This window comes from Calyptranema fuscum S582 (assembly GCF_055793305.1).
The window spans coordinates 57,672-173,014 of sequence record NZ_JBSLYH010000004.1; the positions used below are offsets into that span (position 1 = coordinate 57,672).

Below are 115,343 nucleotides of genomic sequence, written 5' to 3' on the forward strand. Positions count from 1 at the left end.
CCCCTGGTACAGGCAACGGCTCGCTACCTGATGCAACACTTCAACGGCGATTTAACCCAAATCCAGCAAAAGCAAGAGTTGGCGTTTGGGCTGAATGGCAACCAGCAATTTCTTCAAGTGCTTCCGTTTAAAGATAGTCGGGGTCTGGATTGGTTGATTGTTGTGGTCATTCCCGAAGCCGATTTTATGGAGCAGATCCATGCCAATACTCGTTCTACCGTTCTGTTGTGTATTGCAGCACTCATCGTTGCCACAGGGATTGGCGTGCTGACAGCACGATGGGTGACACGCCCGATTTTAGATCTGAATGCGGCGGCTAAAGAAATTGCCCAGGGGAATTGGGACACCACCGTTACCGTCAAACACCAGGATGAAATTGGTGAACTTTCGCAATCGTTTAACCAGATGGCGCACCAATTGCAAGCTTCTTTTGTGGCGTTAGAAGATGCCAACAAAGCCTTAGAAGATCGGGTAGAAGAACGCACCATCGAGTTGAAGGTTGCAAACGAAGAAATCAGTTTATTGAATCAGCGGTTACAGCAAGATAATTTGCGCATGAGTGCCGAGTTAGATGTTGCCCGAAAACTGCAACAAATGATTTTGCCAAAAGAACAAGAGCTGAATCAGATTGCCGATTTGGACATTGCTGGGTTTATGGAAGTCGCCAGTGAAGTAGGCGGTGATTATTATGATGTGTTGCAAGGTCGCGATCGCCTTCATATTGGCATTGGCGATGTCACCGGCCATGGTCTAGAAAGTGGTGTGCTGATGATTATGGTACAAACAGCCGTGCGCACTTTACTGGCGGTTGATGAACGAGATCCCTTCAAAGTCTTCAACGCCCTGAATCAAGTCATTTACGAAAATACTCGGCGGATGAATTCATCCAAAAGTGTCACCCTTGCCCTGTTAAATTATCAGTCTGGGCAATTGTCGCTCAGTGGGCAACATGAAGAGGTGATTGTCGTGCGTGCGACGGGCGAAGCAGAACGAATCGACACGCTGGATCTGGGGTTTCCGCTGGGAATGGTTGATAACATTGCCGAGTTTATTGCCCAGGCGCAGATCCAACTCCACCCCGGAGATGTGGTTGTACTGTATACCGATGGCATTACCGAAGCAACCAATTTGCAAAACAAACTCTATGGCTTAGAGCCCCTGATTCAGGTGGTACAGCAACATGCTCAGCGATCTGCCCATGAGATCCGGCAAGCCGTGATTTACGATGTCATGTTGCATATTGGAGACCAAAAAGTCTTTGATGACATTACCTTGGTTGTCCTCAAACAGCTATAGCAATTCTCAATAACATCAAGTACAAGGTGTTGAGCGAGAGCCGCGCTTTGCGCGGCTCTCGCTCAACACACGCAATCTGTCTAGGCACGAAACGCTATATTGGCAACGCAGTGTCCCCATACCAATGCAAACGAATTGTTGGGCACATAGCAGTTCAGGAGGGGCTTGACAGTGCTAAGCCCGTACAGAAATCTGTCGTGCTCTTAATTTCAATGGGTATCAGTTAAATTGGCATAAAAAGTAATGATGTTTTGATGTGCAGGTGAACCCTACGCAACGGAAAATCATGATAGGAAGGCTACTCCCCATCGTCTTTGTCCTGATGCAGTCCTCTAGCAAAGGAATGCATCAATAAAAGGGCATCTCGGTCTGCAAATTCCGCGCGCTCACGTCTCTATCAGAGTCGCTAGACTGGTCAACACCGGCAGATTCAACCAGGCAGAGTGCAAAGGTAAACGTCTGTTCTGCATTCAGCCACCATTCACAAGACAGCAATGACCCAAACTTTTATCGAACAAACCTTTGGCTCTTTCCCTAACGAAATGCCTGCCAGTGAGGAATACCTCACCCTCAATTTTTCTCCTAGCTCTGCCCCGCGCAACCGCCGCTGGAGCAACTATGGGCTATCGGCAGATTTTTTAGGCGACTATTTTGCCGCATTCTTTCCTGGAGATGAAATTCCAGATAGTAAGATTAACCGTAGAGATACGGTGAAAGCAGCTGTCAGTTATGTTGCCAATGAGTTAATCGAAAATGCAGTTAAGTACAGCGATGAATCAGCCAATTTGCCCATAAGTATCACATTATACTTATATGAACGAGGAATTATTTTTCAGATTACAAACTACGCCAACCCAGCAATGGTTGAAAAATATCAACGGTTTATTCAAGAACTACTAGATGCCGATTTCGATGAGTTCTATACCCGTCAACTAGAAAAAGCTGCAATGGGCATGGGACAGTCAAGTATGGGCTTGCTAACCATGATCAACGACTATTCTGCTCAGTTTGGTTGGAAGTTTCAGCCCGTGGGAACTGTGCCCGATGTGGTTCGAGTTAGCGTGATGGCACATCTGGACGTATAGCGATCGCGGAGTTGGTGAGAATGGTAGTGTTGATGCCTGGGGGTATAAGGTCGGTGGAGATCAAAACTGAAGACTATAGCATTTGGCATGATCCGGAATCTTCCACAGTTTTTTTCCGGGGGTTCTTGCGATTGGAAGGTATGGAGCAATATCAACCCGTCATGGATTTGTTGTTGCAAGCACTGGAGCAATCTTCCGATTTTAGGCTCAATCTCCGAGAACTCGAATTTTTGAATAGCTCTGGGATCAGTATGCTGTCTATGTTTGTCGTCAAGGTGCGGCAACGAGGGACGGTGCAAATGACCTTACAAGGATCTGATCAGGTTTTGTGGCAAACCAAATCCCTGAAAAACTTACAACGCCTGATGCCGAGTTTGCAGTTAGAATTTGCCTAAGTTGCGTTTATTGCTTGTTATTCCGGTCATCATTCATCTTGCAAAAATCTCACTTCTTTCCACTACCTGAGCCCATTACGCATGAGACATGGCGGAGACAGAGCCGATCAGTGATCGAGAAATCAAGCTAATCGAAGAGATTCACCATCTCCGTCAGGAGGTCGAACGCCTGCAACAGGCAAATAGTGACCTGGAAATTTCGCTGCTAACTACTATAGAACATGGCGATCTGATTGAAGCTCAGTTACACCAGTCTAACCAACAGCTGCAAGCTGAAATTGCTGAGCGCAGGCTGGCTCAGGCAACGTTACAAGAGATTTTAGAAACGGTTTCCAAAGATAAAGCCGATTTGGAAATTATGCTGGAGGCAACGGCTGAACATGGGGATGTGCTGGAATATCAGCTCTATACCCAGGCTGTTGAAACGATGCGTCAGAGTGAGGAGTTGTTTCGGGCGATCTCAGAGTCTACACCGATTCTGATGATCTTGACGCAACGGTTTGATGGGGCGATCGCCTATGCCAACTCAGTATCCAGTCAACAATTGGGAATCGATGTTCCCCATCTAATTGGGCTGAAATTACAAGATTTCTTTGCCACCCCTGCGGATAGCGACACGATTCAGCAAATCATCGCGGCGCAAGGGTATATTCACAACTATGAGATGCAGATTAAACGGATGGATGGTAGCCTATTTTGGGTGTCTACCTCCGTCCATCCACTACGGCTGGGTGGCGAACATACGCTATTAACCACGTTGTATGACATTAGCGATCGCAAGCAAGCCGAAGCAGCGGTACAACAATCGGAAGAAAAGTTACGGCAGCAAGCCCAGGAATTAGAACTGCGGGTTGAGCAACGAACAGCTGAACTCAAGCAAGCCGAAGAAAAGTATCGCAGTATTTTTGAAAATGCGGCTGAAGGCATCTTCCAAGTGTCGTTAGATGGACGCTATCTCAGTGCTAATCCGGCATTGGCAGAAATTTATGGTTATGAATCACCCGACGAATTAATCGCCAGCATTACGGATATTGGGCGACAGATTTATGTTCAGCCTCGCCGCCGCGAGGAAATGATGGCGTATCTGAGAGGGTTTGGCTCTGTCACTGAATTTGAGTCTCAGGCATATCGTAAAGATGGCAGTCTGATTTGGATTTCAGAAAATGTGCGCGCCATCAGCGATAAAGCAGGCAACGTCGTGCATTACGAAGGTAGTGTCAGCGACATTACCATTCGCAAGTCTACCGAAGACGAGTTACGCCAGCAGCGTCGTGTTTCCGAACAATTATTGCTCAACGTGTTGCCCCAACCGATTGCAGAACGGCTGAAACGGGGGCAGAAAACGATCGCCGATAGTTTTTCTAGCGTCACGGTTTTGTTTGCTGATATCGTCAATTTTTCAGCATTAGCAGCCCAAATTTCGCCCACAGAGTTGATTGAATTACTCAATGGCATTTTCTCGGCGTTTGATAATCTGGCAGATCAGCATGATTTAGAAAAAATTAAAACCATTGGGGATGCCTATATGGTGGTAGGCGGGTTGCCAACGCTGCGGGTAAAGCATACAGAAGCGATCGCTGATATGGCGTTAGATATGCTAGACGTGATTCAAAAAATTCCCAGCCCCACTGCCCAAGCGATTAACTTACGGATTGGCATTCATACGGGTCCCGTAGTTGCGGGAGTGATTGGCACGCGCAAGTTTATTTATGATTTGTGGGGCGATACGGTCAACATAGCCAGTCGGATGGAATCTCAGGGAGAACCTGGACGCATTCAAGTAACAGAAACAGTCCATCAGCGACTGAAAGGGCATTATCAATTTCAGAAACGAGGCACGATTGATATTAAAGGCAAGGGGGAAATGACGACCTACTTGTTACTGCGGAAGATATTCAGCTAAACTCCGATAACACCTTGCTCATACCCGCCATCACTGATTTGAGCCGAAATTTGCTGTGGGTGCCGCGCGAAGCGCGGCACCCACAGCAAATTTCATAGCTGAACTAAGCCATACCCTTCTACCCATTGAACGTAGCTATCCCATAGATAATGTTTGAGCGTCACGCGAAGCGTGACGCTCAAACATTATCTGTCTGAATCAAGAGAGTAAACCATGAGCAATTTCCAGGGAAAAACTGTATTCATCACGGGTGCATCAGGCGGGATTGGTCAGGCAACAGCGATCGCCTTTGCCCAGGCTGGAGCCACCGTTGCCATTCACTTTAACCAGCAACATGCGGCGGCTGAGCGCCTGTGTCAAACATTACCCGGAACCGGACATATCACCGTGCAAGCCGATCTAACAGATGCGATCGCCGTTCAAACTATGATCAACCAGGCGATCGCTTCGTTAGGTGCGATCGATATTCTGGTGAATAACGCTGGAATGTATCAGGAACATCCCCTCGACCAAACCGGGTATGACGATTGGCAAACGATCTGGCAAACGACGATGGCAATTAATTTATTGGGAGCAGTCAACGTTTCCTATTGCGTTGCCCAAACCATGATTCCCCGTCGCCAAGGACGCATCATCAACGTCACCTCTCGCGGAGCCTTTCGCGGCGAACCGATGGCTCCGGCTTACGCCGCCAGCAAAGCAGGATTAAACGCATTCAGTCAATCTCTGGCTTTGCATTTAGCTCCTTACAATATTTCAGTCATGGCGGTTGCACCGGGGTGGGTCGAAACGGAAATGTCACGTCCTACGTTAGACAGTTCACAAGGCAACGCGATTCGCCAGCAAAGCCCCATGAATCGCGTTGCCCGTCCCGAAGAAATTGCTCACACCATCATGTTTCTGGCAGAAGAAGCCTCTGCCTTTCTCACAGGTGGAATTGTCGATGTCAATGGAGCCAGTTATTTACGAACATAAGGATCGTGGATTAAATCAGATCGGGTATTGAATCGTTTGCAGGGGCGAACGGTCGTTCGCCCGTACAACACATCATCGACGTTATTTAATACCCATTCCGGTAGTGATACACTATTCGCGATCGCGTTTGAGCTGAAAGGTGCCCGGTTCATACTCACTCAGCGAGGGGTACTGGATCGGCTGTGTAGTGTCGAGTGTTAGCAACCGCTGGCGATAGTCTGCCAAATACGCCTGACGGCGTTCGTCATCGGCACGCGCTACCGCATAGGCAACAAAGGGAGGCAACACATCAAACCCAACAAACCTGAACACCCCGTGGTTAATTGGAAAAAGTAAGCTATGAATATCGCCATTCAACCCGGTTGGGCTGTAGATAGTAGCAGGTCCCCCTGTGGTCAGCGATAGCATTGCCCGTCGGCCTTGAAGCACGCCATTGTCATAAAAGCGACCCCCACCATACACGGCACCCATTGCAAATACGCGATCGACCCAACCCTTCAAAATTCCAGGCAAGCCAAACCACCACAACGGAAATTGAAAAATTAACACATCGCACCAAAATAGCTTGTCTATTTCTGCTTGAATATCAGCCGCAAATCCATCTGATTCTGTGGCATATTGCTCTTCTACTTGTTGCTTTAAATAGTCTGGATTCTTCACGGTTATGAAGTTCTGGCGATCAGATACCGGATTAAACTGCATCGCATACAGGTCAGAAATTTGGACGGCATGACCTTGCTCTGTCAGGGTTTGCTGAGCGACGTGGGTTAAAGCTGTATTAAAGCTTTGGGGTTCATGGTGAGCATGGACAATGAACACGTTCATCGTGTCGTCTCCAGAAAATAGCATTGAGATGAATTAACCTGTCCTGCTGTTTGAGAGAGCGACGGCTCTGCCGGCGCTCTCTCAAACAAATCAGGCACGATCCTGACGACGGTGTTGCTGATTTTAGGGATGAATTTGAACGTGAACCCAAAGCGGTCACGTTCAAATTCATCCCACTCTTAAGCAATGCCTCTTACGACATCCAAGCGGTTTGGTAGTCTTCGATAAACTGGCTAAATGACAGGGGGGCTTTGCCCGTCACCGTTTCAACATCAGGGGAAACGATCGCACTATAGCCTGCTTTCGCAACCCCATTCAGTTCCGCCAGAGCCTGAACAATAATCGGGGGCATTCCCTGCTGTTGCATGGCTTCGACGGCAGCAGTTTCCGGCACATCGTGATAGGCGATCGGGCGTCCTAATGCTTGGGAAAGCTGAGCGGCAATGTCGGCAGTCGTGAGTGCCGTCGCCCCAGTCAGCACGTAGGTTTTGCCGATGTGTGTTTCTGGCTGTTGTAAACAGGTTGCTGCCACTGCCCCAATATCACGAACGTCAACCCAACTGACGGCAGCATCGCCATAGGGAATATAAATGGCATTTTGTTGCCTGATCATGTCGCCGTAGTAGGCAATGAAGTTTTGCATGAAAAAGTTAGGCTGAATGATGGTGTAGGCTAAACCCGATGCCTTAAGATGCTCATCCAGTTGCCCGTGCCATTGCCCGACTAAAACGGGGGCATCAGCGGCAGCCCCAAACCCCGATATCCTGACTACATACTGCACTTGTGCCCGTTGCGCTGCATCAATCAAGGTCTTACCCAGCGCCACAATATCAGGGGTAAAGGGCACCAGCAAAAATGCTTGACTCACCCCATCGAAGGCAGCATCTAAACTGGCAGGGTTATCCATATCCAGTTGTACGGTTTCGGCAACGCCCATGTCTATCAGCTTGGTTTGGCTGCGAGGGCTATTGTAGGCAGCTCGAACGGGAACATCAGCTGCAACTAGCACTTTGATCAATTCTGTCCCAATAGTGCCTGTTGCTCCGGTCACAAGAACACGTGATTGACTCATGATGATGTTGATTTTTGTAATCGAGAGGATAGTTATAGCTTCGACTCGTTACAATTATTTGTCCAATGGATTATTGATATGACTGCTATTCATCACATCAATTTAGCCGCTGTTGACCTGAATTTGCTCGTGGTCTTTGATGCGCTGATGACCGAACACCATGTAACCCGAGCTGCGGAAAAGGTGGGTTTGAGTCAACCTGCCACTAGCAATGCCCTGGCTCGATTGCGATCGCTATTTGATGATCCACTTTTTATCCGAACGGCGACTGGAATGCAGCCCACACCCAAAGCGATCGCCCTGGCAGACCCGATTCGGCAGGTTTTATACCAAATTCAAACGGCACTCCATCATGCCATAGACTTTGATCCTCAGACCTCCGATCGGATTTTTACCATCGGCACCACAGACTATATCGAATTTTTGTTGCTACCCAAATTAATGGCACGCTTACAGGCGATCGCCCCTCATGTGCGAGTCCAAATCCGGGCAAGCGAACGGCAACGCCTGCCAAAGCTTTTGGACGACGGCACAATAGATCTAGCCATTGGGGTATTTTTTGAATCACCGTCCTGGCTGGTCAGGCAATTTTTGTTTCACGATCGCTTTGTCGGGGTGGTTCGTCCCGATCATCCGTCTTTGCAAGACACCGTCACATTCGCCGATTATTTAGCCGCCTCCCATCTCCTGGTTTCTCCTCACAAAGGCGATATGGTCGGGTGGATTGATCAAGTGCTGGAACAGCAAAATTTACAACGCCATGTGGCGATCGCCGTGCCTCATTTTTTGGTAGCGCCCTTTATATTGGCGCAAACGGATTTAATCGCCACCCTGGCAGAACGGGTTGCCACTACCTATGCCCAAGTGATTAATTTGCGAAGTTTTGCTCTACCGTTTGAGGCAGGAGGGTTTGATGTCAGTTTGCTGTGGCATAGTAAAAATCAGGGAGATCCAGCCCATCAATGGTTTCGCCAAATCATTACAGACATTCTGGTATAGCGATGAAGGGTTCATTTGAGACGGGGTGCAGGGGTGGAACTCCTGTCCGGGGGCACAGCCCCCGCACCCCCATCCTGAACAGCCCGGCGACGGCTATATAATGCCACCCGCGTAGACCTATCGCGCTTCACGCCGACGCCCAGGTGCCCCAATCCAAGGAACATCATCGGTCAAAACATCGTCAATTAACTTGTATACGGAGTTATTGAGCCGTCTTGAATCACCCAATCGATTCAGATAACTGGAGGAAGCATTTTCTGCGTTCCTCATTGAAAATAGAAATTTCTCAGCGAAGCTTCTCTCAAAACACTTCAGGAGACGATCTGGCTGTCAGCCAGGGGAGATCATATGCCTTTACTTGAATCACTTGCTTTGTCTGCTTTAGGGTTAGGTAATCTCCTAGATCTGGGTGATTTCTTGGATCTAGATGACGCATTGGATGATGTATTTGATGACAATCTACTCAGCAATCTATTTGACGATTTAGGCGATGGCATCGACGATTTTTTTGACGATCTCGATGATTTTCAAATTATCAACAAACTGGATGATGTATTTGATGACAACGATATCCAGGATATTTTTGAAGATCTGGATGATGTTGATATTTTAGGGGGCAGAAACCTGGTAGACCGATTGGTCGGCGACATCGGTAGCAATATTGTTGAAGGATTTAATGGTAGAGATACCCTGCTCGGGCTGGGCGGCGATGACGTTCTCAGTGGGGGCAATGGAAATGACGAGATCAACGGTGGATCGGGTGACGATATCATCTTGGGCGGCAAGGGACGAGATAGACTGTTTGGCAATGGCGGCGACGATACCTTGATCGGCAACGAAGGTATAGACACCCTGACCGGGTCAGCCGGAGATGATCTGTTTGTGCTGAAGCTCAACCAAGGCTATGACGTGATCGAAGATTTTCAAGATGGTCGCGATCGCCTGGGTTTAACCGATTCTCTAGGTTTTGGCGATCTAACAATGACGCAAAATGGCGAAGATACATTCATCAACTATGGCAACCAACGGCTTGCTATATTGAGAGATTTTGACGCGGGTCAGCTGTCCAAATCAGACTTTACCGCTGTTTAAACCCACTTGATTTTTTTGAGGATAAATTGGGATGTAAGCCCTTCGGTAAAGTACTCATTGTTGTGAGGGAGCGCGGCTCCCTCACAACACCGAAATTTATCTAAGGATCGTGGATTAAATAAGATCGAATATTGGATCGTTTGGAGGGGCGAACGGCCGTTCGCCCGTACAACAAATCATCGGAGTTATTTAATTCCCATTCCTAAGCGTGAAGCTCCGTCATATCCCCACCCGATATTCTTACAGCGCTTTGCGCTTGAGTAAGCCATAGTTATTTTTGTGAGAGCCTCGCTCCGCGAGGCTCTCACAAAAATAACCTGGTTTTAAGCGATTGAAAACCGCTGTAAGAACTCTCAACACAAAGTTGCGCTCCCTCGGGAGTGCAATTTTGTGTTGATTGACTTCCCTACTTCTTCTCGATTCAATTTTAGGATTTTGACATAGTGATAGCAATTGAATGGGTAATCAGGACGGGGTGCAGGGGTGGAACCCCTGTGCGGGGGCTACGCCCTCGCACCCCTGACCTGACCAGCTCTTCGACTGCTATAAACCTTAGTTCTATCTAAACTAATCAGGAGTCATCCTATGTCAGCATCTCAAGCATCAGCTACCACGACCGTAGGCACAGAGGGCAATGATTTTTTGGAAGGGAATGGTTTATCTACCACTCTTGATGGGTTAGGTGGCGATGATTATATCTACGGCAATGCTAACGCGTTCACACCCGATGTGTTGATTGGGGGGAGTGGCGAAGACAAATTTGTATTTCGCAGTCGCTTCTATGATGGCGTTGACCAAATTTCTGATTTCAATGTCGCGGATGATGCGATCGCTATCTTCGTCGGAACTACATCCTCTTACGTAGACGTTGGATTACCTATTAATACTACTATTAAAGCCAATCAGTTTCATGTAGGTGAAAGCGCAACGACCGCCAATCAACGCTTTATCTACGACAGTGATACTGGCAACCTATTTTTTGACGCCGATGGTACGGGTTCGTTTGAGCAAGTACAAATCGCCAGCTTATCTGCTGGGTTAGCGATGACCTATAAAGATATTGTTACGTTCGATGTTTTCGCTTTACCGGAAGAAGGAACCTCAGGCGACGACAGACTTACAGGGGATAATCAAGTAGATATATTAATTGGTTTGGCTGGCGATGATATCCTCTCAGGGCTAAGAGGAGATGATGTTCTCAAAGGCAATGGTGACGACGATAGTCTATTTGGTGGCATTGGTAAGGATACGTTGTTCGGCGGCGATGGCAATGATGTGCTCAAGGGTGGCAATGGTCGCGATCGCCTATCCGGTGGCAACGGTGATGACATCTTAGACGGTGGACTGGATCGAAACATACTCATCGGTGATGCAGGAGCAGATATCTTTGTCTTGAAAAAAGGACGCGGAACCAATGTGATTCAAGATTTCAGCAATCAAGACAAGCTCGGTTTATCATCTGGCATTGGTTTCGCAGATCTGACCATTACTCAACGAGGTCAAAACACGTCTATTAGCTTTGGCACGGATCAATTAGCTCTATTAAAAGGGGTTCAAGCCGATCAAATTACTGCCAACGACTTTACCAGCACTATTGTGGCAGGTTAACAGACCGTGACGGAGTACAAGGAAACACCTCTGCACTCCGTTTTTTTATAAAACTCAAGAATCAGGGGGCGTGGCACTGCGTGCCACGCCCCCTGATTCTTGGATGCTTTAACGGATCTGATAACGAGTAAGGATCACAGATTAATTAATCTGTAATTCTTGTTGAGAGAGCGGCGGCTCCGCCGCCGCTCTCTCAACAAGAATCGGGTTTTATTAAATCCATGATCCTAAGCAATTGAATGGGTTTAGGACGGGGTACGGGGGTGAAACCCCTGTCCGGGGTCACTGCCCCCGCGCCCCTGTCCTAACCAGCCTTTCGGCTGCTCTAGAATGCGATTGTTAGCGATGAATGGCTCGACGCAAGGCTGCTTTTTGTTGAGGAGACAAGCCCGCTACTACTTCCTTCGCTTTAGAAGTTTCTAGCGCTTTTAACAGCTCTAGCAGTTCTTCCTGAAGCATTTCGCCTGTTTCAGAAACAGGTGGATTCAATACTTCATCGGCTTCTGGATGACGACATACACCTGCATCACAGTTTAAACCCAATTGATGCCAGTAGATGGTGGGCACAATCCAACCCCGTTGCCCAATATGCTCGTGATTCAAAATCTCAGATTGCATGAATGCTTTTGGCGATTCATAGTATTCAATCTTGCGAGGATAAGGAACCGTGAAACAACCAAACACTTTGCGGTATTCTTCAGAATCCAACAATGCCGTAATCAACTTATGCACGCCATGTTTCATCAAAATGTCGCAGTAGGTGCGAATTTCATCTTGATCAATCGGCGCACGTCCCATAAAATGCTTGAAGCACCATTCGAGAAACTTCAAGTTTGAGCTGTTGAAGTAGAAAGAGTTGAGATATACCTCTGAATGTCCCAATTCTTTCAAGAAGCGACGTACGCCAATCTTATCGGCAAGAAAGTCTTTCTCGGCTTTAGCCAAACTCTTCCGTTCGTAGCGATAGGGCTGTCTTTCTAAAACTTGTTGATAGATGTGATGCAGTGCAATTTGACGCTCTTCGACTGACGAACGACGGTTGACCGTGATTGGGTTTAACTGATTCATAGCAATCTTTCCTCCGAATCAAATGAGTAGGCGTTGATAATTTTTGGATCTGTTTTTGTGCATGAGGTCTTCCGTTTCCCATGCCAAAACATCCCGTCGTGCAGCAATGCCAGTGGGTAAGGAGATCTAGAAGACGCCTGATGAAGGTTAGGAAAGTATTTTTTAGGGATGCGGAGCTGGCATCATGCCGGTGGATGCGAGTAGGGGGATGGAATAGCGATCGCCATCAAGCGTGGGATTGCAGAGTCAAGATAACGCTTTCCATATACGGGCGAACAATGCTACTGGTAGAAGCAGGCAAGGAATTGTTGATGGCATCTTGCAGATAGCGATAGGCGGTGGCACAGGGCGCGTGCTTTTTATGTGCCAGCAAAATGGTATCTAACCACGAAATCATCTGCTCTTTGAAGAAAGTTTCATCATCTCTCAAAATCGAAAGAGCCGTATAGCGCAGCACCTCAGCCATGTCGTACTGACACCGGGGTCCATGCTTTTGGATCAGTTCAGGATGCGTTTGACTAAGTTTTTTTAACGCCTGGGTTACTAAATCTTTGCTCTTGTCACGCAGTTGCTGGTAGGCTTCTAGTCGGGATGCATAAGTTTGAAAATAGAGTTCTAGGGGTTTTAAGCCCTGGGTGTCTAAGTAACGACCATCTGCATCTAAGACTTTGCGGTCGAGGACATGATTTAATGCGTGCATGAGTACTCCCAATTCTAGTGAGCTACGGTGTTTGCAGGTAAGTTTGGGTGGCAATCGATAGTTTCGTTGCTCAGGCAACCCTGTGTGGCAAAGTGCTTTTCCCTGCGGAATGGTAGTGCAAATAACTATTCTTTTAGTCGGCAGGACAGGGGCTACGCCCCATGTAGGAGTGATTCTCCTGAACCTCGTCCCAAAGACTTATTTTTTGCCCTCTGACAGTATATTAGCCCTGCGTAGAAGGGGATTTCGTAAGGGCTTCGTATTATTTTGTTAATGTGTAAGGTGTGGTCTGCACCTCATTTACAGACTGCCCTGAGAATTGAACAGGGATTACAGACTGACGCATTTCTTAATACAACTGTTTTGAGTTTTGATGTAGGGGTTATGGTCAGTCAAGTGTCTGAGTATGCGATCAGTCATGCAAATGAGTTAGGAGTGGCATTTGTCGAACATTTACGCCTGGTGTTAGTGCCCCTGGGTTGTGGCTTGCTGATGGGGTTGCCGTTGGGGTTGTGGAGTGCGCGATCGCGTCTGATCTCAACGCTGTTGATCAATAGTTTTAATGCATTGCGAGTGATTCCCAGTCTGGCGATTTTGTTTTTAGCCATTCCCTACTTTGGGTTGAGTTTTCAGTCTGCGGCGATCGCTTTAACGGTTCTTGCCATGCCGCCGATTTTAATTAATACCGATGTGGCTTTCCGTAGCATCGATCCGATGGTTCGAGAAGCTGCCTACGGCATGGGGATGGATCATCGGCAAGTATTACGCCAGGTTGAGATTCCATTAGCGTTGCCGATCGTGATTGCGGGGATCAAAACGGCAACGGTAGAAGTGATCTCGAGTGCGACGTTAGCGGCGTTTATTGGGGCAGGTGGACTAGGTAGCTTCATTGTTCGGGGATTTTCTTTATACGATAATTCGATCCTTTTAGTAGGTGCGGTGCCAGTGGCTTTGCTGGCATTATTGGCTGAAGTGAGCTTGAGCACATTGCAACGCTACGTAGAACCTCCTCGACCCTGATGAAGCAAATCTTATGAAGCAGTTCGCCTTACGCCATTTAGGACTCCGTGATTTAGGACTCCGCGACCTGATATTCCACACTCCTATAGTTGATAATTTTGCCTGCCGCCATCTTTTATTCCGTGACCGTACGGTCACGGAGCCTATGGTTCGCGATCGCATTATTCGGGATCGCACCATTCGCGATCACATTATTCGCGATCGCATTATTCGGGATCGCGTTGTTCGTACTCCATGGCAACAATGGCTGGGACTGTTAACAGGCGTATGTCTGATTCCCTTAATCGTGGGGGATGCCAAACTGGTTTTTGCTGCCGAGAGAATTACGGCACAGTATGGGTTATTTGAGCGATCGCTGTCGATTGAGTCACTCAAAGCCTATGCCGAAGATGGCACCATTGATGCCAATTTGCGCCCCTACATCCGTTCGTTGAATGATGAACAGTTAGCCCAACTGAACGATATCTTGCAGACTCGTCTCGACTTTCCGGCGGTTGCCGTCTCGCAATTTCTCTACACTCAGCCTGGAGAAGTATTACTCAGGCAGTTGGGAACGGTTATTCGCACGGATTCGGGATTATCGGGCTTTTATGCGTTGCGTAGCGCGTTGATCTTAGCAGCGTCTGATCCCGAAGGCTTAACGTTATTGAATGTGCTAGAAAAAATGCCCCTACCGAATATGATTGTTGACCTGAATGAAGGGTTGCAACTAGCCGGTAGTTTAGAAAGGCTGATCAGCCAAAGTCAGGCAGCGATCGCCCTAGTCAATCAACAGTCCCAGCAAGAAAGTCTGGCTCAGCCGTGGAGCAATCCAGCCGGACTGCCAGATTTGCGATCGCCGGGGCCATATACCTCGACTAAAATTCCCCTTTCGATCAATAATCCGCTGCGAACCCAAGCCTTCCCCGCCGATATCTATTTGCCGCAACGTCAGAATGTAACGCTGCAAAATGCCCCTGTCGTTGTGATTTCCCACGGGTTAGGAAGCGATCGCACAACATTTGCCTATCTTGCCGAACATTTAGCCTCTCATGGCTTTGTCGTTGCGGTGCCAGAACATCCCGGCAGCGATTCTCAGCGGATGGAAGCCTTGCTATCGGGTCGGGCAAACGAAATCACAGAACCCAGTGAATTAATCAATCGCCCTCTAGATATCAAATATTTGCTGGATACGCTAGCAACCGAGTCGCAGTCGAATGCACGCTTAACTGGGCACTTAGATTTACGACGGGTCGCTGTGATCGGACAGTCGTATGGGGGCTATACCGCGTTGGCGTTAGCGGGCGCAAAAATAGATTTACAACACTTAAGCACAGTCTGTGCCGACACCAGTACGTTTAACCTGGCATTGTTGCTAGAGTGTCGTGCCCGAGAACTAACATCGACCATTCCAGATTTGCACGACGATCGCGTTAAAGCCATTATTGTGATTAATCCGGTAGGGGCAGCATTATTTGGTGAATCGGGGTTTGGCGATATTACGATTCCTGTGTTGATCATGAGTGGTACAGACGACACGGTGTCGCCAGCATTACCCGAACAAATTCGCCCGTTTACCTGGTTAGCCTCTACGAATAAATACCTGGCACTGCTCAAAGGTGGCACTCACTTTTCTACGTTGAGTGGCAGTAGTTCTGAGTCAGTGGATTTTCCCTCTTCGGTCGTAGGTCCCGATCCTAGAATTGCCTTTACCTATCTCCAGGGATTAGGGACTGCATTTTTGACTACACATCTTACTGACCAATCTGATTACAGTATTTATCTCACAGCATCCTATGCCGCTGCCATTAGTCGGTCTGCAATGCCGGTTGATCTGGTGCGATCGCTTACATCGAATCAATTAAAACAAGCCATCGAATAGAAGACGAGTCAGGTTAAAAATGCGGTGATGATGATGTTTTTGTTGTTGTTGAGTTGAAAGGCATACTCTGCGAACGGTTCAATCCCATGGTCTATAGATTTAGACCCTTACCAATAGCAATCCCAGGTGAACTGTGAGAGGCGCACCCCTGCGGGGTGCGCCTCTCACAGTTCGCTTACTGTACACCTCATTTACAGCCATTTTCAATTGATTAAGCCACAGATTTTTTGTTGTGTGCCGCGCGAAGCGCTGTAAAACTGCTGACGTCTGGATCAGGTTGAATAGGGGGTGTGAACTCTCTTGCCCACCGTCCATGTGAGCGATATGCTACTGCTAATTTATGAAGACAAGCTACAAGTCGTTTCATTTTTAGACGACCTATGGGATCACTTCAAGCCATTACTAAACTGAAAGAAGTGTCGTGCCGAGATCATTCCAAAAATGCTTCCTTAGCGGTCAAAAAAAGAAAATTAATTCACTTCATCGCAGAACAGGATGGAGTGTGTTTGCCAGCGTCTGAATCTTTGGCTTGGGCAGAGGCTTTAGAAGCGATCGCGACACAAATTCGGAAAAATCTCGACCTGATTGCCAAGGAAAGCGAAAAACTTTAGCGTTATCTCCCTTCCAAGCACCCATGCAATCAGTAAGCAATCAAGATTAAATGGCTATCGAGCAGATGATGGTTGGAGCGTGGCGCTCCAACCATCATCTGCACAATTTTAATCATCAATCTTTTCTGGCGTGACGTACAAGCTGTTATCTGAGAGCCTCGCGGGGCGAGGCTCTCAGATAACAACCGTAATCTATCCAGACACAAAGCGTTACATTGATTAATTGTTCAAAAAAGTTATTTTATCCAAAGCTAATTTCTCTACAAAGAAAGAGGGAAATTATTGAAGTCTAAGGTATTGTCTGCTTATCCCTCTGTAAAGAGGAAAGTTCAGGTTGAGTCTGTCACAGTCGCAGCTTTGCTTCTGTGAGTAAGAGGCGATCGCCATCTATCTCAGCGATCGCTTCATGACCTAGCATTTACCGTTGTTCTTTGAGTAAAACAATGATCGCCATTAGTCAAAGCATGGTGCAGTCTATATCTGCCCAATCATCGCTGGCGAGTGTGGATGCAATCTACACAGTGTTCCTACAGGTGAGCAATTCCGCTCCTGAGTCTACAGTCGGTAGCAACAATGTGCTAACCGAAATTGGAGCTAGCCTGGGAACGTCTGTACCAAACCTGATCCGAGCCATCATCATTTTGGTCGTGGGTTGGGTCGTGTCGCTGATTGCAGCTGCGCTTGTTCGGAGCTTGTTGAAGAAGATTAATGTTGACAATCGGCTGGCAACTTGGGTTTCTGGGCATCCATCCACTACAACACCTCCCATAGAAAATTGGATTTCTACCGGGGTGTTCTGGATTATTTTTATCTTTACCATTGTTGCCTTCCTTCAGGCGTTACAACTGACGGCAGCATCGGAGCCGTTAAATAATTTCCTCAACCAGATTGTGGGCTATGTACCCCAGTTGGTAGGGGCAATCATTTTGCTGAGTATTGCCTGGTTAATCGCAACGTTGGTCAAGCTGATCGTCACGCGATCGCTTCAGGCATTTAATATCGATCAACGCTTGGGAGAACAAGTCGCCTCTCCTGCTGATGCAACCCCTGCGTCGGCAACCGTTGGCAACACCGTGCCGCAAGCGACCCCAACCGTACAACAAACCACAACAACTCCGGTACGGGATGAGTTTTTGCTCAGCAAAACCATTGGGAACACGCTCTATTGGTTTATTTTTCTGTTATTTTTACCCTCTGTTCTCAATACATTGGGATTGCAGGGAACGTTAGAACCCGTTCAACAACTGCTCAATGACATTCTGTCCATCATTCCTAACCTTCTGGCAGCCCTGTTAATTGGTGCAGCAGGTTGGCTGGTTGCTCAAGTGATACGACGAATTGTCACAAACTTTTTGTTAGCCGCAGGAGCCGATCGCCTGGGTAGTCGATTTGGCTTAACTCAAACCCGAGGCACTCAATCGCTGTCGTCGATTATCGGCACGATTGTCTTCGTTTTAATTTTGATTCCCACGGCGATCGCGGCTCTCAATACGTTGCGGATCGAAGCGATTTCAGTTCCTGCGATCGCCATGCTCAACGATATACTGGGTGCCTTGCCAGAAATTTTTACCGCTACGATTATTTTGATAGCCGCTTATGCGGTTGGGCAATTTGTTGCGGAGTTGGTGACAAGCATTCTCACCAGCATTGGGTTCAACAATGTCTTCTACTGGCTGGGTTTGCAAGCTCAACCGGGCACCGTTCCTGCACCACCTGCTGCCCAACCTGAGCAAGTAGAAGGTGGACAAGTTGCCACGCCCACACTTCCCCAAAAAACTCCTTCTGAAGTCATTGGCATTGTTGTGTGGATCGGCATCTTGCTGTTTGCGGCGGTGGCTGCCATCAATATTCTCAATATCGAGGCGCTGACGACCTTAATCACGGGCATTATTGTGATTGCTGGTCGTATCCTGGCAGGTCTGGTGGTCTTTGCCATTGGGCTATATCTGGCAAATCTTGCCTATACCCTGATCACCAGTTCGGGGGGTCGGCAAGCTCGTATTTTGGGACAAACTGCCCGAATTTCGATCATTACGCTGATTTCGGCAATGGCGTTGCAACAGATTGGAGTTGCCAGCAATATTGTCAATTTGGCATTTGGTCTGTTGTTGGGAGCGGTGGCAGTGGCGATCGCTCTAGCCTTTGGGTTAGGCGGTCGAGATGTTGCGGCTGAGCAACTACGCGAATGGTTGGCAGCGTTCCGCAGAAACTATTAGATCATCCAGATCATCCCGTAACCAGACTATTTGATTGAGGGAGCGCGGCAAGCCGCGCTCCCTCAATCGTTACTTATCACGATTTTCAATCAGGTGGAGTGCAAGTTATTGTTTGAAAGCCATGCTCCGCATGGCTTTCAAACAATAGTCTGTATTAGCTGAGCGCGAAGCGCCAATCAGGAAGGGGGATGGGCAAACTCCACCTGCATCAGCCACAATGATCAGAATGCTGCCAGCGTGTAGCAATTGTGGCAATTTCCGGCAATGTTTCTACTCAGCACCCTATGCGACTCTTTGGCAAATTGATAGGTTTGGTTTTGATCCTGGCAGGCATCTATTTTCTGGGGCAAAACATTATTTTTACGACTCAAGTTTCAGCCTATTGGTGGCGCGATCTGTCAGCCAGTGGTTCCGTAATCTCCATTCTGGCTGGACTGTTGATGTTGCTCTATGGCGATCGCGGCTTACGAGAAATCGGTTGGATTTTAGTCGGGTTGGGCATTGTCCTGGTGTTTGTCAGCGGCAAAGTAGTTTTACGCCCGACCAGCTTGTGGACTTTCTTTTTGGCGTTTGCCGCCCTGCTCGGTGGCTTCCAGATCATCACCACCGGACGCCTCAGAATTTAAACGGTTTAGAACTGATAGCGCTACGCATGTAGAATAAAAAAGGTGTGGGATAGGCTTTGTGTTACCCGACACCCCCACTCGACCAAAATTGTGAACTGACCCAGTATAGTAGGACTGGTGCAATGCTGAGGTTGCACAGGGCAAAGCCTTGTGCAACCTCAGCTAAAACTGGCAGGAGGCGCATGCAGTATGTCAGTCCTGTTTAGGGTTTTTGCTGGAACGGATCGTATTCTGCTAGGAATTTTTCTAGCTTGGCTTCATCGACTCTGGATAACAACCGCTTGGCTTCATCCATATCACGGGTGGTTTTGGCAAGGCTGATGGTGGAGCCGATGGAAAATAGCATTCCCATGCTGAGGTAGCCTTTCATCCAGGGGTTGACGGGGAGATAGAGAATGCCGATGGATGTAGCAGCGATCGCAATAATAAACGAAGCCCAAGTTTGTGCAATCCAGGCATTGGTATGGGTTTGGGGTAAGTTGACATTGTTTTTCATGGTCTTGCTCCGGGGTAGGGGATAGGGGATAGGGGGGAGTGGGTGGGTGGGGAAGTAGATGGGAGAGGGAGTGGGTGGGTGGGGACAGGCTTTGCGATTTTTCCGTGTCTCCGTATCCCCATGTCTCCGGGTCTCCGCATCTCTGCGTCTGTATCTCAGCGTGTCTTGCGTGCTCGATGAATTCGGCTGGAGAAACATAATCCTCGGTTACGTTTGGGGGCTTTAGCGAGGTAGGGGGGCTGTTGGGCAGGATGCTGGGGGGAAGTTGGTTTGCTGGTCTGATGGGGATGAATCATGGAAATGCCCCAGGTGCCGGGAAGCAGTTCGGTGATGGGTTGGGTGGCATCGGTTGCAGCAGGTTGGCCTTGGATCTGTTCGATCGAATACATGGGGGTTTCTCCTTGCAGATGAAATGGGGCAGTGATCAGCAGTTTGAGCCAATGAGGTGTAGGGGTTACACCCCTTTGCTCGGTTATATTTCAAGCAGCCAGTGAGTTGAATAGGTCAGGGGTGGAACCGAGCAGATGTTTGAGGTAGCTGTAGGTCAGTTCGCGATTCCAGGTGCGTAAGCGAACCATAACGCGGGTAAAACTAAAGGTCAGCTCCATGCCAGAGGTCAGCATTTCATGTTGGACTTTGAGCAGTTGTGGGGCATGGGTGCGTTCGTTTTGTTGATGGTGCAGCAGGGTCATCAGGCTTTGCGTTGACCCTGTAAGATGTTGCCGATAGGAGTTGGCAAATGCCCAGCGACTGAAGCCCCAGAATTTTGCCAGGTGGTTGATTTCGTCTTGTAGGGGTTGGGCGATCGCCTGTTGCAGTTCTCCGGTCGAGTGTGCCATTAGCCAGAGATAGACTGAGACGGCACTCCATTCGGTTGCGATGCGGCTGAGGATGTGGCGGTGTAAATCAGACCAGGGGTCATCACTGGGTTGACAACCATTGACCGTGTTGGGTTTGAGGCTCAGCGTTTGTCCGGTGAGTTGCTGATACAGCTTGCGGAAGACTGGCGCATGTTGCCGTTCTTCTTTTTCCCAAATGCCAACACTGAGGATGCTGCCATCATCAGCCAGTTCGCCACCCATAAAAGCTGCCATTTGGGGATGCAGGCATTGCAAATAATCCCAACTTTCTTTGGCATAGCTACGAATGGGTAGCTCGATTTCGGCAGCACTGGCGATGAGTTGCAAAAACAATTGTGGGTTGATGCCGATGATCTGGCTGGTATCAATGGCTTTCCAGCAGATTGGTTGCCAGGGGCGTTGGTGGGGTTGGGTAAACTGACTGGGTAGATCGGAGAGGCGATCGCTCAAAACATCAATGGATAAATATTGATCAATCAGACGGTTAATGCGGCTGCGGATTTGCAGATAGAGCAGAGTATTGGGGCAGTGACCAGCGAGATCCATCGGTGCACCATTCACTGAATAACTCATTTGACAACCTCATCGCAAAACAGGTGATGAATTCAGAAATCGGAGTGGCGGCATCGGTATCTAATGGATGATTGGCTGCACTCGTTTTTCTGATGTGTCTATTCTGCGAGGGGCAGGACTGAATATTCTATGAATAAGCATTACTGGCGTGCAGTGGGCAGTAGCGACATCCCTTAAGCTGAAGAGAGGTGAAGCAAGGTGAAGCGACTCCTGCCATGACCCCCAGCGAACTAGAAATTTGGTTTCCGCGTGAACAACAACGCGAAGTGATTGTCCGCCTGGAACAACGGCTGGGAGTTACTCGCACGCGATCAGAATGCTTTGTGCGGTTGTGGGCTTATTTGCTGGTGAAGCAGTATCAGCAGCAGAAACCGTTTCTCAAACCCCCCTTAGGTGATCTGGAATTGTTGCTAGAGGCGGTGAGTTGTACGCATCGAGAAGCGGCAGATTTGTTTTATGGGGATAAGGAAAAGGGGAGCGATCGCGCTGCGGGGATGATGCTGGATAAACTGGCAGCACTTGGTTTGATCAAAACCTACTTTGATGGCAATACGACCCGCATCATCATTAACCCCATTCCACAAGTATCGGAAGATATCCTCATCCAGCTTCCTGTCGAACTACAACCGGATGCCTTCAATCCCCGTTGCGACGCGATTCCTGTAGCAAATCTGTTAGCCACAAACTACAACTGGATGAATCGCAATGGCAACGCCACCCCCCACCGCATCGCCCGACTGCTACGGCAATGGGCAAACCAGTATGGCAAAGGAATGCGAGTGTTGCGACGATGCGACAATCAGCATCCGGTGGGGTTTTATTTGCTGTTTCCTACAGCAGCGGCATCAGAAGCCAATTTCTTCGCGCCACCCCGCAAAAGTTTGCATCTCAGTTCACTCTCTGAGGTCGATCCGTTCACAATGGCAAACCCAGGCGATACAACCTGTGTAGCAACGTTCATCCGTAGTTGGATGATTGATGCTCTCTATGACTTGACTTACCGTGCCCTGTTTCTGCAAGATATGCAGCAAACGCTGAAGCAGATGCAGCAAGACTTTCCTAACCTTTGCGATCTGTATACGTTACTGATTCATCCCAGCCATGAAGAACTGGCGCAAAAGCTCGGATTTCAGTTCACAGCAAAGGATGCACAATTGTCGGTTTATTGGGTATATCAAGCCCTCGATCGCTTTTTGGCATTGGATATGCAGGCTGCATTGCCAACTAATACCAGCTCAATTTGAGGATGCACTTATAGCGCTTCGCGCTCTGCTTGAACCAGATTATTTCTTGAAAGCCATGCAAAGCATGGCTTTCAAGAAATAATCTGTACTCCACTCGATTGCAAATCGCTATAGTACAGCATTTGTGATGAACTTCCATCTTGTTACTGAGCGAATCACCTCTTCAGTCATGTCTGCTAATACCTCTTGCCCTCAATGACGCAGGACTTTCAAATTCTTGAAGGTTTCCCATTGTAAAGGTGTTTTGAGGTGTTTCATCTGCATAACGCGCGGCAAACTGGTGAATAAGGGTATGACACGAGCCGTTCCAGAAGAGGTCTTCATCTCTAACAATTGGCTCCGTCCACCGGCTCGGTAATCGTTGAGCCAACGGATCACCGTCGAGTCATCGCGATTGAGCAATTGAGCGATCTGTTGGCGACTGCTCACCAGCCTACGCTTTAGCCAATGCAGCATTTGCAGTCGTTCTTGCTGACGAGCCTCGGTTTCGTGTTGCAACTGTTGTTCGAGTTCTTCGCGACTTTCCGCAATCGTAATGAGCCACGGACGAGCCATGTCTTCTCTACTCCAACGCGCCTATCTTTAGGGTAGAATCTGCTCAGTTTTAGACAGGTAGTATTTAAGTGTAGCGTTACAAAGTATTGCTATAAGTCCTGTTTATAGCAATTTACAATTGGCTTGGTGGCAGATGTTTTTTGAGAGGCGTGCGGAGCGCGCCTCTCAAAAAACATCTGCCTATTTGGTTTTTAAATCGGTATTACAATTCTGCAAGCAGTCATTACACGGATGGAACATGAGCGACACCCAAGACACTTTATTCACCAAAATTATCAAGCGAGAAATTCCGGCAGATATTGTCTACGAAGATGAACTGGCGATCGCCTTCAAAGACATTCATCCTCAAGCCCCGGTACATATTCTGGTAGTGCCCAAGCACCCGATCGCCAAGCTAGCAGATGCAGACTCCCAAGACCATCGGCTGATGGGGCACCTGTTATTAACGGTAAAGCGTGTGGCAGAACAAGCGGGTCTCACCAATGGCTACCGAGTGGTGATCAACACCGGAGAAGATGGCGGACAGACCGTTTACCACTTGCATTTGCACATTTTGGGTGGTCGTCCGATGGCGTGGCCTCCCGGTTAATCGTGTGTCTCATTGCGCACATCCATCAATCAAGCAACCACAATTTTCATCGATCCCATGTTGACTTAAGATTTAAGGCGATCGCTGGGATCGCTTTTTTTTGCCCAGATATAGCAATTGAATGGTTCATTAAGACGGGGTGCAGGGAGGTAAAATCCCTGTTCGGGGGCACAGCCGCCCCCATGCCCCTGTCTTAACCAGCCCTGCCGCTGCTATAGACGACGTTGGGCAACATCGGCTGGGAGACGAGAGCATATCGTTGCCCGAAAACTGTTGCCCAACCCAGGTCAAATCAGGACGATTTTAATAAAAATTTAACAATTTGGGCATGGAGTAATACAATAATGCTTTCTCGATTGTGTTTCTGAAATAACTCTCAACAATCTCGGTAACTGTTCATGAGTCGTCGCCTTCCTAAGACCTACACCATTTTGATTTCTTGCACGGGCAGGACACCGATTACTCTCTCATTTCAACCAATGGTCGTACTTGGGGTGCTGATAACGGCGATCGCCGTGCCGACGGCATGGATCGGCAACATTGTTTATTCTTACCATCATAAAAATTTAGTTCTGACCGAGCGCAACGCCAATCTCAGTCAGCAAGCCAACACAATTCTTGAGCAAGTCGAAACCTTAGAAACGCAGCTCGACACGCTGCAAGAACGAGCAGGTCTTCCTGAAGCAGCCCCAACACCGTTGAATAAGAGGGAAGCATTACCGCAAGGAGGGGTGGCTCAATCTGTGGCTCCTGAAAATTTGCTGGAGGTATCCAGAGACAAACTCTATACCCTGTTTCAAGCGCTCAACGGTGAAGTGCAACCCGCTTTAGAAGAAACATTAGAACGGGAAGAGTCTATACCCCAGGGTGTGCCGCTGAAAACTGCTTTCGACCAATCATCGGACTATGGGTTTCGCCACAATCCCTTTGGCGGCGGATTTGAGTTTCATAACGGCTTAGACTTCACCGCTGCCTATGGTGCGCCCATCTATGCCACGGCACCGGGGGTAGTGATTAAGGCAGAATCGTCTGGGGGTTACGGCAATCATGTTGTAGTCGATCATGGCTACGGCTATCAAACGCTGTACGCCCATCTATCGGAAATTGAAGTGACAGCAGGAACGCCAGTGACTCGCGATAGTGTGGTCGGTTACTTAGGGAATACAGGACGTTCGAGTGGTCCACATTTGCATTACACGGTTTACCACAATGGCGAAGCTGTAGACCCCAAATATTATTTGGAATAGACTCTATGCATAGTAAGTCTGAACGAGAGCTGTTGTGGCTCGCACGTTCTTAGTAGTGCAAACACTAAATGTTGCAATCTGGGGGGTGGGGGCTGCGCCCCTACGCAGAGGTTTCACCCCTGCACCCCGTCCTAACAACCCTAATGCGTACTGCTATAGAGTTGGAAATTAGTCTCATACAATCAAAAGAATTCACCTTGGAGCAAAGGGGCGATGTTTAGGCGCAAGCAACCGATGTCACTGACCCATATCGGCGAGAAAAGCGAAATTCAGGGTGATATACACCATGAAGGCGAGCTACATGTTCATGGTATTGTCCACGGGACGGTTGAAGTCTTGGGTGATTTGGAAGTTTCTCAAACCGGCTTAATCGAGGGCCCCGAATTGCGTGCCAATAATATTATTTTGCATGGGGTGATTAAAGCTAGAGTGATAGCAGAAGGACGCTTGACCCTGACCCGCACATCTCGCTTAGAAGGAGATGTCAGCGCTAACTCGTTAGATATTGAAGCGGGGGCGTTTTACGTCGGCTATATTTCTACAACTGAATCTAAAGCTCTGCCTGGATCCGGAAATTTACCCGAGTTAATGAGTCGTGAACGAGAATCGCTACCCTAGAATTTCTACTTATCAAAAGCTTGATTTTGTCCTTCTGTTAAACAAGAAGTGATGAAGTCTAGTCGGCTAAGGTAGCAAAAACTCGTAGACACGAGTAGGTTTTGGGAAGGACGCGGGACGATTCAATTCAACTTGAGCAGCACATATGGGTAACATCTTTGGTCATCTCTTTCGAATTTCTACCTTCGGAGAATCACATGGTGGTGGCGTTGGGGTCGTCATTGAGGGGTGCCCGCCACGATTAGAAATTACGGCTGAAGAGATTCAGTTTGAACTCGATCGCCGTCGTCCTGGGCAAAGCAAAATTACCACACCCCGGAAAGAAGCGGATGAATGCGAGATTCTCTCGGGGGTCTTTCAAGGGAAGACGTTAGGTACACCCATCTCGATTCTGGTGCGCAACAAAGATGCGCGATCGCAAGATTATGACGAGATGGCGGTGAAATATCGTCCGTCTCATGCAGATGCCACATACGACGCTAAGTATGGCATTCGCAATTGGCAGGGGGGAGGTCGTTCGTCTGCCCGAGAAACAATTGGTCGAGTCGCCGCAGGAGCGATCGCCAAAAAGATTCTCAAGCAAGTGGCTGGGGTCGAAATTATTAGCTATGTCAAGCGCATCAAAGATTTAGAAGGGGTGGTTGATCCCAATACCGTGACCCTAGAACAAGTTGAAAGCAACATTGTTCGTTGTCCCGATGCTGACTGTGCCGATCGCATGATTGAGCTGATCGAGCAAACTGGACGGGCAGGCGATTCCATCGGCGGGGTGGTCGAATGTGTAGCGCGTCATGTCCCCAAGGGGTTGGGGTCACCCGTGTTTGACAAGTTAGAAGCAGACCTGGCAAAAGCAGTCATGTCATTGCCAGCCAGCAAAGGGTTTGAAATTGGTTCAGGATTCGCTGGAACGTTGCTCACTGGATTCGAACACAACGACGAGTTTTACATCGATGAACACGGCGAAATCCGCACCGTGACCAATCGATCGGGCGGTATCCAGGGCGGTATTTCTAATGGAGAAACTATTATCCTGCGGGTCGCCTTTAAACCCACCGCTACGATTCGCAAAGAGCAGCGCACCGTCACCAACGACGGCGAAGAAACCCTGCTGGCTGCCAAAGGTCGGCATGATCCCTGTGTCTTACCGAGAGCAGTACCCATGGTAGACGCGATGGTGGCGCTGGTTCTCTGTGATCATCTGCTGCGCCATCATGGGCAATGTGAAGTCTTACCCTAAAAAATTCGCAACCCAATCAAGTTCCAGTGTAGCTGTGGCGCGGCTCTGCCGCGCCACAGCTACACACCGATCTTATTCCTCTGTCATTTCTGTTGAGAGCGACGGCGTTGCCGTCGCTCTTTGAATATTGTTGGAAGCGCGGCGACGCCGCGCTTCCAACAATAAACTTCAGCTTGATTAAATCCACGATCCTAAGTTTGATCCCGATCAGACCATGAACTCAGATGCCAGAATCATGGAGCCAATCCCGGCGTCGGTGAAAATTTCGAGTAACAGGGCATGGGGAATCCGTCCGTCTAGAATGTGGGCAGCTCGCACACCCTGAGCCAGCGATCGCACACAGCAATTAACTTTGGGAATCATGCCACCCGCAACGACGCCACTGTTGATCAAGCGACGGGCTTCTTGAATATCCATTTTGGCAATCAGACTGCTGGGATCATTGCGGTCTTGCAAAATGCCGGGGGTATCGGTGAGCAAAATCATTTTTTCAGCCCCCAGAGCAGCTGCAATTTCACCCGCTACCGTATCGGCATTAATGTTATAAGATTGCCCGGTTTCATCAGCCGCCACGCTGGATACAACCGGGATATAACCGCTTTTGACCAATGAGTTTAAGATATTGATGTTAATGCTGCTGACCTCGCCAACAAAGCCAATCCCTTCCTGACCTTCGGGGCGAGCTTTAATCAGGTTGCCATCTTTACCGCATAACCCAATGGCAGATCCACCCGCCTGGTTAATCAATGCCACAATTTCTTTATTTACCCTGCCGACTAATACCATTTCCACCACATCCATCGTGGCAGCATCTGTTACGCGCAACCCATTCTTAAATTGCGGTTCGATGCCCAATTTATCGAGCCAGGAATTAATTTCAGGTCCTCCCCCATGCACAACGACCGGACGCAACCCTACGCAAGACAAAAACACAATATCGCGCATCACGGTGGATTTGAGGACGCTATCTTTCATGGCAGCTCCCCCATACTTCACCACAATCGTGCGCCCAGCAAATTGCTGAATGTAAGGCAGGGCTTCGCTAAGAACCCGGACACGAGTGGCTTCGGCTTTCTCGATATATTCGTTAGTTAACATTGGCAGTGAAGAAATCTGGATATAGCAAAGGATAGAGCGAAAACGAGTGAATTGAATGAAGTTTAGCAGCCTCAGACCGAAGATTTGTAGTACTTGATCCGGAAAACCAGCGTTATTGCGAATTACGTATCTGATTCTGGGTCTGGCGATGAAATCAGCCTTGCCAAATCCTCAGCTAGATAGGGATCATGGATTTAATAGAACTGAAGAGTTATGGTGGGAAGCGCGTCGTCGCCGCGTTTCCCACCATAAACGTCCGGGTTTTATTTAATGTGTGATCCTTAAGGATCACAAATTAAATAACCTGTGATTCTTTTTGAGAGAGCGACGGCTTCGCCGTCGCTCTCTCAAAAAGAATTGGGTTCTATTAAATCCACGATCCTAAGGAAAGATAGATCTGATGGTTCAACCCAAGTTACCCCCTTTCGTCCCTCACCATAAACGATTGTGGCGATCGCTGGTTTTTGTAGGGGTAGGTGCGATCGCCATACTATTGGCACAACCCTTGCTGCAAGATGCGACGTTTTGGTTAGGCTGGCAGCAGCCCAGCCGTGACTATGGCGAGTTAGAACGGTTGCTCAAGGCTGAAAATTGGGCAGACGCAGATCTAGAAACGACCTGGGCAATTATTCAACTGACGCACATTAAAAATCCCTTTTCAATTTCTGAAACCTCTATCAGCCGCCTCCCCTGTGCCGATTTGAAGGTGATGGATCAGTTGTGGCGACAGTATAGCCATGAACGGTTTGGTTTTAGCGTGCAGAGAGAAATTTGGCAAGCAGTGCAGGATGAGCTGTTGAACCAGACTTCCAGTTCACAAACATATTGGATGGGCAGGATAGAGTTTATGCAACACTTTACCCAGCGTGTAGGGCGAGGCATCAATGGACCAAAACCAGAGTTCAACCTACAAGCTCCGGCTGGATATTTACCCTCGTGGGGAGTCTTGATGAAAGCACCTCACGGGGATTTTCCTGGCGAATTTGTCCCGTTTTCAACACCTGCGTTCACGGAACGAATGAACTGGTGCCGCATTGGAACGGACGCTGTTCGTTGAAAGCCTATAGCGCCGCGCGCTCGACCAGACCAGATTACTCTCGGGTACGGGGTGGCAAAATGACCTGGCTGATTTCTTCAAATATTCGGTTCGCAAGTGCGTCTGGGGTTTCGCCAGGTTGAACGCTGATGCGCACATCTGCCTGGGCATAGAGGGGCGATCGCTGCTCTAGTAAGGTTTTTACCTTCTGTAAGGGATCAGGGTCTTGCAACAGGGGGCGGGTTGTATCTGCTTTAATCCGGTCAAACAATTGCTCAAGCGGTACATCTAACCAGACAATCAACCCGTAGTGCAGATAACTCCAGTTTTCTTGCTTAACCACAATGCCACCGCCCGTAGCGATCGCCAGTCGCGTATACGACGACAATTCGCTTAACACGGTTGTTTCTAACTCCCGAAAGGCTACTTCACCAGATTCTGCAAAAATCTGGGCGATCGTCTGTCCGGCAGCTTGCTCGATCACCGCATCCGTATCGATAAAGCGATAGCCGAGGCGTTCTGCCAGGAGTCGTCCGACGGTGGTCTTGCCCGCTCCCATCATGCCAATCAGATAAAGATTAACGCCTCGGAGTAAGTTGTTCTGCATAGATCGTTCGTTGCTTAACAGGTCATTGCCTAACAATAGGCTTGGATCGGGGACTGAATAAAGCTGACGTTGGTGTGGGCAAGCGCGGCGTTGCCGTGCTTGCCCACACCAACGTCAGCCAAACACCATTCTATCTGCGAGGGCGAGGGCGATCGCCTTTATCATCCTCATCCTCGAAGTCCCACTCGTCGTCGTCGCTGCTTGGCGATCGCCAGTCTTCGGATTGTGCTAGTTCATCGGCAGTAGGTGCAGAGCTAAATTCGGATGGCGCAGACGGTTCTGAATCCGGTCGGTAGGGGGGTGTAATGACTCGATATTCTGCGTCGTAAACAGCTTCATCGGTCTCATCTTCCCCAGCGTCGTCTGGATCGCGATCGGGTTCGTCTGTGTCTCGGTAAGTATAGGAATATATCGAACCTGAGCGATAGCTTGCTCTGGGTTCTTGCTTAACTTCAAAATCGGTGCGGCGGGGTGGCGCTTCGGTGTAAGGTTCATCCTCTACATCATAGGCTCGCCGATCAACCTCGTCTTCAGGATCGTCGTAGCCATCCCATTCTTCCCATTCTTCCCGATCGGGTTCTGGTTCGTCTTCGGGTTCTTGGATGAAGGTCTGGTATCCCGGACGGCTGGCTTGAGCATAGGGGTTACGCCGTGGCTGGGGTATAGGTTCGGGTTCACGGTCGTCTACTTGCCATTGTTCGTGAGTCCGATCGACGTCTTCCCAGTTGTCGTTAAGACGGGTGCCAAACGTTTCCCATTCATTCAAGGGTTTCTTTTTGGCAGTTGCCGTTGGGGATGGGTCGGCATAGGGTCTAGAGCGATCGCCTGCGACGGTGCGACTGGCAGACGTGCCACTGGTAGATGGACGATCGGTCGGTGCCGACCAACCCCCTGTGCGATCGCGTGGGGCTGTAGGATTGGTAAACCGACTGGTGGTGGATCGTTGGGTCGGACGAGTCCGATATCGCCGCAATGAAATGGCGGATGCACTCGATAACCATGCAATGACAACGCTGGTCAACGCACCTGCGGCGATCGCCCCAATTACCCAAACGGCGCTCGGCAATGCCTGCGTTTGTGCCGCTAAAATCACCAGAGCGATCGGCGTCGTATTTTGCAACGCAAAAATCGTCAACGCACCGACGATGACCAGTAGTATGAAAACTCTCAGCATCGACCTAATTTCAATCCCTACCCTTTTACATCCACCCTACACGTTCATTTTACGATTGGCTATTGGCTGTAAAGATCAAGGCAGTTAAGTTATACCAATTTAAACGGATTTTTAGGCACATCGAAGTTAAGTGGCAATCCCAAATACGTTGTGAGAGGCGCGCCCCAAAGGGGTGCACCTCTCACAAACCGCTGATCTTACACCTAATTTAGGACTGCGAGTGGAGGATATGGGTTTACTCGGCAGCCTCTTCTCCCTCAGCCTGATCGGTGGACTCTGTTTCTTCGCCACTCGAAGGTGGCACCAGGGCAACTGCAACGATCGCATCGTCTTCATCCAACCGTTGCACCCGTACCCCCGTTGCCGCCCGCGATTGCTTGGAGATGGCATTCACGACTTGGCGGATAATGATGCCCCGACTAGTGATGATCATCATTTCATCGTCTTCATTGACAATGCGCAGGGCAGCGAGGCGATCGTCAGGTTTCCGGAATTTAATCGATCGCACCCCCATCCCGGCTCGTTTTTGTAACCGGAACTGGGACACGGGCACCCGCTTACCCAAGCCGCCGGTAGTGACGACTAACGCCCAGGGTCCCTGGTCGCTGGTGGGTTCTAGCTCTAGTTCTAAATCTAGTTCTTCCGCTTCCGATTCGGGTTCGCCAGCCGCACTGGCGACCATATCGACCACCTGACTGGGCAAAATATCCATGCTGATCAACTCGTCGCCCTTGCGCAACGACATAGAACGGACGCCCCGAGTCGGTCTGCCCAACGGTCGCAGTTGTTCATGATCGGTACGAAAATGAATTGACATACCCTGGCGAGTGCCAATAATGACACTATCTTCGGCACGGGCACGACGCACCCAGCGCAGTAAGTCGCCTTCTTCCAGGGAGATCGCGATCAACCCATTGGCACGAATATTGCTAAAGGCAGACAGCCCCGTTTTTTTGATATACCCTTTTTGCGTCAGCATTACCAGATATTCGTCGTCTGTAAACTCAGTTACCGGGACGATCGAGGTGATTTTCTCGGCATGGGGAATGGGCAACAGTTGCACGATCGGGACGCCGCGCGAGGTGCGAGATCCGGTTGGGATCTGGTATGCCCGCAAGCAATAGGTGACCCCGCGATCGCTAAAAAACATAATGCTGTCGTGGTCGTTGCAGGTAAGGAAGTGTTCAACGCCATCGTCTTCCTTCATCCGGGTTCCCGCTTTACCACGAGTTGCCCGACTTTGTGCCTCAAACGTATTCACGGGCATACGTTTGATATATCCCTGTTCGGTCAACAAAATAATCGCTTTTTCGTTGGCGATCAGGTCAGAGTCTTCTAGCTCACCGTCGAGTTGCTCAATTACCGTGCGGCGGGGCGTCCCATGCGCGGCTTTTAGCTCAACCGCTTCGGTTTCAATGATCTGCAAAATTCGCTCTCGCCGCGCCAGAATATCGCGCAGATCCGTAATTTTGAGTTGCAAATCTTCGTGTTCTTGCCGGATCTTTTCAGCTTCCAGGGCAGTCAGTCGGCGCAATTGCATTTGCAAAATTGCATCTGCCTGAGATTCTGACAGGCTATGAGACTCCATCAGCTCTTGCTTGGCAGTCGGCGCATCGGCAGCATGACGAATCAACGCGATGATGGCATCCAGGTTTAATAGGGCGATCATCAACCCTTGCAGCAAATGATCGCGATCTTCTGCTTTGCGCAATTCGTAGCGAGTCCGACGGGTAATCGTCTCGATGCGGAAATCTAAAAAGACCTGAAGGAATTGTCTCAGGCTCAGTAGCTGGGGTTCGCTATTGACCAGCGCCAGCATGTTGACCCCAAAGTTTGCCTGGAGTGGGGTTTGTTTATAGAGATTATTTAGCACGACCCGAGGGTAAGCGTCGCGTCGTAGTTCGATGACGATCCGCATCCCGTCGCGATCGCTTTCATCGCGAATATCGGCAATTCCTTCCAGACGGCGATCGTTCACCATCTCAGCAATCTTTTCGATCAGGGCTGCCTTATTGGTCTGGTAGGGCAACTCGGTGACAATAATGGCATCGCGATCGGGACGCCCACGATGTTCAATCGTCTCGATCTGAGCGACACCGCGCATCGTAATCGAACCCCGTCCGGTGGTATAAGCTTCCCGGATGCCACTGGTACCGAGGATTTGTGCGCCCGTCGGGAAATCGGGTCCCGGAATGTAGCGCATCAACTCCAGGTCAGTAATTTCGGGATTATGGATCAGCGCAACCACACCGTCGATCAGTTCTGACAAGTTATGGGGTGGGATATTCGTTGCCATCCCCACCGCGATCCCCGATGAGCCATTGAGCAAAAGCTGGGGCACCCGCGCTGGCAGAACCAACGGTTCTTGTTGCGATCCATCGTAGTTGGCAATGAAATCGACGGTTTCAGATTCGATGTCTTGCAACATCGCATTAGTCGTGATCGGTCGCAGACGACATTCGGTATATCGCATGGCAGCCGGAGGATCATTATCCACCGAACCAAAGTTGCCATGACCATCGACCAGGGGCGATCGCATGGAAAAATCCTGCGCCATCCGCACCAGGGCATCATAGACCGCTGTATCACCGTGAGGATGGTATTTACCGATCACATCCCCGACAACACGAGCACATTTTCGGAAAGGGCGATCGGGAACTAACCCTAACTCATGCATCGCGTAGAGAATGCGGCGATGGACAGGTTTGAGACCATCCCTTGCATCTGGTAGTGCCCGTCCTACGATAACGCTCATCGCGTATTCGAGGTAAGACCGGGACATCTCGTTTCGCAGATCTGTTGGGACAATCCGCTCCTGAGGGTTGGTCATAGGTGAAAAAGCTCCAAAAACGCGAAATTTGGGCGAATAAATGGCAAATGGGGTGAATAAATGCCAATTAGCGCTGCGATCGCTGCTAAATATCGCAAGTTACTTATGAAATTTTAACACATCACCACCCTTAGCGGGGTGGAATCGTTTGCTGTGATACCGTTTAGGGGACTGTCTTTTCCAGGAATCTTGGCATCCCCATCCCCCTGTAGCGATGTGATCAATTGCGAGTCATCTCAGATTCTTAACAAATCCTTAGGGTCTGTTTTAAAGTTATTTTTTCGTGCACTTCGCGTACGAAAAAATAACCCTCTTAGCGAGTTTTAAAACACGCCCTAAACCCAATTTCGTTTTAAGAGGGCGACGGCAAAGCCGTCGCCCTCTCAACACGTCGATAACGCTCGTTTTGTTAATCTTTAAATCCCAGTACAAAACAGGGCTTTGCTATTAACAAAACCCTGTTTCATCAGGTTCAGTAAATCGGCATAATTAAAGCTTAGATCTAAACCCCAGTGCCGCCTACACAGCAGGCGGCACCAGATTCTAAGATTTTATGTTTAATAATGACCACCTACTTCAATTGTCTAAGTTATCAGTAAACAAAAGAGCTAGATGTTGGCAGTATCAAAACTATCGCATGGGCTAACATTAGCTGAACGACAGCATTACTGCCAGATACTTACTTTTCTGCTTTGGATAAATCAACCCACTCCGAATAGGGTTCGCCATCAAAAGGTTGTACACCGATTTCAGGATATTCATCTTTGCTCGGGCTGAAGATTCTGCTGGCACCTTCGCTTAGATATTGCAGCACATCTCGCAATGATTTGATGACATTCATAAACTGACCTCAAACTTGCTAAGTAATTGTATTTTTGATGGGTGACTGGAGCGAAGCTGATATGCCTTGGCGGTGTTGCGTCACCTTGGAAATCAGAGGGATTGTCTCCCAAGTTTGCTGTAGATCTGAAAACGAGTTCCAGAGCATTCTTGAGAGTGAGGATGTAAATTCAATGCATTTCAGCTTTGCAGAATGAATACTATACTCAGTTTTTTTGATGAGTAAAAACTGATTTGGTACGTTGTAGGGTTGGGTTAGGAATTAGGTTCCTCATTCCCTAATCTCCTAATTCGATCATATTTGGATGATACGGATGTGTCGCTAAATATACGAGGATAAGCCACCATTCTTTACAGGGGTTTGTGATTAGAAATACTTCTTGTGTAGAGACATTAACAAACTCACCGTGAGCCGCCCGATGTCAGGCTCACGGTTGCAGAGTTTTATGAACGGTTCTACCAGCGGAATTGGGATTGTGGATCGAAATTTTGAGAGAGCGACGGCTTTGCCGTCGCTCTCTCTCACGCAACATCCGTAATCTATCTGGTTGGTGCAAAGGCTATATGGCGTTACCCGTTTGGGTTAAGTACGGGGTGTGGGGGTGGAACCCCCACGCAGGGGGCACCGCCCCCTGCACCCCCTGTACTTAATCAACTTGTATATTGCTGTAGAACCAAGAATAATTTTATTCCGGCAATTTATATTGGCTGACAATCCGTTTGGCAAACTCTGGGACATGTGCCGCTAACTTTTGCGGGTGGTTCCGTTTGACATAGAGATAGTTGCGGGTAAAGTGGGAGTCGATCGAGAAACGAGCGTATTCCAATCCTTTCGGACCAATTTTCTCGATCACAACACCCATGAGTTTGGCTGCCCACATGGGTAAGGTGACGCCTTTGTCGTAGGCAGGAATACTTTGTTGCACCGCATTGCGGCGATCGCCTTGAGACATCACAGGCTGAGTTTCAATCTGATCGAGTGCCAGATCCAGCATTTCCTGTCCGCGATCGTTGCGCACTACAATCCATTGCCAGCCAAATGGTGCGCCCATATAGCCAACGACTAAATCGGCTAGAGAATTAACATAATCAAAACAACTCATACAAGAGGGGGCAAACACATCTTTGAGTTGATTGGTCTTTAAGCCAAAGAAGGGAACGGTTTCGGTAGAACCGTCTTCATGCTTGAAGTGAACCCTAAAATCTTGCATGAATTCGTAATGGACAACGGTATCGGGCGACCGGCTGGTGGTTTCTAAAAACTTTTGCAATCCGGCGCGGGTGACATTATCCACACAGGGTGTGCCCAAAACGTAGAGTTTCTCCAGCCCGAGCTGTTTTTCGACCGCTCGGAGTGCCTGGATCTGGCACCCTACCCCAATCACGAGCAGGCGTTTCATGCCCGATTGTTCGATCTGCTCTAATACCGAGAGATTCGGTGAAAGGGTAGGTTTGTTCACCCGTGCTGCCAAAATTTCGGCAGGAGTACGGGCAATGACCGGCATGGGTTGAAACCGATCGTCTGCCGTATTTTGCACACAGACGACCCCTTCTACCCAGCCGCGATTGAGCATTTCAATCGCAATGGTGCTGACGATGCCCGTCCATTGCGCACCCTCGATCGGCTCGGTTTTACGAGCTGCCATCATGGTTTGAGCAACGCCAAAATACCAGTCGTCTGGATTGTCTAAATTGCGCGATCGCCCGTGAGTCTGTTCTTCTAAGTCTGGAATTTGCTGATTAATAAAAGCACAAGCCTCTTTGACGTAGTGAACGTAGTAGGTGTCGCATAACCCACACTCACTACAGAGTTCTTTGGCAGGACGACGGCTACCGGGCTTCAGGGCTTTTGCTTTTTTGTGTTTAGGCAAATCGGGGCAAACAGAAGTCATTGTGACGCAGCGTAAAGGGTGTTCTAAGGTTGAGTGATCAGAGTTGCTGGTGGTGCAATCGACTGTTAATGGTTAGAAAAAGCTCACTTCGCGACCCTTTCCCAACCATTAACAATCGTCGCCTTTGATCACAATATCTCAGAGAGGGCGATCGCAGATCGGCAAAGTTGATTTTTTGGGGCACTAGGGTTGCAAACACTAAATTTTGCAACATGGGGTACCTTCTTACTCCGGCATTGCTTAGCTCTGCAATGATATTGTCCCAATCGGCACCGTCCCCACTGCTCCCATCAGATCACAGGAAATTATCCCAATTTCACGAGTATTGTGGCTAATTTAGTTCCCAAATCGCGCACTGCAATCCGTTGTTGCTCGTCTAGCAAATTATCATGGTCGTCAAACGCTTGATGAGCATTGGAAATTGCTTTTTGGTCGGGAAGCACCAGAACCCCAATGCTACTAAGGATAGAGCGAACATGAAACAAGCCTCGTAACCCACCCAACGCCCCTGGGGAGGCACTCATAATCACCGCCACTTTATCTTTAAAGCAGGCAAGCGACGGTTCTCCGGGGGCAGGACGCGATGCCCAGTCGATCGCATTTTTGAGCAGGGGTGTAATCGAGCTGTTGTATTCCGGGCAGGCAATCAAAAAGCCCTGGTGCGCTTTCATCAGTGCCTTAAACTTCAAGACATTTTCCGGCAAGCCGTCGGCGGCTTCCAGATCCTGATCAAAGAGCGGCATAGGCAACGATCGAAAATTCAGGACGGTGACATCTGCACCAGCAGCTTTAGCCCCCTCGGCAGCAATCTTCACAAGCTTTTGGTTAAAGGATGCTTCACGGGCACTTCCCGCGAAAGCAAGAATTTTAGGGGTGGTCATGGGGTTCTCCACGTCAAGTGCTCTCATCTACGGTACTTCCAGAACCCCTCTACGTGAACCCCCTGAGCGATGAATCATGGATAAAAATACGGCTGCTGAGAGAGCCGCGCAAAGCGCGGCTCTCTCAGCCCGTTTGGGATGGCTATCGATCCAGCAACGCCCTCAGTGAATAGGAGGATTAGGGGTTGCAATAAGCACATTGGGCAGGATCAGCCGTTTTTATACCATCGGGATAAGGCACGTCTTGCTGATGCTGACAATGCTGGCATTGATACAGTACCGATGCAATCAACGAGGTCGGTCGGTTGCACAGGGCACATCGTAAGCCGCGTTTGCGATCGCAAATATCAAAACCGGGATAGCCACAACGAGGGCAAGTTTGGTTAAGTTTTTGAACCAGGTTATGGGTCGCTCGGGCGATCGCCTGCATCCGGGTGGGATTGTAGAGTGCCCGCATATCTGTTTCAATCTGGATTTTGCCCGTGGGCGATCGCGCTAAACTTTGCGCTACGGCGATCTCTAAATCGGCTGGAGTGGTAATCCCTTTAAACATCTCACTCGCCGTTGGGGTTGCCGGATCACTCCTGACGATCAACCCATGATCTGGAAACCCAACTTTTTGGGCAAATGCCTCTGCGTCTGCCAGATTGCGAATAAGTTGCTGACGGTAATTGGTTTCCGTAGATACATCTTCCCCGACCACTTCCAGGTGATGCGTCTGATCGAGGAGCAACACCATCTCCCGATTAGACGCAATGTAGGGAAAGGCAGGATGGGGTCCAAACGACCCTTCACTGGCGATCGCCAGGGTTTCGCCTGTTAGCTTCAAAGCGTGTTCTGCTTTAAGTCTTGCGGTAAATCGCTGATCGCCGGGACGCTGCACCTCACGGGTAAAGGTGCCCCATTGATCGGTATCAAAATTCGTAGGCACAACCGTTTGAATTCCCAATGCCTGTGTCAAGATTGGGGCAATCACGTCTTCTTTGCGATGTTTTGTGGCGATAACCCCTGTGCGATCGCCAAACCAATCCTCTAACAATGGTTAAACTCCTTCTGCATCGTCTGCTCTGGGCGATCGCCACCCTGCCCGATTGGGCACAAACCTGGCCATCGATCAGCCTCGCTATCCTGATCGCCGTTCTGATTTTACCGATTGGTCTGGCACTGCGGTTTCTGCATCTTGATCCCGTCCGCTCTCGGTCTATGATAAGACAGGCGATCGCCGTTTCGTTGGTTATGCCTGCGCTTTTAGAAGAGATCGTGTTTCGCGTGATCCTGCTGCCCCATCCGAATGAAGCGATGAGTTCAGGTCGCCTCTGGTTATGGGCAGGTTTCGGGCTGATTCTCTTTATTCTCTATCATCCCTTAAACGCATGGACGTGTTTTCCTGCGGGAAAATCGACGTTTACTCAGCCTAGCTTTCTGTTACTCGCTGCCATGTTGGGCAGTTCCTGTACCCTCGCCTACCTGAAAACCGGATCGGTGTGGTTGCCCGTTTTCATCCACTGGTTAGCCGTGATTCTCTGGCTATTGGTATTGGGCGGGTACCGCAGGCTCTATGCTAAAGACCACAAACTCATTACCCTGTAAATCTGTTTGGGAGAGCGACGGCTCCGCCGTCGCTCTCCCAAACAGATTTAGGTTTTATTCGATCCCCGATCCTAATCGAGACCCACTATAGAAATAGGGATGGCAAGAACATTCAGTTCTCACCATCCCTATCATTCACTTAACTGACCTGTAGGTAGGAGAGTTGCTCACGGCAACCCGCATCGATCCACTACTTCGTTTCCGAAAACTCAGCGTCGATCACGTCATCTTCGCTCGGAGGGGCACTGCTGCCACCGCCTGCACTGCCATCGCTATCGGATGGTGCGCCGCCATCTCCATTGCCTTGATAGAGATTGCTGCTGATGCTATAGAGCACTTGCTGAAGTTCGGTAGAGAGTGATTTGATCTGATCGAAATTATCCTGGGCGATCGCCTCTCTCAGATCTTTCACCAACCCTTCAACCTTGGTCTTGTCAGCACCCGGCACCTTATCACCAAGGTCGCTGAGTTGCTTCTCCGCCTGGTAAGCCAGCGAGTCTGCCTGGTTCTTCAGGTCGATCCGCTCGCGCCGTTCTTTGTCAGAGTTAGCATTGGCTTCGGCTTCTCTCACCATCCGCTCAACTTCATCCGATGGCAAGGTAGATGCGCCAGCAATACTGATGGACTGCTCCTTACCCGTGCCTTTATCTTTTGCCCGGACGTTCAAAATTCCGTTGGCGTCGATGTCAAAGGTCACTTCGATTTGGGGGACACCACGAGGTGCCGGTGGAATCCCATCGAGACGGAAGGTTCCCAGACTCTTATTGTCGTCTGCCATCTCGCGCTCACCCTGGAGCACCTTGATTTCCACATTCGTCTGTCCATCCGCAGCTGTGGAGAAGACTTCCGATTTTTTGGTCGGAATTGTAGTGTTGCGAGGGATGATTTTTGTCATCACGCCACCCAGGGTTTCTACCCCTAACGACAGCGAGCTGACATCGAGCAGCAAGATGTCTTTGACTTCGCCAGCCAATACACCGGCTTGAATCGCAGCACCGACCGCAACCACTTCATCGGGGTTAACCGTCTGGTTGGGATCTTTGCCCAATACTCGCTTCACCAGTTCTTGTACGGCTGGAGTCCGGGTAGAACCGCCCACCAGAACCACTTCGTCGATATTTTCTTTCGACAGCTTGGCATCGCGCAGTGCGTTTTCTACAGGGATACGGCAGCGATCGATCAGATCGGCACACAGTTCTTCAAACTTGGCACGAGTCAGAGTCATATCCAGGTGCTTCGGTCCATCCTGCGTTGCGGTGATAAAGGGCAGGTTGATTTCAGCTTGGGTGACGCTGGAGAGTTCGATCTTGGCTTTTTCAGCCGCTTCGGTCAGACGTTGCAGTGCCTGCTTGTCTTTGCGCAGGTCAATGCCTTCGGTGCGACGAAACTCTTCTGCCAAAAAGTCCACGATCTTCTTGTCAAAGTCGTCTCCACCCAGGTGGGTGTCTCCTGACGTTGCCAACACTTCAAACACGCCATCGCCGACTTCTAGAATGGAGACGTCAAAGGTACCGCCCCCTAAGTCAAACACAAGAACGGTTTCGTTAGACTTTTTATCCAAGCCATAGGCAAGCGATGCGGCGGTTGGTTCGTTGATAATCCGCAGAACTTCAACCCCAGCAATTTTTCCGGCGTCTTTAGTGGCTTGCCGTTGCGAGTCATTGAAGTAAGCGGGTACCGTGATCACCGCTTGGGTAACGGTTTCACCCAGGTATTTGCTGGCGTCTTCCACGAGTTTGCGCAGCACCTGAGCAGAAATTTCTTCTGGGGCATATTGTTTACCCGCAGACGGGCAATCGATTTTAACGTTGCCGTTAACATTCAGCACCTTGTAAGCAACTTCGGTTGCTTCATGGGTAATTTCGTCAAACCGACGACCGATAAACCGCTTTACAGAGTAAAACGTATTTTCAGGGTTCATCACAGCCTGACGCTTGGCAATTTGACCAACCAGGCGATCGCCATTCTTCGCGTAAGCGACGACTGATGGGGTTGTGCGAAAACCTTCTGCATTGGCAATTACAGTGGGCTTGCCCCCTTCCATCACTGCCACACAAGAGTTAGTCGTACCCAAATCAATTCCAACAACTTTTGCCATATTTATTTTGCTCCGGTTCTACTACAGGTCTGGCACTTAAGTAACTTTTCTCTTAGGGCTTACACTTCCCTCGGTGGAGAAGGGGGAAAACCCCCAGACCCTCCTAACAGTTTTTGCAATGCAGTATCACTCTATATACTGCGTATCTTTCACCCTTCTCATGAAGTGGTATTTACCGAACCAAGGATGGGTCGGTTTCCGCTTAGAATGAGAAGTGAAAGCCAATGGATTCAAAACATCCAGGTGTTTTTAGGGTGACCAATCAATTTCTTTAACAGACGAGATGAACGGACAAGGTGAGACTGGTTCTGCCTGCTGATTATTCCGCGCTGCTGTTTAAAAGCCGCGTCTCAGACATCAGAGCCTTATTGACGGTCAGAAAAATTGGGTGAATCTTTTCTGCTGATGTTCCCAGTTTAGAAACTTCGCAGGTTTTCCGAATTGGGGTGAACCGTAAAGATCTGTTGTGTTAGCCGTCACCTTTTGGATTGGCAGTGGATTTGATAGCGATCGCACGGTTTTGGGCAAACTCGATCTCAGGTTATGCCTCCCTTCAACTCAGGATCGGGGAATGGTACAAAGTCCATGTTTTTTTAAGAGAGCGACGGCTGCGCCGTCGCTCTCTTAAAAAACATCCAGGTTAATGGATCGGTATCCTTGGAAATGTATGGATTTGGCAGTTTAGTAACGCTGAGCCGCTCAAGACACATTTCGGACTGATGCAAAATGGGTATAACGAGCAATGTCTTACGCTAATCTAGAAGCTAATCTATCCCTGCTGATTTGCAACACTGGTTTATCCCGTTGGGCATCTTCCAAATTCCACAGCCGGGTTGATTCAGACCGTTATTATTTAAGTTCTTGCTCCACACCAGAAAAACCCTTTTATAACTAGTTAATTGGGGTCTTTCATGATTAGGATCGTGGCTTTAGTAAACCAAATTCTTGTTGCGAGAGCAGCGGCTCCGCCCTTGCTCTTTTATAGAAGAATTACAGGTTAATGAGTCTGTGATCCTTACCTGAGTTGTTGTATCTCTACAGTTATTGTTTTCCTGAATTAGACTGCCCCAAGCTTCGCCACTTTTAATGCTCTTTCACCCCTAACTGGCTTATGACAGACGCACAACGTCCGCCTTCACCACCCTCCAATCCCCGTGTTCCACCGCCACCGCCACCGGGTAGAGCAGGCGCGACCCCGCCCCCTGGTAGCACTCAACAAATGGGTCAGCCAACCATGGCAATGCCACCCGCTACCATGGTGAACCCCAATACGGCGACCAACACCGCTAAGTCTGCGGCACCGAGTGGTGCGGTGGCAGGAAAACCTGCGTCTGCCCCTGCGGCTCCACCTCCGGGTCATCGCCCCACGTCACCCCCCCCGCTGAAAAGCTCGGCACGTAGCAAGCCCAGTCCGGGGTCGCCAACCATGGCGCAACTGATTAAAGAGGCATACGACAAAGGGTTCTCAGACGTTCACGCTGGCGTCGGCGAGAAGCCACGATTCCGGAATCGAGGTGAAATTGATACGACCGAATATCCTGTCACCGACGAAGCGACCTTTTTTAGCTGGCTACAGGAACTGATGTCAGATGCCGAGATTCAGCGATTTAAGGAAAATCTTGATTTTGACGGAGCTGCCCAGTACGACTTTGCCCGAGTTCGGATCAACATCTTCGACAGCCTGCGGGGTCCTTCGATGGTGTTGCGACTCATTCCGCTGAAAATCTTGACCCTTGAGCAGCTGAATCTGCCACCCGTTTTCAAAGATATCTGTCATTATCACAAAGGTCTCATTTTGGTGACGGGTCCGACGGGGTCTGGTAAATCCACCACTCTGGCTGCCATGGTGGATTACATGAACAAAGAGATGGCAAAGAATCTCATCACCATTGAAGACCCAATTGAATTTGTCCATGTCAGCCGCAAGTGCTTGATCAAACAGCGGGAAGTCGGGATGCACACCCTCAAGTTTGACAATGCCCTGAAGGCATCGTTGCGGGAAGACCCGGATGTGATTCTGGTGGGTGAAATGCGGGATAAAGAAACCGTCAACACAGCACTAAAAGCTGCCCAAACAGGTCACCTGGTCATGGGCACCCTGCACACCAACAGTGCAGTCAAAACGGTCGAACGGATTTTGAACCTGTATCCACCGGATCAGCAAGAACCGATGCGGGTGGCGATCGCCGAGTCATTAGTCGCCGTTATTGCTCAGGGGTTATGCCGTACTACCGATGGTAAACGGGCTGCCTTCCATGACATTCTAATCAATACGGATGCGATTCGAGATTACATCCGTAAGGGCGATCTAGACGAAGTGGAAGCATTAATTCCGCGATGCACCTTTGACGGCATGTGTACCATGAACCAGTCTCTCTACAAGTTGTATGAGGCAGGGCGAATTACTGAAGAAACCGCTTTAGAACATTCACCCAAAACCAACGAAATGGCACAAATTCTCAGAGGTCGGGTTTAGAGCCTATCTGCAATGTTGGTTGGGTATGCCCGATCCGGGCACACCCAACCAACATTATTCTGTCGGGTGTTTGTTATGCGATATAGCGCCAGTCCACGTTCTGAAACACGCAACTCAGAGTCATTTAAGGGCATTGCTCTGTTTACTCCCGCAGGCGACCTGGTTTACTGTATCGATCCAGACAAACAAACTCGGTGGCACTTACAACTGTGTATTGCCTTACAAGAACTATTGGGGTTGCCAGAACCGCCTCATTTTCTGGTGCCCTGTTATACGGCGACCGTTGACCGCTGGGTCGATGCTAAGACGCAACAACTGCAAACCTATGCCGAAGCGGGACCCGCCGTTTTAAGATATCAGTCGTTGTTGAATGCGGTCTTTGAGACAGGCGATGTGGTTTGGCGGATGACACCGGGGCCGGCGGAACTCTATGACCCGATCATGCTATCGAATTATCGGACGCGCTTTCCGCAGCTCTGGGAAGAGCACGAGTTGGTGATGCGATTTAAAGAACTGAAATTAGATGCGCGATCGCATGATACCGGGCGATCGACGTTATCGTGGACGCCTCTGAATGCCAAGCCAGAGTCACAGGGCTATGTCTTACGCTTATTTGTGTCGAGTACCAGCCCTGCCACGGAACATATTTTGCGTAATTTACATCGCTTACTAGAACAAGCTTTGGAGCAACCCTACACGCTGAAAGTGGTGGATATCCGCAAACACCCCGAACTTGCAGAAGCCGATCAAATTACGGCAACCCCCACTCTGGTAAAAATTTGGCCATTGCCCGTGCGGCGAATGGTGGGCGATTTAGATGATAGCAATCGCTTACTCCATCTTCTGGCATCTGTCGATGCGTGGGGCAACCCGCAAGGCGAATAATCAGGCACTTCCCACTTACGTAATTTTAACTACTCATTGCTCGTGATGAATGATACAGTCTTCACAATTGAGCCTGTATTTGTGAGTTTTTTGTGAAGAATGGATTAAGATGCGCTGGAGAGAGCAGCAAAATCAAGGGTTTCGCGGCTAGGATGCAGTAGTTGGCTATTCCGTGGAACTAACTAGAGCTTCCAGTATTCTAGTGAGTAAGTACGAGTCTTTTATTAAGAAATGCAGCACTTTCTTAGGGGACGAGGTCCAAAAAGCAGGGTGCAGGGATAAAACCCCTGACCGGGGGCGAAGCCCCATACCCTTTTGCACCTCATTCATGTGAATGCGCTGTATTCAAAATCTGTCTAAGGGTTATAGGTGTCTTGTTCGTCTTGGGAGCAAGATATTTTTAATTCCTTGACAACTTATTTATTATGAACTGCTGGCTCAATGTTTCTTTGCTTTGCACGCCTTGGCTCTGAACTCCTATGATTGATTTCACTGTCGCTATTCCCACTTACAATGGCGAGAAACGGCTTCCTGATGTTTTAGATCGATTGCGATCGCAAGACGGTATTGCTCAGATTAACTGGGAGATTATCGTCGTTGATAACAATAGCAATGACGGAACCGCTGATCTGGTTAGGCACTATCAAGAGACCTGGCATCATCCTTTTCCCTTGAGATATATCAAAGAACCCAGACAAGGTGCGGCGTATGCCAGACATTTGGCAGCGACAGAAGCACGTGGTCAGTGGATTGGTTTTTTAGATGACGATAATGTGCCGACGTCTAACTGGGTTGCTGCCGCCATTGCCTTTGCCGCAGCTCATCCTCAAGCAGGTGCGATCGGCAGTCAGATTCATGGTGATTTTGAAGTTCCGCCACCCCCTAACTTCAAAAAAATTGCGCCCTTCCTGGCAATTATTGAGCGGGGTGCCAAACCTCACCTCTATGAACCGCGCAAGAAAATATTGCCGCCCGGTGCGGGAGTGGTTGTACAGAAGCAGGTTTGGCTAGAGTGCGTGCCTGAGCATTTAGTGCTGAATAATCAGGGAAAAGATGCAGGTCTTGCCAGTGAAGATTTAGAGGCAATGCTGCATATTCAAAATGCGGGTTGGGAAATTTGGTATAACCCGACGATGGAGGTTTACCACAAAATTCCCAAATGGCGATTTGAACAAGACTATCTGGTGTCGCTCTATCGATGTGTGGGCTTGAGCCGCCATCGGATTCGGATGCTGAGTACCAAACCCTGGAAACGACCGTTTGCGTTTGTTGCGTATCTGTTGGTAGATAGCGTGCGGTTTTTACAGCGTTGGCAAAAAAGCCAGAGTGCTGATCCACAGCCATTGATCACAGCTTGTGAATTAGAACTTTATCGCTGTAGCTTAATTAGCCCATTTTTCTTGCTAAAAAAGCGTATTTTGAACCTGCTCAAGCCCGTCAGCCTCCAGCCCAACGCCAAAGCAAACGCACTCTTTTCTGACGTGAGTTTAGGTCCCTGTCAGGATTAAGCTAACGGGTGAATTACATTCCCGTAACCGTTGAATACTTGTTAAAGCTCAGATTGAGAAGGCTTGGGCTGTGGAGATATCGGTCTCTTGTGGTCTGGGGCTAAGGATCGTGGATTAAATCAGATCGACTATTGAATCGTTTGCAGGGGCGAACGAACCGTTCGCCCGTACAACACATCATCGACGTTATTTAATTTCCCTTCCTGAGCGTCACCTCAGATAGACAAAAACAGCGTTGAATCTAGCCATCACATGCATCTACCCCGGTTTGGGATGAATCTTGGATAGCCAGAATGTAGGACGTCTGATGGTTAAAGTTTGCATTATTATTCCGGTACACAATCGCAAAGCGTTTACGCAAAATATCCTGGCTCAAATTTATGGGCAGTTAGACCAACTCCACTCAGAGGTGCAGGTTGAAGGGGTAAATTCATCTGCCCCATCGCGATCGCCTATGGATGAGTTTGCGGATGAGGTGTTGACCATCGTGGTGGATGATGGCTCAACCGACGGCACGAAAGACTTAATTCAGCACGAATTTCCCAGAGCAGTGGTGCTGCAAGGAGATGGGTCGCTGTGGTGGACGGGTGCCATTGTCGAAGGCATGAAATATGCAATGCATCACTTTCAGGCAGATTATGTGGTCTGGTTGAATGATGATATTTCGCTGTCCGCCAGTTTTATGGCAGATTTGCTGACCCTGTGCCGTTCGTCTGCCTATGAAACATCGGTGGTGGGGGGTATTGTTCGAGATCAAACCTATCCCAACTGGGTGGTGTATAGCGGCATTAGTCAGGGGCAACCGATTCGTGACATGCGCTGTTATGCCTACGCACCTGAGCTAGAAGCCTATACGCTGTCTGGAAATATTGTCGTGATTCCTAAAGCAGTGATTGAGAAAGCTGGATATCCCAATGTACAAAAGTTTCCCCATCATGGGGGTGATTTTGAATATATTCGTTGGGTCAGACGACACAAATTTAAAGTGATTTCTTCCAGTAAACTTCAGGCATTTACCGATTATCAAGCCTCCGATTTAATCCGCTATATGCCCTATTGGATGCAATGGTACATCAAACGCGATCGCCAATCTCGGCAAGCCATTCTCAACGGGCTAAAAAGTATCAAATCCAATCAAAATATTTGGCTATTTGTCAACATTCAAAATCGCGATCGCGATCGCATTCCCAGCTGGAACTATCACCTGTGTTATTGGGATAAGCGGCTCAAATTATTTCTAATTGATTTCATTCCTAAAAAGTATATTGAACCCAAAATCGTGGACTATTTAAAGTGTTGGAAAGTTCCCTTTTCTGTAGGAGGGTTTGATAGAACTTGGGCAGGAACAGCTGAACCGAATCTCAGCACACATTAAGCGATCGCCATTAGGATACCGGCACCAGAGCTTTTGTTTTCCAATCACTGAGTGTCAGACTATGTGATAACAGTCAGAATGAAATCGCCTATTTGTATCCAGTAAAATTGGCTACAACCATCAATTCAGTAGTTAGTTGAATCTTCGTATAACTTCATGCAAAAAATTTTTTATTCATTGTCTCTTTACGAGACAATATTAGAGGATCTGTTAATCTAGCTGTAGATTTAAAAACTCAGTCGTGACCCAACAATAACCCAGTTCAAATGGGTTTGCCTCCAAACTGGATCGCCATATATACGCTGATGAGGTAACTGCATGAAAGCGGTAATTCTTGCTGGAGGATATGGAACTCGCCTCAGTGAAGAAACAACCATTAAGCCCAAACCGATGGTCGAAATTGGTGGTCAGCCAATTCTATGGCACATCATGAAAACCTATTCGGCTTATGGCATTAATGAATTTATTATTTGCTGTGGCTATAAAGGGTACGTCATTAAAGAATATTTCGCTAACTATTTTCTGCGGATGTCAGATGTCACATTTGATATGCGTTACAACCAGATGAGCGTCCACAATGGTTATGCCGAACCCTGGCAAGTAACGTTGGTGGAAACGGGTGAATCAACCATGACCGGCGGACGGCTGAAGCGGGTGAGAGACTATATCGGTAATGAAACCTTTTGCTTTACCTACGGAGACGGCGTCTGCGATGTCAACATTGGCGAGCTAGTCGAGTTTCACAAGCAGCAAGGTGCCTTTGCGACGCTAACGGCAGTGCAGCCACCGGGACGATTTGGGGCGATCGCTCTGGCACATGAGCAAACCAAAATTGCCCACTTCCGCGAGAAACGAGATGGTGACGGAGCCTGGGTGAATGGGGGCTATTTTGTTTTGGAACCTCAGGTGCTTGACTTCATCGCCGGAGATGCCACTGTCTGGGAACAGGAACCCCTGGAAAAGTTAGCGCAAATGGAACACCTGGCAGCCTATCGCCATACGGGATTTTGGCAACCGATGGATACGCTGCGCGACAAGCACTATCTAGAAGATCTGTGGAAAAGTGGCGAAGCGCCCTGGAAGAAATGGTGAAGGCGATAGTTATGGCAAGACAACATCAGCCGGGGCAAGTCGGTTGTTGGAGCGGGAGGTCGAGATGAAATTTACAGAAACTCAACTGAACGGTGCATTCATCATCGATCTGGAACCTCATGCCGACTCTCGCGGCTTGTTTGCCCGCACCTTTTGCACTCAAGAATTTGCAGCCCATGGCTTAAAACCAACCACGGCGCAATGCAACTTTTCGTTGAACCATCAAAAAGGCACCCTGCGGGGCATGCATTATCAGGTGTTACCTGCGGCTGAAGCCAAGCTATTTCGCTGCATTCAGGGAGCAAACTACCACGTCATTATCGATCTGCGTCCCCAGTCTCCCACCTACCTCCAGCATGTAGGTGTGGAACTATCTGCCCAAAATCGTCGGGCACTCTATATTCCTGAATTATTTGCCCATGGCTATCAAGCCTTAAGTGATGGTTCAGAAGCGTTGTATATGGTCAGCGAGTTTTATACCCCAGGGTGCGAGCGTGGCATTCGCTACGATGATCCAGCATTTCACATCGACTGGCCCCTGCCTGTCAGCGAAATTTCGTCTAAAGATTTATCCTGGTCGTTTTTTGAGTCACCCACCGCAGAGGTTCATTCATGATCATTGTTGATACTGCTCTCAAAGCAAGGCAAGACGCCGGAAATCCAGTTCGGGTTGGCTTGATTGGCGCAGGTTTTATGGGTCGCGGCATTGCCAATCAAATTACGAATTACATTCCGGGGATGAAATTGGTTGCCATTGCCAATCGCACGCTGGCATCCGCGAAGCAAGCCTATGTTGAAGCCGGGATTGAAACCATCCAAATCGCGAGTACGGTGGCTCAACTGGAACATGCGATCGCCCAGGGTCATTACGCTATTACCGATGATGCCGAGTTGCTGTGTCAGGCAGAGGGCATCGATGTCTTGATTGAATCGACCGGGCATGTGGAATTTGGCGCACAGGTGACGATGCAGGCGATCGCCCATCGTAAACATATGGTGCTAATGAATGCCGAACTGGATGCGACCGTCGGTCCCATCCTGAAAGTCTATGCCGACCAGGCAGGCGTCATTCTCACTGGCTGCGACGGTGACCAGCCCGGTGTGCAAATGAACCTCTACCGCTTTGTTAAAAGCATCGGTTTAACCCCTCTGGTTTGCGGCAACATCAAAGGCTTACAAGATCGCTACCGCAACCCCACCACCCAGGAAAGCTTTGCGCGCCAGTGGGGTCAGACGCCTCACATGGTGACGAGTTTTGCTGACGGTACCAAAATTTCCTTTGAACAGGCGATCGTTGCCAACGCTACAGGAATGAAAGTTGCTCAACGCGGCATGTTGGGCTACGACTACAAAGGTCATGTAGACGAAATGACCAAAATGTATGACATCGATCAGCTCAAGTCGCTGGGCGGAATTGTGGACTATGTCGTGGGTGCCCAACCCAGTCCCGGTGTCTTTGTGTTCGCCACCCAAGATGATCCCAAACAAGCCCACTACCTCAACTACGGCAAATTAGGCGAAGGCCCTCTCTATAGCTTCTACGTTCCCTATCACCTGACAATTTTTGAAGTTCCATTATCGGCTGCCCGCGCCGTCTTATTCAACGATGTAGTGATTGCACCGCTGGCGGGGCCCGTGGTGGATGTGATCACGACAGCAAAAGTCGATCTGAAAACAGGGGGCACACTCGACGGGTTGGGTGGCTATCTCACCTACGGTCAATGTGAAAATGCTGATGTCGTCACTGCCCAAAACTTGCTGCCTATGGGCTTAGCCGAAGGCTGTCGGCTGAAGCGAGATGTGCCCAAAGATCAGGTGTTGACCTACGACGATGTGGAATTGCCAAAGGATCGATTGGCTCACAAACTTCGGGCAGAGCAAAATGCCTATTTCTCTCCTAAAGTTCCGGCATCGGTCGGTTAAACCCACTTCGAAGCGTGAGTGATCTGCCCATTCCCCACGCTTTGAAGTCATGCTTGTGTGCAGCGCGTCGAGACAGGAGCGATCGCCAATGACTGACCAACCGTTAGTGAGTGTGGGCATTCCCACCTATAACCGCCCGGAAGGGTTACGCCGGACGCTAGAGTGCGTCGTCCGCCAAACCTATCCCCATCTCGAAATCATTGTCTCCGACAACTGTTCTCCAACGGGTGATGTTGAGGCCGTGGTGCGCGAATTTATGGCAACCGATGGGCGAATTCGTTATATCCGGCAAGCGAAAAACGTCGGTCAGTTTTTTAATTTCAAAGCGGTTCTGGATGCAGCTCAGGGAGACTATTTTGCCTGGGCAGCAGACGATGACGATCGCTCTCCCAGCTTTATCGCCAGTTGCGTAGATGCCTTTCAAACATCGGATCAACTGGTGATTGTTAATTCCTATTCCGAATTGGTTGATCCCAAAACGGGCACGGTGATTAAGGTCGATCAGGGTTGCACAACCGTAGGGTTGCCTGCTACCACACGCTATCAAAGGTATCTCTCATCTATTTTTACCGAACAGGCAGCGATCGGGGATTTGATTTACGGGGTGATGAAACGCAGGGCGCTGACTCAAGCCATGTCTGCCATTCTGGTGTTGCCCTGGGATCACATTTTGCTAGCTCGACTAGCATTGGCAGGAGAGTTTTATACGATTCCTGAACCATTGATGCGATCGCGTCCGGGTGGCATGTCCCGCAGCAATAAATCTGCGGCAAGAGCCTTATTGCTAGAAAACACATTGGCAGAACGCAGTCCCTGGTGGGCAAGAGAACTATGGTTGCAGGGCACGATCCAAAACTCAGCCCTATCCCCCCTTGAGAAAGCTCAACTGGCGCTTTGGTCGTATTCCTACTACCTCTCTAGCTTTGGCTTGCGCTATGCCTCCAAAGACTGGCTACCCCTGCCTTACAAAATGTATCGAGCCATCCGCTATGGTGAACCGATTAACAGCTAACAGCTAACAGCTATTAGCTAACAGCTAACAGCTATTAGCTAAAAGCCAACAGCTAAAAGCTAACAGCTAAAAGCCAACAGCTAAGAGGGTGTTTTAAAGTCCTACTGTTGGTAGCAACCTGTTTCAGATCCCCCTAAATCCCCCTTCAAAAGGGGGACTTTAGAACCAGTTCCCCCCTTTTGAAGGGGGGCTAGGGGGGATCAGCCGATGTCGAAAATCACAACCGACCACCTTTCAAACACCCTCTAACAGCTAACAGCTAACAGCTAACAGCTAACAGCTAACAGCTAACAGCCAACAACTAACAGCCAACAACTCCAAATTCCTATGAAAACGGCTCAAGATGTGATCGATATTGATTTGAATTATATTTGCGGCAACCTGACGCAGGAATTTAGCTGCATTGCCGGAAAGAGATTACTGATTACTGGAGGAGCAGGGTTCTTAGGCTATTATCTGGTGCAATCGATTCTGCATTGGAATACCCTCCACACCGAACCAACACAGCAGATTCAACTCACCATTTATGACAACTACATTCGCGGCATTCCCGACTGGTTGACCCGTCTTCAAGATAATCCCGCCCTGACTCTGGTCAAACACGACATTACCCATCCTCTGCCAGCAGACATGGGTGATTTTCAATACATCATTCACGCCGCTTCTATTGCCTCTCCGATTTATTACCGCAAATATCCGATCGAGACAATGGATGCCAATGTCAACGGGTTGCGCTATTTGCTGGAATATTGTCGGCAGCAACAGCAAAAGGGAATGCCGGTGGCAGGCTTTTTGTTTTATTCCACCAGTGAGATTTATGGCGATCCGACGCCCGACCATATTCCGACCCCAGAAACCTATCGCGGTAATGTCTCTTGTACGGGTCCAAGAGCCTGTTATGACGAGTCCAAGCGCTATGGTGAAACGCTCTGCGTCAATTTCGCCCAACAGTATGAGCTGCCGATCAAAATAGCTCGTCCGTTCAATAACTATGGACCGGGGCTGAAAATTAGCGATCGCCGTGTCTTACCCGATTATGCGCGGGATGTGCTGTCCGGACGGGATATCGTCATGCTGTCCGATGGGTCTCCGACTCGTACCTTCTGCTATATCGCCGATGCGATCGTTGGCTACTACAAAATCTTGGTCAACGGACATCCCGGAGAAGCCTACAACATCGGGGTGGAAACGCCAGAAATTTCCATGGCGACGCTAGCAGATAAGGTGGTGGAACTGGCAACAGAACTATTTGGCTATCAGGGCAAAGTGGTTCGTCAGACCAGTGCCGACAAAGACTATCTGGTAGACAACCCCAATCGCCGCTGCCCGATTATTGCCAAAGCAAAAACTGACCTGGGCTATGACCCCAGCATCAGCTTAGACGAAGGACTAAAACGCGCCCTGATCTGGTATCAAGATAATCGCGAAGCGGAGGATGCTTAGATGAAAGTTTCGGTCGTGGGTACGGGCTACGTGGGGCTAGTATCGGGAGTTTGTCTGGCAGAAAAAGGACATCATGTCACCTGTGTGGATATTGACCCGGCAAAGGTAAGCCGCATCAATCAAGGCATACCGCCCATCTTTGAAGAAGGCCTGGAAGACCTGCTGAAAAAGAATATTGGACAGGCTCTAACCGCGACAACCGATTTGCGTCAAGCTGTATTGCAGTCAGACCTATCGTTAATCGCTGTGGGTACGCCCTTTGATGGCAATGAGATCGACCTGCGCTACATCAAAGAAGTCGCCCACCAGATCGGTACCGTGCTGAAGGATAAACCGTCCTATCATCTCGTAGTCGTAAAAAGCACCGTTGTTCCCGGTACCACCGATGACGTGGTGCTGCCGATTTTAGAAGCAGCATCGGGCAAAAAAGCTGGAGTGGATTTTGGCGTGGGCATGAATCCGGAATTCCTTAAAGAAGGCGAAGCCATCAAAGATTTCATGTTTCCCGATCGCATTGTTTGGGGCGGTATTGATGAGCAGAGTCGCAGTCTGTTGCGGCAGATGTATGCGGTGTTTCCCGGCATCGATACGTTGGAAACCAACTGCAAAACGGCTGAGATGATCAAATACACTGCCAATTCTCTCCTGGCAACGATGATCTCTTTTGCCAACGAGATCGGCAATCTCTGTGCCGCTGTCGGTCAGGTCGATGTGGTAGAAGTCATGCGGGGGGTGCATTTAGACAAACGGTTGACACCGATTTTAGCCAATGGCGATCGCATCATTCCCTCATTCACGACCTATATTGAAGCGGGGTGTGGCTTTGGCGGCAGTTGCTTTCCCAAAGATGTCAAAGCGCTGAACTCCTACGGTGCCCAAAAAGGGAATCCTATGCGCTTATTAGAAGCGGTGATTGAGGTCAACAAAGACCAGCCTGCTAAGGTGATGGATCTGTTGCACAAACATTTCCCCAATCTCGATGCAGTCAGGGTAGCGGTATTGGGTCTAGCCTTCAAACCGGGCACCGACGATATGCGCGAATCGCCTGCCATTCCGATTCTTCAGGCATTGTTAAAGCAGGGTGCCAAAATTAAAACCTACGACCCGATCGCCACTCGTGAAGCCAAGAAACTGTTTCCTAATGCAGGGGTTGAGTTTTGTGAGTCGCTGCCAGAGGCGATCGCCGAGGTTCAGGCAATTTTGGTATTAACTCGTTGGGCAGAATTTAAAGCTCTACCCCAGTTATTAGAACCGCTCAATCCGCAACCCCTGGTCGTCGATGGTCGGCGGATGCTCAATAAACAACGGCTCAACTGGTATGAAGGAATTGGTCTTTAAGGGAGATATTACATTCTCCTGGGAGGTTGAAAATACAGCAATTTTCAGTTTGCTTGAGCTACAGTTTTTCTGTAAGGTGCCGCGCTCCACGTGGCATATACAGCAGCCAAAGGGCTGATTAGGACGGAGGCACCGGAGTTCTACCCCTGTACCCCGTTCTAATTAACCATTTAATTACTCAACCAAAAAACTAACCACATTCAAGCGCGAGGCGATGTAAGACGGGTGCAGGTCGATGGGAATTCCAATTGTCATGATTCATAAATATGACAGCTATTACTTACCGTATGGCTTAGTACAAGCACGAATATCTAACCCTCAATCTGATGTTTTTTTGTTAGGTGATGCCAATAACAACCACTACCCTTTTGCCCGACACGTCAATATTTCAGAGTACTCTCAGGACATCAAATTATTTAGCCACTCTTACAAACATCTCAGTACTAATCTGCAAGCTTTTGAACTCTTTTGCTTTCAACGTTGGTTTGTTTTACGTAACTTTATGAAAGCCAATCGGATTGATAGCTGTGTTCACATTGATTCAGATTTAATGCTCTATGCGGATCTGACCCAAGAGCAGAAAAAATTTGATTCCTATGACTTCACTCTCACCCGAGGCTATAGCGGTCATTGCTCATTTTTTAATCGCTTAGAAGCGTTGGAAAAATTCTGTGATTTTATGCTGTCGCTTTATACCGATCCAGACTTATTTCAAAGCATCTATGCAAAATATCATCAGACGATCGCTGACAACGCCAACGGGGGTGTTTCTGATATGTTTGCTTTAGAACAATTTCGCCTGAAACATCCCGATAAAATTGGCGAAATGTCTACTATCATTCAAAACTCAGTCTATGACTGTAATATTAAAACGTCAGATGGGTTTGAGATGAAAGATGGTATGAAAAATATTATTTGGCTGGATCACCAACCTTTCTGTAAACAGATTGAATCAAACCAACTCATTCGATTTAATTCTCTCCATTTTCAAGGATCATCTAAGCCGTATATGGAAAGCTATATCCGAAAAATAGGGTTTGGTTTAAAGATTTTCTTATTGAAATCGATATTTGATGGACAAGTTAAAAAAGCTGGACGCTATCTCAATAAGCTCACTCGGTAAGGTGGATGAATCTGACCAGAATGTTCAATATCTCTGTGCCAAAATCCATTAATCCAGACATTCGTAAATCGCTGCGATCGCTAGCAGATGTAGCGGCTCGTCTAGTTCGTTTTGTACCCAATAGTTTTAGAGTGTTTGGCATTCCCCGTGCTATCAAAACCTGTGAAACGTTGGGATACAAACCGCTTTATCCATCATTATTTCTACAGCGTCAATCTCCCAAAACAATTGATGCCAAGATTCATTGGAAATTTCTACGAGACTTAGAAGAAGATCATCGTAGCTATACCCCTGAAGCCTTTGCGATTTGTCTAAAGGATGGCATTTCTAGCAACATGGGTGCCAACTTAGATAAAACAGGTGTATTGATTTCAGAGGTTGCCAAACAGTTTGATCTGAGAAAAGGTGAAACTCACAAAATCGCTACAGCGTTGAGATTTTTGCCCAAGATTCATCGGATTGAGGGTTCTGTGGCGGCGATCGCCTTTCACGGACAAGATAACTATTATCATTGGCTGTTTGATGCCTTACCGCAATTTCATCTGTTAGAAAAAGCTGGATTAAAACCCGAAAAGCTATATATCGAATGCCATAAGACATTTCAACAAGAAACACTGCGGATTTTGGGCTATAGTCCTGAACATGTGATCGATTCGAGACAGTTCGAATTTATTTCTGCGTCGGAATTAATGGTGCCTTCTTTTCCGGCAAAGTCGGGTTATGCGCCGACCTGGGTCTGTGACTTTCTGCGCGACCGGGTGCTGCCCTTAAAATCGCAAGGCAATCTGGAGTTGCCAGATGATCAATACCGCCGAATTTATCTGTCTCGTAGAGGGGCAAAACGCAGAAGAATTTTGCATGAATCAGCGTTAATTGAATTCTTGAAACCCTACGGGTTTATCGACGTGCAAACTGAAAATCTCAGCGTTGTAGATCAGGCTCGATTATTTAATAATGCTGAAATCGTCATCGCACCCCATGGTGCGGGCTTAACCAATTTAGTATTTTGCGATCGCTCTACCAAAGTCATCGAACTTTTTTCACCTCAGTATGTCAATGGCTGTTACTGGACGGTATCAGAACAGAATGGATTGGACTATTTCTATTTAATTGGGGAAGGAGAAATACCACCCGACTATTATGAATCGGGGCGTGTCACCGATGATATCGACGTCAATTTAGATAAATTACAGCAGACATTTGCATTGGCAGAGATTACACCCATGTAAAACACATCTAAAGACTAATAGGAAGCGCAATATTCATCATTAAACGTCGTTCATTTAGATTTTTCCAATGTTAATTGATGCCCGTACATTGTCAGACGATCAGGTCATTGAGACGGAGGTTTGCATTGTCGGTGCAGGTCCTGCCGGAATTACGATGGCACGCGAATGGATTGGACGCGACGTTCAGGTGTGCTTATTAGAAAGTGGCGGGTTAGAACTCGACCCGGCGACCGAAAAACTGTCTCAGGGCACCATCATCTCGCGCGATCGCTATCCCAAAGATGAGATGGAAGCGGGACGACGACGGCAGTTTGGCGGTGCCTCCAATCGCTGGCACATTGATTTGGGCAGCATCACCGGGGTCAGGCATACCCCCCTGGATGAGATTGATTTTGTCCAACGAGACTGGCTACCGTACAGCGGTTGGGCGTTTGAGTTTGCCGATCTAGAACCGTATTACCATCGCGCTCACCAGGTCTGCCAACTCGGACCGTTTGCCTATGATGCAGAGTCCTGGGCAGATGCAGAGTCCCCTCCCTTACCGTTAAAGGGCGATCGCCTGGTGACAACCGTGTTTCAGTTTGGACCCCGAGATATTTTTGGACACCAATATCGAGACGAAATTTCTCAGACAAACAATATCACGGTCTATACCTACGCCAACGTTGTCCAAATCGAAACCAACGACACCGCCAGTACTGTTACCCGTCTCAAGGTTGCGTGTTTGGATGGCACGACCGTTTGGGTGGTCGCCAAAGTCTTTGTTTTGGCAATGGGCGGCATCGAAAATGCCCGCTTGTTGCTCAATTCCAATCAGGTGCAACCTGCTGGACTGGGCAATGCCCATGACCTGGTTGGGCGATACTATATGGATCATCCTGGTTTTCGCATTGGCGACTTTTTTCCTAGTACCCCGCAACTGTTTAAATCGACTGCTCTGTACGATTTGCGGCGAGTGAAGGAAATCCCGGTTGCCGGAAAACTATCCCTCACCCCAACGGTGATGGAAGACGAGCACATTCTCAACACCAGCATCTGGTTTTTTCCACGCCCCAAAGGGCACAATTCCAAAGCTGTTGAGTCTCTCAAAACCCTGTTAAATCATCTGCGTCGGGGAACACTACCCAAACAGACTGCTACTCATCTGCGTCGTGTCGTGGCAGGGATGGATGAGATTCTCGCTGTTGCCTATCGCGCGATCGCCAGGCAGCATCCCTTGATCGTCGATGCAGGCTGTGGGGGGTGGTCGCTGTATGTGGATAGCCCCAAAAAATATGACTATTTCGAGGTTGCCGTGCAGGTCGAGCAAGCTCCTGATCCAGACAACCGCATTGTTTTGAGTCAAGAGTGCGATCGCCTGGGCATGAGAAAAGCAGAGTTGCACTGGCGTTGGAGTGAGATAGACTTACGCAGTATCCGCCGCACTTGCGAGATTCTTCACGAAGAGTTAGCTGCCGCTGGTCTGGGATACTTTCAGGCAGCACCCGAAGCAGAAATGCTATCTCGGCTGTATAGCGCTCATCATCACATCGGCACCACTCGCATGCATGTTGATCCCCGGCAAGGGGTGGTTAATCAGCACGGTCAGGTGCATGGTATCCCCAATTTGTTGATCGCAGGCAGTTCTGTTTTCCCGACCGGGGGATATGCCAACCCCACCCTAACGATCGTTGCCTTAGCTATTCGCATGGCAGATCACATTTCGAAAACATTGATTTAACCAGATCCCCGGCATTTTAAAAACGTCGAGGATCTGAGGTTTGGCTCAATTAATTCTCTTACTCTATCTCCTATGAAAGTCTCTGTCTTAATTAATAACTATAACTATCAAAACTATGTGCTGGAGGCGATCGCCAGTGCCCTGAAGCAAACAATTCAACCAGATGAAATTATCGTGGTTGATGATGGTTCAAAAGACAATTCAGCTCAGATTCTACGCGACAATTATGGCGATCATGACGTCGTTAAACTCATTCTCAAGGAGAAGAATGAAGGACATCTATCTTGTTTTAATGCTGGATTTTTGGCGTCTACAGGCGATGTGATTTTCTTCTTAGATGCCGATGATCTGTATAAACCAAACTATATTGAGGAAGCTCTAACATTTTACGAACGTCATCCAGAGTGTGATTTTTTATTCTGCGACTTTGAACGAATTGGACAAGGTGAAGGAACCCGGTCGGATTATAAACGCGATCGCGACTTCGGGTATTCTGCGATCGCCACACTTTATCGCAATCGTTGGGTCGGAGCGATTACAACAACGCTTTCAATCCGCCGCAAGATAGTAGAAAAGATTCTTCCTGTGCCGTTTTTAAGTGATTGGATTAATGGCGCAGAAAATTGTTTAGTTTATGGTGCATCAATTGTCGGAGCCCATAAATTTTATTGCGCACAAGCCTTAGTTCAATACCGATTACATGGTAAAAATGATCACTATACTCGTAAGGGAAGAGTGGATAAAGTCAGACGCGATCGCTTATTTTCACTCTTGTCCAAGAGAATTAGTCTTGACGAGGATCTCAAAAATAAAATTGATTCAGAATTTAAGACCATCCCTAAGCCATTCTATAAAGAGTTCAGGTTATATATCAACATCCTTAAACAGGCTGATCTCTTCTATTTAGAGAAGCTTAAAATGGGTTCATCTATTTCTTTACATTTTTTAATGAATGGGGACTTCTTTAGTGATGTTCCTGAATGGCATATTTAGTATTTCTAAATCTAAATAAAGTATTGATCCTTAAGTCTGGCAAGTTCCGGGAGTAATTTTTAGTTTATGCATATTATTGCCTTGTCAAGCATCCCTACGGCATCGCGTGGAGGACAAGAGCTCAGCCTTTTGGAAGTATGCCACAGCTTATTTAAACGAGGACATAAAATCACGTTGCTCCATATCAACAAAGGTGATTTATTACCCAAATATCAGGAATTTTGTACTCATATTATTCAAGTTAGTTCATACAAATTGCTTCGGAAAAAAGACATTTTTCAGTTTTTAGCAGATTTCTTGAAAGTGCCACACGTCCAAGATGGGGTAATTTATAGCAACCAATATCACGATTGTGTAATAGCATATGCATTAGCAAAAACTCGAAATATTCCGCTAATTTGTCATATCCGTACACCTGCCCCAAAGGAACTGAATCCATCTGATTGGCAACTTATCACGAGCCTAAAAGGAGTTAATCAGTTTATTGCCGTTTCAAATCAAACAAAGCTGGGATGGATTAAATTAGGTTTCAAAGAAGAGCAATTCAAAGTCGTCCATAATGGCTGTAATAGTGCTCTCTTCAAGCCCATTGACGACTTTTCAAAGCTTCGGCAAGACTGGAACATTCCTTTCGATAAAAAGGTCATTTCTTACGTTGGCAGATTGGACAGTATCAAAGGTGTAGAAACTCTGATTAAAGCCTTCTCAAGGCTTTTAGAACATGAAACTGATGCCAAATTACTGATTGCCGGTCAACCTGTTTATGGAGATGCTAAAGAGCGTCATGCTTATTTACAATCACTCAAACAACTTGTAGTAAATCTGGGCATTCAAGATCATGTTGAGTTTCTGGGTCTTGTATCAGATACACCATCGCTATATCAGGTCAGTGACATAACTGTTTTGCCTAGTTTATATTCTGAACCCTTTGCCAGATCTGTAATTGAGTCATTGTCATGTGGAGTACCTGTAGTAGGCAGCCAGATAGGTGGAATACCTGAGGTACTGACAGGTGAATTCCAATCCTGGTTGTTTGAAGCTGGAAATGAGGTGGATTTATCTAATAAATTAACACGCCTTTTAAACTGGCGATCTACAGATTCTCAACTGGCGCAACGCTGTCGAAATCATATTGAGCAAAACTTTAGTTTGACTCGTACAGTCGATCAAATTGAGCAGATTATGCTCTCATGTATTCGTTGAAGATTCCTCGCATCCACCAGAAAATTTAGTGAAATTTCATAGCAAACCACGCTAGATTTTGGGCAATGGTATTCATAGTCATCATGTTTTGTAGTGCAGGCGATGCCCGCATCACAAAACATTATTAGAGTTCTAGGACTACTAGAATTTTAATGTTTGCAAGGAGAGTTTTACATGAATATAAACATTTCTCCTGCCTACTTAGATCTTCCTGAAAAATATGTTGCTCTGATTGACTATCGAGTCCCAATACACAAATTTTATTTAACTTGTTATAGTAATCCTATTTAATTCGTGGAGGGGCGTTATGAGTACCGTAGACTCATCTATGACAGTACATTCCCTGGTATGTCATCGGCATGTTGATATGGCACTCATGTGTCTCGGTTCACTGCTTAATTTTTCTCAGGAGCCTCTTAATTTAACCATTCATGATGATGGGTCTTTAACAGCTGAAGACGGTGAAAAACTTCAGAATAGATTAAAAAATACATCGATCATTTGGCGATCGCAAGCAGATGAACAAATGGAAAGTGTATTGAGGAACTATCCCTGTTCCCGCAAACGTCGATATGAGCATCCCTTAAGACTAAAGCTCTTAGACATTCCACTTTTTAGCCAAACTGATATTGCATATTGTGATTCGGATATTCTCTTTATCAAACCTTTTTCTGGTTTATTCCGTTGGACAGATGACAAAACATCTGCTCTGTTTATGACCGATCATCAAGAAGCTTTTTCAGTACAGCCATGGCAGCTAATAGGTAAAGATTCTATTCGATTGTGTAGCCGTGTCAATAGTGGTCTTATGCTAATTCGCAAAGAGTTCTATGATCTGGACTTTGTGGAGTGGTTTTTAAGTAAAGATGAGTTTTGGAATCGACCGAATTGGGGTGGACAAACGTGTATGTCGGCACTAGGATATCGTATTGGTTGTCGCCTATGGGATCCTAAAAAAATCGTCATGATTCAATCTCAATCTGATTTCTCAGATGAGATAGTAGCAGGACATTTCAGCTCTGCCGTTCGGCATCTTTTGGAGTCATTTTCAAACCATGGTTATCGTCCTGATCAAGATATAGCACCTACCATCATTGATACGGTGCCCTCCACTCGTTGCCAACCCTGGAATTTGACCAAAGTGCTCCTTGATCGTGAAGCTAAACATATTACGTATCAAACTCAGGAAATGCTACGTCGTAGTTTTTTAGGAAACTATAAACGCCGATTAGTTGCCAGTTTCATGGCAAATTCAAGCAATATTCAGAACAAAAATTAAGCATAGAGTTATTCATTGTAGAAATGCATATTATTGCATTGGCAAGCAGCCCTTCTTCTGCTCGTGGCGGGCAAGAGCTCAATTTATATGAGGTCTGTCATTCCCTGCACCGACACGGTCATCGCATTAGTCTTCTCTATCTCAAAGATGGCGATTTGATTGAGAAATATCGTAAGTTTTGTCATCACATTATCGCCATTGAGTCTTACAAAGTGCTGCGAAAAAAACAACTGTTTAATTTTTTCGCAGACCTTTGGAAAATCCCTGCCATTCAAAATGGGATTGTTTACAGCAATCAATATCACGATTGTGTCATGGGGTATGCCCTGGCTTTGTCCAGAAATATGCCTTTGATCTGTCATCTGCAAACGCCCGCTCCTCCTCATTTAGAGGTATCAGATTGGCAACTCAATGCGAGCCTCAAAGGAGTTCGGCACTTTATTTCAACTTCCTATCAAAATCAACACGATTGGATTAAGGTTGGCTTACCTCAAAACAAAGTTGAGGTGGTTCACAACGGCACGGATACAGAGATATTTAAGCCAGCGGATAGTTTTACCGCAATCCGACAACAGTGGCAGATTCCGAAAACGACGCGCGTCATTTCTTACATCGGGCGGCTAGATGAAATCAAAGGTGTAGAAACTTTAATCAAAGCGTTTGCCTTACTGGTCAATCAAAATAGAGATATAGATATCCGTTTACTCATTGCTGGCAGTCCCGTTAGTCCAAGCGATACACAAACGCGGAATACTTATTTGCGATCGCTTAATCAATTACCAATCGATTTAGGAATTGCACAGCACGTCCAGTTTTTAGGACACATTGACCAACCCGTGTCTCTCTATCAGGTCAGCGATGTTACTGTGTTACCCAGCCTATTTGCTGAACCATTTGGGCGCTCGGTGATTGAGTCGTTAGCCTGTGGTGTTCCCGTGATTGGCAGTCGGATTGGTGGCATTCCCGAAATTTTGACCGGCGAACTGCAAACGTGTTTATTTGAACCGGGAGACGACGTCGATTTAGCCGCTCGGTTAAATGATGTGCTGCATTGGCGCAGCCTTCATCCCCAGTTGGGTGAATACTGCCGCACCCATGCTGTGCAGCACTTCAGTCTTAATAAAACAGTTCATTCTATTGAGCACATTTTGTTAACAGCCTGCAAGTCACATCCATCACACAACTCCCCAATTTCGCAACAGGGGGAGTAGCAGGTATGTCCTCAGGCAGAGATTTCAGGCGAACGCTTGTTCGTCCGTACAATCAATCAATCATCGACGTTATTTAATTCCCATTTCTTAGGGAATATGGGTAAACGTTGGTATGAAATATTCAGTCAAACAAGCCTGTCTTTTGAAGGAAGTATTTCAAACCCAGTCCTTCTATTCTGGCTAGTGAAGTCGATAGAAGAGTCTTATGGAAAGCAGACAAGTAAGCCCCGGCAATGTTGACCCGATGGCAGTCGGATCACCGGCTGACATTCAACCCCAGCATCAAGATTTCTTGCAAAAGGTCATGGCTGAAGGTCAGTTATCCGACCCTTACGATGCACGAGACGCGACTGAAGTGGTATATCGCGTTATGCGAGATCTGATGGATAAAGATACCATTGATCACATTGAGTCAGAACTGCATGTTAGTGCGGCTAACACCGATAACAAAGCCCTACAAACTGAAGTTGCCGACTTATGGCGAGACACCAACCCCATTGTTGGATTTATTAGCCGTATTCGTAAGCCGCTGCGCGGCGAAGCCCCCTTTGGCATCGACTCCAAGCTATTCTTGACTCGTGTTGCTAACGAAGGTGGATTACCCTCTACTACCAATGCAGAAACGGTAATCAAAGCAGTCTTTTCGGCAACGAAAGAAGAATTATCGGGCGATCGCATTCAAGAAGTAGCTACTTGTCTCCCCGATCAAATCCGCTCACTGTGGGAAGCCGCTTAGGACTGCACTTAAGTGGAGCACGGGTTATGTTCTGGAAACTCCGCAGAGCATGGTTTTCAAAACATAACCCAGTCCCGGTCGAACGCAAAGCGCTATAACAATCCAATGATTGCGGTAACGCCGCTTGCGGGGTGTGGGCATCGCTCACACCCTGATTTGCTGTTGGATTACAGCACATTGAACCCTAACGACATTGGTAGTGGTATTCACGATTTTTTGTTGTGTGCTGCGCTCCATGGGGTACCCAACAAAAACCCTGTGGCTTACAGCGCTTTGCGCTTGAGTAAGACATAGTCGGTTTTGTGAGAGCCGCGCTCCGCGCGGCTCTCACAAAACAAATCTGGTTTTAAGCGATTGAAAATGGCTGTCATGAGGATGGATGCAGGGGTGGAAACCCTGTCCGGGGGCACTGCCCCCGCGCTCCTCTTCTAACCAGCCCTTCGGCTGCTACACCACAAAATTAAGTGCAGTAAAGATAAGGGCAATAAAGATTCCAACCTAAGAGGGACGCAAGTTATTGCCATGTCAGTAACTCTTAAACTACGGGTGTGTTGGATTCGGGTGGTGTTCTAGAGGTATTGATAATTTGCTGAAAAACTTACTCAGTAAGTTTTTCAGCAAATTATCAATACACATGTGCAACACAACCTTGAATTTGTACATCGTGAGTACTTGAATTTGGCACTTTGAATACGTTGCTCGTTGATTCATACCCTTGATTCATGACTTCGACGTGCTCCACATCTTGTTAAGCCGTTGCTTCGCGAGAACAAGAGTGATGAAAAGAGTGGGCTACTAGGGGTTTAACACCGCTATTCAAAAGTAGGGTTTGCAATAAAACCAGGGGGATGAGGTAGCCGCCTCTCCACGCAGGGATGCCCCCCTGCACCTTGAATGCAGCCCTATAGTTGTGACGATGTGTACTTAGATAGTGGCTCTGCGAGCTAGTGTGCACACACTAAACTTCGCAACATGGGGCGTGAGGGCTGCGCCCTCACGCAGGGGTTTCACCCCTGCACCCCGTTATAAAACTTTTAATTGGGTCTGCTAGATGGAAGCCAGCCTGGATTGAATTGGCATTGTGGGTGGTTAAGCAAGCATGTTTATAGCGAGGAAAATATATGCTGGGGGTTGCCGTGGCACGACTGGAGTGGATAGATTTGTCTCGCTGGGTGGCTCAGGTTCCTGTAGTACCTGATCCAACCGTATCGGAAACCGTGACGCCAGAAACGGCTTCTGTTTTGTTTTCAGGACCGCAATTTTTGATTGCATTGGTTTCTGGGTTGTTAATGGCATTTGCATTTCAGCTGGTACTGACCAATCTATCGGTCGCTGCTGGAATTTCGTATCTAGGACGTGATTCAGATTCAGACTCAGATGATGAAGGGGGTAGCCTGTCGATCCGCAAGATCGGCTTAGGGCTGGGGATCTGGACGTTGCTGACTGTGACGATCGCCTTATTTGGTGCATGTTTACTGGCGGTGCAATTAAGTTTGTTAACCAGCGATCGCCTGGGTGCCATTGTTGGGTTAGTCATCTGGGCAGCGTATTTTTCGCTGTTGATGTGGGTCGGGTCGTCAACAGTCGGTTCGTTGATTGGCTCTGTCATCAGTACAGCAACGTCCGGGTTGCAATCCATTTTGGGCACGGCTACCGCCATGGTGGGGGCGCGTGCTGCCCAAAAGCAGGTGGTATCAACAGCAGAAGCCGTTGTATCAGCAGTGCGCCATGAAATGGGTTCAGCGGTTGATCCGAGTAGCATTCGTGAATCGATTGAAGAGTATATTCAGCGATTGCCGTTACCGGGGTTTGATTTTAACCGCATTCGTCGAGACTTTGAATCATTGCTGAATGATCCCGAACTGCAAGAGCTAGCCGATAGCGATCGCCTGAGTCATATTGATCGGCAAACCTTTGTGGATTTAATTAGCCGTCGCACCGATTTCAGTACCGAAGAAGTCAACCGCTTTGCCGATTTGTTAGAAGGCATTTGGCGACAAACCTTGGGGCGTCGCCGCAAAGGAGATCAGATGACAGAGTTGGTTGAGTATCTGCGAACGGCTCAGCCCGGTCAGGTACGGGTCGATGAATTGAATGCCAAGCTAGATAGAGTTTTAGCGGAACGAGAATCATCTCGAAGCACTCAACGGGATAGTGGCAACGCAGCGGGACTGAGTCCCATGCAGCAGACCGTGCAGTTAGGTATGAATACGTTGATGGGGTTGGTGCTGGGTCGCACAGATTTATCGGATCTGGATCTGGAGAAAATTGTAGGTCGCTTGAAAGATGCGCCGAAAAAGGTGGCTGAGCAGCGCGATCAGATCATCGGTCAACTTCAGGGTAAATCTGACGAATCGGAGGCTTACAGTCCAATTCGTGCCGATCTGGAGAACTATTTGCTGCACATCCCCGTCTGGCAGGCTAATTCGGAACGAGTGGCGCGAGATGCGCGAGAAATTTTGTATGATCCCTACGCCGATCCCGATGCGATCGCCGATCAACTCTCGCGATTAAATCGCAATTTCTTTGTGGATGTGCTGGCGTCGCGGGGAGTCTTTATCCAGAGCCGCATTCAAGCGCTATCCAATACACTAGAAGCCGTTCGGCAGGAAGTGATCGCGACTGCTCGGGCAGCAAAGGAACGCGAAGTGGCATTAGATTTAAGGCAGCGGGTAGAAATTTATCTGACGCTAACACCAAAAGATCTGCTACTGCGTACCAACGATGATGGCATTTTACCTGGGTTTCAAGCCCTGCTAGAAGACCATAATGCCGATTTTGAAACACTCACCTATCGATTGATGCCTTACGATCACGACACCTTGAGCGAACTATTGGGACGACGGCAAGACCTGACGCCTATCGAAGTAAAACCCATTCTGATGGCGTTGGAAACAACACGCGATCGCGTATTGTTTGAATCCAAATCTCTCGACGAACAAGCGAAGCAACAGCTTACCGATGTGCGTCAAAAGCTCGAAGACTATCTCCGTCATACCGGCAAGAGTGAGCTGAATCCTGACGGCATTCAACGCGACGTGCAGCTTTTACTAGCAGATCCCAAGACAGGGTGGTCTGCGTTACGCAATCGCATGTCTCAGTTTGATCGCGATACCTTCATCGCCTTACTCGCTCAACGGGGCGACCTCACGGAAGCTGAAGCCAACCAGATCATCAACGACGTAGAATCACGCTGGAATGCCGTCATTCATTCACCCCAGATGATCACGAGTATGGCAAAGAGCCAATATGATCAGACGGTGAATTCGTTATCAGATTACCTGCGTCGCACCAATCTAGAGGAGCTTGACCCCGATGGAATTCAGCGGGATTTGACAACGCTGTTGGATGATCCCAAAGAAGGCACCCTGGCACTGCGACGACGTTTATCTAAAGTCGATCGGGAAACCTTAGTGCGGTTACTCAGTCAGCGTCCCGACCTTAGTGAAGAACAGGTGAATCGGGCGATCGATCAGGTGCAGGAAGCAATCCAACGGATTGTCAAAGCTCCGCGTCGATTGGCATTACGGGCACAGCAACAAGTGATGAACTTTGAAGCCAGCCTGGAAGATTATTTGCGCAACACGGACAAAGACGAGTTGAATCCAGACGGGATTAAGCGCGATCTACGGACGTTAATGGAGTCACCTCAATTGGGGATGCATCGACTGGGCGATCGCGTTTCTCAGTTTGATCGCAATACGCTGATAGCACTACTGGCGCAACGTCAGGATATGACTCCTGAAGAAGCAGAACGAGTGGTTTCACAGATCGAATCGACCCGCGATCAAATCCTCGATCAAATGCGTCAGGTGCAGTACCGCATTCAGCAAATTATCGACCGGATTTTTGGTCGAATTCGCGATTACCTCAACTCGCTGGATCGCCCAGAATTGAACTATGACGGCATCAAACACGATGTCCGCACGTTGTTCGACGATCCGCAAGCAGGGTTTGATGCACTGCGACAACGCTTAAGCGAGTTTGATCGAGGAACGTTGGTTGCATTAATTAGCTCTCGACGCGATGTCTCGGAAGCCGATGCAAACCATATCATCGACCAGATCGAGGCGGCTCGAAATTCAGTCTTGCAACGGGCAGAGCGGATTCAAACAGAAGCCCAGCGTCGCTTAGAGCAAGTGAAACTGGAAGCTCAACATCAGATGGAAGAAACTCGCAAAGCAGCAGCGACGGCTGCCTGGTGGTTATTTGTGACGGCTGTAGTGTCGGCGATCGCATCGGCAGGGGCAGGCGCACTCGCCGCTTAGTCCATCATCATGTTTAGCTATAGCCGCTGAAGGGCTGGTCAGGATAGGGGTATGGGGGCTGTGCCTCCGGACAGGGGTTCCACCCCTACACCCCATCTCAATTAACCGTTCAACGGCGATAGTTCTAAGGATCGTGGATTTAATAAAACCCAATTCTTTTTGAGAGAGCGACGGCGGAGCCGTCGCTCTCTCAAAAAGAATTACAGGTTATTTAATTTGCGATCCTAAATCCAAATTTGGCAGGGAAACCTTCGGTTTCCCTGCCAAATTTATATTAGGATTCAGCAATGCCCCATATCATGCACGGCGATCCTGCGCTTGATGACAATGCAAGTTAGAGCATACGGTTCATCTGTATGAATCCGTCGGTGAAGATTGTCGTGTGGCAACCATACTCTGCCAAATAACTCTGCCAAAGAACTCTGTGACCAGATCCATACGGTTCAAAGAATTGCTGATCGGAGAACTCAGTTGGAAAAGACTGGTGCGATCGCTCCTGTTTATCTACATTTTTGTTGCAGGGTATGTCTTTTTTCGCGCAGACTCCATGATTTTTTTGCCTCAGCCGGTCAGCTACCCGGACACAGACGAGATTCTCAAACTTCCCATTACTCAGACTGAAAAAATTTCAGCCCTTTATTTACCCAATCCCCAATCTCGGTATACCTTGCTCTACATTCACGGTAATGCAGAAGATCTGGGAGATATTCGTCCTGTGTTAGATCGCCTAAATAGCTGGGGATTTAGCGTTTTTGCCTATGATTACCGGGGCTATGGAACCAGTGCTGGCACCCCAAGTGAACGCCATGCTTATGAAGATGCGGAAGCAGCCTATAGGTATCTGACCCAACAGCTCAATATTCCGGCTCAGTACATGATTGTCTATGGGCGATCGGTGGGGGGTGGCTCAGCAACAGAACTGGCAACACGTCATCCGGTGGCAGGTTTAATTCTAGAAAGTGCGTTTACCTCTGCGTTTCGGGTAGTACTGCCATTTTCTGTGCTACCTTTCGATAAATTTTCTAACCTTGCCAAACTACAAAATGTTCATTGCCCTGTGCTGGTGATGCACGGTGAAGCTGACCATACCATTCCCATTCAACACGGTCGAGCGCTTTATCAAGCTGCACCGGAACCGAAACAATCGCTGTGGGTAGCAGGGGCAGGACACGACGACTTTACTTGGGTGGCAGGCGATCGCCATCAACGCGCACTCTTATCGTTTCAAGAGTTGATTACAGCGCAGGAATGAAACCGCATTCTCTCAGGATATATATCCATCCCAAATGGGTTGTGAGAGGCACGCGAATTGTGCCTCTCACAACCGTAATATAGCGGTGTGCAAGTTTGTTAAGTACAGAAACGGTGTTGTGGGGCGCTCCGCGCCCCACAACACCGTACTGCACCAACCCGAACAGCGCTATATATCTAAGGATCATGGATCAAATAAGATCGAATATTGAATCGTTTGCAGGGGCGAACGGCCGTTTGCCCGTACAACAAATCATCGGAGTTATTTAATTCTCATTCCTAAGCGCAACGTGCTGTATTAAATCAGCCGATGCAGGGTTTCCAGGAGAATATCCTGGTTAAAGCTGCCTTTGGTGATATAAGCATTGGCTCCAGCGTTGGCTCCGCGTCGTTTGTCATCATCGCTGGCAAGAGACGTCACCAGAATAATCGGAATTTCATTGTATTCCCGGTGCTGGCGGATCAGCGTAGTCAGAGCCAGCCCATCCAGGTTGGGCATCTGAATATCCGAAACAACCGCATCAAACGGGCGACTTTGGAGTTTGTTGAAGCCATCTAAGCCATCAACCGCAGTAACGACTTCAAAGCCTGCGGCTTCCAAAATACGTTTTTCCTGGGTGCGGGTGGCGATGGAATCTTCTACTAACAGAACACGCTGTTTTTGCGAGGGTGCTGAAGGGGACAGCGTCGGAGCCACGGCAACAGTCTGTCGTCGCACCGATTTAACTAAGTCTGCCGGATTGAGTACCATACACACATCGCCTGTACCCAAAATAGTAGCTCCAGAAATATTGCGGACTCGTTTCAGAAGTTTGCTTTGAGGTTTGGTGACGACGTCTTGTTCGTCGATCAACGCATCTACAAAAATTCCCAGGCGATCGCCTGCCACCGTTAAAATAATGCAGGGTAGCTTTTGTCCCGGATTGCGGCTGCAATCATTAGCGCTGGGCAGTTCCAGGAGATGAGACAGGTAAGCAACGGAGAGGGGTTGGTCGTCTTGCACAATCGTAGAACGCCCCTCAATCATAAAAATATCGTCAGGATTGACCAGGATAGCCGTTTGTACCGCTTCCACAGGAATAGCGTAGGGACTGTGGTTGATCGTGACGATCAGCACATGGGCAGTAGACAGGGTCAGACCCAGCTGAATCCGAATGATGCAACCCTTACCGGGAGTCGAGTCGAGAGCGATCGCCCCTTTCAGTTTTTCGACATGGGTGCGCACGACATCCAAACCGACACCTCGCCCAGACACTTCCGTCACCAGGGGAGCCGTAGAAAACCCCGATGCAAAAATCAACTCCTGAATCTGGGTAGGGGTCATGGAATCAAGTTCTTCGGAGCGATACAGACCTCGCTTCAAAGCCGTGTGCTTGATTTTCTCTAGATCCAGTCCTCGCCCATCATCCGAGACTTCCAGAACAATCAACGTGGGAGTTTGATACCCCCGTAAACGCAGGGTAGCCGTTGGAGCTTTGCCCCATCGCTGCCGTTCTTCTGGGGATTCAATCCCATGATCAATAGCATTTCGCAGAATATGCATCAGCGGATCTTTCATCTCTTCCAAAATCCGCTTATCCGCACGGGTTTCACCACCCTCCACAATAAAGTTGATGGCTTTGTTTTCCTGCCGCGCCAGATCCCGCACCATCCGGGGAAAAACGTTAAAGATAGTGGACAGGGGCAGCAACCGCAGGGTGCGAATGTCGTCCTCCAACTCATCGCTAATTGACTCCAGACGGGTAGTGTCCTCGTAAAGGGAATTGCGTAATTCCTGGAGCCGTTTTCCTAACCCTTCTAAGCGTTCTTCTGTGCGACTATGGAAGGCTTCTAATCGATGCAGGGCAGCACTACTCTGGTGAAGTTCGTCAAAAACAAAACGGTTATTGAACAGATCTCGATTCCATTCATCCCACAAAGTGGCGATCGCCTCTAATTCTGCCAGGCGATGGGCAATGCGAATCTTAGTAACCGTCAACTCTCCAGCCTGAGTAAGCAGACTATCTAAATTTTGGGTAGCAACCCGAATCGTCTCAATCCGGTAGCCAGACGCAGACTGCGCTTTCTCACCAGCCGGATGGGATGCTTGCACCGTTGCCGTTAGATCCCTCGGCAAACCATTTGACAAACCATTCATCGGCATCCCTTCACCCTTCACCCCCTCACCCTTCACCCCCTCATCCCCATCACCCTCCACCCCTTCACCCTTCACCCCCTCACTTCCCATCAACTCCGCCAATACATGAAACACATTGACCTGAGCATCTTTGCCCGTCACAGCTTCTTCCACCAGAGCACGCAGAGCATGGATAGCATGGGAAAGGCGATCGCTGAGATCCACCGTCATGACTTCAGGATGATACTTGAGGCTACCCAACAGATGTTCAATTTGGTGGGCTAACGTTCCGATTGACTTGACCCCCAGCATATTGGCATCCCCCTTAAGAGAATGGGCTTCTCGTAGGAGAAATTCCAACGTTTGAGCATCATCAGGATGAGTTTCCAGATGGAGCAGACCTGCATCAAGATTTTGCAGATGCTCCTCACTGGCTGTTTTGAAAATGCCTCTCAATTCATCATCTTGAATCATCATGGGATCTGCCTTCCTTGTAGCCAAAATTGAGTTTCCAATTGGTATTTACGTCCTGATTGTTTGTGGCGCGGGCGACGCCCGCGCCACAAACAATCAGGACAGTTCCAGGACTATTCCATTGGACAATTCGCGTTACACCACGGCTTTCAATTCTTTCGCTGCATCATTCAGACGTTGGGTGCCAATGCGAATTTGTCCGATGCCGTTAGCATTTTCGCGAGCAGCGACATTCAGGGCATTCATAGCATCTACAACTTGTTGAATGGCGATCGCCTGCTGTTTGATATTCAGGGAAATTTGCTGGCTATTCAGCACCACATTATTCACCGCATCTGCCACACCCGAAAAAGACGTGGCTGTATCCTGGGCAATACGTACCCCTTCCTCAACAGTCTTGGTGCCCTCATCCGTCACCATGACAGTGGCATTGATAGCAGTTTGAATATCGTTCACCAGGGTATTGATTTTTTCAGCCGATTTACGACTCTGATCTGCCAACTTACGAATTTCAGCTGCCACAACGGCAAATCCCTTGCCATGCTCACCCGCCCGTACCGCTTCTACAGCCGCATTCAACGCCAGCATATTGGTTTGATTTGCCAGATCGCTAACCAGACCGGAAATGTTGCCAATCTGGCTGGTCTGCTCACTGAGCCGCAAGATCTGGTCGGCGATCGCCTCGACTTTTTGTTTGAGATCGCTCATCCCATGAATCGTTCGATCTACCGCAACGGTGCCACCACTCGCCAGATTCAACGCTTGTCTTGCCCCTGCGGCGGCGGCCTCTGCTTGCTCCGCAGACTGACGCGATGAGGCTCCCAGTTCGTCCATCGTGGTCGTGGTTTCATTCACCGATACCGATTGCTGGTTAGCGGTGCGCTCCTGCTGTTCGATGGTGGCAGCAATTTCTGTGGTAGATGAAGCGATCGTGTTGGCAGATTCTGTCATCTGGTGGGACGTGCGATTGATGATCCAAATTCCCAGCACAATGGAGACGAACAAGGCTACACCTGTGGCTATCAGCAACGTCATCCGCAGGTTGTTGAGGGCATTGAGTTGGTTTTGATCATCTTCCTCAACAATTTCCTGTTCCCGATCGCGCATCTGGGTCATCAACTGAGTGATGGTTTCGACCCGGTCGCGGGCTTCATTATTCCGCCAGGTGGCGATCGCTTCATCTGTTTTGTTTTGATTGATCAGATCAATCAGTTGTTGATTGAGGATCATCAAATTATTGAGGTGCGATCGCAAGTCTGCTAAATTTTCTCGCTGCTGACTATCTTGAATCTTAGATTCCAGAGTCTTGAAGTCTGCTTCAAGCGATGCCTGAGATGCTTCCACAGAGTTCAGCGAGATGGTATTTTTATCAAGCAGATATCCCCGAGTTGCCCGTGAGTAAATCTGCACATTCACTGCCAGACTATTGATTCCTTCTTCAATATGCCGAGAGACCTTATACTCCTGTGCCAAGCGATTGAGTGTGTTGACGTTGTGAATCACTACGCCAGAGGCAATAAATAAAGCCAACACCGGCACACTATAACCAACCAGAATCCAATATCTAAGCTTCCACCGTATAGCCTGGTTCATACTGGGTTTACCTTTGTGTTAAATCAGTTTTGTTACACCACTGATTGCAATTGTCGGGCAGCGTCATTGAGTTGATGCGTGCTGGTGCGAGTCTGACTAATGCCACTCGCGGTTTCCCGTGCCGCCACATTTAAGTTGTTCATTGCCAGCAAAACTTGTTGCACGGCAGCGGCTTGTTGATTCACATTGAGCGAGATTTGTTGAATGTTCATCACAATCGTGCTAACCGAATCCGTGACGTTATTAAACACGACAGCCGTTTGTTGGGTGACATCGGCTCCCTGTTGAGCTGTTTTCGTACTTTCATCCGTCACCATCACCGTCGAATGAATCGCGTCTTGAATATCAGTGACCAGTCCGTTGATTTTTTCCGCCGAGAGACGGCTTTGATCGGCTAACTTGCGAATTTCGGCAGCCACTACGGCAAAGCCTTTACCCTGTTCCCCGGCTCGTACTGCTTCTACAGCCGCATTCAGTGCCAACATATTGGTCTGGCTGGCTAAATCGCTCACTAAGGCGGAAATGTTACCGATCTGGTTAGTTTGGGTGCTCAGGCGAACAATTTGATCGGCTACATTTCCCACTTTTTGGGTGAGTGCGGTCATGGTAGATAAGGTGCGCTCTACGGCTCTATTGCCCTCCTGGGTTAATACCAGCACCCGTTGCGCACTGGCAGCAGCCGTTTCTGCTTGTTGGGCAGACTGTTGTGACGATGCCCCTAACTCTTCCATAGTGCTGGTGGTTTCGTTGACGGAAACCGCTTGTTGATTGGCAGTGCGCTCTTGTTGTTCGACTGTGCAAGCAATTTCATTTGAGGATGACGCGATCGCATTTGATACCGCATTGATAGGACGGATCACAGAACGAGCGATAAAAATCAGCACCCCAAACCCAAGGGCGATCGCTAACCCTGTCCCCCCCAGAGAAATGATATTAGCCACGGCAATCGACTGAGCAGCAGCGGCTTCCCGTTCTTTTAGAAGCATTTCTTCAACGTCTTTCATGATGGCAATTTGCCCGCGCAGCTCATCCATGATTTGTTTGCCCTGTTGAGAGCGAACCATGGCTAAGGCTTCATTTCGCTTACCATCTTGCACCAGTTGAATGGTCGTAGCCATGCCCTCCATTTTCTGTTGGGCAGTTTCGTAAATTTGCTCCAGACGGCGCACTTGGTCAGGATTGTCCTGAATCAGATCCCGTACTTCCTGAAAACTCGTTTCAAAGTCCGCCATAGACTGGTTGTAAGGTTCCAGAAAAACTGATTCTTCGGTCAACAGATACCCCCGTTGCCCTGTTTCCCCATCCACTAGCACCGTGATGATATCTTCCAAATTTTGCTCAACGGTTTGCGTATGAACAACCCATTGGTTTGATTCCACCAGTCGATCCAGGCTAACTTTGGAGGTAATGCCGATTCCCAGCATAATGACAAAAATGCTGCCAAATCCAGCCTGCACCACGCGTCCCAATTTCATCTGATGTCTCATAATAATGTCTCTGTACAGTGCCTCTGCTTCCAGAGAATGAATCATTTAATGAATCATTTGACGTTAAACGTCTTCGTCTACATCCAAAACGCCCGAGGTCAAAATCTTGGGTAGATTAATCACACTCATCAAGCCATTGCGGTAAGGGGCAACCCCCTGGAGATAATCGTTGTGACTGCTTTGGGTCGCCACGGGTGAGGGCAGAATCTGAGATGCCTGGAGGTGTACGACATCAAAAATAGCGTCTACCGCGATGCCCGCGACAATCTCATCGTGCCGTACCACGATCGCCTTTTTCCAACGGGTCTGCCCCTGTGCTGATAGATTAATCACAGGGCTGATATCAACCAGGGTAACCACTTCTCCGCGCAGGTTGATGTTGCCCAGAATGTGGGGTGGGCAGCAAGGAATGGGGGTAATGGTATGAACATCCGTGAACTCGTGAATGATATCCAGCATCAGTCCGAAATATTCGCCTTGTAACCCCATCACAGCAAGAGCAGTAAGCGTTTGTGGATCATCTGTCTCAACCGATTGCCTTAACCCATCGCGCCGCTGCCGAAGAATCTGGCGATCGCCTTCTGAGAAACTCTCCCACCCGTCAGCAGGGGATGCGGCATCCTGCTCCAGTGCAACCTGCCCCTGGAGTTGCAGGTCAGTGCCCATGGCTGTTTGTACCGTCAATCCGGCAAACACTAAGGGATTAAGCAGCGTCACCAGTGCCCCACCGACTTTGGCAATACCCATGAAGGTGGAAACAGGGGCATTATCGGGAGTATTCCAGGGCGCGATCTGATCCAGAGCGATCGCAGTTACGGCATCAGTTTGCTGCACGAGCAATCCCACAGCCTGGTCACCCAGCCGCAGCACAATCACGCTGTCACTGAGGTGATAGGGATAGACACCCTGACCGAGAAACACCCCCAAATCGACAATGGGCAGGATGTCACCCCGTAAATCAATCACACCCATGACCCAGCGAGGTAAATTGGGCAGGGGAGTTATTTCAGGCAAGAAAAACAGTTCTTGTACCACTGTAGCCGCAATGCCATAGCGAGTTTGCCCTACCGTAAAGATGAGATAAGAGATATCGGTCATAACCAATGCCCTCAAGGGGAGTGGAGACAGTCCAGGGTTTATTGAATGGGTGATTCTTAGATTCCTTAGATAGTCAACCAGCCTTATTTTTCCCAAACCCTATGTTGCAAGCAGAATTTGATATAAAAATACAAGATTTAAAACAACTTGAAAGGAATCAACGAAGCGCCTATTCAGAACATTAACCGCTAGCTCTCTTGGGGTAGGAACAATCAACCTGCGTCGTCACATTCCGACTGTATTCTTAAGGTGAAGGGCGTAGCATTCATCTTCTAATGATTGAGGGCTAGTAAGCTTAATCATTTACATCTGAACTATTTAATCTGAATACTAATTTTTAGGACAGCATTGCTAGAAACCATAGTGATAAATTAATCAAACCGACTGAACACTAGTTCGAAGAGTTCCAACTAACCAGATATCGGAAAAATCAACCCCTAGACTGCAATTCTAGGGGAACCGAAGTATTCAAATTCGCCCAGAGTTGGAGAATTTAGGGAGCACAAAGCGAATCGAGATTGACGAACCAAAGTGATAAATTAAACTACAGACCCAATTGGGTTTTGAGATGCCGTTCTAAATCTGTTATATCTATATTTTCTTGAGCAAAACTCTGCACTAACTGGGGCGATCGCTGGACGAGATCTAATGCAGATTGCCACGTACTTAAAGCCTTTTTCTGATTGCCTTCTCGCGCATACAATGCTGCCAATTCTAAATAGGCATGAATAGAGTCTGGCATCATATAAATGATGCGTTTGTAGAGAGTTTTCGCAGCTTCTAGATCACCCTGTTCTTCACGAATTTGAGCCAACAAATAATAGGGATCGACCGATAGCGGATCAACGTGCATGGCTTGCTGACATGTCGCGATCGCTTGTTCATGCTGCCCAGAATTGGCATACACCTGAGCCAACAAATGATGTGCTGCAACGTTTTTGGGGTCACTCTGGAGAAGATGTTGCAGATGCTGAATCGCTTGCTTATCGTTCTGTTGCAGCAGTCGAGATTGCAGATCGTCCAGGGTTACAACGGGGGTCGTAGACGAACAAAGGAGAGCAGGCGTCGAAGCCTGATTAGATGACGAGGGCAACGCTTGCACCGACGGTAGCAGGGGTAATGGAGGGCTGGACGGGAATGGATGACGGGATGCTATTGCAGGACGGTCGTAATTTACAGACGGATGAGAACCGTTAGACGGAAGAGAATCAGGACGTATCTCGGTCTTACTGACATCACGGTTGCATTCCACTGCTTCGACAATGGGGTTACGAAAAGTATGGACTTGATTCGGTCGTTGGTAAATCACCGATGCCGGAAAACTACAGACCTGAAAATTACTTAAGTCGATTCCTTGCAATTCCGTATGACCGACCAGCAAATACCCCTGAGGTTGCAACGTGACATAAAACTTTTTTAGAACCTGGGCGATCGTTTTCGGTTCGAAGTAAATGAAGACATTACGACAGACAATCAGATCAATTTGATCCAGTAAACGGGTGCAATCGGGATATATATCCTGGACTAAGTTACTGACTTGAAAAGTGACCATCGGGCGAATATCTGAGCGAATTTGCCAACCATCCCGATGGGGCTGAAAATACTGCTGTTGAATAGCCGGGTCTAATGCCCGAAATGACCAGTTACTATAGATTCCAGACTTTGCCTGTGTCAGCACGGCACGATTCATATCTGTTCCCAGAATCGTTACATCCCACTGACACAAGTCGGGGATCAACTCTCGCACCAAAATGGCGAGAGAATAAGCTTCTTCACCGCTAGAACACCCCGCACTCCAAAGGCGCAGACATGGGCGTCCGGTTATTTGTAATGAAGTCATTTGGCGTTTGTGGGCAATCAATTCGGGCAAAATCTGATGCCGCAACAAAGAAAACTGTCCCTTATCGCGAAAAAAGTAGCTTTCGGTAGTCGTTAGACATTCGATCAGCCAGCCCCATTCCTGGTTCTGGCGTTGGCTTGTATCTGATGCCAGCAAGAGGGCATAGTAGTCGCGCAAATGAGAAAGACCCAACGATTGCGATCGCACCTTGAGTTTGTGAGCGATCGCCGCTTCATCTTGGGGACGTACCTGGAGTCCCAGGGTGGCAGTGATCAACTGCACAATTTTCGCCTGTGTAGCCGGATCTGATTGAACCCCCTGGCGGGACGAACCTTGCCACCAACTATCTAACACACTCACGCTGTTGCTCTCCTTGCGAACTCTTTTCCAGGCGTTGCTGATTTTAGGGATGGATTTGAACGTGAACCCAAAGGGTTCACGTTCAAATCCATCCCGCTATTAAGCAATGCCCTTTTCCATCGGTAACAGAGTTGTGGCTCCGCTCACCACGGCAGGTTTCATTGATGAATCAGCATCCCTCATGAGCTGTTTCAGTAGGGCTTTATCGTCTAACTGCACGTCCCAAAAATTAGACATTGCCACGTCTGCTCCTGCAAAATTTGCCCCATTCAGGTTTGCCCCACTAAAATTAACCATCCGCAAGGCTGCATCACGAAAATCTGCACCTCGCAAATCGGTAAGGCTCAGGGTTGCTTCCCGCAAATCGGCACGGCTAAAGTTTGCCTCTCGCAAATTAGACTTGTAGAGGTTGACTCCTACCAGATTCGCCATGCGCAGGTTAGCCCGCTCTAGATTATTGTCTACGGCACTTGCCATGCACAGGTTAGCCCGCTCTAAGTTGGCATGAGACATATTCACCAGGTATAGCGTTGTCCCGACCAGCTTTGCCCCTTCCAGGGTCGCCTCCCGCAGATCTGACTTATAAAAAATTGCATCCCGTAAATCCGCTTTGTAGAGTACGGCTTCGCGTAAATCGACCTCGTAGAAAATAGCATTCTTGAGCTGAGATTCTACCAGGGTAGCCGTATAAAAGTTGGATTTATACAGATCTGCCTCGCGCAAATCTGCTTGATACAAATCTGCCATGCAAAAGTCTGCCCGATACAAGATGGAATGGCGCAGGTTGGACTGGGACAGGGCAGCTTCTCGTAAAGACGATTGACATAAATCAGCACCTTCTAAATCCACACCTCGCAAATAAGCCCGACACCAATCCATATCCCGTAGATCAGGGCGAATGCTGGGATGCTCCTGCCGCCAAAAATTCCATTCCGTCACGCTCCGTTGGACTATCTCAAGTTGCTGCAAATCTGCCATGATAATACCCCTGCTTCCCAAACATGAATGAACTGTATGAAGCGGGCTGTCATCTTGCCGATGGCAGGTTTGTTTGGGACTGCATCTTTAGAATGCCCTGTTGCACTGGCAATAAGGAGTTTCTAGCAGGTGTCGCAATATTTCGAAAACAAACGGGGAAAGCGTTGCTTTCCCCGTTTGTTTCTTGTTTGAATATGGTGCTGAAGTATAAGGTGTTGCGAAAGAGCCGCGCGGAGCGCGGCTCTTTCGCAACAGTCGTGATCTATCTAAGCACAAAGCCAAGAAGCCAAGATGGCGGTGGGTTAACGAACCGTTCCCCGTAAGGCTTCGGCATCGATGGGTTTAATCAAATACAACCGCAGCAGATGACCGGCGATCGCCGCTTGCAACGGCACTTTACGCAATGTCTTCAGCCACTTGGGTTGGGTCGTCTGATCGATCTCCGACATCTGCAAATTCAGGTCAGAACAACGACGCAGCCGTGGGAAAAATTCGGGATGGTTGGTATCCAGCACCGACGGAAACGCCCGGATAGAGGTTTCGTTGGTTTGCCGAATGACTTCTGCATCAAATTCTGTGGGATCAAGTCCTAGCGTATGATAGAAGCCTTTGCGCTCGTGTACCGTCAGGGTATGGGTGGCAAATACGGTAAGCAAGAAAAAGCGGCTCCACAACCGAGATTGCCAGGTTTTCCACAGGCTAGGTTGCGATCGCAGCAACGCTTTGAAGATATCGCCATGGCGATTTTCATCCTGACACCAGCTCTCGAACATGCGGAAGATGGGATAAAACTGATTTTCAGGATGCTGCTGCAAGTGACGATAAATCAAGATGTACCGCCAATATCCAATCTTTTCAGACAAATAGACCGTATAAATCACCCACTCAATCGGGAAAAACGTATAGACCCGATTTTTGGTCAAATGTCCCAGATCCATGGTGCAGCCAAAATCTGCCATGGCTTTATTGAGGAAACCGGCATGACGGGCTTCATCTCGCGCCATCAGGTGAAACATTTCTGCCAACAGTGGGTTCCGACCTTTTAGCTTACGCGAAAGTTCTTTAAACAGGAGAAAGCCAGAAAATTCAGAGACGCAAGAGCGCTCCAGGTAATCGATAAAAGCTTGTCGGGCTTCACCCGTAATGTGATCCCAAGATTTTTCAAACGATTCATCTCTGACAAAGTGATGACGATTGTAGTCTGCTCGCATTTCTGCCAACATTGCCTGCAATTCGGTATCTTGGGCAGACAAATCCAGACCTGCGGCTGTTTCAAAATCCGTCGTATAAAACCTGGGTGTGAGAATAGTTTCTTTCAGCGCCTTTCTCGATTCCACAGTTCCCAAGGTTGGCTTTGGCGGAGAATTCACCATACTGATCAGCTGTCGCTCATAAACTCAATAGCTATCAAGTTATAGTATCGGGGATGCTTTGACTAGTCGATAATTGATAAATTTTGCAAAGATGGTCACAACTTCAACAAACCCTGTAATCCTTTTAGGGAAACGACAGCGGAACCGCTGCTCCTCCAACACCCATCTGGATTGAATATCTCGTGTTCAGACTCGTATGAATTTGAAGGGTTTCAGCCCTATTGACCCTCACCCTAAATCCCTGCACCAGGGCAGGAGAAGGGCTTTGAACCTATTGCTGTGCCGTCGGTGCAGGTCTTGTGATCTATTGGGATCTATTTTTAATTGGGTTGAGAACTTACATAGCCGCCGCAGGGCTAGCTAGGACGGGGGCGCGGGGGTTATGCTCCCGGACAGGGGTTCCACCCCTGCACCCGTCCCAGGTGCAGGAGATAAACTCGTGGGCTGAGTAGATAGCTCTTGAGAAAAACATTAAGATATGAAAACAATTTGATAATCATCACTCAATAGCTATAAAGTTTCTTAAGAGCTTCTTTGAACCCACGCAATGCCTGTTGCACGATTTCGCCGCCTATCACTACAGCAGACATTGCTCAATGTCGTTATTCGCTGAGAAATGAGGAATTTGATATGAGTCATGATCTAGCCCAACGCTTACGAGAAGGCACCAAACACTCTCATACGGCTGCGGAAAACACTGCTTTTATGAAGTGCTTTCTCAAAGGAATCGTTGAGCGAGAGCCATTCCGTAAACTACTGGCAAATCTGTATTATGTTTACAGCACTCTAGAAGCAGAACTCGAACGGCATCGCAATCACCCGGCTGTAGGACCAATGGTGTTTCCAGAACTCAACCGCACTGCCAATTTAGAGCGCGATTTGACCTATTACTATGGCGACAATTGGCGTGAGCAAATTGCACCCCTGCCAACGGGTAAAGTTTACGTCGATCGCTTGCTTGAAGTTTCCAATACGGATCCCGTCCTCCTGATTGCTCACGCCTATACTCGCTACATGGGTGACCTGTCTGGGGGCCAAGCCTTGAAAAATATCGTTCGCTCGGCAATGAGCTTGCCACCCGACCAGGGAACTGGATTGCACGATTTTGAGCATTTACCCACCGTTGAAGCAAAGCGTGCGTTTAAAGAAAGATATCGGGACACCCTGAACGCTTTACCCGTCGATGACGCCACGATTCAGCGCATTGTGGATGAAGCCAATCTTGCATTCCATCTAAATCGGGATGTGGTGCATGAATTAGAAGATGATGTCAAAGCGGTGATTGGCGAGCATGTGTTTGATTTGCTCACCCGTCAAGAGATCCCCGGTGCAACCGAACGCCCACCCCATGGGGCAGCAAAAGCGGTGTTACCTATTTAAATCGTAGAAATGAAGCATTTCCGCAAGATTCAGCGTGATACATCCACGTCTCTGCGATGAATGCTTTAGCCCTACCACTCGCTTACAACGACACCGATTCAGTTTAGGCAAATCTGGTGGTGCTCAATGAATGAGGATGTGCCGTATGGAGCGCGGTACATCCTCAGCCTCAAATCTTTTCATTGCAAGCATTACCACATGTTTTATCGTTATGAACACAAAGGGATTCACGCATGAATGTTTCGTTGCCTACGGTTCAATTTGACCCAGCCTTACTGCGCAAGTACGATCAGCCAGTTCCTCGCTATACAAGCTACCCACCGGCAACTGAGCTAAAACCAGAGTTTGAAGAAGTCAATTTTAGAGCTGCGATCGCCGTTGGCAACTATAAACAAACCCCTTTGTCGCTCTATTGCCACATTCCTTTTTGCGAAACAGCGTGTTATTTCTGCGGGTGCAATACCATCATCACGCAACGCAAAGAAATAGCAGAGCCTTACCTGGAATACTTGATCAAGCACATCCGTCAGATGGCAGGCTTATTGAGCGATCGCCGCACGGTTAACCAAATGCATTGGGGCGGTGGCACGCCCAACTACCTGTCGTTGGATCAAATTGAGCGGTTATGGACAACCCTGAATCAGCATTTTCAGTTTGATACCAATGCTGAGATTTCGATTGAAGTCAACCCCCGCTATCTCGATCGCGAATATGTCCTGACATTACGAGAAATCGGGTTCAATCGCATCAGCTTTGGCATTCAAGATTTCAATCCGCAAGTTCAGGAAGCCGTCAACCGAATCCAACCCGAAAATTTGTTGTTTAATGCAATGGATTGGATTCGGGAAGCTGGATTTGAAAGTATTAACGTCGATTTGATTTATGGCTTGCCCTATCAAACGTTAGAAACGTTCCGCGACACCATTCAAAAAACGATCAAGCTCGACCCCGATCGCATTGCTGTCTTCAATTTTGCCTATGTGCCGTGGTTAAAGCCGGTGCAACGCCGAATTGCTCAAGAGACATTGCCACCATCCTCCGAGAAATTGGAGATTTTGCGCATGTCGATCGAAGAACTCACCCAAAATGATCGGTACCACTTCATTGGTATGGATCACTTTGCCAAACCCAATGATGAACTGGCGATCGCTCAGCGTGAAGGGCAACTGCATCGCAACTTCCAGGGCTATACCACCAAACCTGAATCGGATCTGATTGGCTTTGGCGTAACGTCCATCAGCATGTTGCATGACGTCTATGTGCAAAACCACAAGCGGCTAAAAGACTTTTATCAGGCGATCGATGCTGAAAACTTGCCCACCGAACGGGGTGTGAGTCTGAATCGAGATGATGTAATTCGCCGGACGGTGATTATGGAATTGATGTGTCAATTCCAACTGTCTAAAGACGCGCTGCAAGAAAAGTATCACCTCAGCTTTGATCAAGAATTCGATGAATATTTTGATGTAGAACAGCCCGAACTGAAGAAATTAGAACTAGATGGGCTGATTCAGCACTCTCCCAATCACATTCAAGTCACCCCTGCCGGGCGATTGTTAATTCGCAATATTGCGTCCGCCTTTGATGTGTATTTGAGAGAAAAGATCACTGCCAATTTCTCAAAAGCCATTTAGTGTCAATCGCCGATAGGGTGTGTATCAGCTTCGCCCTTACACGCCCTATCGCCAAATCCGGCATTGCTTAATAGCGGGATGAATTTGAATGTGAAACCGAAGGTTTCACATTCAAATTCATCCCCAACATCAGCAACGCCCCAAATCCCCGTGTAAGGAGAGACTCGGAATGCGTATCTTGATGATTCAACCCAACTATCACTCTGGAGGAGCAGAGATTGCTGGAAATTGGCCTCCCAGTTGGGTTCCCTATGTAGGTGGGGCATTGAAAACAGCGGGCTTTACAGAGGTGCGCTTCATCGATGCCATGACCAACTACATCGAAGATGGCGAGCTGGCAAAAATGGTGAAAGAGTACCAGCCCGACGTGGTGCTAGCTACTGCCATCACGCCCATGATTTATAAGTCTCAGAGTACCCTAAAGCTCGTGAGAGACGTTTGCCCTACTGCCAAAACCATCATGGGTGGTGTCCATCCGACCTATATGTATCGGGAGGTCTTAGGTGAAGCCCCATGGGTCGATTACATCATTCGAGGTGAAGGCGAAGAGATTACCGTTAACTTGCTACGGGCGATCGCCAATGGCACCGATGAACGCGATCGCCGAGACATCCTGGGAATCGCCTTCCTGGAAGATGGCAAAGTGGTCGCGACGCCCGCTCACCCACCGATCAAAGATCTAAACACCCTGACCCCAGACTGGAGTCTTTTAGACTGGAGCAAATACATCTACACACCTCTGAATACCAGAGTTGCCGTACCCAACTATTCACGGGGATGCCCGTTCCGCTGTCGGTTTTGTTCGCAATGGAAGTTTTGGCGCAAATATCGGTCGCGATCGCCCAAGCACTTTGTGGATGAAATTGAATATCTGGTCAAAGAACACAACGTCGGCTTTTTCATTCTGGCAGACGAAGAACCTACGATTAACAAGTCGCGGTTTGTGGCGTTGTGTAACGAATTAGTCGAGCGTAATCTTGACATACATTGGGGCATTAATACACGCGTGACCGACATCTTGCGAGATGAAAAAGAATTGCCTCTGTATCGCAAAGCTGGACTGGTGCATGTGTCATTGGGAACGGAAGCGGCAGCGCAGCTCAACCTGAATGTTTTCCGCAAAGAAACCACAATCGCGGATAATAAACGTGCCGTGCAACTGTTGCGACAAAACGGCATCCTGGCGGAGGTGCAGTTCATTATGGGCTTGCCCAATGAAACGATGGAAACCATCGAAGAAACCTACCGCATGACCCGCGACTGGCAGGCAGACATGACCAATTGGAACATGTACACGCCCTGGCCATTCTCAGAACTATTTCAAGATCTGGCAGACAAGGTTGAGATCCGCGACTATTCTCACTACAACTTTGTGACGCCCATTATCAAACCCGATAATCTGACGCGAGAAGAAGTGCTCAAGGGCGTTTTACGGAACTACGCCCGCTTTTACATGCGCAAGATGATCGAGTATTGGTTTGAACCCGATCCGTTTAAGCGGCGCTATTTGCTGGGTTGCCTCTGGGCATTTGCAAAGACAACCTGGAACAAGCGCTTCTATAACCTGAAACGGGTGAAACAAAAAGGCTTGCATACCGAGATCGAGTTTGGCTTTGATGAATCAAGAATTCTATCGGCTGAACAAATGGCTCGGTTGAAGCAAGATCGTCCCGCCGATATCGATTTTGTCGGTACGATTTCAGCGTGCGGCGGGCCCAATGATATGCCCGTTGTTGATGATCCTGCCTCATTTATACAACCCCACCATGAAATCGTTCAGGTGGCAGTGGTGGAATCAGATCAACAAACCCGTTTGGATCTGCGTACCAATCTCCGAGCCCAGGAGGGCATTGAAGTTGCCAGTGAAGCGACGAATGCTGAAACAGGTTTGGTATTGCTGGAATCGATTGATGTGGACGTCGCCGTGGTCGATAGCACATTGCCCGATATGGATCTGGTTAAGTTCTTGCGCATGGCGCGTAAGGTGCAAGCCAATTCCTATGTGACATCGTCCAGAATTTTGGTGTTGGTCACCCCCGAACAGCGATCGCTCCTGGCAGAGGCTCTGGCAGCGGGAGCCGATGCTTATTGCCTCAAAAATGCGCCAATTGAGCAATTAGCAGAAGCGGTGCGCACGACCTATCGCACGGGCAGTTATCAAGATCCGGGCATTACGCCGCTAGAAGCTGCTATTACGACAGGATAACCAAGCTTCGATGTGAGCACCATGACCTAAGCCTTTTTGAGAGAGCGACGGCGGCGGCATATATGTTTAGCGTGTCCCAACCCCGTTAGCCCTCACCCTAAATCCCTCTCCCAGAACGGGAGAGGGACTTTGAAACTAGGTGGTGTTCGGCTCCCCTTCGCCCTTAATGGGAGAAGGGGTTGGGGGATGAGGGTGAAGGGCTTGATGTTCCAATGTTTACAGGCGCGGCGACGCTGCGCTTATAAACACACGTCCGGGGTTTATTTCATGCGTGATCCTTAGAGAGATTTAGGGGGATCTATTTAATTTTGATGGTTGAGGACAATTAATGACATCGAATGATTTATTAACAGCACCCAAAAAAGATCTGGAACTCAATTGGGTTGCTGTATGCTTTTTTACAACAGTCCACTTACTCACATTACTTGCACCCTGGTTTTTCTCCTGGTCAGCGTTGGGAGTGGCACTGTTTCTACATTGGCTGTTTGGCAGCATTGGTATCTGTCTGGGATACCATCGACTGCTGAGCCATCGTAGTTTTCAAGTCCCTCGATGGTTAGAATATATCATCGCCATCATTGGCACCTTAGCCCTGCAAGGGGGTCCCATTTTTTGGGTCGCAGGGCATCGCCTGCACCATGCCTATACCGAAGATGTAGACAAAGATCCTTACTCTGCCCGCCGAGGATTTTGGTGGAGTCATATGCTGTGGATGCTGTATCCACAAGAAGATTTTTTTGAATATCAGCGATATCAGCGTTATGCACCGGATCTCACTCGTGATCCCTTTTATCGTTGGCTAAATCGCAACTTTTTGTTGCTACAACTACCGCTAGGGTTGTTGCTCTATGTCCTCGGTGGTTGGTCATTCGTTATTTATGGAATGCTACTGCGCTCTGTATTGCTGTGGCATAGCACCTGGTTTATCAATTCCGTCACCCATATGTGGGGCTATCGCACCTTTGAAACCGCAGACAATTCGCGCAATCTTTGGTGGGCAGCGATCGCAACCTATGGTGAAGGCTGGCACAATAACCACCACGCTTATCCAAATGTGGCAAAAGCAGGCTGGCGTTGGTGGGAAATTGATGTGACCTGGTGGGCGATCGCATTACTCAAAACGCTGGGATTGGCGAAGAAAGTAATTATGCCGCCCGCTCAGGCAACCAAACAGACTCCCTAAACCATAGGTTTGATGTGGGGTGTGAGACGCACACCCTGCTACAAGCTTATGTTGAATGCAGTGTTCGACTGCACATGTTGCAAACCCTTTCCCGCGCAACATGGGGTGTAAAGAGGGGATGCTATCTCCTCAATCCTACCAAAACGGAAGTTTTGGTCTACTAGAAAACCGACTCGACGAACCCCTAATATCGTGTTTCCGCAATGTGGAAACACGATTTTTTTTGCTTGAATTAGTGATTGGAATCGACAGCGATCGCATCACTAGCCCAATCGCATTTATTAACTCAGTAACTTACAAAAATAGCGATCGCATGACGCTGCTCAAACTACTACTTCTAATACACTTCATCGTGGCTACCGATATCAACAAATACAGCCTTTTCGTCTTCCGTGAAGTAGAAGAGTACTCTCTCATCGTAATCTACGCTAAAACTCCAAAGTTCTTTGAGCTTGCCTGATAATTTATGTGTTTTCAAGCTTGGATCAAATGGATCTGTAGTGAAATGTTCCAATTTCTGCCAAAACCTTGTTTCTAAATCTATATTTCCTTTGATACGTTTTTTGAACGCACGTTTGAAGGTTGAGCTGAAACTGACTTCCACTGATTATTCCTCTATCAGCTGTCTCAGGTCTTTGATACTGGTAGAAAACCTTAATTCCCCGTGTTGCTGCTCGGCTTGTGCTGACTTGAAATTGGCATAGATCTCGTCACGACGTTCTTCACGCAGATATTGCTGCAACAACAGTTGAATTTCGCGTTTTTCGTCTGTGGAAAGATTTTTTATCACCTCGACCACGTCACTAAAAGTCATTAGTTATAAGACCTCGTCGTGTTTATGAAATCAATCTAACATACAGCTATTAGCTAACAGCTATTAGCTATCAAACTACACCATACTCATTGCCAACAATTCATCCGACATTTCAAAATTAGTGGCGACCGTTTGTACGTCTTCTAAGTCTTCTAATGCTTCCATTAAGCGAACGAGCGATCGCGCTTGGTCGGGGTCGGTGACTTCGACGGTGTTGCTAGGAATCCAGCGAGTTTCGGTTTGCAAAATCTTGTAGTTTCGATCTTTCAAGATCGTCTGCAAGGTTTCTAACTGGGTTGGGTCGGTGAAGACATCGGCAGCCGTTTCTTCGTCTACTTCGGTGATTTCGAAGGTGTCTGCGCCCCCTTCGATCGAGGCGTCTAGTAAAGCATCTTCGTCAATGTCACCGCCGACAGTGACCACACCTTTTTGCTCAAACATCCAGCCAACACAGCCCGTTTCCCCCAGGTTGCCGCCGCGTTTACTCAGGGCAGCTCTCAAATCGGCAGCGGTGCGGTTGCGGTTGTCGGTCAGGGCTTCGATCAAAATTGCTACGCCACCGGGTCCATACCCTTCATAGCGGATGGCTTCTAGCGTATCTCCGGCACCCAGTTTTCCGGCTCCTTTGGCGATCGCCCGATCAATATTGTCATTGGGTACGCCAGCCGCTTTTGCTTTATCAATAGCCGTGCGCAGTTGGAAATTACCTGCCGGATCGGGAACGCCTGTGCGAGCAGCGACGATAATTTCTCGCGAAATTTTAGCGAAAACTTTTCCTTTAACCGCATCTACTCGTGCTTTTTGGCGCTTAATGTTCGCCCATTTACTATGTCCTGCCATGGTTCTAAATCAGTCGTTCATCACACTGTGTCGATACTCAAACCCTATCTAAAACGTGAGTGAGAAAGTTCATTTTTTAGTCTGGAGATACGAAAAACAAACTACCCGAATTGTTGCTAAACCTTGGTGCGATCGGTCAAAATTTCATAGCCATCCTGAGTGACCAGCACCGTGTGTTCAAATTGGGCAGATAGCGATCGATCGACCGTGACAACCGTCCATCGATCTGCCAGAACACGAGTATGCTTAGACCCCGCATTCACAATCGGTTCGATCGCCAGGGTCATACCGGCTTTCAGCTTGACGTTGGGAAGTTGATGGGTGCGAAAATTGAACACCGATGGTTCTTCGTGCAGATTACGTCCAACGCCATGTCCTGTATAGTCTTCAACAACCTGAAAGCCATTCGCTTCGACGTGATCCTGAATGGCTCCGGCAAGGTCTAACAAAAAAGCGCCTGCCTTGACCTGTTCGATGCCTTTGTAAAGTGCCTCTTCTGCCACCCGGATCAATTTTTCGGCAGCGGGCGAAACCCCACCGACGGCGATGGTGATACACGAATCGCCATGAAAACCTTCGTAATAGGCTCCCGTATCAACTTTGAGGACATCGCCTTTGCGAATGACTTTTTTGCGATTGGGAATCCCGTGGACGACTTCATTGTTGATGCTGGCACAGATCGAGCCTGGAAACCCGTGGTAGCCCTTGAAGCTAGGCGTTGCCCCCATCTCTCGAATGCGTTGTTCGGCATGGGCATCGAGGTCGGCTGTGGTCATGCCGGGTTCGACGATATGCGAAATTTCCTTAAGCACTGTTGCCACGATCGCAGCTGCCTGCCGCATAATTTCAATTTCGTGTGGCGATTTAATTTCAATCCCCAGACGTTGCTTTCGAGGGCGCGCCGTTTGAGTCGGTTGAAGCAGATTTGTAAGGAAATTCATGCGAGTTATCGTAGCCTGTCGAGAACCAATCTATTCTAGGCTATCGTAATTCTGTTTAGAAGCGGAAGTGGAGCGAGGTAGAGCAAAATGAACGATCGCCCTTTTATTGTGCAACCCGGTAGCAAAATCAAGCTGAAAGACTACAACCCAGACTACACGGGTGACTTTAAAGAGAAAACTCTAGCTCAGAGCAAATTACAAGCAGGGGTACAGCAGTTAGGAATTTATCAAGATATTCTCTACGCCCAAAATAACTATGCGTTGCTATTAATTTTTCAGGCAATGGATGCTGCCGGAAAAGATAGCACCATTAAGCATGTGATGTCGGGGGTAAATCCGCAAGGATGCCAGGTTTTTAGTTTTAAGTCACCCTCTACTGAAGAATTGGATCACGATTATTTATGGCGATCGTTTAAGGCATTGCCAGAACGTGGTCGAATTGGTATTTTCAATCGGTCATATTACGAAGAACTGTTGGTTGTGCGGGTGCATCCAGAAATTTTAAATGCGCAACAATTGCCACCACAAACAAAAGATAAAAAGATTTGGGATCGTCGATTTGAGGAAATTAATAATTTTGAAAAATACCTGGTTCAAAACGGTATTGTTGTACTTAAATTCTTTTTGAATGTGTCTAAAGACGAACAGAAAAAGCGGTTTTTAGAACGCATTGAAACCCCCGAAAAAAATTGGAAATTTTCGGCAGCAGATGTCCAGGAACGGGCTTTCTGGGACGACTATATGCAAGCCTATGAAACGGTTTTTAACCACACCAGTACCGCCTGGGCACCGTGGTATATCATCCCCGCAGATCATAAGTGGTTTACCCGCTTGGCAGTGGCAGATATTATTTGCGATCGCCTCAAATCGCTTAAGCTCAGCTATCCCACCGTTAGTGCCGAGCATTATCAAGACTTGCTGAAAGCAAAAGCCTTGTTAGAAGCAGAATGAATCATTCTCGGCGTAGAATCTTAGTGCCATCCTGCACTCTCACCCTGCTTGATGGAGGGCAACTTGGAGTGCTTGCCAGCTGCGGCTGGAGCAATCTGCGGCAGTCAGATCGGCGATCGCCAACCACTGAATCCCTTTCGGACCAATTTCAGGGTCACTGCTGCTCAGGTGGGTAGGGCGGGGTGCGACAGAACATTGGTAGACAATACTGAGGGTGTGCAACATCTTACCCTCCCCTTTCGGGAAAAAGTTTTCGATCACCGTCAGCAGGCGATCGACTTGAAATACTTCAATCCCTGTTTCTTCCCGGACTTCTCGTTGCAAGCCTGCCATCAGTGATTCACCAGGCTCTAACCCGCCCCCTGGCAAATCCCAACAGTCGGGTTCGGGTGGATCCATCTGATGAATCAATAACACATCGTCAGCATCGATCAACAACGCCAGAACGCTGACTCGTAATCGGGTGGTAGGCAACATAAGAGTTTAATGGATCGACTATAGCGCTTCGCGCTTCGATAAATTGCGGGTGTTGAGAGAGAGCCGCGCTCCGCGCGGCTCTCTCTCAACACCTGGTACTTCACGCCATTGAGCATGATTAAGCAATGCCTAAAACTCAATGCCTGCCTGGGCTTTTACTCCCTGTTCACGAAACGGATGCTTGACCATGGTCATTTCTGTCACCAGGTCAGCCTGTTCGATCAAGGCAGCCGGGGCACCTCGACCCGTCAAAATTACATGAGAGTCCACTGGCTTCTGCAATAGCCCTGCCAAAACTTGCTCGACTTGCAAGTAGTTGTGTTTCAACGCCACATTCACTTCATCCAGCAGCACCAGACGAAAATCGGGGTTTTGAATATAGCCTAAGGCAGTATCCCAGGCAGCTTGGGCTTTAGCGATATCGCGATCGCGATCTTGAGTCTCCCAGGTAAACCCTTCGCCCATGGCTTGAAATTCTAATTGAGGGGGTTGACCATTGGCGGCTACTGTCCAGGGACTGAGGGCAGCTTTTTCGGCAGGTTCCCAGGCACCTTTAATAAATTGGACGATCGCCACCCGATAGCCATGACCTAGCGATCGCATAACCATTCCCAGCGCTGCCGTGGTTTTCCCTTTACCATTGCCCGTATGAACAATGATCAACCCTTTTTCTTGATTGCGTTCTGCCAGCCGTTGGTCTTGTACTTCTTTACGGCGTTGCATTTTACGTTTATATTGCTCAGCCGATAGAGTCGATAGTTCCTCAATCGGTTGCGTAACTTCAGACGGTTCGAGGGAGTTTTTAGAGACGTTACTTTGCATCTGACTTTAGGTACAAGAGGTGGCAGAACTCCACAATACAAGATTTTCGGCATTGCCTGATCAGGCAGAGTGGAGAACAGAATGGTCAGCGGTTAAAACTCTTCTAGCTGCGCCATATCGCCTTGATAATGGTCGTTGATCCGTTGTGCTTTTTGCTTGAGGTGGGGCGGCACGTACGCCAAATTGACGGGTAAGCCATGAAAGATCAGGAATGTTGCCAATTGATCGGCTCGCAGGTAAATTCCACAGCGATGCAACCCTTGTAAGAGATCTTCAAAGGTTTGCCAGCGTGGACGAATTCGGGGCGATCGCCCTTCTCCAGGCTGAACATCTTCAAGAACTTGGATAGAACTAGAGACGGAAGAATTCATCGTAGATGCGTCTCAGATAGGGTGGACTTAGATATAGGTGAATAAAGGTGTATTAGCATCTTGACATAAAAATCTCTCTATGGATTGCCCATACATTTTTATTCTATCCAGGAAAAGAAAAAGCACACTTGCGGTTGAGAGTCATACCGATTTAATTAGCGATCGCACCAGATCCCGTAGGGGCGCATCGCGATGCGCCCTTACAGCAGATTGATATGCCGTGCAGTCTGTTTAAATTGGTATCAAATTCACCGATCGTACATCCGCACGAAATCATCCGTTGGGGATTGAAAACAGGGTTTTCAATCCCCAACGGATGATTTTATGGAACCGCTTTTACAGGGCTAGCAAATCATCTAAAGCATCTAGCGCTTCACAATCGGGGGCAGATTCAACCGGATTCACAGGTTGCTGGCGCGTAGAATCGACGGCAACCATATTGACGACATTGGCATGAGTCGCAGCGGGATAATTCGCCGCATGACTAGGATTCTGTGCCGGATGGCTGACGTCAACCCTTCGTCCCCGTCCTCCCAAATAGTCATCAGAATATCGACGAAATACGGCTTCTACGGCAGCCCGAACATTTTTCAAGCCCCATTCTTCAGCAATTAACTCAGCTTTTTCTAAGACATCTTGACTCAATCTTATTTTGTTGTCATACATAACTGAACCTCTCCGGGTAACGGAAACAAACCACGGACATTCGCAAACTGTGGGTCACTCATGACGGTAAACAGTTTGCGACCTGCCAGACGTTCGGCAATCAGGTGGGAGCCGCCCCCTGTGACTAAGAATTTGGTCACTCTAGGCATGTAAGGCGTGTATTGCGCCCGAATGGTTTGGAAGATGCCCTTAAACCAGGGGTCTAAATGCTCGTCGAGCCACGATGCCCAGGAAATTCCGGTATCTGCATAAACATGATTGGTTCGGAAGCCATCCATAATAATGCCCGTATCGACGGTAGTTCCCAGGGCATTGACCAGGCGCTTGTCAAAACTAATGGAGGTTGCCAGCTCGTAGGAGCCACCCCGATCCATGACATTTTCATCAATCACATCGCCTTCAGCATCGACAAGACGGGTTAACCAGGTGCCACCCCCAATATCAACCACAATGGTGTAGCCGCTATCGGGAATCAAGCCCTGCCGCTGTGCATAGCGATAAGCCCCCATGCCTTCTCGTTCGATCTCGACATTTTCCACATTGACGCGAAAGTAGATGCCATTCCGCTTTAACTCGTGCAGCCCCAGGAGTTGTTCTTCCAGGGCTTCTGCATGGCGGGCGGGGTTGGGCGTCGAAACATAGAGATTGACCGGAAACTCTGATGTCACTCCGTCAATCGGTTCTAAACAAGCATAGAGATGGAGTTTTGCCAGCTCAATTTTGTTTTCGACAACGGTTTGCTGTTGTCGTCTGTATTTGTAAGCCTGAGCGCCAAAGTGATAGCGGGTGCCATCGAGCAACTCAACCAGGGGCGACTGGTCGGTATAGCGAACGGCATCTCGACCCTGAGGCAGTTGATATCGAACAGAGCGAATGGCTTTGGGTTGACCGATGCCGTCATAAAACTTGAGGTCATAGTTGCCTGCATCCAGGGCAATCGTTCGGGTTGTTGCGATGGGGCTATCTAAGGGTGTTGTAGCTGCTTTACCTTTACTCGATCGCCCTTGTCTGATACCTGTAGTCATAGGTCTACCTCTGTTTCCGGGTGTGGAAATTTGTCCCCAGCTGGTACATTTGTACTGTATCACATTCGATTTGAAATGTGGATCTCTGGCATCGCAATTTCGGATCCTGGCTTTTAGGAGAGTGCGGCTCTGCCGCACTCTCCTAAAAGTTATTCACATTATTTTTGCAAGGATCCTCAGGCATTGCCTCAACCCGATTCCAACCGTGGGGAACCCGACCACCTGTCTTATCGCGCTTCGCACCTGCATAGATTACGGCTGTTGTGTGAGAGCCGCGCAGAGTGTGGCTCTCACACAACGCCGGGTACGTCGCACCCTTGAAAATAGTGATAACTCGATGGCGTCAGGCTATATTAAATCCACAATCCCAACGATGAGACGGCATTGTCAACGCTATTACAGCAATTTTCAATTGCATAAGCTACAGATTTTTTGTTGTGTGCCGCGCGAAGCGCGGCACACAACAAAAAATCTAAACAGATCCAGGCGCGAAGCGCTGTAGTTTAGAACGGCAATCCTTGCTGATGCCCAGAGGAAATTTATGAGCACGACCACTCAACTTCCAATCCCGGCACATTTTAACCCCGACAAGGTAAAAGAGGTTTGGCGAGTTCCGTATCAGGCGCTTGCAGCAGAGGCACAAGCCTGGGCACAACATTACAATTTACGCCCCGCTGTTGAAGATGAACGACGGGTTTGTTTGCTGGCGATCGATGTTCAAAACACGTTTTGTTTGCCAGACTTTGAGTTATTTGTGGGCGGGCGATCGGGCATAGGAGCTGTGGCAGATAATGTGCGTCTGTGCGAATTTATCTATCGCAATTTGGGCGCGATTACAGAAATAGCGCCGACCCTGGATACCCATACGGCGGCTCAAATTTTCCATGCCGTCTTTTGGGTCAATTCAGCAGGTGAGCATCCGCCAGCCATGACAATGATTTCGCCCGATCAGGTGGCATCCGGGGTTTGGCAGGCAAATCCTAAAGTTGCGCAAAATTTGGCGATCGCCCCTGAAGATTTACAAGCGTATGCACTGCACTATGTGCAGCAACTCAGTCAGGCCGGGAAATATTTATTGACCATTTGGCCCTACCACTCGATGCTGGGTGGCATTGGTCATGCGTTAGTGTCAGCGGTAGAAGAAGCGTGCTTTTTTCATAACCTGGCGCGTCAGAGTCAAACTCGGTTTGAGATCAAGGGAGGCAATCCATTAACCGAAAATTATTCGGTCTTGAAACCCGAAGTCTTGCTCGATCCAGAGGGAAAGGCGATCGCCCAAAAGAACACAGCGTTTATCAAAACATTACTGACCTTCGATGCCTTAATTATTGCCGGACAAGCCAAAAGCCATTGTGTTGCCTGGACAATTGATGATCTGCTGACGGAGATCAACGCGATTGACCCTAAATTAGCGCAAAAGGTCTATTTGCTGGAAGATTGCACGTCGCCCGTAGTAGTACCCGATGTGGTGGATTTTACAGACGCTGCCGATGCAGCATACAAACGGTTTGCGGTGGCGGGAATGCACATTGTGCAATCGACTCAGCCAATCGACACCTGGCCGGGTTGGTAGCCTAACGGATAGGATGAAGAGCCGATATAGCAGTCAAGGCGTTGATTAAGACAAAGGTTGTGTGAGAACCCGCGCTCCGCGCGGGTTCTCACACAACCTCCTAATTCAACTATCTCGACGGTTGCTGATACATTTTTTGGGAAAGTGCGGCTCCGCCGCACTTTCCCAAAACGTTGCGATGTTTAATTTTGTAAGGATCGCTAAGGCAATCCAAAGATCAGGGTGTAGATCAAAAAGCCTGAGATAATGCCATAGGAACACGATAAAAAGGCTTTGGAAGGGGCATGTTGATAAAGAAATGCCAAAATGCTGAGCGTTAGGGAAAGGACAAATTCGCCGATAGGAAACTGACGGTTGAAATAAAAATCTACCAAGATGAATAAAGCAGTAGTCCAGATGGTAAAGGTGAAGTAGAGATTAAATTCTGGCAACCGTTCTGGGGGTCTAAAGAGTTTAGTGAAGGTTGCAATATACGTAATCACAATTGGCGGCAATGCGATCGCCGCAAGGCTTTTAATGATCGCTTCTCCACCCACCGAAAAGGACTGAAGCACCGATGCCGCCAAAAAACCCACTAAAATGGCGATGGCAATGACGATCGCTACAATATTCAAAATCCCAAAGGATAACCAGCTTTTTCGAGTTTCTTTAGTCTCGTTCAGTGTTCTCGGCATAGTGAACCAACCCCATACTGCATCTCTAGTGCTGCACGCTCGGTTAAGACTGTTTTTCAACGTCTCGCGATCGGTCATCCACTTCAATAGAATTTAAATGTAGGATGTTGAGATGGGTTTTACCTCTCCCCAGAGATACAAAAGATTCAATAGAATACGACGGGTCATCTCAATCAGGACTTAGGCAAAATAAACAGTCTCACGGGTCAGACGTGCAGCTTCCGGCACGCACTTCCAACCCATGAGGTAGGTCATTGTTTCTGCTCATCTATGGCAGTCGAGGAGTTGATTAGGACAAGGTTTGTGTGAGAACCCGCGCTCCGCGCGGGTTCTCACACAAACCCCCTGATTGAACCATCTCGACGGTTGCTATAGCGATCATCCCGAAACTCATTCTGACAACTGCTGTGTCAGAGCCATCACATCCTTGAGAGGCATAGCCTTTGAGCAAGGATTTTTGCGGTAAATTAAGGATTTTTACCCCACACCTCACTCCTACACCGGATTCATACCAACTCCGTCAGAACCCATAACGAAACGTTTAAGCAGGGTAGCAACACTGACTCCAATTCCCTAAAATCTCCCTACGGATCTGACAATGAAGGGGTAGAAACAAAAATTTCCATAAGCATTTATTAATCCATCAGGTACACAGCCGTCATCTCTACTTCGGCGTAAGCTGATTTCTTTCTCTAAATCATCGATTATAGGCAACGCTGAGGGGCTACTCGTTGTTTCCAGACTGGGAGACCAGGAGGCAAAATGCTGGGCAATGGGCATATTGAGGCATAGTGTATCACCGCAGCGAAGAGTCAGGGGCATCAGCAGGATCGAGTCAGGTTCTAACCTCCTCTCTAAGATGGATGCAGGTCGGTTTTCGCGACGACGGAGTATATAAAACTTTTTATCTAATGTGAGTGTATTGCTATGGCAGATTTGCCATTCTCCCAAGAGCAGCAAGATTGGGTCAAAACGTCCACCGGGTTCGATGTCTCAACACATCTGCTCGCCAAGGTCTTTCCGTTTTATCTAGCCTTCAACCGCGATATGAATGTAGTGCACATTGGCAGTGCGTTACAAAAACTTCACCCCAATCTTGCGCCTGGCACCTCTATTGATAAATATTTTGAACTTCAGGTTCCTGACATTGCGTTTACATTTACGGATATTTGCCAAAACTTAGAATCTGAGCTGGTGCTAAAAGCACTGAGCCGTAACTTTTCCTATAAAGGGCAAGTGATTTGTTCGGTATCGCAAGACTTAATTTTCTTTTTAGGATCGCCCCTATCGCACGACTTAAATGCATTGACAGCATTGGGCATGAAGCTGTCGGATTTTTCGTTGCAAGATTCTGTTTCTGATCTTTTATTTTTGTTGCAAGCCCGAACGGCAACCCTGTCTGATGCCAAGCGGTTGGCAGAGCGCTTAACCGAACAACGAACTGAATTGCGCCGTGCCTTAGAACAAGCAGAGTTAGCTTTGACGGTGGTTGAGCAGGCAGCTGATGCGATCGAAATTTTGGATACAGATTGCAAAATTCTCTATGTCAACTCGGCGTTTGAAACGATTACAGGGTATTCCCGTGACGAGGTCATGGGCAAAACACCAGCAACATTGTTTCGGGCAGGGCAACATGAAGATGCCTTTTATGAAGAAATCTGGCAGGCTATTTCTTCGGGACAGGTGTGGCATGGGTACTACATTGGCAGACGAAAAAATCGTTCGTTTTACCATCAAGAAGCCACGCTGTTTCCAGTTCACAACCGTCAGGGACAAATTGCTAACTATGTCGCCATCAAACGCGATATCAGCGATCGTAAACGCACCCAAACCAAGTTAGAACATTCCCTATCGCTGCTAAAAGCCACCTTTGAAGCCACCGCCGACGGCATTTTAGTAACCGATATTCGGGGTAAGGTATTGCACTGCAATCAAAAATTTGTAGACCTCTGGCACATTCCTGAGCGTATCTTGGCATCGCGGGATAATCACCAGGTGATGCAATTTATTGCCCAATTATTGAAAGATCCCAAACGATTTTCGACCAAAAAAATCTTTGATATCTATGTTCGTCCCTATGGCGAAAGCTTTGACCTGCTAGAGCTAAAGGATGGTCGGGTATTAGAACGCTATTCATCGCCACAACGGTTGGATGATGTGGTAATTGGCTGGGTCTGGAGTTTTCGAGATATTACCGAACGGCAACGGACGCAAGAAAAGATGCGCTATCAAGCCTTGCATGATGCGTTGACGGGGTTGCCCAATCGGGTGTCGTTTAATGAGCAGTTGGCGATCGCCCTGACTCAGGCAGCCCAACACCATACCCAACTCGCCGTTTTATTTCTTGATTTAGATCGATTTAAGTTAATTAACGATACCCTGGGTCACGCGGCTGGGGATCTGCTGCTGCAACTATTATCGCAACGACTGAAGACGGGCTTGCGTGACAGCGATATCGTAGCGCGATGGGCAGGGGATGAATTTACCATGCTCTTACCCGACATTCGCAATATCGAAGAGGCAACCGCGATCGCCCAACGGATTTTAGAAGCCCTCAAACCTGATTTTGAAATCGAAGGTCATGCCCTGCGGGTCAGCAGCAGCATTGGCATCGCCATCTATCCAGAAGATGGCACCGATGCCGAAACCCTGTTAAAAAATGCCGATGCCGCGCTCTATCGCGCCAAAGAAGGCGGACGCAATGCCTATCATCTCTATACCTCCGCAATTAACTCTGCTGCATCAGAACGGTTAGCCCTGGAAAATCATTTGCATCGTGCGTTGGAACGACATGAATTTGTTTTGCATTATCAGCCGCAGGTCAACGTCATTACGGGCGAAGTGCATCAGGTAGAGGCCTTACTGCGATGGCAGCACCCCCAGTTGGGTTTAGTGCCACCCGATAAATTTATTCCCCTTGCCGAAGACATGGGGTTAATTGTTTCGATTGGAGAATGGGTGCTCCAAACGGCGTGCGCCCAAAATCGCTTGTGGCAAGATGCCGGACTGCCCACCATCAGTATTGCGGTCAATCTTTCTGCCCGACAGTTGCAACAAGGTTATCTGGCTGACCGAATTGCCCAGATTCTTCATCAAAGCCAACTCGATCCTAAACGTTTGGAGTTAGAAATTACAGAAAGCATTGCCATGCGAAATGTCAGTTCTACCCACAAAATTTTGCAAGATTTACATGACATGGGTGTGCTACTATCGCTCGATGATTTTGGCACAGGCTATTCTTCACTCAGTTACTTAAAGAACTTCCCACTCCACACGATTAAAATCGATCGTTCCTTTATTAAAGAATTAGCGATCGCTTCGAAAGATAGTGCCATTATTAGTGCGTTGATTGCATTAGGTAAAGGTCTAAATTTGCGAGTAGTTGCTGAAGGAGTAGAAACAAAACATCAACGAGAAATCTTAACTCGGTTGCAATGCGAAGTGATGCAAGGATTTTTGTTTAGCCGTCCCTTACCAGCTCAAAACATGACTCAGCTGCTCAAAATTCTGGCGTCAAAAAAATGCCTGACCGATGCAACCCTGCAAATCAAAACAGTTGGATTAGAAGGAGAAAGCGATCGCCCTTTAATCCTTTACTAAGGATCACAAAAGGATCACAAATTAATTAAAACCCGGACGTTTATTTTTGGTTTTATTAAATCCACAATCCTAAACAATGGCAATTCTCAGAAGTCCTTATCCAGACTCTTATGAACGATGAAAATAAGCGTCCTCCAAGCGTATGGCTCACCCAGATTTTGTTATTTCTGGGAATTCTACAAGTTTCGGTATACATAGGGGTTGACGTATTCCGTTGCACTTTTCAAAATGAAACGCGCTCCTGCCTATCGCCGTCCAGTACTTTATGGTTGGTGCTGGACGCTTGCGCTTTAGGATTTTTTATCGTTTCATTTTTAGGGCTTCAGCGAAAGAAACGTTATGGACAATGGCTAGGCGTTATCTTTTTAATCATGCTAGTCATAGGGGGTGTCATCAAAAGCCATTATTTTCAGCTAGTCTACACGTCTCTAACGCAAGGCGAGCCGTTACCCACCCCTCCTTATGACTGTTGGCAAAGAGAGGTAGGTCATATCGAACAGCGTTTTTGTGGGTATTCGAGTTACTTAGATTTCGTACTAAGGGGACTGCTGGATGTAGTGTTTCCCCAGATCTTAATCGGGTTTTTAGCCTTCCGATTAACATCAAGCCCCGCAGCAAACCGCTTTTTTAATCTTAAAGACTGAGGGATTTGATTTTGTCATGCTATGCGCTCAGCACCAGAATCGTAATGGGTTGAAACGCGGGTGGCACAGGTGTTTTTGGGAGAGAGCCGCGCGGAGCGCGGCTCTCTCCCAAAAACCGTAATCTGTATTTTTGCAATCACTGATTTTTCAGCTAGATAGCTTTTCAATCATGACTAAATGGGATTTATGGATGAGTTGAATTTTACTGGCAAAACTTAGTAAAAAAGCGTCAATCCCTAACTTGGTATTGTGGTTTGGATTGCGTTGATCAAAATCATAATCATCAAAAATCATCAACCCGTTCAGTTTAAGTAAATCCCAACTGAGAACCGCATCACTCAAGACATCTTGAGCAAAATGAGAGCCATCAATGTAGATTAAGTCATAGCTATTTAAAGGAAGCGATCGCAACGTTTCTGCGGATCTACCCACAATTTTTTTGACCTTTTCATACACCCCAACCTTCTTTAAGTTGAGGTCAAAGGTTGTCTCAATCGTTTGCAAATAATCGGCATGTAATCGGGCTTGGTGTTCGCTAGCGCCTTCAAACAAATCGATGCAGGTTAAGGTCGCAGACTCATGGGTGAGAACATTTTCGAGGAACCAACATGCCGATCGCCCTTCCCAACATCCCACTTCTAAAGCACTGAGTTGCTCTTTGCCCATCCAAGCGTGTAACTGGGTTTCTAAGATAGGAATATTGCGGCTAAACCAATCTTGAGAAAACTGCAATCCTTTTGCCAAATTGTCTTGTTCATATGCCATTCTTTCGAGCTGAAATTTTGCCTGCTCATCCTCAGGATTAAGTTCAAGTGCTGTTGTAAATTCCTGAATGGCTTGCTCAAAATTCCGTTGTTGTGCCAACGCCAACCCTATATTGCAATGCAATTTTCCTAATTCCGACGCGGGCAGATCGGGCGCTTCTTCTAACGCTTTTTGGAAATGCTGCACCGACTGATCAAAATCACCCTGGTCATATAAGGTAGTGCCCAAATCAGCATAGGCTTTGCCCAGGCGATATTGCAGGGTCAACAGATACTCCGGTTCCAGTACCGCATCTGCAAATGTCCATAGCTGATCTAAAGGATTGAAATTTAAGCCGGGGTCGGCAGTCAGATCAACGGGTGGAGAGAAAGCAAGATCTGTTAGCGATCGCCCAAACAAAGATTCCATAGTGCCATGTCAATATCGATGTATTCACCTTAACATCAAGCTCTCGCCAATCTTACGGGGTATAGACCGGGAATTTCGTCAGCCAAAAAATTACGTCCTAACCCGTCGCAACTGGATAGATTACAGGTATTGAGCGAGTCGCGCTCCACGCGACTCGCTCAATACCTTGTACTTGATACTATTGAAAATTGCTATAACTTGATGGCTGGAAGCGATCGCGTCACAATAAAAACAAATACGTAATTATCCAACAGCGTTTTACATGAACTCTGATTGCTCAGACTTGACCTCCCTTCGCTCTGCGTCTAGCTTGCTATCGGCTGTTCAGCCCGATCTAGGAACAGAGGCTGCGCTCGATTTTGATGTGGCGATCGCAGGGGGTAGCATCGTGGGCTTGACCCTGGCAGCGGCTTTAAAAAATTCAGGCTTAAAAATTGCGGTGATCGAAGCGTCTCCGATGGATGTGGGAGTGCAACGGCGACGGGCTTACCACATTACGTTGATGTCGAGTCAAATTCTCGAAGGGTTGGGTGTTTGGGCTGATGTTGTGTCTCAAAGCACGACGTTTCGACAAATTCGCCTGGCCGATGAACACCATCCTGCCGTTGTTAATCTGCGTCCAGACGATGTAGGGCGAGACGCATTGGGCTATGTGACCGAACATGGGGTTTTACTGAACGCCTTACAAACCGATTTACAAACTGCTGAAGCGGTCACCTGGCTCTGTCCGGCACAGGTCACTGCGGCGGTATATGATGATGCCGGTGTCACCCTCACCGTTGCCATGAAGGGTAGCCATTACTCCATCCGATCGCGTTTGTTGGTAGCTGCGGATGGGTCGCGATCGCCACTGCGCCAGCAAGCAGGCATTGGCACCCACGGTTGGCAATATTGGCAATCCTGTATTACTGCCGTGATTCGCCCAGAAAAATCCCATGAAAATATTGCACGGGAGCACTTTTGGGCAACGGGTCCCTTTGCCACTCTGCCATTGCCCGATAATCGTGCCCAAATTGTGTTAACGGCTCCTCATGCAGAAGCTAAAGCATTGATGGCAATCAGTGATGCCGAGTTTCTGGCAGAGCTTAACCGTCGCTATGATGGGCAGTTGGGGCAATTGGAATTGGTGAGCGATCGCCTCCTCTTTCCGGTGCAACTGATGCATAGCGATCGCTATACTCGGCACCGACTGGCACTGGTAGGAGATGCTGCCCACTGTTGCCACCCGGTCGGGGGGCAGGGGCTAAACATGGGCATTCGAGATGCGGCGGCACTGGCTCAGGTGTTACAAACTGCCCATCAACGCGGCGAAGATCTGGGAAGTCTGCGCGTTTTGAAACGTTATGAGCGATGGCGCAGTCTAGAAAATCTCACCATTTTAGGATTTACCGATCTGCTCGATCGCGTTTTTTCGAATCGGTGGCTGGGTTTGGTCACGCTCCGGCGGTTGGGCTTACGCGTTATGCGTCATGTTCGTCCCTTGCGCTGGGCAGCGTTACGACTGATGACGGGCTTGAGTGGGCGAATTCCGGCACTGGCACGACGATAGGGCTAATTTTGCCAGAGATCCACAAAACTACGATCCATTTAAGGGCGCGACGGCTTTGCCGTCGCGCCCTTAAATGGATCGGGTTGATTGAGTATGTTGTGGGGCGCGGAGCGCCTCACAACACCGTTTATTCAGTCAACGCTGGCGCACCGCTACATACCATCCCCAACCCCAGAGCGTGTTTTAAAACTCGCGAAGAGGGTTGTTTTTTCGTGTGCGAAGCGCACGAAAAAACAACGTTTAAACCAGACGCTAGTCAATGTTGATCGATGTGGGTCCGGAGCCGGACGATCCATTCGTCGTCACAGGCACCTTGCGATAGTCGGCATAGAGGCGATCGCGCCAGTTAAAAAATGGCTCAAACGTCCCAATATCAGACATACCCGCAACTCCTTTACCCTTCAGCGACTCTGGCATATCAAGATAGTTGCCCGATGGAAACTTGATATACATACTCAGTGCTGCCACAGAAAAATCTGCCAGCGTTGGCTGGTCGGTGACGAGGTAAGGTTGCTCTAGCAAAATAAAACAAAGTGCGGTCAAGTCACGTTTCATGGCTTCTTGGGCTGCCTTGATCGTATCGGGGCCCAAACCTACGCCCAAACTGAGAAATCCAAAGACTTCTCCAGGCACCGCACCCAGCAAACTTTTAAGGAAGTCAGGGGTAGAGGTGGGCAATGCAGCCGTTCGTAAATTCTTATCTTTGGCGATCGCCCCAGCCAGACACTTGCGAGCATTTAAGCCGATCGACTCATCCGCCCACTGCTCCATTAACAGGCAAAGCCCCCGCAATTTAGGGTCGGTGGGGATAACGGGTTTGTCTGGATATTTTTTGTCGAGATAATCGGCGATCGCAGTCGAGTCTGCGATGACTTCATTACCATCGCGCAAAACAGGAACCAGAGGTTGACCCGACAAGCGATAGACATCTACTTGCCCAATGCCGGGAGTTACTTCAATCTTGCGATAAGCCAGCCCTTTGTAATCGAGAATGAAACGAATCTTTTCGCAGTAATGAGACAGTTCAAATTGGTATAGCTCTAGCACGGCTTATCTCCTAAGCACCTTCAGACGCTTTCAGCTAAGCATAACAAGCGAATACGGGTTCCAGCAGCAATCCTGCGAACATCGCTACCTGCGCCTCAGCGCTATGCAGCTAGCAATGGGTCTAAAACCTGAGGCTGAAATGCTTATGTTACGGATGAGTCCCACACTCCACGGTTGAATGATGAGAAAAAGTCATAGGTCTGCCAAACAGCAGGAAATCTACCAAAGGTGTGAGGAGTTAAACCGCAACAGAACGTTATAGTTCCAAAGCAAACTTTACACAATCTTTACGTGTAAGGAGACAAAAATAATGAATCGTAACGTTTTAACTGCTCTCAAAGGATTAATGGTTGTTTTGGGCGCTAGTACAGCCAGCCTGCTGTACTTAGTTCCAGCCAAAGCCCAGGTGAATCCGTCTCCTACCATCTTTAGTGAACCCCCCTTTAATGGAGAAACGGGCAGTTCTACCCCATCGGACGTAGAAACTCCGATGTCGGACCCTCAAATCCCCATGGAAATGCCGACCTATCCAAGCACGACCCCTTCAGACACCACCTCTCCAGGAATGGGCAGCGGCATGGAAATGCAGACCTATCCAGACGCCACGACTCCGGATACGACGACTCCGGAGGGTGACACGGAGATGCTACCCAACCCAGACACCACCCCAAGTACCAATGCTCCGAGCAGTAGCCCGGAAGTACAGACCTACCCAGACGCCACGACTCCAGATACAACGGCTCCAGACATGGGCAACGGCATGGAAATGCCAACCTCTCCTAACACCACCACACCCGACATGATGACTCCAGGTATGGGTGGCGAAATGGAAATGCCGACCTCCCCAGATACAATGACTCCGGGTGCAGGCAATGAAATGCAAACACCAACAATGCCTGAAGATGGTACTCAACCGCAGAGCAGTGTCACCATCACTGATATCGCGTCTTCAAGCGACTCGTTTCAAACCTTGACTGCTGCCCTTCAAGCAACAGGGCTAGCAGATGCCCTGGCAGGACAGGGTTCGTTCACCGTTTTTGCACCGACGGATGAAGCATTTGAGGCACTTCCTCCTGGAACGGTAGAAGAATTGATGAAACCCGAAAACCGTGAAGCTCTGTCACAAATCCTGGCTTATCACGTTGTTTCGGGAACGGTTCTGTCGGCAGACCTGACCTCGGGTGAGGTACCGACCGAGGAAGGCAGCTCTGTGCTGATTCAAGTAGGCGACAACAATGAAGTAATGGTAAATGATGCAGCAGTGATCCAGCCTGATATCCGGGCAAGCAACGGTGTCATTCATGTGATCGATCGCGTCATCTTGCCACCTGACATGTAATGTTTCGTCATCCCTAAGGATCACAAACTAATTAAAACCCGGACGTTTATGTTTGGCAGCGCGGCGGAGCCGCGCTGCCAAACATTAATCTTCGGTCTTATTAAGGATCACACATTAATTAACCTGTAATTCTTTTTGAGAGAGCGGCGGAGCCGCCGCTCTCTCAAAAAGAATCGGGTTTTATTAAATCCGCAATCCTGAGGGTTTGAGAGGATCTGGCAGATCGTTTTACAAATGAAATCCGTCATTTCATCCCCCACGCGATCGCTCAACCCTGACTCATTAGCACTACAGCCTTACATCGTTTTCAGTTGCAGCTTCATCTTTAATGGGTATCCATGCAACTGAGGCTAAAACCAGATGTTTGTGAGCGTTTTACCTGAGGTAGAGCGCTCACAAACATTTAGAGGCATCGTCGTCTTTCCATGCTAGTTTTGATGAGCAGAGTTAGTCTGTAATGGGTCAGGACAGCTTCGACTACCCGTTGAGGTCGTTCAACACCCAGATTGCGATGAATTGCCTAGCAGGCATAGCCTATTTTTTTAGTATTTTCTGCTTATTCCCATGTCACAAGAGCTACTGCGATCGCTAGTTTGGATGGATTATCGGCTTGCCATTTTGGTTACGGTTGTGTTGCCATTAATTCTCTTAATCTGGGCATTTGTCCAGAAAATGGAATCAATGCAACGCCTACTCAGCATCTACTGGCGAGTGTCTAGCTTATTGATGATTACGGTTTACTTATTAATTGGCAATTTGCCGCTGAGCTTTGTTGCGTCACTCATTGCCCATGTGCTGATTCCCGTTAGCCTCTGGTTTTGGGTCGATCTCAATGAAGAAATCGATGATCAGCCAACCAATTCCTTAAAGCTAACCTTTACCTCCTGGCGCTGGGCGATCAGCATCTACACGGCACTCGGCGCGATCGCCCTGTTGCCCTTTATTCCCTGTGCCCTCTCCCAAGAAAAATATGGCACTGATTTCTGTCAGGTTTGGCGAGAAGCACCGTTGATGTATAAAGAATATTTCCACGCCAACACAACGACGGGTTTCCTGGCTTTTCTTGGCATTGTTGGTTTGGGGATCTATGTCATCTATCTGGCATATTTTGTCCTGGTACGCCTGTCTAAACAAGGACGCTCTGCCATTCAGCAGTAAAGTGCCCATCGAAAATCTATATCGTACAAATAATGCTTGAAAGCCTCGCTACGCGAGGCTTTCAAGCATTATTTGTACGATTAGCACGTTCAATAGGGAGTAGATCAGTATAGACTCTAAAAAATCTACAGAAATCTCTATAGCAATGGGCAAGTTGGCTAAGTACAGGGGATGCAAGGGGCACCGCCCCCTGCATGGGGGTTCCATCCCCACCCCCCGTACTTAAACCAAACGGGTACCGCTATAGACGTTACGAGCGTTTCATCTTATCGGAATGAGACGCTCATAACCGACCCATTTAGATCAACGTTTGGCGTTAGGTAATAGGTGTCAGGATGGTTGAACTCCCTCAAGATTTAGATCAGGCGATCGATCAGGCTCAAACTGCGGTAAAAGCGGCGATCGCAGATGGCTTGACTCGTCTACAGGTTGAGCTATTATTCCCAGAACTCAAAGTCATGCCCCTGGCACAGCGATTTGTCGAAGGGTTTGAGGAATGGGGGGAAACGCTGCGTGTTTTCTTTCCCGATCCAGGGTTTGCTGCCCTTGCCCGCCGCGAATGGGGCGAAAAACCTTACTCAATGCGAGGCATGGGCGAACTAAAAGGTGCCATTCAACCCAATGAACAACTGTTTTTGTTTGTCGAACCGTCATCTGTTGAGGTGAATCAAGTCGAACAACTTTGCCAAGAAGCAGGCGATCGCCCAGCCATCTTATTCTTACCCCGCATGGAAGATGTTGCTACGATTGGGATTGGCTATGCAGGGCGACAACTTAGAGAGCGCTTCCTCAACCAGATTGAGTCTTGCTATTACCTGAGACCCCTGGAAGGAGCCGCCGTGTTTCGCTGTTATCCGTCAGCATGGCAAGTATTGCTGGAAAAAGATGGCGTCTATGAAGTCGTCTCAGAGCAAGCGACCAAACCTGTCGGAGAAGCATTAGAACAAATTTTGCTGCGAGCCACAGGCAAAGACAATCCTCAAGCGGCTCAACCTATCGCTAATCCAGGTTTATTTAAAGGGTTAAAGCAGTTCCTCAAAGCCTTAAACCAGTAATCACCCTTCTCGAAGCCACTAATACCGTTTTCACATGAAGATGCGTCGAATTGAAGAGGGGGTGAAGGGGGCGTTGTTCCCTTCACCCTCTCTTAAAAAATTGCAGCCGTAGGATGGGTTAGCGTTAGCGTAACCCATCAAAACCAGGATCAACGTTGGGGTTGACGTCGTTCAACACCCAGCCATATCAAATTATTTATCAGTCAATCAGCCTGTCTTCGCTCGATGGTGTCAGGCTATGAGTGTTTTTACTGGACTTCAGTAAAGATACGTGTTGTGAGTTAAAAATATATGTCATGTAGATCGCCCTGTATGCCTACCTCTCAGCCATCTTTTTAGGGCACGGCTGGGGTTTGCACAGAGAGAATAAAGAGTTGGACGAAAGGAGGCGCAAGCCTTGTTCATCCAGCTCTTTAGCCATATTTAGGGCGATCGCATTACTATCTGCAAACGAGCAAATGTCAGGCTTCAAATCAGTCACTTCACCCGATCGGACGAGCATGGGTGGAGGACGTACAGATATTTTTATCAGAGCTATGCTAGTAAATGTATCCAAAGTATCAATTCTGCATAAGGATTTGATACGCGACCAAACGAGGTTTTTATGTTGTCTCTTTTAATTCACGGAATCACCTGGGGACAGGCTGAAACCGAATCTAATCCTGAAGAAGAACGAAGTCCCCGGCATCTAAAACAGTTTGAGTTATTTCCTTTTGACGATCAGCAATCCAACAAGTCATCTCGGCAATCGTTGCAAAAGGGACGCAAGCTCAATCAGACCTATTTCTTAGAACGTCGTAACTTTTTCTAACTGCCTAAATTCTAAGGAAAATTGATCTCGCATGGAACAACTACACGACTCTCCTCCCCCAGACCCTCTTCCACGGGTCGTTGTTCATCCGTTAAACATGACGAAGCCCTGGTTACACCAGGGCTTTTTCTTTGCCGTGCTCAGTTAGCAGCCCGTAACATAATCGCAATCTGCGTAAAATGAATGCGGTTCAAATCCTTTTGCTAGACTGAATGTAACGAGATTTTGCAAAGAAATCCCAATATTTTGTGAGAAAGGGTAACAAATTTTATGCCGCCAAGCACGCTTCTTCTGTCTAAAGAACTGCCCACCCTAGACTATGCGGCTACGGGCGATCGCTTCGACTCAACCTGGGAAGCTCCTCTCTCTACCCTGTTGGGTTTAGGACGCGCCGCTGGAGCAGACTTTGTTGAATTTTTCCTAGAGCGGGTCAACTACGTCAGTTGCTTGGCAGAAGACGATGCCATCACCAGCATTTCACCCAGTCTATCGACGGGCGCAGGGGTAAGAATCTTTCGTGGTAAGGCAGACTGTTACGTCAGCACCAATGACCTCTCCTTTAGCGGTCTGAAAGCGGCTCTGGAAAAGGGATTGTTAATCCTGGGGTTACACATTCCTGCACCCAATTCATTTGTCCCCGAAATTAACCTGGAACTGTTACGAGACTACGGCACGGCTCGCGGCAAAGAGGGGTGGCTCAGCCTATGCAGCTCTATGAAAGAAATGGGCGATGTGCTGCTGGGTGCTACCGATCAACTGCAACGCCAAGCCAGCCATGTGCAATCGCGCCGCGCTTCCTATTTTCGCGATTGGCAAGAAGTATTGGTAGCGGCTAGCGATGGCACCTTTGCCAGAGACATTCGCCTCAACCAGACGGTGGGCGTTAATCTACTTTGCGCCGATGGGGCAAACCGTTCCTCTATCAGCAAACGGGTCGGCAATACCAGCGATCCGGCATTCCTGCGTACCTGGAATTTTGCACCCGACGCTGCCGAAGTCGCTGAGTCTGCGGGCAAAATGCTCTACGCCGACTATGTAGAATCGGGCACTTACCCGATCATTATGGCAAACCACTTTGGCGGCGTAATTTTCCATGAAGCCTGTGGACATTTGTTAGAAACCACTCAAATCGAACGCAAAACCACGCCCTTTATTGACAAAAAAGGCGAAAAAATCGCCCATGAAAACCTCACGGCCTGGGATGAAGGCTTAACCGCCAATGCCTTTGGCAGCGTCGATATGGACGACGAAGGTATGCCCGTTCAACGCACCTTATTGATCGAAAATGGCATTTTGAAAAACTTCCTGGCAGATCGTGCCGGTTCTGTTCGGACTGGGCACCCCCGTACAGGTAGCGGTCGCCGCCAGGGCTATACCTTTGCAGCCGCCAGCCGGATGCGCAACACCTACATTGCGCCTGGTGAGTATTCGGTTGACGATCTATTCGCGTCCATTGATAAAGGCATTTATTGCAAAAAAATGGGAGGCGGTAGCGTCGGCGCGACAGGTGAATTCAACTTTGGTGTAGAAGAAGCCTACTTGATCGAAAACGGCAAAATCACCAAACCCCTCAAAGGTGCCATTTTGATTGGTGAAGCCAAGGAAATTATGAACAAAATTTCCATGTGCTCCCAAGATTTAGGATTAGCAGCTGGTTTCTGCGGCTCCGTCAGTGGCAGCATTTACGTCACCGTCGGACAACCTCATCTCAAAGTCGATTCCATCACCGTCGGTGGACGATAGTTAACAGCTAATAGCTAACAGCTATTAGCTAACAGCTATTAGCTAATCCCCATCCAAATTCTTGTAACTCCACTTCAAGATCTAAAACTATGCCTACCGTTGCTGAAATTTCTGCCAATACAGAAGCGATCGCCCATAAATTGGGGATTAAAAAATACGACATTTTCGGTTCATCGGTAGATGAAACCAGTGTGCAAGTAGACTCTGGTGAACCAAAGCAGGTCAAAGCCTCTAATCGTTCCAGTGTGATTGTGCGGGTGTGGAATGATGACCATACACTTGGCGTCACGTCAACCACCGATCTGGATCCAGTTGGATTAGAACTGGCACTAAAAACGGCATATGAAGCCAGTGCATTTGGGGCAAAAGAAAATGTCCCTGACTTTAGCCCCGAAGCTAAAGCACCGATTCCTGAAGCCAAGCATGGTAAAGAAGCACAAGCCCCTGTGAATCAGTTGATTCATACGTTGATTGATGCCGAAAAACGATTGCTAGACGCCCATACAGCGATCGCCAGCATCCCTTACAACGGGTTAGCCCAGCGAGACATCGACAAGTTCTATCTCAATAGCGACGGTGCCCTGCGTCAAGAAGCCCGTTCCTATGCCTCCATTTACCTCTATACCAAAACCGAGCAAGACGGCAAAAAGCCCCGCAGTGCCGGAGCCTTTAGAATGCACCGCAGTCTAGAGAATCTTGATATCGAAGCCTGCCTCAAAGAAGCTGCCGAAAAAACGATCAGCCATCTCAATTACGAAAAGATCAAAACTGGCAAATACTGTGTTGTTTTTGCACCTGAAGCATTTCTCAGTTTGATCGGTTCGTTTTCCAACTTGTTCAATGCTCAAAGCATTCTCGACAAACAAAGCCTATCTACCCCCGACTCATTGGGCACAGAAATTGCATCTCCCTTGCTCTCCCTGAGTGATGATGCACTGCACCCCGATAATATTGCCGAAGCCCGCTTTGATGGCGAAGGCACCCCCACCCGCCGAGTTCCCTTAATTGCCAACGGCGTCCTCAGCAGTTTTCTGCACAGTGCCGGAACTGCCAAACGACTCAGCGCCCAACCCACCGGACACGCCAATATCGGTGCAAAAGTTTCCGTTAGCTCCCACTTCTACCACGTTTTCCCCGGTGCTGCTGCCAGCCAAACCTTCAACCTCGATCAAGCCGAAAATGTGATTTTGATTGACGACCTCAACGCCCTTCATGCCGGAGTCAACGCCCTCCAGGGTTCCTTCTCCCTGCCCTTCGATGGCTGGCTCGTCAACAAAGGCGAAAAAATCAGCATCGACTCCGGCACGATCGCCGGAGATATCCTGCAAGTCCTCAAATCCATCATCTACGTCGAACCCGACGCCGAACTTACCCCCGGTGGCATCTGCCCCCGCATCTGGGTTGAAGGTCTATCGGTTACGGGTGAATAATTGAATTAAAGAGGGTGGGCAATGCCCACCCTCTTTAATACTCAAAGGAGCGGCGATCGCACATTCCCTGCCCAAAAAATAGGCGATCGCAGATTGAGATACGATCAAGGAAAAGTCACCTTAATAACGATTAGCCATAGGACATCCGTGAAACAGTTCAAAATTGTTATTGAAAAGCACAGCGATGGATACGTTGCTTATCCGATTGGCATCGTAGGAGCGGTTGTTGGGCAGGGAGAAACCTACGAAGAAGCCCTAGCGGATGTTAAGTCTGCGCTGGCTTGCTATGTTGAGACGTTTGGCAAAGAGATTTTATCAGACACACCATCCGTAGAAGTTTTCATTGCTGAAGCAGGGATTGCTGTTTAATGCCACGGTTTCCAGTTGATGCCCCCAAACGACGGGTGATAAAAACCTTTGAGATATTGGGCTTTCACATGATCCGTGAACGAGAACACATTGTAATGGCAAGAGATAATGCCGATGGCACCCAAACGCCTCTAGTGATGCCCAACCAAACTCAAATTAAAAGTGGGACGTTAAGAGCTATTTGTACGCAAGTTGGTATTTCTAGAGAAACTTTTCTGAGAGCTTACGATCAAAGCTAAAGTATTGTGGTTACACAATCTTTTCAGCAAGCGATCGCCCTCTCCCTCTACATCATCGGCGATCGCGATTAAACAGATTGAGCCTGATAGGATGCGTGATTTTGCATAGTATCCTATCAGGCTCAAAAGTTTTTAAGGACGACACATTCAATAAAACCTGGAAGATCATGATTGGAAGCGCGGCGTTGCCGCGCTTCCAATCATGATCTTTAGGGTCGTTTAATCCGTGATCCGAAGGCGTTGAAACAGAAAGGAATTATGCGCCGACTGCCTCTTTCGCTGCATACATCACTTCCAAAGTGATCTCAGCAAGACCGCGATCGCGTGCAAATTTTTCTGTATTCCGTTTCACTTTGCCGCGCACAAACCCTGGAACTTTGTTGAGTTCAGTCTGTGCTTCTTTATTCCAGTTCAGGTCAGAATCAGCAGAGATCCCTTTGGTAATGACTTCCTTGGTATCATGACCCCCAAAGATTTCCAGCAGGTGGTCTTCCATCCCCAGCGTAAAGGAGTTGTAGATCAAATCTACAATCTGGTTGGTTCCTTCGTAACCGACAAACGGCTTATAGCCAATTGGGAAGTTTTGAATGTGAATGGGAGACGCAATTACACCACATGGAATATCCAGGCGTTTGCCCACATGGCGTTCCATTTGGGTACCAAAGATGGCTGAGGGTTCAACACGGGCGATCGCATCACCAATGGCACCATTATCATCACTGATAATCACTTCATCGCAATACTCGCTCACTTGTTCCCGGAACCAATCGGCATCATATTTGCAATAGGTTCCTGCCCAAACAACATGGATGCCCATTTCCCGTGCCAAAATCTTCGTCAGGGCAGCCGCATGGGTGTTATCGCCAAATACAACGGCCTTCTTGCCGGTTAGGTTCTGACAGTCAATCGAACGTGAAAACCAGGCAGCCTGAGATACATAGAGTGTCTGGGTTTCAATGTACTCTTCGTAATTGGCATCGTTCCCCTGTTCATTCAACAATTGCTGAATGGCACGAATGCAACGCGCCGTTTCCACCACACCCATAGGTGTAATGTCTACGAACGGCATATCAAACTCGTCTTTCAAATAATTGGCAGCCATTAACCCCAGTTCGCGATAGGGAACCAGGTTAAACCAGGCGCGGGGCAAATTCTTCAGTTCATGCACTGACGCCCCTTCAGGGATGACCGAATTAACTTCGATCCCCAGGTCTGCCATCAGCCGCTTTAACTCGGTGCAGTCGTGCTGATTATGAAACCCTAGCGTCGAAATCCCCAGAATATTGACAGAGGGATGTTCTGTTTTTCCGGTGGGCAGTTCACCTTTCTTACGGGCTTTATCGATGTAGAACTGAATGATTTGATGTAACGTGCGATCGGCAGCTTGCAGTTCATTCACCCGATAGTGATTGACATCTGCCAACATGACATCGCCTTTGGCATCTATCTGTGCCCGATCGACAAAATTCTGCAAATCTTCTTGCAAAATGCTGGAGGTACAGGTCGGTGTTAAAACGATCAGATCAGGATGTTCTTCTCTATCCTTGCGCGTGATGTTGTCCACGACTTTTTCTTGAGAGCCGCGCGCCAACACGTTCCGGTCAACAACACTAGCAGTTACCGGAGTAAAATCCCGCTCCCGCTCTAGCATAGACCGCATGACGTTGAAGTAATCGTCACCAATCGGCGCGTGCATAATCGCATGGACGTTCTTAAAGGAACTGGCAATGCGCAGCGTACCAATGTGCGCCGGCCCTGCATACATCCAGTAAGCCAATTTCATAGGTATAGTTCTCCGTTGTGCTGAGTGGTCGTAAGGACCGATGAGGCAATCAGCTAGTTTAGCTATTGGTATTGGCTTTTAGCTATCGGGCTGTCGGCTTATGAGCTATATCTGGCACAGCTACTAGATTGACCCACTGAGTTTGACAGAGAGAATGGAGCAGTGCCCGCACTCTCGGTACCGATCAAAAGCGATGGAGTGAATACTAGGCTGGCAGCCAGTGAGTTAGGACGGGGTGTAGAGGTAAAACCTCTGACTAAGAACATGATGTCCCCACCCCTTGTCCTAAAGTTTGTTAGCTAGTGCTATGACAGCGATTAGCTTTTGTGAGGTCGAGGATCGTTTTTGATTCTCTCAAAGATGGAGCGGTTATGAGTATACACAATTCGCAGTTTTTAACTAAAATTGTCCGATAGCGATCGCCCAAACCCTTTCATATCAATCAATAGAACGCCAAATATCTGATTTTATAGAGAGCGGCGATCGCAACGATTCTTCACGCTTTTTGACAACTCTCAATCCATCAACAACGCTAGGAGCAACGCTTTGACCCTAAAGCAAATAGCCACTTGGGCACTCTGGGTAGGATTTCTCTTGTATGCGACGTTCCTGGCTCCACCCAATGATCCCAACACGTTCACCCTGATCCAAAATCTTTCTACGGGTCAATGGCAGGGCATTAATCCCCTCGTGATTGCTCTGTTTAATATCATGGGCGTGTTGCCGATGCTCTTCATCTCTCTAATGTTATTTGACGGCAGAGGGCAAAAAGTACCAGCCTGGATTTTTGCCACCAGCGCGTTCGCCGTAGGCGCATTCGCCATTCTTCCTTATCTGGCATTGCGACAACCCAACCCAACATTTGTCGGAGAGCCAACCGGGCTTCTCAAATGGCTGGGATCACGGTGGAATGGAGTCCTCATCACCTTATTGGCGATCGCGTGTCTGACCTATGGCATTCTGTTTGGCAATGGCACAGATTTCATTCAACAATGGCAAACAAGCCGCTTTATCCACGTCATGAGCCTGGATTTTTGCTTGCTCAACCTCATCTTTCCGGTATTGCTCCATGACGACATGGCACGTCGGCACCTGCAAGACTCCCGCATCTTCTGGGCAGTGGCACTTTTGCCAGTGATTGGACCTTGCCTCTATCTCATCTTGCGCCCCCCTATTCAACCCATCTCGTCTGCTCTAAACACTGATCCAAAATTGGATCCGCGCACAGAGCAGTAGGTAGTTTACAGCGTTTTGCGATTGAGTAAGCCATAGTTATTTTTGTGAGAGCCGCGCGGAGCGCGGCTCTCACAAAAATAACCTGGTTATAAGCGCTTGAAAATCGCTGTATCTTGACGCCAGTTCTTGTCACCACAGTGCACTGAGAAACAGACCGGGTAGCCCTAAAGACAAGGCAAGCAAGGCTGAGCCGTGTTTCTTCTCACAAGATCAAGATAAATCAAGGTGTTTGGGCAATCCGAATCGAATGCCCAGAGCGATCGCTATGCAACACATAGCGACCGTGCGGCAGTTCGACCACTATGCGATAACCCGGCGTGATTACTTGGGCACAAAATTCATCCGGTTGAGCGACGTCTAAACAAGCATCCGTCCAGTCCACCGCGTTGACCTGCTGCCAGTCAACGTC

At 48.3% G+C, this 115,343-nt stretch carries 96 protein-coding genes (2 of these 96 cut by a window edge); 58 read left to right on the forward strand and 38 right to left on the reverse strand.

Features of this window, described 5'->3' with window-relative positions:
- The 5 genes from ACR6Z4_RS04385 to ACR6Z4_RS04405 all read left to right on the forward strand — a co-directional run.
- A protein-coding gene (locus ACR6Z4_RS04385; RefSeq protein WP_479716006.1) for a SpoIIE family protein phosphatase crosses the window boundary here: on the forward strand, positions 1–1,296 show its 3' portion. Its footprint begins 855 nt before the window's first position; 1,296 of the gene's 2,151 nt are visible here — the last part of the coding sequence; the start codon falls outside the window, past its left edge; it ends in the stop codon at positions 1,294–1,296.
- 494 nt (positions 1,297–1,790) lie between these two features.
- Positions 1,791–2,381, forward strand: coding sequence for a slr1658 family protein (locus tag ACR6Z4_RS04390; RefSeq protein ID WP_479716007.1), 591 nt, complete (start codon positions 1,791–1,793; stop codon positions 2,379–2,381).
- Positions 2,382–2,434: 53 nt separating this feature from the next.
- Positions 2,435–2,776, forward strand: a complete 342-nt coding sequence (locus ACR6Z4_RS04395) for a slr1659 superfamily regulator (protein ID WP_479716008.1) — start codon at positions 2,435–2,437, stop codon at positions 2,774–2,776.
- Between the two features lie 88 nt (positions 2,777–2,864).
- On the forward strand, positions 2,865–4,679 hold the full coding sequence (locus ACR6Z4_RS04400) for an adenylate/guanylate cyclase domain-containing protein (RefSeq protein ID WP_479716009.1): 1,815 nt from the start codon (positions 2,865–2,867) through the stop codon (positions 4,677–4,679).
- A gap of 213 nt (positions 4,680–4,892) precedes the next feature.
- Positions 4,893–5,654 (forward strand): SDR family NAD(P)-dependent oxidoreductase, encoded by a 762-nt coding sequence (locus tag ACR6Z4_RS04405; RefSeq protein ID WP_479716010.1) that lies wholly within the window; start codon positions 4,893–4,895, stop codon positions 5,652–5,654.
- 111 nt (positions 5,655–5,765) lie between these two features.
- On the opposite strand, the gene ACR6Z4_RS04410 is transcribed toward ACR6Z4_RS04405, so the two are convergent.
- Positions 5,766–6,479, reverse strand: coding sequence for an NAD(P)H-dependent oxidoreductase (locus ACR6Z4_RS04410; protein WP_479716011.1), 714 nt, complete (start codon positions 6,477–6,479; stop codon positions 5,766–5,768).
- A gap of 193 nt (positions 6,480–6,672) precedes the next feature.
- The gene (locus tag ACR6Z4_RS04415) at positions 6,673–7,551 is read right to left on the reverse strand and encodes an SDR family oxidoreductase (protein ID WP_479716012.1); all 879 of its coding nucleotides are present in this window, start codon (positions 7,549–7,551) and stop codon (positions 6,673–6,675) included.
- 78 nt (positions 7,552–7,629) lie between these two features.
- Between ACR6Z4_RS04415 and ACR6Z4_RS04420 the strand changes: the two genes are divergently transcribed.
- The 3 genes from ACR6Z4_RS04420 (at position 7,630) to ACR6Z4_RS04430 (ending at position 11,250) form a co-directional block, all read left to right on the forward strand.
- Positions 7,630–8,550, forward strand: coding sequence for a LysR family transcriptional regulator (locus ACR6Z4_RS04420; protein ID WP_479716013.1), 921 nt, complete (start codon positions 7,630–7,632; stop codon positions 8,548–8,550).
- Positions 8,551–8,898: 348 nt separating this feature from the next.
- A complete protein-coding gene (locus ACR6Z4_RS04425; RefSeq protein WP_479716014.1) occupies positions 8,899–9,642 on the forward strand; it encodes a calcium-binding protein in 744 nt (247 codons plus the stop codon).
- A 585-nt stretch (positions 9,643–10,227) separates the two neighbouring features.
- Positions 10,228–11,250 (forward strand): calcium-binding protein, encoded by a 1,023-nt coding sequence (locus tag ACR6Z4_RS04430; RefSeq protein WP_479716015.1) that lies wholly within the window; start codon positions 10,228–10,230, stop codon positions 11,248–11,250.
- 339 nt (positions 11,251–11,589) lie between these two features.
- On the opposite strand, the gene ACR6Z4_RS04435 is transcribed toward ACR6Z4_RS04430, so the two are convergent.
- Positions 11,590–12,318 (reverse strand): phycobilisome rod-core linker polypeptide, encoded by a 729-nt coding sequence (locus ACR6Z4_RS04435; RefSeq protein WP_479716016.1) that lies wholly within the window; start codon positions 12,316–12,318, stop codon positions 11,590–11,592.
- 226 nt (positions 12,319–12,544) lie between these two features.
- The gene (locus ACR6Z4_RS04440) at positions 12,545–13,018 is read right to left on the reverse strand and encodes a globin family protein (RefSeq protein WP_479716017.1); all 474 of its coding nucleotides are present in this window, start codon (positions 13,016–13,018) and stop codon (positions 12,545–12,547) included.
- Between the two features lie 384 nt (positions 13,019–13,402).
- On the opposite strand from ACR6Z4_RS04440, the gene ACR6Z4_RS04445 reads away from it, so the two are divergent.
- From ACR6Z4_RS04445 to ACR6Z4_RS04465, 5 genes are all read left to right on the forward strand, one after another.
- Positions 13,403–14,038 (forward strand): ABC transporter permease, encoded by a 636-nt coding sequence (locus tag ACR6Z4_RS04445; RefSeq protein WP_479716131.1) that lies wholly within the window; start codon positions 13,403–13,405, stop codon positions 14,036–14,038.
- A 13-nt stretch (positions 14,039–14,051) separates the two neighbouring features.
- Complete coding sequence (locus ACR6Z4_RS04450; RefSeq protein WP_479716018.1) at positions 14,052–15,899, forward strand: alpha/beta hydrolase; 1,848 nt, start codon at positions 14,052–14,054, stop codon at positions 15,897–15,899.
- Positions 15,900–16,279: 380 nt separating this feature from the next.
- Complete coding sequence (locus tag ACR6Z4_RS04455) at positions 16,280–16,510, forward strand: hypothetical protein (RefSeq protein WP_479716019.1); 231 nt, start codon at positions 16,280–16,282, stop codon at positions 16,508–16,510.
- Between the two features lie 443 nt (positions 16,511–16,953).
- On the forward strand, positions 16,954–18,726 hold the full coding sequence (locus tag ACR6Z4_RS04460; protein WP_479716132.1) for a mechanosensitive ion channel: 1,773 nt from the start codon (positions 16,954–16,956) through the stop codon (positions 18,724–18,726).
- 284 nt (positions 18,727–19,010) lie between these two features.
- Positions 19,011–19,352, forward strand: coding sequence for a hypothetical protein (locus ACR6Z4_RS04465; protein ID WP_479716020.1), 342 nt, complete (start codon positions 19,011–19,013; stop codon positions 19,350–19,352).
- A 202-nt stretch (positions 19,353–19,554) separates the two neighbouring features.
- Here ACR6Z4_RS04465 and ACR6Z4_RS04470 read toward each other — a convergent pair whose 3' ends face one another.
- The 3 genes from ACR6Z4_RS04470 to ACR6Z4_RS04480 form a co-directional block, all read right to left on the reverse strand.
- Positions 19,555–19,848: a YiaA/YiaB family inner membrane protein gene (locus ACR6Z4_RS04470; protein WP_479716021.1), complete on the reverse strand. Its 294-nt coding sequence runs from the start codon at positions 19,846–19,848 to the stop codon at positions 19,555–19,557.
- 155 nt (positions 19,849–20,003) lie between these two features.
- Complete coding sequence (locus ACR6Z4_RS04475) at positions 20,004–20,237, reverse strand: hypothetical protein (protein WP_479716022.1); 234 nt, start codon at positions 20,235–20,237, stop codon at positions 20,004–20,006.
- A 90-nt stretch (positions 20,238–20,327) separates the two neighbouring features.
- Complete coding sequence (locus ACR6Z4_RS04480) at positions 20,328–21,281, reverse strand: hypothetical protein (protein ID WP_479716023.1); 954 nt, start codon at positions 21,279–21,281, stop codon at positions 20,328–20,330.
- A 215-nt stretch (positions 21,282–21,496) separates the two neighbouring features.
- Between ACR6Z4_RS04480 and ACR6Z4_RS04485 the strand changes: the two genes are divergently transcribed.
- The gene (locus tag ACR6Z4_RS04485) at positions 21,497–22,525 is read left to right on the forward strand and encodes a hypothetical protein (RefSeq protein WP_479716133.1); all 1,029 of its coding nucleotides are present in this window, start codon (positions 21,497–21,499) and stop codon (positions 22,523–22,525) included.
- A 192-nt stretch (positions 22,526–22,717) separates the two neighbouring features.
- On the opposite strand, the gene ACR6Z4_RS04490 is transcribed toward ACR6Z4_RS04485, so the two are convergent.
- Positions 22,718–23,080: a helix-turn-helix domain-containing protein gene (locus ACR6Z4_RS04490; protein WP_479716024.1), complete on the reverse strand. Its 363-nt coding sequence runs from the start codon at positions 23,078–23,080 to the stop codon at positions 22,718–22,720.
- Between the two features lie 238 nt (positions 23,081–23,318).
- On the opposite strand from ACR6Z4_RS04490, the gene ACR6Z4_RS04495 reads away from it, so the two are divergent.
- The 4 genes from ACR6Z4_RS04495 to aroC all read left to right on the forward strand — a co-directional run bounded on the left by ACR6Z4_RS04495 (position 23,319) and on the right by aroC (position 26,771).
- Positions 23,319–23,669, forward strand: coding sequence for a histidine triad nucleotide-binding protein (locus ACR6Z4_RS04495; RefSeq protein ID WP_479716025.1), 351 nt, complete (start codon positions 23,319–23,321; stop codon positions 23,667–23,669).
- 398 nt (positions 23,670–24,067) lie between these two features.
- A complete protein-coding gene (locus tag ACR6Z4_RS04500) occupies positions 24,068–24,916 on the forward strand; it encodes a M23 family metallopeptidase (RefSeq protein ID WP_479716026.1) in 849 nt (282 codons plus the stop codon).
- Positions 24,917–25,129: 213 nt separating this feature from the next.
- A complete protein-coding gene (locus ACR6Z4_RS04505) occupies positions 25,130–25,534 on the forward strand; it encodes a bactofilin family protein (RefSeq protein ID WP_479716027.1) in 405 nt (134 codons plus the stop codon).
- Positions 25,535–25,679: 145 nt separating this feature from the next.
- A complete protein-coding gene (aroC, locus tag ACR6Z4_RS04510) occupies positions 25,680–26,771 on the forward strand; it encodes a chorismate synthase (protein WP_479716028.1) in 1,092 nt (363 codons plus the stop codon).
- 207 nt (positions 26,772–26,978) lie between these two features.
- Here the strand turns inward: aroC and argB are convergent, their stop codons facing one another.
- Positions 26,979–27,869: an acetylglutamate kinase gene (gene argB, locus ACR6Z4_RS04515; RefSeq protein WP_479716029.1), complete on the reverse strand. Its 891-nt coding sequence runs from the start codon at positions 27,867–27,869 to the stop codon at positions 26,979–26,981.
- Positions 27,870–28,269: 400 nt separating this feature from the next.
- On the opposite strand from argB, the gene ACR6Z4_RS04520 reads away from it, so the two are divergent.
- Positions 28,270–28,926, forward strand: coding sequence for a GUN4 domain-containing protein (locus ACR6Z4_RS04520; protein WP_479716030.1), 657 nt, complete (start codon positions 28,270–28,272; stop codon positions 28,924–28,926).
- 34 nt (positions 28,927–28,960) lie between these two features.
- Here ACR6Z4_RS04520 and ACR6Z4_RS04525 read toward each other — a convergent pair whose 3' ends face one another.
- The 7 genes from ACR6Z4_RS04525 to ACR6Z4_RS04555 form a co-directional block, all read right to left on the reverse strand.
- Entirely contained in the window at positions 28,961–29,512 is a 552-nt protein-coding gene (locus ACR6Z4_RS04525; RefSeq protein ID WP_479716031.1) for a shikimate kinase, read from the reverse strand.
- Between the two features lie 130 nt (positions 29,513–29,642).
- Positions 29,643–30,686 carry a LapA family protein gene (locus ACR6Z4_RS04530; RefSeq protein ID WP_479716032.1) on the reverse strand — a complete coding sequence of 348 codons (1,044 nt, stop codon included), beginning with the start codon at positions 30,684–30,686 and terminating at the stop codon, positions 29,643–29,645.
- Between the two features lie 235 nt (positions 30,687–30,921).
- On the reverse strand, positions 30,922–33,516 hold the full coding sequence (gyrA, locus tag ACR6Z4_RS04535; RefSeq protein WP_479716033.1) for a DNA gyrase subunit A: 2,595 nt from the start codon (positions 33,514–33,516) through the stop codon (positions 30,922–30,924).
- Positions 33,517–34,195: 679 nt separating this feature from the next.
- Positions 34,196–34,357 (reverse strand): isochorismate synthase, encoded by a 162-nt coding sequence (locus ACR6Z4_RS04540; RefSeq protein WP_479716034.1) that lies wholly within the window; start codon positions 34,355–34,357, stop codon positions 34,196–34,198.
- A 685-nt stretch (positions 34,358–35,042) separates the two neighbouring features.
- Entirely contained in the window at positions 35,043–36,248 is a 1,206-nt protein-coding gene (locus tag ACR6Z4_RS04545; RefSeq protein WP_479716035.1) for a Coenzyme F420 hydrogenase/dehydrogenase, beta subunit C-terminal domain, read from the reverse strand.
- A gap of 305 nt (positions 36,249–36,553) precedes the next feature.
- Positions 36,554–37,129: an NADPH-dependent FMN reductase gene (locus tag ACR6Z4_RS04550; protein ID WP_479716036.1), complete on the reverse strand. Its 576-nt coding sequence runs from the start codon at positions 37,127–37,129 to the stop codon at positions 36,554–36,556.
- A gap of 178 nt (positions 37,130–37,307) precedes the next feature.
- Entirely contained in the window at positions 37,308–38,168 is an 861-nt protein-coding gene (locus ACR6Z4_RS04555) for a DUF6671 family protein (protein WP_479716037.1), read from the reverse strand.
- Between ACR6Z4_RS04555 and ACR6Z4_RS04560 the strand changes: the two genes are divergently transcribed.
- Entirely contained in the window at positions 38,168–38,719 is a 552-nt protein-coding gene (locus ACR6Z4_RS04560; RefSeq protein WP_479716038.1) for a CPBP family glutamic-type intramembrane protease, read from the forward strand. The genes ACR6Z4_RS04555 and ACR6Z4_RS04560 overlap by 1 nt on opposite strands.
- Before the next feature lie 190 nt (positions 38,720–38,909).
- Here the strand turns inward: ACR6Z4_RS04560 and dnaK are convergent, their stop codons facing one another.
- Entirely contained in the window at positions 38,910–40,817 is a 1,908-nt protein-coding gene (dnaK, locus tag ACR6Z4_RS04565; protein ID WP_479716039.1) for a molecular chaperone DnaK, read from the reverse strand.
- A gap of 1,111 nt (positions 40,818–41,928) precedes the next feature.
- On the opposite strand from dnaK, the gene ACR6Z4_RS04570 reads away from it, so the two are divergent.
- From ACR6Z4_RS04570 to ACR6Z4_RS04665, 20 genes are all read left to right on the forward strand, one after another.
- Positions 41,929–43,293 (forward strand): type IV pilus twitching motility protein PilT, encoded by a 1,365-nt coding sequence (locus tag ACR6Z4_RS04570; RefSeq protein WP_479716040.1) that lies wholly within the window; start codon positions 41,929–41,931, stop codon positions 43,291–43,293.
- A 75-nt stretch (positions 43,294–43,368) separates the two neighbouring features.
- The gene (locus tag ACR6Z4_RS04575) at positions 43,369–44,178 is read left to right on the forward strand and encodes a circadian clock KaiB family protein (RefSeq protein ID WP_479716041.1); all 810 of its coding nucleotides are present in this window, start codon (positions 43,369–43,371) and stop codon (positions 44,176–44,178) included.
- Between the two features lie 479 nt (positions 44,179–44,657).
- A complete protein-coding gene (gene hpsE / locus ACR6Z4_RS04580; protein WP_479716042.1) occupies positions 44,658–45,686 on the forward strand; it encodes a hormogonium polysaccharide biosynthesis glycosyltransferase HpsE in 1,029 nt (342 codons plus the stop codon).
- Positions 45,687–45,993: 307 nt separating this feature from the next.
- Positions 45,994–47,061, forward strand: a complete 1,068-nt coding sequence (locus ACR6Z4_RS04585) for a glycosyltransferase family 2 protein (protein ID WP_479716043.1) — start codon at positions 45,994–45,996, stop codon at positions 47,059–47,061.
- A 318-nt stretch (positions 47,062–47,379) separates the two neighbouring features.
- The gene (gene rfbF, locus ACR6Z4_RS04590; RefSeq protein WP_479716044.1) at positions 47,380–48,153 is read left to right on the forward strand and encodes a glucose-1-phosphate cytidylyltransferase; all 774 of its coding nucleotides are present in this window, start codon (positions 47,380–47,382) and stop codon (positions 48,151–48,153) included.
- Between the two features lie 64 nt (positions 48,154–48,217).
- On the forward strand, positions 48,218–48,769 hold the full coding sequence (rfbC, locus tag ACR6Z4_RS04595) for a dTDP-4-dehydrorhamnose 3,5-epimerase (RefSeq protein WP_479716134.1): 552 nt from the start codon (positions 48,218–48,220) through the stop codon (positions 48,767–48,769).
- Positions 48,766–50,076 carry an NAD(P)H-dependent oxidoreductase gene (locus ACR6Z4_RS04600; protein ID WP_479716045.1) on the forward strand — a complete coding sequence of 437 codons (1,311 nt, stop codon included), beginning with the start codon at positions 48,766–48,768 and terminating at the stop codon, positions 50,074–50,076. The genes rfbC and ACR6Z4_RS04600 overlap by 4 nt, the downstream gene beginning before the upstream one ends.
- Before the next feature lie 88 nt (positions 50,077–50,164).
- Entirely contained in the window at positions 50,165–51,088 is a 924-nt protein-coding gene (locus ACR6Z4_RS04605; RefSeq protein ID WP_479716046.1) for a glycosyltransferase family 2 protein, read from the forward strand.
- A gap of 327 nt (positions 51,089–51,415) precedes the next feature.
- Positions 51,416–52,531 (forward strand): NAD-dependent epimerase/dehydratase family protein, encoded by a 1,116-nt coding sequence (locus ACR6Z4_RS04610; RefSeq protein ID WP_479716047.1) that lies wholly within the window; start codon positions 51,416–51,418, stop codon positions 52,529–52,531.
- Positions 52,532–53,869 carry a UDP-glucose dehydrogenase family protein gene (locus ACR6Z4_RS04615; RefSeq protein ID WP_479716048.1) on the forward strand — a complete coding sequence of 446 codons (1,338 nt, stop codon included), beginning with the start codon at positions 52,532–52,534 and terminating at the stop codon, positions 53,867–53,869. It begins immediately after the preceding gene.
- Positions 53,870–54,104: 235 nt separating this feature from the next.
- Entirely contained in the window at positions 54,105–54,992 is an 888-nt protein-coding gene (locus ACR6Z4_RS04620; RefSeq protein WP_479716049.1) for a hypothetical protein, read from the forward strand.
- Positions 54,993–55,027: 35 nt separating this feature from the next.
- Positions 55,028–56,221, forward strand: coding sequence for a glycosyltransferase family 61 protein (locus ACR6Z4_RS04625; RefSeq protein WP_479716050.1), 1,194 nt, complete (start codon positions 55,028–55,030; stop codon positions 56,219–56,221).
- Positions 56,222–56,288: 67 nt separating this feature from the next.
- A complete protein-coding gene (locus tag ACR6Z4_RS04630; protein ID WP_479716051.1) occupies positions 56,289–57,941 on the forward strand; it encodes a GMC oxidoreductase in 1,653 nt (550 codons plus the stop codon).
- Positions 57,942–58,013: 72 nt separating this feature from the next.
- Positions 58,014–58,934 carry a glycosyltransferase family 2 protein gene (locus ACR6Z4_RS04635; protein ID WP_479716052.1) on the forward strand — a complete coding sequence of 307 codons (921 nt, stop codon included), beginning with the start codon at positions 58,014–58,016 and terminating at the stop codon, positions 58,932–58,934.
- Between the two features lie 66 nt (positions 58,935–59,000).
- Complete coding sequence (locus ACR6Z4_RS04640) at positions 59,001–60,137, forward strand: glycosyltransferase family 4 protein (protein WP_479716053.1); 1,137 nt, start codon at positions 59,001–59,003, stop codon at positions 60,135–60,137.
- A gap of 307 nt (positions 60,138–60,444) precedes the next feature.
- Positions 60,445–61,416: a hypothetical protein gene (locus tag ACR6Z4_RS04645; RefSeq protein ID WP_479716054.1), complete on the forward strand. Its 972-nt coding sequence runs from the start codon at positions 60,445–60,447 to the stop codon at positions 61,414–61,416.
- Between the two features lie 23 nt (positions 61,417–61,439).
- Positions 61,440–62,627 (forward strand): glycosyltransferase family 4 protein, encoded by a 1,188-nt coding sequence (locus ACR6Z4_RS04650; RefSeq protein ID WP_479716055.1) that lies wholly within the window; start codon positions 61,440–61,442, stop codon positions 62,625–62,627.
- 205 nt (positions 62,628–62,832) lie between these two features.
- Complete coding sequence (locus tag ACR6Z4_RS04655) at positions 62,833–63,363, forward strand: DUF2267 domain-containing protein (RefSeq protein ID WP_479716056.1); 531 nt, start codon at positions 62,833–62,835, stop codon at positions 63,361–63,363.
- 1,121 nt (positions 63,364–64,484) lie between these two features.
- Positions 64,485–67,631, forward strand: coding sequence for an MFS transporter (locus ACR6Z4_RS04660; RefSeq protein ID WP_479716057.1), 3,147 nt, complete (start codon positions 64,485–64,487; stop codon positions 67,629–67,631).
- Between the two features lie 424 nt (positions 67,632–68,055).
- Positions 68,056–68,883 carry an alpha/beta hydrolase gene (locus ACR6Z4_RS04665; RefSeq protein WP_479716058.1) on the forward strand — a complete coding sequence of 276 codons (828 nt, stop codon included), beginning with the start codon at positions 68,056–68,058 and terminating at the stop codon, positions 68,881–68,883.
- Between the two features lie 297 nt (positions 68,884–69,180).
- Here the strand turns inward: ACR6Z4_RS04665 and ACR6Z4_RS04670 are convergent, their stop codons facing one another.
- The 7 genes from ACR6Z4_RS04670 to acsF all read right to left on the reverse strand — a co-directional run bounded on the left by ACR6Z4_RS04670 (position 69,181) and on the right by acsF (position 80,201).
- Positions 69,181–71,472, reverse strand: a complete 2,292-nt coding sequence (locus tag ACR6Z4_RS04670; RefSeq protein WP_479716135.1) for a hybrid sensor histidine kinase/response regulator — start codon at positions 71,470–71,472, stop codon at positions 69,181–69,183.
- A 135-nt stretch (positions 71,473–71,607) separates the two neighbouring features.
- Entirely contained in the window at positions 71,608–73,065 is a 1,458-nt protein-coding gene (locus tag ACR6Z4_RS04675; protein ID WP_479716059.1) for a HAMP domain-containing methyl-accepting chemotaxis protein, read from the reverse strand.
- Between the two features lie 32 nt (positions 73,066–73,097).
- Positions 73,098–74,540 (reverse strand): CHASE3 domain-containing protein, encoded by a 1,443-nt coding sequence (locus ACR6Z4_RS04680; protein WP_479716060.1) that lies wholly within the window; start codon positions 74,538–74,540, stop codon positions 73,098–73,100.
- A gap of 75 nt (positions 74,541–74,615) precedes the next feature.
- Positions 74,616–75,650, reverse strand: coding sequence for a chemotaxis protein CheW (locus ACR6Z4_RS04685; RefSeq protein ID WP_479716061.1), 1,035 nt, complete (start codon positions 75,648–75,650; stop codon positions 74,616–74,618).
- 544 nt (positions 75,651–76,194) lie between these two features.
- A complete protein-coding gene (locus tag ACR6Z4_RS04690) occupies positions 76,195–77,850 on the reverse strand; it encodes a CheR family methyltransferase (protein ID WP_479716062.1) in 1,656 nt (551 codons plus the stop codon).
- Positions 77,851–77,949: 99 nt separating this feature from the next.
- A complete protein-coding gene (locus ACR6Z4_RS04695) occupies positions 77,950–78,828 on the reverse strand; it encodes a pentapeptide repeat-containing protein (RefSeq protein ID WP_479716063.1) in 879 nt (292 codons plus the stop codon).
- A 302-nt stretch (positions 78,829–79,130) separates the two neighbouring features.
- Entirely contained in the window at positions 79,131–80,201 is a 1,071-nt protein-coding gene (acsF, locus tag ACR6Z4_RS04700) for a magnesium-protoporphyrin IX monomethyl ester (oxidative) cyclase (RefSeq protein WP_479716064.1), read from the reverse strand.
- Between the two features lie 630 nt (positions 80,202–80,831).
- On the opposite strand from acsF, the gene ACR6Z4_RS04705 reads away from it, so the two are divergent.
- The 4 genes from ACR6Z4_RS04705 to ACR6Z4_RS04720 all read left to right on the forward strand — a co-directional run bounded on the left by ACR6Z4_RS04705 (position 80,832) and on the right by ACR6Z4_RS04720 (position 86,604).
- The gene (locus ACR6Z4_RS04705; protein WP_479716065.1) at positions 80,832–81,581 is read left to right on the forward strand and encodes a biliverdin-producing heme oxygenase; all 750 of its coding nucleotides are present in this window, start codon (positions 80,832–80,834) and stop codon (positions 81,579–81,581) included.
- Positions 81,582–81,814: 233 nt separating this feature from the next.
- Positions 81,815–83,215 carry an oxygen-independent coproporphyrinogen III oxidase gene (gene hemN, locus ACR6Z4_RS04710; RefSeq protein ID WP_479716066.1) on the forward strand — a complete coding sequence of 467 codons (1,401 nt, stop codon included), beginning with the start codon at positions 81,815–81,817 and terminating at the stop codon, positions 83,213–83,215.
- 169 nt (positions 83,216–83,384) lie between these two features.
- Positions 83,385–85,421: a magnesium-protoporphyrin IX monomethyl ester anaerobic oxidative cyclase gene (bchE, locus tag ACR6Z4_RS04715; RefSeq protein ID WP_479716067.1), complete on the forward strand. Its 2,037-nt coding sequence runs from the start codon at positions 83,385–83,387 to the stop codon at positions 85,419–85,421.
- 328 nt (positions 85,422–85,749) lie between these two features.
- Positions 85,750–86,604 carry an acyl-CoA desaturase gene (locus ACR6Z4_RS04720; protein WP_479716068.1) on the forward strand — a complete coding sequence of 285 codons (855 nt, stop codon included), beginning with the start codon at positions 85,750–85,752 and terminating at the stop codon, positions 86,602–86,604.
- A gap of 337 nt (positions 86,605–86,941) precedes the next feature.
- On the opposite strand, the gene ACR6Z4_RS04725 is transcribed toward ACR6Z4_RS04720, so the two are convergent.
- The 4 genes from ACR6Z4_RS04725 to map form a co-directional block, all read right to left on the reverse strand.
- Complete coding sequence (locus ACR6Z4_RS04725) at positions 86,942–87,208, reverse strand: type II toxin-antitoxin system RelE/ParE family toxin (protein ID WP_479716069.1); 267 nt, start codon at positions 87,206–87,208, stop codon at positions 86,942–86,944.
- 3 nt (positions 87,209–87,211) lie between these two features.
- Positions 87,212–87,418, reverse strand: a complete 207-nt coding sequence (locus ACR6Z4_RS04730; RefSeq protein ID WP_479716070.1) for a hypothetical protein — start codon at positions 87,416–87,418, stop codon at positions 87,212–87,214.
- Positions 87,419–87,493: 75 nt separating this feature from the next.
- Positions 87,494–88,258 carry a YebC/PmpR family DNA-binding transcriptional regulator gene (locus ACR6Z4_RS04735; protein ID WP_479716071.1) on the reverse strand — a complete coding sequence of 255 codons (765 nt, stop codon included), beginning with the start codon at positions 88,256–88,258 and terminating at the stop codon, positions 87,494–87,496.
- A gap of 116 nt (positions 88,259–88,374) precedes the next feature.
- The gene (map, locus tag ACR6Z4_RS04740; protein WP_479716072.1) at positions 88,375–89,199 is read right to left on the reverse strand and encodes a type I methionyl aminopeptidase; all 825 of its coding nucleotides are present in this window, start codon (positions 89,197–89,199) and stop codon (positions 88,375–88,377) included.
- An 87-nt stretch (positions 89,200–89,286) separates the two neighbouring features.
- Between map and ACR6Z4_RS04745 the strand changes: the two genes are divergently transcribed.
- Positions 89,287–90,150 (forward strand): polyphosphate kinase 2 family protein, encoded by an 864-nt coding sequence (locus tag ACR6Z4_RS04745; protein ID WP_479716073.1) that lies wholly within the window; start codon positions 89,287–89,289, stop codon positions 90,148–90,150.
- A 39-nt stretch (positions 90,151–90,189) separates the two neighbouring features.
- On the opposite strand, the gene ACR6Z4_RS04750 is transcribed toward ACR6Z4_RS04745, so the two are convergent.
- The 5 genes from ACR6Z4_RS04750 to ACR6Z4_RS04770 form a co-directional block, all read right to left on the reverse strand.
- Positions 90,190–90,627, reverse strand: a complete 438-nt coding sequence (locus ACR6Z4_RS04750; RefSeq protein WP_479716074.1) for an NUDIX domain-containing protein — start codon at positions 90,625–90,627, stop codon at positions 90,190–90,192.
- Positions 90,628–90,756: 129 nt separating this feature from the next.
- Positions 90,757–91,449 (reverse strand): cob(I)yrinic acid a,c-diamide adenosyltransferase, encoded by a 693-nt coding sequence (gene cobO, locus ACR6Z4_RS04755; protein WP_479716075.1) that lies wholly within the window; start codon positions 91,447–91,449, stop codon positions 90,757–90,759.
- A gap of 92 nt (positions 91,450–91,541) precedes the next feature.
- Positions 91,542–91,820, reverse strand: coding sequence for a hypothetical protein (locus ACR6Z4_RS04760; protein ID WP_479716076.1), 279 nt, complete (start codon positions 91,818–91,820; stop codon positions 91,542–91,544).
- Positions 91,821–92,156: 336 nt separating this feature from the next.
- Positions 92,157–92,486: a hypothetical protein gene (locus ACR6Z4_RS04765; protein ID WP_479716077.1), complete on the reverse strand. Its 330-nt coding sequence runs from the start codon at positions 92,484–92,486 to the stop codon at positions 92,157–92,159.
- Entirely contained in the window at positions 92,468–93,511 is a 1,044-nt protein-coding gene (locus ACR6Z4_RS04770) for a ParM/StbA family protein (RefSeq protein WP_479716078.1), read from the reverse strand. The genes ACR6Z4_RS04765 and ACR6Z4_RS04770 overlap by 19 nt, the downstream gene beginning before the upstream one ends.
- Before the next feature lie 541 nt (positions 93,512–94,052).
- On the opposite strand from ACR6Z4_RS04770, the gene ACR6Z4_RS04775 reads away from it, so the two are divergent.
- Positions 94,053–95,084 (forward strand): cysteine hydrolase family protein, encoded by a 1,032-nt coding sequence (locus ACR6Z4_RS04775; protein WP_479716079.1) that lies wholly within the window; start codon positions 94,053–94,055, stop codon positions 95,082–95,084.
- Between the two features lie 200 nt (positions 95,085–95,284).
- On the opposite strand, the gene ACR6Z4_RS04780 is transcribed toward ACR6Z4_RS04775, so the two are convergent.
- Entirely contained in the window at positions 95,285–95,758 is a 474-nt protein-coding gene (locus ACR6Z4_RS04780; RefSeq protein ID WP_479716080.1) for a hypothetical protein, read from the reverse strand.
- Between the two features lie 927 nt (positions 95,759–96,685).
- Between ACR6Z4_RS04780 and ACR6Z4_RS04785 the strand changes: the two genes are divergently transcribed.
- Entirely contained in the window at positions 96,686–99,358 is a 2,673-nt protein-coding gene (locus tag ACR6Z4_RS04785; protein ID WP_479716081.1) for an EAL domain-containing protein, read from the forward strand.
- A gap of 110 nt (positions 99,359–99,468) precedes the next feature.
- Positions 99,469–100,002 (forward strand): hypothetical protein, encoded by a 534-nt coding sequence (locus ACR6Z4_RS04790; RefSeq protein WP_479716082.1) that lies wholly within the window; start codon positions 99,469–99,471, stop codon positions 100,000–100,002.
- 147 nt (positions 100,003–100,149) lie between these two features.
- On the opposite strand, the gene ACR6Z4_RS04795 is transcribed toward ACR6Z4_RS04790, so the two are convergent.
- Complete coding sequence (locus ACR6Z4_RS04795) at positions 100,150–101,175, reverse strand: class I SAM-dependent methyltransferase (protein ID WP_479716083.1); 1,026 nt, start codon at positions 101,173–101,175, stop codon at positions 100,150–100,152.
- Between the two features lie 262 nt (positions 101,176–101,437).
- Between ACR6Z4_RS04795 and ACR6Z4_RS04800 the strand changes: the two genes are divergently transcribed.
- A complete protein-coding gene (locus ACR6Z4_RS04800) occupies positions 101,438–102,724 on the forward strand; it encodes an FAD-dependent hydroxylase (RefSeq protein ID WP_479716084.1) in 1,287 nt (428 codons plus the stop codon).
- 252 nt (positions 102,725–102,976) lie between these two features.
- On the opposite strand, the gene ACR6Z4_RS04805 is transcribed toward ACR6Z4_RS04800, so the two are convergent.
- Positions 102,977–103,771, reverse strand: a complete 795-nt coding sequence (locus ACR6Z4_RS04805; RefSeq protein WP_479716085.1) for a glutathione S-transferase family protein — start codon at positions 103,769–103,771, stop codon at positions 102,977–102,979.
- A 310-nt stretch (positions 103,772–104,081) separates the two neighbouring features.
- On the opposite strand from ACR6Z4_RS04805, the gene ACR6Z4_RS04810 reads away from it, so the two are divergent.
- The 8 genes from ACR6Z4_RS04810 to ACR6Z4_RS04845 all read left to right on the forward strand — a co-directional run bounded on the left by ACR6Z4_RS04810 (position 104,082) and on the right by ACR6Z4_RS04845 (position 111,915).
- Complete coding sequence (locus tag ACR6Z4_RS04810) at positions 104,082–105,110, forward strand: fasciclin domain-containing protein (RefSeq protein WP_479716086.1); 1,029 nt, start codon at positions 104,082–104,084, stop codon at positions 105,108–105,110.
- A gap of 564 nt (positions 105,111–105,674) precedes the next feature.
- Complete coding sequence (locus tag ACR6Z4_RS04815; RefSeq protein WP_479716087.1) at positions 105,675–106,268, forward strand: DUF3177 family protein; 594 nt, start codon at positions 105,675–105,677, stop codon at positions 106,266–106,268.
- A gap of 335 nt (positions 106,269–106,603) precedes the next feature.
- The gene (locus ACR6Z4_RS04820; RefSeq protein ID WP_479716088.1) at positions 106,604–107,323 is read left to right on the forward strand and encodes a DUF1995 family protein; all 720 of its coding nucleotides are present in this window, start codon (positions 106,604–106,606) and stop codon (positions 107,321–107,323) included.
- A 604-nt stretch (positions 107,324–107,927) separates the two neighbouring features.
- Positions 107,928–108,134 (forward strand): hypothetical protein, encoded by a 207-nt coding sequence (locus ACR6Z4_RS04825; RefSeq protein ID WP_479716089.1) that lies wholly within the window; start codon positions 107,928–107,930, stop codon positions 108,132–108,134.
- Positions 108,135–108,404: 270 nt separating this feature from the next.
- Positions 108,405–109,877: a TldD/PmbA family protein gene (locus ACR6Z4_RS04830; RefSeq protein ID WP_479716090.1), complete on the forward strand. Its 1,473-nt coding sequence runs from the start codon at positions 108,405–108,407 to the stop codon at positions 109,875–109,877.
- 89 nt (positions 109,878–109,966) lie between these two features.
- Positions 109,967–111,307 carry a TldD/PmbA family protein gene (locus ACR6Z4_RS04835; RefSeq protein ID WP_479716091.1) on the forward strand — a complete coding sequence of 447 codons (1,341 nt, stop codon included), beginning with the start codon at positions 109,967–109,969 and terminating at the stop codon, positions 111,305–111,307.
- A 147-nt stretch (positions 111,308–111,454) separates the two neighbouring features.
- On the forward strand, positions 111,455–111,676 hold the full coding sequence (locus ACR6Z4_RS04840) for a type II toxin-antitoxin system HicB family antitoxin (protein WP_479716136.1): 222 nt from the start codon (positions 111,455–111,457) through the stop codon (positions 111,674–111,676).
- Positions 111,676–111,915, forward strand: a complete 240-nt coding sequence (locus ACR6Z4_RS04845) for a type II toxin-antitoxin system HicA family toxin (RefSeq protein ID WP_479716092.1) — start codon at positions 111,676–111,678, stop codon at positions 111,913–111,915. The genes ACR6Z4_RS04840 and ACR6Z4_RS04845 overlap by 1 nt, the downstream gene beginning before the upstream one ends.
- Before the next feature lie 256 nt (positions 111,916–112,171).
- On the opposite strand, the gene bchB is transcribed toward ACR6Z4_RS04845, so the two are convergent.
- Positions 112,172–113,698 carry a ferredoxin:protochlorophyllide reductase (ATP-dependent) subunit B gene (gene bchB / locus ACR6Z4_RS04850; protein WP_479716093.1) on the reverse strand — a complete coding sequence of 509 codons (1,527 nt, stop codon included), beginning with the start codon at positions 113,696–113,698 and terminating at the stop codon, positions 112,172–112,174.
- Between the two features lie 546 nt (positions 113,699–114,244).
- On the opposite strand from bchB, the gene ACR6Z4_RS04855 reads away from it, so the two are divergent.
- Positions 114,245–114,934: a DUF2834 domain-containing protein gene (locus ACR6Z4_RS04855; RefSeq protein ID WP_479716094.1), complete on the forward strand. Its 690-nt coding sequence runs from the start codon at positions 114,245–114,247 to the stop codon at positions 114,932–114,934.
- A gap of 220 nt (positions 114,935–115,154) precedes the next feature.
- Here the strand turns inward: ACR6Z4_RS04855 and ACR6Z4_RS04860 are convergent, their stop codons facing one another.
- Positions 115,155–115,343, reverse strand: partial view of a hypothetical protein gene (locus tag ACR6Z4_RS04860; RefSeq protein ID WP_479716095.1) — the 3' portion only. Its footprint extends 171 nt past the window's final position; the window shows 189 of its 360 coding nt (coding positions 172–360); the start codon falls outside the window, past its right edge; its stop codon occupies positions 115,155–115,157.

Bases quoted from the DNA above. Each gene is read 5' to 3' on its own strand.
- ACR6Z4_RS04490 (WP_479716024.1), bottom strand. From the start codon at position 23,080: ATGGCTCGTCCGTGGCTCATTACGATTGCGGAAAGTCGCGAAGAACTC.
- cobO (WP_479716075.1), bottom strand. From the start codon at position 91,449: ATGCAAAGTAACGTCTCTAAAAACTCCCTCGAACCGTCTGAAGTTACG.
- ACR6Z4_RS04835 (WP_479716091.1), top strand. From the start codon at position 109,967: ATGCCTACCGTTGCTGAAATTTCTGCCAATACAGAAGCGATCGCCCAT.
- ACR6Z4_RS04645 (WP_479716054.1), top strand. From the start codon at position 60,445: ATGAGTACCGTAGACTCATCTATGACAGTACATTCCCTGGTATGTCAT.
- ACR6Z4_RS04585 (WP_479716043.1), top strand. From the start codon at position 45,994: ATGGTTAAAGTTTGCATTATTATTCCGGTACACAATCGCAAAGCGTTT.
- ACR6Z4_RS04830 (WP_479716090.1), top strand. From the start codon at position 108,405: ATGCCGCCAAGCACGCTTCTTCTGTCTAAAGAACTGCCCACCCTAGAC.
- ACR6Z4_RS04705 (WP_479716065.1), top strand. From the start codon at position 80,832: ATGAGTCATGATCTAGCCCAACGCTTACGAGAAGGCACCAAACACTCT.
- argB (WP_479716029.1), bottom strand. From the start codon at position 27,869: ATGTTAACTAACGAATATATCGAGAAAGCCGAAGCCACTCGTGTCCGG.
- ACR6Z4_RS04460 (WP_479716132.1), top strand. From the start codon at position 16,954: ATGATCGCCATTAGTCAAAGCATGGTGCAGTCTATATCTGCCCAATCA.
- ACR6Z4_RS04530 (WP_479716032.1), bottom strand. From the start codon at position 30,686: ATGCTGAGAGTTTTCATACTACTGGTCATCGTCGGTGCGTTGACGATT.
- ACR6Z4_RS04525 (WP_479716031.1), bottom strand. From the start codon at position 29,512: ATGCAGAACAACTTACTCCGAGGCGTTAATCTTTATCTGATTGGCATG.
- ACR6Z4_RS04430 (WP_479716015.1), top strand. From the start codon at position 10,228: ATGTCAGCATCTCAAGCATCAGCTACCACGACCGTAGGCACAGAGGGC.
- ACR6Z4_RS04465 (WP_479716020.1), top strand. From the start codon at position 19,011: ATGCGACTCTTTGGCAAATTGATAGGTTTGGTTTTGATCCTGGCAGGC.
- ACR6Z4_RS04660 (WP_479716057.1), top strand. From the start codon at position 64,485: ATGCTGGGGGTTGCCGTGGCACGACTGGAGTGGATAGATTTGTCTCGC.
- ACR6Z4_RS04440 (WP_479716017.1), bottom strand. From the start codon at position 13,018: ATGCACGCATTAAATCATGTCCTCGACCGCAAAGTCTTAGATGCAGAT.
- ACR6Z4_RS04405 (WP_479716010.1), top strand. From the start codon at position 4,893: ATGAGCAATTTCCAGGGAAAAACTGTATTCATCACGGGTGCATCAGGC.
- map (WP_479716072.1), bottom strand. From the start codon at position 89,199: ATGAATTTCCTTACAAATCTGCTTCAACCGACTCAAACGGCGCGCCCT.
- bchE (WP_479716067.1), top strand. From the start codon at position 83,385: ATGCGTATCTTGATGATTCAACCCAACTATCACTCTGGAGGAGCAGAG.
- ACR6Z4_RS04750 (WP_479716074.1), bottom strand. From the start codon at position 90,627: ATGTTGCCTACCACCCGATTACGAGTCAGCGTTCTGGCGTTGTTGATC.
- ACR6Z4_RS04495 (WP_479716025.1), top strand. From the start codon at position 23,319: ATGAGCGACACCCAAGACACTTTATTCACCAAAATTATCAAGCGAGAA.
- ACR6Z4_RS04695 (WP_479716063.1), bottom strand. From the start codon at position 78,828: ATGGCAGATTTGCAGCAACTTGAGATAGTCCAACGGAGCGTGACGGAA.
- ACR6Z4_RS04825 (WP_479716089.1), top strand. From the start codon at position 107,928: ATGTTGTCTCTTTTAATTCACGGAATCACCTGGGGACAGGCTGAAACC.
- ACR6Z4_RS04820 (WP_479716088.1), top strand. From the start codon at position 106,604: ATGGTTGAACTCCCTCAAGATTTAGATCAGGCGATCGATCAGGCTCAA.
- gyrA (WP_479716033.1), bottom strand. From the start codon at position 33,516: ATGACCAACCCTCAGGAGCGGATTGTCCCAACAGATCTGCGAAACGAG.
- ACR6Z4_RS04410 (WP_479716011.1), bottom strand. From the start codon at position 6,479: ATGAACGTGTTCATTGTCCATGCTCACCATGAACCCCAAAGCTTTAAT.
- ACR6Z4_RS04765 (WP_479716077.1), bottom strand. From the start codon at position 92,486: ATGTATGACAACAAAATAAGATTGAGTCAAGATGTCTTAGAAAAAGCT.
- ACR6Z4_RS04475 (WP_479716022.1), bottom strand. From the start codon at position 20,237: ATGTATTCGATCGAACAGATCCAAGGCCAACCTGCTGCAACCGATGCC.
- ACR6Z4_RS04720 (WP_479716068.1), top strand. From the start codon at position 85,750: ATGACATCGAATGATTTATTAACAGCACCCAAAAAAGATCTGGAACTC.
- ACR6Z4_RS04770 (WP_479716078.1), bottom strand. From the start codon at position 93,511: ATGACTACAGGTATCAGACAAGGGCGATCGAGTAAAGGTAAAGCAGCT.
- ACR6Z4_RS04575 (WP_479716041.1), top strand. From the start codon at position 43,369: ATGCGATATAGCGCCAGTCCACGTTCTGAAACACGCAACTCAGAGTCA.
- ACR6Z4_RS04605 (WP_479716046.1), top strand. From the start codon at position 50,165: ATGACTGACCAACCGTTAGTGAGTGTGGGCATTCCCACCTATAACCGC.
- ACR6Z4_RS04815 (WP_479716087.1), top strand. From the start codon at position 105,675: ATGTCACAAGAGCTACTGCGATCGCTAGTTTGGATGGATTATCGGCTT.
- ACR6Z4_RS04635 (WP_479716052.1), top strand. From the start codon at position 58,014: ATGAAAGTCTCTGTCTTAATTAATAACTATAACTATCAAAACTATGTG.
- ACR6Z4_RS04685 (WP_479716061.1), bottom strand. From the start codon at position 75,650: ATGACCGATATCTCTTATCTCATCTTTACGGTAGGGCAAACTCGCTAT.
- ACR6Z4_RS04450 (WP_479716018.1), top strand. From the start codon at position 14,052: ATGAAGCAGTTCGCCTTACGCCATTTAGGACTCCGTGATTTAGGACTC.
- ACR6Z4_RS04775 (WP_479716079.1), top strand. From the start codon at position 94,053: ATGAGCACGACCACTCAACTTCCAATCCCGGCACATTTTAACCCCGAC.
- ACR6Z4_RS04675 (WP_479716059.1), bottom strand. From the start codon at position 73,065: ATGAACCAGGCTATACGGTGGAAGCTTAGATATTGGATTCTGGTTGGT.
- ACR6Z4_RS04455 (WP_479716019.1), top strand. From the start codon at position 16,280: ATGGGATCACTTCAAGCCATTACTAAACTGAAAGAAGTGTCGTGCCGA.
- rfbC (WP_479716134.1), top strand. From the start codon at position 48,218: ATGAAATTTACAGAAACTCAACTGAACGGTGCATTCATCATCGATCTG.
- ACR6Z4_RS04735 (WP_479716071.1), bottom strand. From the start codon at position 88,258: ATGGCAGGACATAGTAAATGGGCGAACATTAAGCGCCAAAAAGCACGA.
- ACR6Z4_RS04610 (WP_479716047.1), top strand. From the start codon at position 51,416: ATGAAAACGGCTCAAGATGTGATCGATATTGATTTGAATTATATTTGC.
- ACR6Z4_RS04620 (WP_479716049.1), top strand. From the start codon at position 54,105: ATGGGAATTCCAATTGTCATGATTCATAAATATGACAGCTATTACTTA.
- ACR6Z4_RS04470 (WP_479716021.1), bottom strand. From the start codon at position 19,848: ATGAAAAACAATGTCAACTTACCCCAAACCCATACCAATGCCTGGATT.
- ACR6Z4_RS04540 (WP_479716034.1), bottom strand. From the start codon at position 34,357: ATGAATGTCATCAAATCATTGCGAGATGTGCTGCAATATCTAAGCGAA.
- ACR6Z4_RS04390 (WP_479716007.1), top strand. From the start codon at position 1,791: ATGACCCAAACTTTTATCGAACAAACCTTTGGCTCTTTCCCTAACGAA.
- ACR6Z4_RS04670 (WP_479716135.1), bottom strand. From the start codon at position 71,472: ATGATTCAAGATGATGAATTGAGAGGCATTTTCAAAACAGCCAGTGAG.
- ACR6Z4_RS04500 (WP_479716026.1), top strand. From the start codon at position 24,068: ATGAGTCGTCGCCTTCCTAAGACCTACACCATTTTGATTTCTTGCACG.
- ACR6Z4_RS04655 (WP_479716056.1), top strand. From the start codon at position 62,833: ATGGAAAGCAGACAAGTAAGCCCCGGCAATGTTGACCCGATGGCAGTC.
- bchB (WP_479716093.1), bottom strand. From the start codon at position 113,698: ATGAAATTGGCTTACTGGATGTATGCAGGGCCGGCGCACATTGGTACG.
- ACR6Z4_RS04505 (WP_479716027.1), top strand. From the start codon at position 25,130: ATGTTTAGGCGCAAGCAACCGATGTCACTGACCCATATCGGCGAGAAA.
- ACR6Z4_RS04640 (WP_479716053.1), top strand. From the start codon at position 59,001: ATGCATATTATTGCCTTGTCAAGCATCCCTACGGCATCGCGTGGAGGA.
- ACR6Z4_RS04485 (WP_479716133.1), top strand. From the start codon at position 21,497: ATGACCCCCAGCGAACTAGAAATTTGGTTTCCGCGTGAACAACAACGC.
- ACR6Z4_RS04745 (WP_479716073.1), top strand. From the start codon at position 89,287: ATGAACGATCGCCCTTTTATTGTGCAACCCGGTAGCAAAATCAAGCTG.
- ACR6Z4_RS04730 (WP_479716070.1), bottom strand. From the start codon at position 87,418: ATGACTTTTAGTGACGTGGTCGAGGTGATAAAAAATCTTTCCACAGAC.
- ACR6Z4_RS04785 (WP_479716081.1), top strand. From the start codon at position 96,686: ATGGCAGATTTGCCATTCTCCCAAGAGCAGCAAGATTGGGTCAAAACG.
- ACR6Z4_RS04425 (WP_479716014.1), top strand. From the start codon at position 8,899: ATGCCTTTACTTGAATCACTTGCTTTGTCTGCTTTAGGGTTAGGTAAT.
- ACR6Z4_RS04545 (WP_479716035.1), bottom strand. From the start codon at position 36,248: ATGACTTCTGTTTGCCCCGATTTGCCTAAACACAAAAAAGCAAAAGCC.
- hemN (WP_479716066.1), top strand. From the start codon at position 81,815: ATGAATGTTTCGTTGCCTACGGTTCAATTTGACCCAGCCTTACTGCGC.
- ACR6Z4_RS04550 (WP_479716036.1), bottom strand. From the start codon at position 37,129: ATGACCACCCCTAAAATTCTTGCTTTCGCGGGAAGTGCCCGTGAAGCA.
- ACR6Z4_RS04800 (WP_479716084.1), top strand. From the start codon at position 101,438: ATGAACTCTGATTGCTCAGACTTGACCTCCCTTCGCTCTGCGTCTAGC.
- ACR6Z4_RS04480 (WP_479716023.1), bottom strand. From the start codon at position 21,281: ATGAGTTATTCAGTGAATGGTGCACCGATGGATCTCGCTGGTCACTGC.
- ACR6Z4_RS04630 (WP_479716051.1), top strand. From the start codon at position 56,289: ATGTTAATTGATGCCCGTACATTGTCAGACGATCAGGTCATTGAGACG.
- ACR6Z4_RS04420 (WP_479716013.1), top strand. From the start codon at position 7,630: ATGACTGCTATTCATCACATCAATTTAGCCGCTGTTGACCTGAATTTG.
- ACR6Z4_RS04435 (WP_479716016.1), bottom strand. From the start codon at position 12,318: ATGAATCAGTTAAACCCAATCACGGTCAACCGTCGTTCGTCAGTCGAA.
- ACR6Z4_RS04560 (WP_479716038.1), top strand. From the start codon at position 38,168: ATGGTTAAACTCCTTCTGCATCGTCTGCTCTGGGCGATCGCCACCCTG.
- ACR6Z4_RS04615 (WP_479716048.1), top strand. From the start codon at position 52,532: ATGAAAGTTTCGGTCGTGGGTACGGGCTACGTGGGGCTAGTATCGGGA.
- ACR6Z4_RS04415 (WP_479716012.1), bottom strand. From the start codon at position 7,551: ATGAGTCAATCACGTGTTCTTGTGACCGGAGCAACAGGCACTATTGGG.
- ACR6Z4_RS04795 (WP_479716083.1), bottom strand. From the start codon at position 101,175: ATGGAATCTTTGTTTGGGCGATCGCTAACAGATCTTGCTTTCTCTCCA.
- ACR6Z4_RS04520 (WP_479716030.1), top strand. From the start codon at position 28,270: ATGGTTCAACCCAAGTTACCCCCTTTCGTCCCTCACCATAAACGATTG.
- hpsE (WP_479716042.1), top strand. From the start codon at position 44,658: ATGATTGATTTCACTGTCGCTATTCCCACTTACAATGGCGAGAAACGG.
- dnaK (WP_479716039.1), bottom strand. From the start codon at position 40,817: ATGGCAAAAGTTGTTGGAATTGATTTGGGTACGACTAACTCTTGTGTG.
- ACR6Z4_RS04760 (WP_479716076.1), bottom strand. From the start codon at position 91,820: ATGAATTCTTCCGTCTCTAGTTCTATCCAAGTTCTTGAAGATGTTCAG.
- ACR6Z4_RS04780 (WP_479716080.1), bottom strand. From the start codon at position 95,758: ATGCCGAGAACACTGAACGAGACTAAAGAAACTCGAAAAAGCTGGTTA.
- aroC (WP_479716028.1), top strand. From the start codon at position 25,680: ATGGGTAACATCTTTGGTCATCTCTTTCGAATTTCTACCTTCGGAGAA.
- rfbF (WP_479716044.1), top strand. From the start codon at position 47,380: ATGAAAGCGGTAATTCTTGCTGGAGGATATGGAACTCGCCTCAGTGAA.
- ACR6Z4_RS04650 (WP_479716055.1), top strand. From the start codon at position 61,440: ATGCATATTATTGCATTGGCAAGCAGCCCTTCTTCTGCTCGTGGCGGG.
- ACR6Z4_RS04570 (WP_479716040.1), top strand. From the start codon at position 41,929: ATGACAGACGCACAACGTCCGCCTTCACCACCCTCCAATCCCCGTGTT.
- acsF (WP_479716064.1), bottom strand. From the start codon at position 80,201: ATGGTGAATTCTCCGCCAAAGCCAACCTTGGGAACTGTGGAATCGAGA.
- ACR6Z4_RS04445 (WP_479716131.1), top strand. From the start codon at position 13,403: ATGGTCAGTCAAGTGTCTGAGTATGCGATCAGTCATGCAAATGAGTTA.
- ACR6Z4_RS04400 (WP_479716009.1), top strand. From the start codon at position 2,865: ATGGCGGAGACAGAGCCGATCAGTGATCGAGAAATCAAGCTAATCGAA.
- ACR6Z4_RS04600 (WP_479716045.1), top strand. From the start codon at position 48,766: ATGATCATTGTTGATACTGCTCTCAAAGCAAGGCAAGACGCCGGAAAT.
- ACR6Z4_RS04845 (WP_479716092.1), top strand. From the start codon at position 111,676: ATGCCACGGTTTCCAGTTGATGCCCCCAAACGACGGGTGATAAAAACC.
- ACR6Z4_RS04790 (WP_479716082.1), top strand. From the start codon at position 99,469: ATGAACGATGAAAATAAGCGTCCTCCAAGCGTATGGCTCACCCAGATT.
- ACR6Z4_RS04810 (WP_479716086.1), top strand. From the start codon at position 104,082: ATGAATCGTAACGTTTTAACTGCTCTCAAAGGATTAATGGTTGTTTTG.
- ACR6Z4_RS04680 (WP_479716060.1), bottom strand. From the start codon at position 74,540: ATGAAATTGGGACGCGTGGTGCAGGCTGGATTTGGCAGCATTTTTGTC.